Here is a 110,247-nt window from a genome sequence, read left to right on the forward strand (position 1 = left end):
CCGCCTTCCTTATCCCCAGCGGGATCGAGACCAGATAGGCCAGAAGCGTCGACCAGAGGCCGAGCGAGATCGAAACAGGCATTTTCTCCAGCACCAGGTCGATGACCGAGATCGAGCGGAAATAGCTCTCGCCGAAATCGAAGCGCAGATAGCTGCCCATCATGTCGAAGAAGCGGACATAGGCGGGCTTGTCGAACCCGTACTGCTTTTCCAGCTTGGCAATGAACTCGGGCGGCAGGCCGCGCGCGCCCGCGTACTTCTCGTCGCCGATCGATTCCTCGATCCCCGCGTCGGCGCCGCCGGTGATCGATTTCAGCACGTCGCCCTGACCTTCGAGCTTTGCGATCATTTGTTCGATCGGGCCGCCGGGCACGAATTGGGTCAGAGTGAAATTCACCAGCATGATCCCGATCAGCGTCGGAATCGTCAGTAGTAGCCTGCGAAGGATATAGGCGCCCAATTCCGATACTTTCCGGTTGTCAGTAAGCGCCAGCAGCCTTCAGCCGCTGAGCCGCATCGGCATCGTACCACCAGAAGTCCAGTTCTCCGACCAGAAGGGGGGGCAGATTGTCCGGGTGACGATAGAAATCGTAATAGGCGACCCAGGTATCCGAATTGTACCAGAGAGGAATATCAAAGCCCAGGCTCCTCAGCACCCGGTCGAGCGCATGGACCGAGGTCTTCAGATCAGTCTGCGTCTGGGCAGCCACAACATGAGGGATCAGCCGGTCGATGGCCGGATTGCGCAGCCGCATCAGATTGCGGGAACTGTTGTCTGCGGTCTTCGTCGCGAACCACTGTTCAAGGCCTGTCGATGGTTCGAACGTCATCGAGAAAGCATGGCTTGTCATATCGAAGTCGCCCGATCGCCGACGCTCTACATATTGCGCTGTGTCGATACGCTCCAGCTTGCCCTTGATCCCGATCAGAGAGAGGTTCTCGATGAAAGGGTTGATGAACTTGTCGAAAATCGGGTTGTACTGGATGATCGTCAGCGATAGCTCCTCACCCTTTTCGTTGCGCCTTATTCCGTCATCGCCGGTTTTCCAGCCCGCATCGTCGAGAAGCTGAGCGGCCGCGCGGATCGTCTGGCGTGAAGGGCGGTTCTGATCGGGATCGTTGGCAAAGGGAAGCACTGCGTCATCGGACAGGATAGATGCATCCAGCAGCCCGTCATCGACCAAGGGTTTCAGCAACGCGATTTCACCCTCCGACGGGGTGCCGGACGCTGAGAGGTCCGTTGCCTGCCAGAAGGATACAGGTCGCTCATATAGCCCGTATTGCAGCGCCTTCCGTGACCACTCATAGTTGAACATCATGGCGATGGCGTTACGAACGCGTTTGTCTTGCCATCTCTCGCGGTCGAGATTGAACACCCAGGAAAGCCGTGAGCCGACGTTCCCGTCCGGAATGGTTTCCCTCTTGACCCAGCCCTTCTCGATGGCCGGGAAATCGTAGCCCGTCGCCCACTCCTTCGATGAGCTTTCATTGCGAAACGTGTAGTCGCCCGACTTGAAGCCTTCAAAGGCAGCGCTGCTGTCGCCAAAATATTCAACCCTTATCGTATCGAAGTTGTTGCGACCCTTGTTGAATGGAATGTCGTTGCCCCAGTAGTCGGGGTTGCGCTTGTAGACCACCTGGCTGTTGATCTTGAAACTGTCCAGAACATAAGGCCCGGTGGCAAGGAACGGTCTTTGGGTGCTTTTGTCCAGCCGCGCCCCTGTTTCTTCGAACCACTTTTTGGAGAAAGCGGGAATGCCACCAGCGAAGGTTATTCGGTCGCGCATTGGGGCCTTGTCCGTGAAATGGAAGGTGATGCGGTGTGGGCCGTCGATTTCGACCCGTTCCAACCAGCCTTGCCGAGCGACGCGGAATTCCGAGATGCCTTGCTCAAGGAAAAGATTGAAGCTGAATGCGATGTCCTCTGCCGTCACCGGCGATCCGTCCGAGAATTTAACGTCATCGCGCAGGTTGAATGTCACGAAGGAGATATCTTCGGGATATTCGAGCGTTGTGCAAAGAAAACAATAGGCCCCGTATGGATCGTCTGCTGTCGAGGTCAGGATCGACTCGCCGCCTATTGTGTTCAGAGCGGCCGCCACCCCTTCCATCGCATACTGGTTGAAACTGTCAAAGTTGCCCTGCGCCCAGATGGAGATTTCACCGCCCTTTGGCGCATCCGGATTGACATAGTCCAGGTGGTCGAAATCGGCGGCATATTTCAATTCGCCGAAACTGGAATAGCCGTGCGAGGTGATGACGGTTGTCTGGGCATGCGACATGGCGGGAAGCGTGACGGCGATGGCCGTGACCAGGGCAAGGCAAAAGCCGCGCTGCCGTGCCCGCACGGTCCCGGCGCTGTCTGTGACGGCCTGCAACTTCATGGCACCCCCTCGGCGCGTTTCCGACCGCGCCCGCTTTCCTGGTACGGACCCTAGAACGCCATTGGTGCGGGCTTCAAGTTGCGAATTCGTGAGGCAATAATAAGGGCCGCTCTGACAGGCGGCCCCGGATCCGCTCCCGATCTTTTGGCGCTCAGCCGCCAAGGCCCTTGAGATAGGCGATGAGGTTGGCGCGGTCCTCGATTTTCGGCAGACCGGCGAAGGCCATCTTGGTACCCGGCGCATAGCCCTTGGGGCTCGTGAGGAATTCGTTCAGACGCTCCGGCTCCCAGTTGCCGCCAAGGCCCTTGAGCGCGTCAGAGAAGCTGAAGCCTTCGACGCTGGCCACTGCACGGTCGACGACGCCGTCGAGGTGCGGGCCGGTCCCGTTGGTGCCGTCGACCTTGTGGCAGGCCTTGCACTTGCCGAAGACCTTCTCGCCCGCCGCTGCATCGGCTGCCGCGAAGACGGTCGCGAAGTCGGGCCCGGCCTCTGCCGCCTCGGCCTCGCCGCCTTCGGCGCCGGTGTCGATCGAATAGGCCTGCGCCACTTCCTCGCCGCCATGACCTTCCACGCCGGTGTGATAGAGCGACTCTGCCGCCCATTTGCCCAGAAGGAAGATCAGGAAGGCACCGCAGAGCGCGCCGCCGGCCTTCGTTACTGTCATCGTGTCGAACATGTCGCGCCTCGGGTCTTGGCTGGTTTGCGGGCTATCTATCCGCTTCCCCCGCCGGGGATCAAGGTATAGTTAGCGCGGCGAATTGCCCTTTTTCGGGGTCAGTGCAAGTGGGGAACGCCATGAAGGGTCGCATCGCCTTCCAGGGAGAGCCGGGAGCCTATTCGCATCAGGCCTGCCGCCAGGCGCGGCCGGAGATGGAGGCGCTGCCCTGCGCGACCTTCGAGGACGCGATCGAGGCCTGCCGCCGGGGCGATGCCGACCTTGCGATGCTGCCGGTCGAGAACTCGACCTACGGGCGGGTGGCCGACATCCATCACCTGCTGCCCGAAAGCGGCCTTCACATCGTCGACGAGGCGTTCGTGCGCGTCCATATCAACCTTCTGGCGGTTCCCGGGACGCGGCTGGAAGAGGTCGAGGGCGCGATGAGCCACACGGTTCTTCTCGGCCAGTGCCGGGGTTTCCTGAAGCAAAATGGCATCCGTCCCGTCACCGGCGCCGACACGGCAGGCTCCGCCCGCCATGTGGCGGAACTGGCCGATCGGAAGCTTGCAGCCCTCGCCTCCGAACTCGCGGGCGAGATCTACGGGCTTGAGGTTCTGGCCCGTCATATCGAGGACAAGTCGAACAACACGACCCGCTTTCTGGTGATGGCTCGCGAGCCGGATCTGAAGCGGCGCGGCGACGATGGCATGATGACCTCGTTCGTCTTCCGCGTCAGGAACATTCCGGCCGCGCTTTACAAGGCGATGGGCGGGTTTGCCACGAACGGCGTGAACATGACCAAGCTGGAAAGCTACATGGTCGACGGCGTCTTCTCTGCCACCCAGTTCTATGCCGACATCGAAGGCCACCCCGATGATGCCAACGTCCAGCGTGCGCTGGAGGAACTGGCCTATTTCACCTCCTACATGAAGCTTCTGGGCGTCTACCCCGCCGACCCGATGCGACACGGCGCCTGACGGCCCGGCACGTCCGCAGCGTCTGGCCGACGCCCCTGCCGCCTTTTCCGTCGTGCGCCTGCCGGGCGGCCGCCGCGAGGGGGCTGTGCCCTCCCACATGAAATCGACCGGACATGATTTAAATCAAGGCGCGCCGCGGCGCTGCGGCGCATTGGTGTGGCCGGGAATGCTGCGGGGCGTGGTGCCGTCGCAGCGGGATCCGAGCGAATCGAGCGGCGCATGCGTCCCTTGGGAACGAAATTCAGCCCGACGGCCGGACCGGTTGGTTACGGGCGCCGCTGCCTGGGCCAGTGCCTGATCCTTCTGCTCGTGCTCACCCTCACGCTTGCGGGTCTGCCGCATGCCGGGTCCGCCGCCGATGCGACCGCGTTCGAACTTTGCGCCGATGGTGGCAGCAGAACCGTCTGGCTCGATGCCAGCGGCGCGCCAGCGCAGCCGATGCAGGATTGCCAGAAATGCCCGAAATGCCTGTTCGCGGGGCAGGGTGCGATCCTGGCCGCGCCGGTCCTGATCGCGCGCCGCGATGCCAGACGGCGGCCTGGCTGGCGTCTGGCAAGCTGGACTGCACCGGCCATGTCTGCGCGCCGCGCGAGGGCACGCGGACCTCCATCCCCACCATCTGATCTGTCTGCCTCGGGCTTTGCCACGGGTCGTGCGGGCTTTGCGCCCCCTTCCCCCTCCGGGCGGCTTTCCAAGGGCGCCCCGAGATGACTTACCTCCGCTTCCTTCTTTCGCATGTCATCCTTTGGCTCGCAGCCCTGCCTGCTGTGGCGGAGCCGGTGCTTGCCAAATTTCTTCCCGAAGTCGCTGCGGGCGACCTGGTCGCCGGTGCCGACGGGTTTGGCGCGATCCGCGACGATCTGGCCGTTGTGCCGCTGCTCAAGGGCGGCGAGCCCATCGGCTGGGCCTTCATCACCTCTGACTTCGTCGGCACGACCGGCTATTCCGGCAAGCCCATTCACACGATGGTGGCCATCGACAAGGATGCGAAGGTCATCGGCGTCCAACTCGTCAAACATTCCGAGCCGATCGTGCTGATCGGCATTCCGGATGCCAAGGTGAAGGCGCTTGCGGCAGCCTACATCGGCCTCGATCTGGTGGCCGAGGCGCAGTCCGGCGGCACGTCGCATGACGTCGACATCATCTCGGGCGCCACCGTTACGGTGATGGTGATCGACGATTCCATCGTGCGATCCGGCCTGAAGGTGGCACGCGCGCTGGGCCTTGGCGGGCTTGCGCCCGAGGCGAAGGCGGCAGGCCCTCGCTTCGAGATCAATCCCGAGGCCGGTGCCGCCGGGGACTGGACGGCGCTGGAAGGCGACGGCACGATCCGGCGCCTGTCCTTGGACGTGGGTCAGGTGAACGCGGCCTTCGCAGGGCTTGAGGACAAGCGCGCAGCCGAACGCGCGCTGACGGAGGCGCCCGAGACGACCTTCATCGAGATGCAGACCGCCCTCGTTTCAGTCCCGGCGATCGGCAGGGCCGTCCTGGGCGAGGCGGAATATGCCAATCTGACAGGCTGGCTGCAGCCCGGCGAACAGGCGATCGCGGTGGTCGGGCGCGGGCTCTACAGTTTCAAGGGTTCGGGCTATGTCCGGGGCGGCATCTTCGACCGGATCGTTCTGATACAGGGCGATGTGTCGGTCCGTTTTCGCGACAAGATGCACCGCAGGCTTGTGGCCGTCGCCACCCCCGGGGCGCCCGCCTTCGCCGAGGCGGACCTCTTCAGGGTCCCCGCCGATGTGGGCTTCGATCCGGTCGAACCCTTCCGCCTCCAGCTTCTGGTGCAGCGCGAGGTCGGGCCGATTGAGAAACTCTTCACCACCTTCGACCTCTCCTATCAGCTGCCGCAATCCTATCTGCGTCCCGTCGCCGCCACCCAAGCGCCCGAGCCGGATACGGCCACGCTCGCCGCCGCGCAGGATGAAGGCACCGCGCAGGCACTGCTCTGGAAGCGCATCTGGAACGGCTCCCAGTTCGAGATTGCCGTTCTTCTGGCCATGCTTTTCGTGCTGACGGCCGTCTTCTTCTTCCAGAAATGGACGACGCGGAACGAACGCGCCTTCTTCTGGTTCCGGATCGGCTATCTGACTTTCACTCTGGTCTTCCTCGGCTGGTATGCCAATGCGCAGCTATCGGTCGTGAACCTGATGGCTCTCTTCGGAGCCCTTGTCAGCGGCTTCAGCTGGCAGGCCTTCCTCCTCGACCCGCTGACCTTCATCCTGTGGTTCGCGGTCGCTGCCGCGCTTCTCTTCTGGGGGCGCGGGGCCTATTGCGGCTGGCTCTGCCCGTTCGGCGCGCTGCAGGAGTTGACGAACCGGATCGCCAAGGCGCTGCACATCCCGCAATGGACACTGCCCTGGGGCCTGCACGAACGGCTCTGGCCGATCAAATACATGACCTTCCTTGGCCTGTTCGGCGTGTCGCTGATGTCGATCGAACAGGCCGAACATCTGGCCGAGGTCGAGCCGTTCAAGACCGCGATCATCCTCAAATTCATCCGCGCCTGGCCGTTCGTTGCCTACGCGGCGGCGCTGCTGGTCGCGGGTCTTTTCGTCGAACGCTTCTATTGCCGCTATCTCTGCCCGCTGGGCGCGGCGCTCGCCATTCCCGCACGGCTGCGCATGTTCGACTGGCTGAAGCGGTACCGCGAATGCGGCAATCCCTGCCAGACCTGCGCCAACCAATGCATGGTCCAGGCCATCCATCCGACGGGCGAGATCAACCCCAACGAATGCCTGAACTGCCTGCATTGCCAGGTTCTCTACCAATCGAAAACGACCTGCCCGGTCGTGATCAAGAAACTGAAACGGCGCGAGGCGGTGGGTTCGGCCACGCCGCGCGACCTTTCCGGGCACCCCAACCACCCCAAGACGCAACCAGCCGAATGAAAGGACAGATCATGTCTGACGAACTGAGAAACGGCATTTCCAGACGCGGGCTTCTTGGCGCGACCGCCGGAACCGCCGCCCTTGCAGGCGCATTCGCCGGGCGCGCGACGCTGACCGGCGGCGCGGTGGGCGCCGCAGCTCTCGCCACCTCCGCCACCGCGGCCGGCGCGACCGAGGCGGCCGCCGTCGCCCCCGGCCAGCTTGACGAATATTACGGCTTCTGGTCCTCGGGCCAAACGGGCGAGATGCGCATTCTCGGCATCCCCTCGATGCGCGAACTGATGCGGGTGCCGGTGTTCAACCGCTGCTCGGCCACGGGCTGGGGCCAGACCAATGAATCGATCGCGATCCACCAGCGGACGATGACCGACAAGACGAAGGCCTTCCTCGCGGCCAACGGCAAGAAGATCCATGACAATGGCGATCTTCACCACGTCCACATGTCCTTCACCGAAGGCAAGTACGATGGCCGTCACCTGTACATGAACGACAAGGCCAACACCCGTGTGGCCCGCGTGCGCTGCGACGTGATGAAATGCGACGCGATCCTGGAAATCCCGAACGCCAAGGGCATCCATGGCCTGCGTCCGCAGAAATGGCCGCGCACCAACTACGTCTTCGCGAACGGTGAAGACGAGGCGCCGCTGGTCAATGACGGCTCGACCATGAAGGACGTCAGCACCTATGTGAACGTCTTCACGGCGGTCGACGCCGACAAGTGGGATGTCGCCTGGCAGGTGCTGGTGTCCGGCAACCTCGACAATACCGATGCCGACTATGAGGGCAAATGGGCCTTCTCAACCTCCTACAACTCCGAGATGGGCATGAACCTTGCCGACATGACGGCCAGCGAGATGGACCATGTCGTGGTCTTCAACATCGCCGAGATCGAGAAGGCGATCGCGGCCGGCGCCTACACCGAGCAGAACGGGGTCAAGGTTCTGGACGGCCGCAAGGAAGCGAACAGCCAGTTCACCCGCTATATCCCGATCGCCAACAACCCGCATGGCTGCAACATGGCGCCGGACAAGAAGCACCTGTGCATCGGTGGCAAGCTGTCGCCCACCGTCACGGTGATCGACGTCACGCTGCTGGATGCCGTCTTCGACGGCGCCGATCCGCGCTCCTGCGTGGTGGCGGAACCGGAACTGGGCCTTGGCCCGCTGCACAATGCGTTCGACGGGCAGGGCAACGTCTATACCTCGCTCTTCCTCGACAGCCAGGTGGTGAAGTGGAACATCGACAAGGCGATCGCCGCCTACAAGGGCGAGGCGGTCGATCCGATCCTCGACAAGGTCGATGTCCAGTACCAGCCCGGTCACCTCAAGACCTCGATGGGCGAGACGCTGGAGGCCGACGGCAAGTGGCTCGTCTGCCTGTGCAAGTTCTCGAAGGACCGGTTCCTGAACGTCGGACCGCTGAAGCCGGAGAACGATCAGCTGATCGACATTTCCGGCGACAAGATGGTGGTCGTCCACGATGGCCCGAATTTCGCCGAGCCGCATGATGCGATCGCCGTCCACGCCTCGAAGATGACCGGCATCAAGTCGGTCTGGGACCGGCAGGACCCGATGTGGGCCGAGACGCGCAAGCAGGCCGAGGCCGACGGGGTGAACCTGGACGATTATCAGGATCAGGTCATCCGCGACGGCAACAAGGTGCGGGTCTACATGTCGAGCCAAGCACCGCAGTTCGCTATCGAGGAATTCACCGTCAAGGAAGGCGACGAGGTAACGGTGATCGTCACCAACCTCGACGATATCGACGACCTGACCCACGGCTTCACCATGGGCAACCATGGCGTGGCGATGGAAATCGGGCCGCAGGCGACCAGTTCGGTCACGTTTGTGGCCGGTCAGCCGGGGGTCTACTGGTACTATTGCCAGTGGTTCTGCCATGCGCTGCACATGGAGATGCGCGGCCGGATGTTCGTGGAACCGAAGGCGGCATGATGCCATGATCCTTCTTCGCCCGGCCCTGATCCTCGCCCTTCTTCTCGCCTCCGTGGCGGGGGCCGAAGAACTGCGGGTCGCGCCGGGCGAAGCAACGCTTGCCACTGCCATCGCCGGGGCCGATCCCGGCGATGTGCTCATGCTCACCGCCGGGCATTATTCCGGCCCCGTCACGCTGGACCGGGCGCTGACCCTGACCGGCCCGCAAGAGGCGGTGATCGACGGCAAGGGTCTGGGCACGGTCGTCACCGTGACTGCCGACGATGTGGTGGTCCGCGGGCTGACGGTGACCGGCTCCGGCACCCGCAATTCCGACCTCGATGCCGGGATCAAGATCGTGAAGGGTGCCGACGGCGCATTGATCGAGGGCGTCCGGCTCGAAAACAACATGCACGGGATCGACGTGCACGGATCACGCGGCAGCGTGGTGCGCGGCAATGTGATCGTGGGGCTGCAAGACCCCCGCATGAACGAACGCGGCAACGGCATCTATGTCTGGAACGCGCCCGGCACGATCGTCGAGGGAAACGATATCCGCTTCGGTCGCGACGGCATATTCGCCAACACCTCGCGCGAAAACGTCTTCCGCCACAACCTGTTCCGCGACCTGCGCTTTGCGGTCCACTACATGTACACGCACGACAGCGAGGTCAGCGGCAACATCTCGGTCGGCAATCATCTGGGCTTCGCTATCATGTTTTCGAACAAGGTGGTGGTGAAGGACAACCTCTCGCTCGGTGACCGGGAACACGGGCTGATGCTGAATTATGCCAACAGCGCCGACGTCAGCGGCAACCTCGTGCGCGGCGGGGCGAAAAAATGCCTCTTCATCTACAATGCCCACAAGAACCTGATCTACCGCAACCGGTTCGAAGGCTGCGGCATCGGCATCCATTTCACCGCCGGATCGGAACGCAATGTTCTGACCGAGAACAGTTTCATCGCCAACCGCAACCAGGTGAAATATGTCGGCACCCGCCAGATCGAATGGAGCTTCGAGGGCCGGGGTAATTTCTGGTCCGACAACCCGGCATTCGATCTGAACGGCGATGGGATCGCCGACGGGGTTTATCGGCCGAACGACCTGATGGACCATATCCTCTGGTCGCAACCGGCGGCGGCGCTGCTCACCGGTTCGCCCGCCGTCCAGCTGGTGCGCTGGAGCCAGAAGAGTTTCCCCGCGATCCTGCCCGGCGGCGTGCAGGACAGCTTTCCCCTGATGGCGCCGCGAACCATCCCCGTCCCGCCCGCGACCCTCGCCATGGAGGCAGGGGCCGCAGGACGCTGGGCGCAAGGACAATATGATGACATCGACCCTGAAAATCTCGGCACTCACTAAGTGCTTCGCCAGTCTCAAGGCGCTTGATGCCGTGTCACTTGCGGTGGAACCGGGCATGCGCGTCGCGCTCCTCGGCCATAATGGTGCAGGCAAGTCGACGCTGATGAAGATCGTCCTCGGCCTTCTGCCGTTCGACAGCGGCAGCGTCGAGGTCTGCGGCGCCGCGCCCGGATCGGCGGCGGCGCGGGCGGGCGTGGCCTATCTGCCGGAAAACGCCGCCTTCCATCCCGCGCTGACCGGCGAAGAGCAGATCGGCCATTACCTCGCACTGCGCGGCGAAAGCCCGAAGGGCGCGCGCGCGCTTCTGGAACGGGTCGGCCTGCACGAGGCCGCGGGGCGCCGGATCGGGTCCTACTCCAAAGGCATGCGCCAGCGCGTCGGCCTCGCGCAGGCGCTGATCGGCAAGCCGAGGCTATTGGTTCTGGACGAGCCGACCTCGGGCCTCGACCCGGTCTCGCGCCGCGATTTCTATGAGTTGCTCGACGGCCTCGCGGCCGAGGGCGCGGCAATCCTCCTCTCCTCCCACGCATTGACCGAGGTCGAGGCGCGGACCGACCGGCTCTTGATCCTGTCGAAGGGCCGCATGGTCGCCTCGGGCACGCTTTCGGACCTCAGGCGCGAGGCGGCCTTGCCGGTCACCATCCGCATGACAGCGCGCAACGGCTATGCGGCTGACATTGCAAAGGCTCTGCCCGGCACCATCCGCTTCGGCGCGGACTTGCAGCTGTCCTGCAGTCAGGAGGACAAGCTCGGCACGCTTGCCCGCGTGACAGGCCTCGGCGACCGGCTGGCCGATATCGAGGTCACGCCGCCGAGCCTTGAGGATATCTACAGCCATTTCAGCCGGAGGGACGGGCAATGAGGCGCATCCTCGCCACCGCGCGCACCGAATTCCGCATTGCCTTCCGCAACCGTTGGGTGGCGATCGCCATCGGGCTGATGGCGCTTTTCGCGCTTGTCCTCACCGCTGCCGGATCGGCGCCGACCGGGGTCTTGGGCGCGGACCGGCTGTCGGTCACGGTGGCGTCGCTGACCTCGCTCGCCGTCTATCTCGTGCCGCTCCTGGCGCTTCTGATGGCCTTCGACGCGATCGCGGGCGAAGCGGAGCGCGGCACGCTGCCGCTTCTTCTCACCTATCCAGGCAGCCGGGTCGAGATCCTGATCGGCAAGCTTCTTGCCCATCTGATCGTCCTCGCACTCGCCCTCGTCGCGGGCTACGGGCTGGCGGCTGCCGCCGCCTTCCTCGCCGATCCGGGGGCGGCCTCCGGCCTGCCCGCGCTGTTCCGGCTCGGCTGGACCTCGCTTCTCCTTGGCGCCACCTTCCTCGGTGCGGGCTATGCGCTTTCCGCGCTCGCCCGGCGCCCTTCGGGCGCGGCGGGCCTTGCGATGGGCCTCTGGCTCGGCGCCGTCGTTCTCTATGATCTGGCGCTGCTCGCCGCGGTGGTCGCCGATGGCGGCGGCTGGTTCACGACCGATCTCTTCCCGCTCGCGCTTCTGGCCAACCCGGCCGATGCCTTCCGCCTTTTCAACCTCGCCGCTTCCGAGGCGACGGCGGCGGCGACCGGCGTTGGCGGTGCAGCCGCGGCGATGCCGCTCTGGCAGTCCGCGCTTTCGGTCCTTCTCTGGCCGCTCGCGGCGCTCGCGCTTTCCAGTGCCGCGTTCAGGAAGGTGACCCCATGAAACGCCTCTTTCTGATCGCACTCCTTGCTCTTTCCGCCTGCCGCGAGGAGGCACAGGACGTGACCCCGGTTGCCTTAACCGAAGAGGCTGTCGGCCACTATTGCCAGATGAGCCTTCTGGAACATGAAGGGCCGAAAGCGCAGGTCCATCTCGAGGGCCTGCCGGGGATGCCGCTCTTCTTCAGCCAGGTGCGGGATGCCGTGGCCTATGCGCGCCTGCCCGAACAGGACGGAGTCATCCTCGCGATCTATGTCAGTGACATGGGCGCCCCCGGCGCCACATGGGCCGCGCCGGGGGCGGACAACTGGATCGGCGCCGACAGCGCCTATTATGTGACGGGCTCCACTGCCGAAGGCGGCATGGGCGCGCCGGAGCTTGTCCCCTTCGCCGATGAAGCGAAGGCCGCGGCTTTCGCGGCCGAGCGCGGAGGCGCCGTGATGCGTCTGGCCGATGTGCCCGACAGCGCTGTCCTCGCACCCGTCGAGGGCGCCGCGACATCCGCCGCCGAAGAAGGCGATGCCGATTATCAGGCACGCCTCAAGGCCCTGTCCGAAACCGTCGGAGACTAAGATGCAGACCCGCCGCCGCTTCCTCGCCATCTCTGCCGCAGCGCCCTTCGCCCTCGCGGGACCGACCCGCGCCGCGCCGCCGCCGACCTGGACCGGCGTCGCGCTCGGCGCGCGGGCGAGCCTTCGCATCGACCATCCCGACGCCGCCCGCATCGCCGAAGAGGTCACGGCCGAAATCGCGCGGCTGGAGGGCATCTTCAGCCTCTACCGGCCCGAAAGCGCGCTCATGCGCCTGAACCGCACCGGCCGGATCGACGCGCCGCCGCCCGAGCTTCTGGAGTGCCTCACGCTCGCCGGCGCTGTTCATCGCGCCAGCGGCGGGCTGTTCGACCCGACGGTGCAGCCGCTCTGGGCACTCTGGGCCGAACGCACCGTCGCAGGCACAAGACCCGGCCGCGCCGAACTGATGGCGGCGCGCGCGTGCGGCGGATGGGCGGATGTCCGCCTCGACCGCAGCGCCGTGACGCTCGCTCCCGCCATGGCGCTGACCCTGAATGGTATCGCGCAGGGCTATGTCGCCGACCGTATCGCCCGGCTTCTGGAGGCCGGGGGGCTGACGAATATCCTGATCGACACCGGCGAGTTGCGCGCACTCGGCGGCCAGCCGGACGGGTCGGACTGGTCGGCCATGCTGGCGGAGGGCGGCCTTGTGCCGCTCAGGCAGCGGGCCCTCGCGACGTCGGCACCCCTTGGCACGACCTTCGATGCGGACGGAAGGTCGGGCCATATCCTCGATCCCGCGACCGGCGAAACCGCGCCGCCTGTCTGGAGGGCGGTCAGCATCTCGGCGCCGTCCGCCGCGCTGGCGGACGCCCTTTCCACTGCCGCCTGTTTGACCAGGATCAAGGCAGAGATCGACGCGATCCTTTCTGTCTTCCCCGAAGCGCGCTGCGAAGCCGCCGTCCGATCGTAAACCTGTCTGAATACGGGAGAGCCCCATGCTCAAGATGACCGCAACCCTTGCTGTCAGCCTTCTCGTCGCCTCGCCGGTCCTCGCCGGCGACCCGGTGGCGGGCGAGGCGGATTTCAAGAAATGCAAGGCCTGTCATTCGATCATCGCCGCCGACGGCACCGTGATCGTCAAGGGCGGCAAGACCGGCCCGGACCTCTGGGGGCTTGATGGCAAGACTGTCGGCAGCGCGCCCGATTTCAAGTATGGCGATTCGATCCTGGCCGTCGGTGCGGCGGGCGTCACCTGGAACGAGGCCGAGATCGCGGCCTATGTGACGGATCCGACCGCCTGGCTGAAGGACAAGCTCGGCGATGACGGCGCCAAATCGAAGATGACCTTCAAGCTTGCGAAAGGCGCCGAGGATATCGCCGCCTATCTCGTGACCCTGAAGTGAGCCTGGCGCCCCGCGCCCCCCAGCGGGCGGCGTGGGGCACGGCCCGGGCCCCGTCGTCAGACCCGTTCGCCGGTCAGGGAATTCGGTGCGCTGGCGGTGATCCTGACGCGCGCGATCTCTCCGACCTGCGCGGCCGGGTCCATGACATGGACGGCATGCAGATAGTCGGACTTGCCGCCCATCTGCCCTGCGAGCCGTCCCGGTTTTTCGTAAAGGACCGACACCTCGCGCCCGACCATCGCGGCCTGCGCGGCGCGCTGCTGGTCGAGGATCAGGGCCTGCAGCTCCTGCAGCCTCGCATCGGCAACGTCCGCCGCGACCGGCTCGCGCTCGGCGGCGGGTGTGCCGGGGCGGGCGGAATATTTGAAGGAATAGGCCATGCCGTAGTTCACCGCCCGGATCAGATCCATGGTCGCGGCGAAATCCGCGTCCGTCTCGCCCGGGAAGCCCACGATGAAATCGCCCGACATCATCATGTCGGGCCGCGCGGCGCGGATCTTTCCGATCAGCCGCAGATAGGCCTCGGCCGTATGCTTGCGGTTCATCGCCTTCAGGATGCGGTCCGACCCGGACTGCACGGGCAGGTGCAGGTAGGGCATCAGCTTCGGCTCCTCGCCATGGGCCGCGATCAGGTCGTCGCCCATGTCGTTCGGGTGCGAGGTGGTGTAGCGGATGCGTTCAAGCCCGTCGATCTTCGCCAATGCCCGGACGAGGCGTGCGAGCGTCCAGCCATCGTCGCCGTGATAGCCGTTGACGTTCTGGCCCAGAAGCGTGATTTCCCGCACGCCTTTCTCGACCAGCTTCTGCGCCTCGGTCAGGATGCGCTCCGACGGGCGGCTCACCTCGGCGCCGCGTGTGTAGGGCACCACGCAGAAGGCGCAGAACTTGTCGCAGCCTTCCTGCACGGTCAGGAAGGCGGTGGGCCGGGCCCTTGCCATCGGTCGGTCGGGCAGATGGTCGAACTTGTCTTCGGCCGGAAACTCTGTGTCGACAGTCTTTTCGCCCCGCGCCGCCGCCTTCGCCATGGCAGGCAGCCGGTGATAGCTTTGCGGGCCGACCACCAGATCGACCAGCGGCATCCGGCGCAGGATTTCCTCGCCCTCGGCCTGGGCGACGCAGCCCGCTACCCCGATTTTCAGCCCGGGCTTGTCGGCCTTCAGCGGGCGAAGCCGCCCAAGGTCGGAATAAAGCTTTTCGGAGGCTTTCTCGCGGATATGGCAGGTGTTCAGCAACACCATGTCCGCCTCTTCCTGCACCTCGGTCGTCACATAGCCGTCCGCGCCCAGAGCCTCGGCCATGCGCTCGCTGTCATAGACATTCATCTGACAGCCATAGGTCTTGATATAAAGCTTCTTCGGCTCGGGCATCGTCGGGGCCTTTCCGCGGGACCGGGCGCTTCTACCCCAAAGCGGGCGGCCCCCGCAATGGCGGGGCTTGATTTGGCCCGCCCGATCGGGAAGGTGAGAGGCGGAGGCGGAATGAACTTCAGCGGGCTAGAGGATTTCCTGACGCGGGGACGGGCGGTGCTGGCCAAGGGGCCGGTGGCGCTGATCTTTGCCGAGGACGGGGTCGAGCTGACCTCGACCGTCGCCCATCATCTGCAGATCGGGTTCCGCAGCCTCGTGGTGCTGAAGCCGCAGGCGGTGGACTGGGTGCCGGAGGCGGAGGTCGCGCCGCGCATATCGACGCTAGCTTTCGATCCGTTCCCGCGCGATGCGGTGCCGGATGCCCTGACCCGGATCATCGCGGCGACGCCCGAGGCGACCTGGCTCTACTGGGGCTATAACGCCGAATATCTGTTCTTCCCCTTCTGCGAGACGCGGACAGTGGGCGAGATGCTCGCCTTTCATGCCGAGGAACGGCGCCGCGCGATGATCGCCTATGTGATCGACCTCTATGCGCCGGATCTGCAGGCCCATCCCGACGGGGTGACACTGGACAATGCCCATTTCGACCGGTCGGGCTATTACGCCGCCGCCCGCTATCGCGACGGCCAGCCACTGGAACGGCAGATGGAGGTCTTCGGCGGCATCCGCTGGCGGTTCGAGGAGCATATCCCCTGGAAGAGCCGCCGGCTGGACCGCGTGGCGCTGATCCGGCCGGAGAAGGGGCTTCAGATGCGGCCCGATTTCACCCTGTCAGAGGAGGAGCGCAACACGATCTCCTGCCCCTGGCACCATAACCTGACCGCCGCCGTCGCCTCTTTCCGCACCGCAAAGGCGCTCCGCGCCAACCCCGGGTCGAAATGGGCGATCGGCAATTTCTGCTGGCGCGGGTCGGAGCGGTTCGACTGGTCGTCGAAACAGCTTCTCGATCTGGGCATGATGGAACCCGGCCAGTGGTTCTGACGCCGACCGTGCCGGAGCGGCTCATCCGCCATGACAGGCGTCTTCGCCGCGAAGAGGGCTGAAAGGCCCGATGAGCGGCCTGCCGGGGGGCCTCGCGCGCCGGAACGGGCGCCTGCGACCCTACCGCCGCCTGAGGCGGATCACCACATCGACGCGCGCCACATCGGTGTCGCGGGGGGCCGCCGGCAGGCGGGCGATTTCCAGCTCTTCCTTCGGCGCGTCGGTCAGTTCGGCGGTTTCTTCCCAGTAGAAATGCGGATGATCGTCCAGCCGCGTATCGAAATAGGAGCGCGAGCCATCGACCGTGATCTCGCTCATCAGCCCGGCCTCGCAGAAGGCGCGCAGCGTATTGTAGACGGTGGCGAGCGATACGGTCTCGCCCGCGTCGCGGGCGGCACCGAAGAGCCATTCGGCCGTGACATGCCGGTCCTTGCCGTCGCCCACGAGAAGCGTCGCGAGCGCCACGCGCTGGCGCGTCGGCCTCAGGCCCGCGCCGTCCAGCCAGCGTGTGCCGCGCTCTTCGGCGGCATTCTGCGAAGGGGGTATATCGATCATGCCACCCTTATACGGCAGCTTCGGACGCAAATTCAATCGGGACACGGTCTTTTGCCTTGACGTCAGGCGGTTGCGCTTGCCCTGTCTCCGGGCGGAATGTTACAGGGCCTGTAACGAAACGCGATCAAAGGCAGGGCGAATGACGGCTTATCCTTCGAGCTTCTCCAAGGAAGACCTCCTGAAATGCGCGCGGGGCGAGCTGTTCGGCCCCGGCAATGCGCAGCTGCCCGCGCCGCCGATGCTGATGATGGACCGGATCACCGATATCTCGGACGACCGGGGCGAACATGGCAAGGGCCATGTGGTGGCCGAATTCGACATCACGCCGGACCTGTGGTTCTTCGACTGCCACTTCCCGGGCAATCCGATCATGCCGGGCTGCCTTGGGCTTGACGGGCTTTGGCAGCTGACCGGCTTCAACCTCGGCTGGCGCGGCTGGCAGGGGCGCGGCTACGCGCTGGGCGTGGGCGAAGTAAAGCTCACCGGCATGGTGCGGCCCGACCGCAAGATGCTGACCTACAGGGTCGACTTCACCAAGGCCATCCAGACCCGTCGCCTGACGATGGGTGTCGCCAATGGCATTGTCGAAGCCGACGGCGAGGTTATCTATCAGGTCACCGACATGAAGGTCGCCCTCTCGGCGACCTGACCGAATTCGAAGGAGTAGGCCCATGCGCCGCGTCGTCATCACCGGTATGGGGATCATCTCGCCCATCGGCAACAATGTGACCGAGGTCGAAGCGTCCCTGCGCGCCGGAAAGTCCGGCATCGTCTTTTCGCCAGAGTATGCCGAGCATGGTTTCCGCAGTCAGGTCCACGGCAAGCCGCAGATCGTGCTTGAGGATCATATCGACAAGCGCAACCTGCGCTTCATGGGGCCGGGGGCGGCCTACAATTTCCTCGCCATGGAACAGGCCATCGCCGACTCCGGGCTTGAGGAAACGGATGTCTCGAACGAGCGCACCGGCCTGATCATGGGCTCGGGCGGGCCGTCGACCTCGAACTTCTTCGTGGCCTTCGACACGGTCATCAACAAGGGCGCGCCGAAGAAGATGGGCCCCTTCATGGTGACGCGCTGCATGTCGTCGACCAACTCGGCCTGCCTTGCCACGCCCTTCAAGATCAAGGGCGTGAACTATTCGATCACCTCGGCCTGCTCGACCAGCGCCCATTGCATCGGCAATGGCGTCGAGCTGATCCAGATGGGCAAGCAGGACGTGGTCTTCGCCGGCGGCGGCGAGGAGCTCGACTGGACGCTCTCGTGCCTCTTCGACGCGATGGGCGCGATGTCGTCCAAGTACAATGACGCGCCGACGACCGCCTCGCGGACCTATGACGCGACCCGCGACGGGTTCGTCATTGCGGGCGGCGGCGGGGTCGTGGTGCTGGAGGAACTTTCCCACGCGCTGGCGCGCGGGGCGAAGATCTACGGCGAAGTCACCGGCTATGGCGCCACCTCGGACGGCTATGACATGGTGGCACCTTCGGGCGAGGGCGGCGAACGGTCGATGCGGCTGGCGGTCTCGACCCTGCCTGAGGGTCGCAAGATCGATTACATCAACAGCCACGGCACCTCGACGCCGGTGGGCGATGTGACCGAGATGGAGGCGATCCGCCGCGTCTTCGGCAAGGGCTCGACCCCGCCCGTCGCTTCAACCAAGTCGCTGACCGGCCATTCGCTGGGCGCGACGGGCGTGCACGAGGCGATCTATTCGCTGATCATGATGAACAAGGACTTCATCGCCGCTTCGGCTAACGTGACGACGCTCGACCCGGCCCTTGACCCGGCGGAAATTGTCACCACTCTCCGGGAAGGTGTAAAGCTGGATTCGGTTCTCTCGAATTCTTTCGGGTTCGGCGGCACCAATGCTACGCTCGTGATGAGCAAGTACCTGGGGTGAGGGGCAGATGCCGGATTTGATGCGGGGCAAGCGCGGGCTCGTGATGGGCGTCGCGAACGAGCGGTCGATCGCCTGGGGGATCGCGAAGGCCCTCGCCGACGAAGGGGCGGAACTGGCCTTTTCCTATCAGGGCGAGGCGTTCGGCAAGCGGGTCGAGCCCCTGGCCGCCTCGGTCGGGTCGGATTTCCTGGTCGATGTCGACGTGACGAACGATGAAAGCCTTGAGGCCTGTTTCGCCGGGCTGAAGGCGCGCTGGGGGACGATGGATTTCCTCGTCCATGCCATCGCCTATTCCGACAAGAACGAACTGACCGGCCGCTTCATCAACACCAGCCGGGCGAATTTCAAACAGTCGCTCGACATTTCCTGCTTTTCCTTCATCGACGTCGCGCGCCGCGCGTCCGAGATGATGCCGGAAGGCGGGTCGCTGATCACGTTGACCTATGGCGGGTCGAACCGGGTAACGCCCAACTACAATGTGATGGGCGTCGCGAAGGCCGCGCTGGAAAGTTCGGTGCGCTATCTGGCGAATGACCTTGGCCCGCAAGGCGTCCGCGTCAATGCCATCTCGCCCGGCCCGATGAAGACGCTCGCCGGGGCGGCAATCGGCGGCGCCCGCGCCACCTTCCGCCATACCGAGGCGAACGCCCCCCTGCGCGCCAACGCGACGCTCGAGGCGATCGGCGGCACGGCGGTCTATCTTTTGTCGGACCATGGTGCCTGCACGACCGGCGAAATCATCCGGGTCGACGGCGGCTTCCATGTCCTCGGCATGCCGCAGCAGGAGCATATGGGCGGATGACCGACGGCCGCGAAGGGAAGCAGATATGCCCGTCGCGACCGTGATCTTCGATGCCTATGGCACGCTCTTCGATGTGGCGGGTGCGGCGCGCCGGGCGGCGGCGGAGCCGGGGGGCGCGCGGCTGGGTGCGGTCTGGCCGAAGCTTGCCGAGGACTGGCGGCGGAAGCAGCTGGAATATAGCTGGCTTCGCGCCATCATGGGGCAGCATGCCGATTTCGCGCAGGTGACCGCCGACGGACTCGACTGGGCGCTGGAGGCGGCGGGAATCGGGGACAGAACGCTACGGGCGCGGCTTCTGGCGCTTTACGACGAACTGCCCGCCTATCCGGAAGTACCCGCGGTGCTTCAGGCGCTGAAGGCGATGGGCTTGCCGCGCGCGATCCTGTCGAACGGCACGCCCGCGATGCTTGCCGCCGCGACCCGTTCGGCCGGAATCGAGGGATTGCTCGATGCCTGCCTGTCGGTCGAAAGCGTCGGCATCTTCAAGCCCGACGCGCGGGTCTATGCGCTGGTGACCGCCCGCTTCGCCTGCGCGCCCGGCGAGGTCCTTTTCATCTCCTCCAACGGCTGGGACGTCGCGGGCGCCGCCGCCTTCGGTTTCCGCGCCGTCTGGGTGAACCGTTCGGGCCTGCCGTTCGACCGCCTGCCCGCCAACCCGCGCCATATCCTGCCCGACCTCACGGGCCTACCGGCACTCGCGGGCGCAGGCTGATCGAACCGCCACAGGTCATGGCGATGCCGCCATCCGGTCTTTCCAACGCCCGACTTTGCGCTATGCAGGTCTCGTGCAACTTGCAACCACGGAAGACCGATGCTGGCGCTCCTGATCTCGCTATCGCTCTGTGCCGGAACCGGCCTGATCCTGCAGGGCGGCCTCAAGGGCCACAGGGGCCTGCAGATCGTCGGCCTCGACCCCGAGGCGATGGGCATGGGGCTGCTGGCCATCCTTGCAGCGGGGTATTTCTGGGGGCCGATGGTCGGCGCCGCCCTGATCCTTGCGGTGATGATCCACGAGTTTGGCCATGTCGCCGCCTACCGGATCTGCGGCCATGCCGACGCGCGGTTCCGCCTCGTGCCGCTGATGGGCGGCCTTGCGATTTCGAACAGCCTGCCCGCGAGCCAGGAAAAGCAGTTCTTCATCTCGCTCATGGGCCCGGCCATCGGCCTTGCGCCCATGGTCCTGTCGCTCAGCCTGTTCGAGCTGGCCTATGACCGCGCGCCTCAGGCGGCCGGGTTCCTGTGGACCTTCGGCCAGGTGACGGCGGTCCTGAACTTCTTCAACCTCCTGCCGCTCTGGCCGCTCGACGGATCGAAATGCCTGCGCGCCATCCTTGCGAGCTTCTGGCCCGAGGCGGTCCGCCCCGCGACGCTATTGATGTCGGGCATCGCCTTTGCGGTGGCGGTCTACATGCAGTCTCTCCTACTCATTTTCTTCTGCCTGATGACGGCGCGCTCGCTCGCGCAGGCCGATGTGCTCCTGCGTGTCCAGCGCCCGATGCCGAAGGGCCGCGCGCTTCTCTGCCTTGCCTGCTACCTTGCCGCGCTCGCGGCCTTCTTCATGGGCTCGGGTAGCTACGTCAGGGCGCTTGTGGGATGAGCGGCCAGGACACGACCGCCACCGGACGAGGGGCCAAGGCGCAGGACCTGTGGCGCGGGCTTTCGCTGACGGCCTACCTGAGCCTCGTCCTGTGGTGGTTCTGGGGGCAGGTGATCAATCACGACAGCTCGTGGTTTCTTCACGCGACGGCCGACTGGCTGTCTGGCGCGCGGCTCTATCAAGACATCCTCGAGGTCAACCCTCCGCTGATCTTTCTTCATCATGTGCCGGCGATACTCCTGTCCCATGCTCTCGGGATCACGCCGACCCAGGCGTTCTATTCCGAGATGCTCGTGCTGATCGGCGTCAGCCTTTGGTGGAGCACGCGGATCATCGCGCGCACCCATTCAAACCGGGCGGCATGGATATTCCTTGCGGGCGGCGCACTTCTTCTTGTCTTTCCGTTCGGCAGACATATCGGCCAGCGCGAACATTTTCTTGCGATCTGCCTGTGGCCCTACCTTGCTGCCCATCTTGCCCGCCCGGATGCAGACAGTGGGGCAAAGGGAGCCCTGACCGCAGCCTTCGCCGCAGCGGGCCTGCTGCTGAAGCCCCATTTTCTGCTGATCCCGCTTGGTGTCACGCTTGGCAGGATGCTGGCGGACAAGCGCTGGTCATCGGCGATGACAGCAGGCAATCTGGTTATCGCTGCGGCATGCATCGGCTATATTCTCCTCGCGCGGCTTCTCGCGCCCGCCTACTTTGGGACGATCATCCCGCTCGCGATCGAGACCTATGGCGCCTATCAGCTTGCGCCTCTGCGGTTTCTTTTGAACGTGATGCCTTGGCTTCTGCTGCCGGTTTTCGCGGTCCTGCTCGCGGCACGCTCGACCGGACTGCCGCGCGGCAGTTCCAGCGTCCTGCTTGCGGCCTCCGGGGCGCTTTGCGTCTATGTCGCGCAGGGCAACGGCTTTGACTATCACGCGATCCCGCTCTTTGCGTGTCTGGGCCTCTTCTATTGCTGGCTGGCCGCAATGTCGGCTGATCGGCGGCTCGTCATGCTGGCGCTGGCGGCATTCGTCCTGCACGCACAGTTCACCTTCCAGACAAGGCCCTACCGCTATGCGATGAAGGAGGTCCTCGCGGGCTATCTGGCCGGGTCGCAACCGGCTCGCTCGATCGTGGTGGTGTCCGCGGATATCTTTCCCTACTTCCCGCTCATCGACCTGTTCGGAACCCGTTGGCTGGGCAGCTTCCCGGTGCAATGGCCCGTGGCGGGTCCCGTGCTGGAACTTGCGCAGCGCGATTGTACCACCGATGCGGATCGCTGCGCGCGCCTTCGGGGTCACATTTCCTATGCGGTCGAACGAACGGCACGGGACATCGTAGGGAAGAGGCCCGATCTCGTCATATTCGACACGAACTCGCAATTCTTCTGGCCCCTCAACCCGGAAGGCGCGTTCGACCTGGAAGCGCTCTATTTCGCCAACCCCGACCTTGCTGCGGCGATGGCGGACTATCGCCTCGTAGGCCAGGAAGAAAACCATCGCTTCTGGCGGCGCGTCTCTGCCGCGCCATGATCGCGCCCTTCGGCCGATCTTGTAGCCGGTACATCTTCGCCCTTGTCCTCGGTCAGGCCCGCCGCCAGTCTGCCCGGGCAAGGAGGCAGCATGGCACTCGATTTCTTCACCGCCGCCGACGGGGCGCGACTGGCTTACCGGGACGAGGGGCAGGGCCTTCCGGTCATCGCGCTGGCCGGGCTGACGCGGGCGCATACGGATTTCGATTTCCTCGCGCCGCATGTGGCTGACCTGCGGCTGATCCGGCCCGACTATCGCGGGCGGGGGGCATCGGAATGGACCGGCGCCGCGACCTACACGGTCCCGCAGGAGGCGCAGGATGTGCTGGCGCTGATGGATCATCTCGCGCTCGACCGGGCGGCGATCCTCGGCACCTCGCGCGGCGGGTTGATCGGCATGGCGCTGGCGGCCACGGCGAAGGACAGGCTCCTCGGTCTTTGCCTGAACGACGTCGGCCCGGTGATCGAACGGACGGGGCTGGAGAAGATATTCGATTATGTCGGCCGCAACCCCGCCGCCAAGTCAATCGACCAACTGGTCGAACGCTTTCCCCGCACCATGGCGGGCTTTGCCAACGTGCCGGACGCGCGCTGGCGCGCCTTTGCCGAACGGCTTTACGTGGAAGGTCCACGCGGGCTGGAAATCCGCTACGACCCGGCGCTGCGTACGTCGTTCCTTGCCGCCTTCGAAGGGCCGTCGGCCGACCTCTGGCCGCTCTTCGATGCGTGCGCGGGCCTGCCCCTGGCGCTGATCCGGGGCGCGAATTCCGATCTTCTCTCGCCCGAAACCGCCACCGAGATGCGCCGCCGCCGCCCCGACATGATCTTTGCCGACGTGCCCGACCGGGCGCATGTGCCCTTCCTTGACGAGCCGGAGGCGCTGGCAGCCATCCGGTCCTGGCTGGAGATGATGCAATGAATATCGAGATGATCCGCGGGGCAGAGGCGCGCATCGGTGGGCGGCTGAGGCAGACGCCGTTCCTCTCTTCGCCCTTCCTCGACCGGATCGCCGGGCGGCGGGTGCTGGTGAAGCCCGAATGCCTGCAGCACACCGGATCGTTCAAATATCGCGGCGCCTCAGCCGCTTTGTCGGCCCTGTCGCCCGAGGCACGGGCGCGCGGGGTCGTGGCCTTTTCCTCGGGCAACCATGCCCAGGGCGTGGCGCTGGCAGGCGCCGAGCACGGCGCGCCGGTGGTGATCCTGATGCCGTCGGATGCGCCTGCGGTGAAGATCGCCAACACGCGCGCGTTGGGCGCCGAGGTGATCCTATATGACCGCCAGACCGAGGACCGCGACGCGCTGAGCGCGCGTATCTCCGGGGAGAGGGGCCTGACACTCGTCCGCCCCTATGATGATCCGCAAGTTATCGCCGGGCAAGGCACCGTGGGGCTCGAGATTGCCGCCGAGGCGCGCGCGCTCGGGATCGAGCGGGCCGAGGTCTTCGTGCCCTGCGGCGGCGGCGGGCTGACCTCGGGCATCGCGCTGGCACTGGAGGCCGACGCGCCCGGTCTGACCGCGCGCCCCTGCGAGCCCGAGACCCACGACGACATGCGCCGCTCGCTTCTGGCGGGTGCGATCCGCGCCAACGAGAACCCGCGGCCGAGCCTCTGCGACGCCATCGTCACGCCCGCGCCGGGGAACATCACCTTTCCGCTGGTCTCTGCCCGCGCGGGCGCGGGCCTTGCGGTCAGCGACGAAGAGGCGCTGAAGGCGGTGGGCGAAGCCTGGCAGCGGCTTCGCATTGTTGCCGAGCCGGGCGGCGCGGTGGCGCTCGCCGCCGCGCTTTACCGGACGGCCGAGACCGATGCCGATACGATCATCGCCGTCGTCTCGGGCGGCAATGTCGACGCTGTCATCTTCCGCCGCGCGCTCGACCTCGTGGAGACGACATGAGCGAGCCGCATCTTCATTGGCAGGAGGGGGGAGACCCGAAGGGCGCGCCGGTCGTCTTCGCCCATGCACTCGGCCTTGATCTGAGGCTTTGGGACAAGGTGCTGCCGCTCCTGCCGCCGGGCCTGCGGCTCATCCGCCTCGACCTGCGCGGGCACGGCCAGTCCGACGTGCCGCCTGCACCCTATGCGATGGGCGCGCTGATCCGGGACGTCGAGGCGCTTCTGGACAGGCTGGCGGTGCGCGACTGTGCGTTCGTGGGCCTTTCGGTCGGCGGGCTGATCGCGCAGGGGCTGGCGGTGAAGCGGCTCGATATGGTGCGCGCGCTCGTCCTGTCGAACACCGCCGCGAAGATCGGCACCCGCGCGATCTGGGAAGGCAGGATCGACGCCGTGCGCTCGGGCGGTATCGCGGCGATTGCCGACGCGACGCTGGAACGCTGGTTCCCCAAGCCCTTGCGCGACGGACCTGAGGGGCGTCTCTGGCGCGAACGGCTGCTCTCGACCCCGGTCGAGGGCTACATCGGCGTGGCGGCGGCGATCGGGGGCACGGATTTCATCACGCCCACCTCGGGCCTGCGGCTGCCCGCGCTCGTCCTCGCGGGCGACCGCGACGGGTCGACCCCGCCTGACCTCGTGCGTGAGCTTGCCGGTCTGATCCCCGACTCGGACTTCCGCATCCTGCGCGGGGCGGGGCACTTGCCGCCCGTTGACAAGCCGGAGGCATTTGCGGCGGCACTGGGCGATTTCCTTATCCGGACCGGTCATCCCGGGAGCTGATCCTCCTCGTGCGCTGACGCTTCTCGTCGGATGCGGCGAGGAGCGCACGGCGTGCGACGACGAGCATCTGGCCCGTTTGCGTCAATTTGCGTCGCAAACGTAGGGGAAGCTGCGGCAGGCTGACAGCAGGGTCGGGTCAGAAGCGAGGGGACGCCGATGAAACTCAAGGATCTGGAAATCTTCGTCGTGGCGCCACCCGCGCCGGGCTGGGGCGGGCGCTACTGGATCTTCACCAAGCTCACCACCGACAACGGGATCACGGGCTATGGCGAATGCTATGCCTCGACCGTCGGGCCAGAGGCGATGCGCGCGGTGATCGAGGATGTGTTCGCCCGCCATATGCAGGGCACCAATCCCGAAGAGATCGAACTGATGTACCGCCGCGCCTATTCCTCGGGCTTCACCCAGCGGCCCGATCCCACGGTGATGGGCGCCTTCTCCGGCCTCGAAATCGCCTGCTGGGACATCATCGGCAAGGCGCGGAACCGGCCTGTCCACGCGCTCCTCGGCGGCAAGCTGAACGAGCGGCTCAGGTCCTACACCTACCTCTACCCCGAGCCCGGCAAGGAAAGTGGCGAGTTCTGGGTGAATGCCGACATGACCGCCGAGGCGGCGGCGCGGTTCGCGGGCATGGGCTTTACCGCGGTGAAGTTCGATCCGGCCGGTCCCTATACGATCCGCGGCGGCCATGACCCGAGCCAGTCCGACATCAGCCGCTCGGCGCTCTTCTGCAAGCGTATCCGCGAGGCGGTGGGCGACCGGGCCGACCTGCTTTTCGGCACGCACGGCCAGTTCAATGTCGCGGGCGCCGTTCGTCTGGCCCAGGCGATCGAGCCCTACGGGCCGCTCTGGTACGAGGAACCGATCCCGCCAGACAATCTTCTCGACTTCGCCGAAGTGCAGAAGGCGGTGCGCATTCCGGTCGCGACCGGCGAGCGCTTCACCACCAAGGCCGAATTCGCGACGGTCCTGCGCACCGGTGGCGCGCGCATCCTGCAACCAGCCCTCGGGCGCGCGGGCGGCATCTGGGAGTGCAAGAAGATCGCTGCCATAGCGGAGGTCTTCACTGCGCAGATGGCGCCGCACCTGTACGCAGGCCCGGTCGAGTGGGCGGCGAACGTCCAGCTCGGCGCCTCGATCCCCAACCTCCTGATGGTCGAGACGATCGAGACCGGCGGGGCGTTCCATCTGAAACTCATCAGGAATTCGATCCGCTGGGAAGAGGGCTATGTGATCGTCCCCGACGCCCCGGGCCTCGGCATCGACTTTGACGAGGACCTCGCCCGCGCCCATCCCTACGAGGGCACAGGCCTGCATCTGCAGATGCAGGAAGCGCCCTGCGATTACGCGCGCCCGAACTGGTTCGAGGGCGGTGCGCCCTCCACAACCCGGCCCAAGGTTTGAGGCGCCGGATTTCGGCACGAAATCCGGCCGGAACCCGTTGCGGGTTCCGGTCCGAAATCTTCGCAAGATTTCGGCTTCTCCCGGGTCACAGGCCGAAGGCTTCCGCGAGCGCAGCGAGCCGCCCGGCCTCCAGCCGGTCGAACGCCTCGGGCGGCTGCTGGTCGTTCAAGAGCGGCAGGAACGGATCCCTGACCTCGGTCCGCTCGCCTGAAAGCGCCTCGATGGTCGCAATTCCGCAGAAGGGCACGACCGCCTCGGCATAGCCGCCCTCATGCACCATAACCAACCGCCCGCCGCACAGCGCCTCCGCCGCCTGCCGCAACCGTTCCGTCATTGCCCGGAAGGTCTCGCTCGTCGCCAGCATCCGCGCGAGCGGATCGCAGCCGTTCGCGTCGAACCCGCAGGCGACGATGATCAGATCGGGCCGGAACCTCTCAAGCGCGGGCAGTACGATCCGGTCCATCGCGGCGAGGTAGGAGACGTGCCCCCCGCCCGGCATCAGCGGAATGTTGATGTTGAAGCCGTGGCCCTTGCCCTCGCCCCGTTCCCCGGCGAAGCCCGTGTCGGTCGGATAGCATTTCTCCTGATGGAGCGAGATGGTCAGCACATCATCGCGCCCGGAATAGATCGCCTGCGTGCCATTGCCGTGATGAACGTCCCAATCCACCACCGCCACCCGGCCAAGCCCATGGTGCGCCTTTGCCGCCTCGATCGCGATGGCGATATTGGCCAGAAGGCAGAAGCCCATCGGTCGGTCGGGCAGGCAATGGTGCCCCGGCGGACGGGAGAGCGCATAGGCGTTGGCGAGCCTGCCCGTCACCACCTGATCGACGGCGGCAAGCGCGAGGCCCGCCGACTGGCAGGCGATCTCGAAACTGCCGCGCCCGAAAGGCGCATCTTCGCCCAGATCGCCGCCCCGCTTTCGGCTCGCGGCACGGAACGCCTCGAGATATGCGGCGGGATGAATGCGGCGCAGGTCTTCCTCGGTCGCGGGCGGCGCCGATTGCTTTACGAGCCGGGCGGTCAGGCCGGAGACATCCATCAGCGCCTTCAGCCGCCGCTTGCTTTCGGGCGATTCCGCATGGCCCGCGGCGGCGGGCGGCTGGACCCAGCCGCCCACGGGAACGAAAAGCGCATGTTCCCCGGTTGTGTGCCAGAAACAAAGCTCGTCCCAGAAAAACCCCGTCCCCGCCATCGTGCGCCCCTCTCCGAACCGGCCCCGCGCCGAGAGAAGCACGCGGGACCGCCCGGGCGCAAGCGGCTCAGGCCGCCAAAAGCGCCGCATCGGCGGCCAGCGTGCGCTGGCGGGCCGGACGCGCCATAGAGCGCGCCACCCAGTCGCGGATCAGATCGTTGTCGGGCGTCGCGTCCGGCAGCCAGGCATAGGGCGAATGGACCAGAAGGTCGGCCGCGCTGTAGCTGTCGCCTAGGAGCCATGGCCCCTCTTCCAGCGCCGCGCGGAGCCTGGCCTTCACCTCTGCCGAACCGCGGAAGGTGCTGGTCAGGTATGGATGCGAGAGCCCCGCCATTTCGTGGATCAAGACCGGCTCCAGCACGCCCTGATACCAGGTAAGCCACATGGCGAACCGGCCCCAGTCCGCCGTGCCCACCCGGGGCGCGAGCCCGCTGTCGGGAAAGAGCGTGGTCAGATGCAGGATGATCGCGGCGCGTTCGGTGATCACTTGCCCGTCATGGACAAGCGCGGGCACCTTGGCCTCGGGATGGGGATTGGCCGGATCGGGCGCGCCCGACCCGTCATGGCGGGGAACGGTGACGATGCGCAGATCGACGCGGTCGGCGATGTCCATCTCGTCGAGCAGCGTGACGATCGTGGACGAGCGGGAGTTCGGCGCATGAAAGAGGGTGAGCATGATCGGTCCTTTCCGGTTTGTTGCGCCTGCTTTATGCTCCGGTCATCCTGTCAGAACCTGTCAGCATCCCATGGCCCGCGCCGACCGTCTTCTTCGTCTTCTCACCGCTTTCCGGGTGCTGCCGCAACCGGTCACGGCCGCAAGGCTCGCGGCGGAAACCGGCGTGTCGGAACGCACGCTCTACCGCGATATCGAGGCGCTGCGCGCGGGCGGCGCGCTGATCGACGGGGCGCCGGGCCTTGGCTATGTGCTGACCGAGGACCCTGCGCTGCCGCCGCAGATGTTCACGCGGATCGAGGTGGAGGCGCTGGCGCTCGGCCTCGCCGAGGTCAGGCAGATGGGCGATCCCGCGCTTGCCCGAGGAGCTAAGGCGGCGATGGCCAAGATCACCGCGACACTGCCCGAACGGGTGCAGCGCCAGGCAATTCATGCCGTAAGCCATTCCGTGCGTTTCGATCCGCGTCCGCCCGCGCCCGCCCATGTCGGGCTGATCCGGGAAGCAAGCTGGGAGGAACGCGCGATCGACATCCGCTACCGGGATCTCGCGGGCAGGGAAAGCGAGCGGCGCATCTGGCCGCTCTCCATCGTCTGGTTCGAGCGCGCGCTGATGTGTCTTGCCTTCTGTACGCTGCGGCAGGATTTCCGGCGGTTCCATATCGCCCGGATGAGCGAGGTCCGGCTCACCGATGACTCATTCCGGCCGCGCCGGGTGGCGCTGTTGCGCGACTATGTGGCGATGGTGCGCGGATAAGGTTTCGTCCGGGCTGCGCCCGGCCGACCCGCCGGGGGGCGCTGCCCCCCGGACCCCCCGGAGTATTTCCAGACAGAAAGTGAGGGACTTGGGGTCTCGACTTCTTGCCCTGACATGCTGTCGCCCCGCCGTCACACGGCCGGGCTGTGCCCCGCGCGCGACAGATCGTACCTGTCGAACGCCCGCGCGATCATCCGGGTCAGCGGCCGCGCGCGGTCGGGGATGTGAAACCCGGTGCGGTCGACCTCGACCATGTCGCCGAAGGGGCGGGCGGCATCGCCGAAGAGGCGCCCGAGCCCCGCGTCGTTCAGGCCGAAGCGGTCGCGCATCTCGCCCGCGTCGATATGGAAATCGCACATCAGCGCCTCGATCATCCTGGCGCGCATGAGGTCTTCCTCGCTGAACCGGTGCCCGCGCGTGACCGAGAGACGGCCGTCGCGAATGGCCTTCACATGGTCCGAGGTGGCCGGGGCGTTCTGGGCGTAGCCTTGAGGGAAACGCGAGATGGCCGAGGCGCCGACGCCGATCAGAACCGGGGCGAGATCGTCGGTATAGCCCTGGAAGTTCCGCCGGAGCCTGCCTGCAAGCGCGGCGCGCGCAAGGCCGTCGGCGGGCCGGGCGAAATGGTCGATGCCGACCTCGTCATAGCCGTCGGCGACGAAGAGCTTGCGGGCGGTTTCGAAGAGCTGCAGGCGCTCTTCGGGGGTGGGAAGGGCGTCGGACGGGATCATCTGCTGGCGGCGCGCCATCCAGGGCACATGGGCATAGCCGTAAAGCGCCACGCGGTCGGGGTTGAGCGCGAGAAGCTTTTCAACCGAGGCTGCGATCTTTGCCTCGGTCTGGTGCGGCAGGCCGTAAAGGATGTCGGCGTTCAGCGAGCCGATGCCGCGGGCGCGCAGCATCTCGACGGCGGCCTTCGTCACCTCGTAGCTCTGGTCCCGCCCGATGGCGCGCTGGATATCCGGATCGAAATCCTGCACGCCGATCGAAGCGCGGTTCATCCCCGCGCCGGCAAGTGCGTCAAGCCGTGCCTCATCCACCTCGTTGGGGTCGATCTCGACCGAGAACTCCGCATCCTCGGCCATCGGAAAGGCGTCGAAGATCGCGCCCGCCAGCATCTCGATGGCTTGCGGCGGCAAGAGGGTCGGCGTGCCGCCGCCCCAGTGGAGGCGCGACAGCGTGACGCCGGGCGCCACCAGGCGGCGGATCATCGCAAGTTCCGCGCGCAGCACCTCGGCATAGGCCAGAACCGGGTCGGCGCTTCTGGTGCCCTGCGTCCGGCAGGCGCAGAACCAGCACAGCCTGCGGCAAAAGGGTACATGCAGATAGAGCGATATCCGGCTTCCCGCCGGGATCGCCCTGAGCCAGCCCTCCATGTCCTGGCCGCCGACGGTCGATGAAAAATGCGGGGCGGTCGGATAGCTCGTATAACGCGGCACGCGCGCGTCGAAGAGACCCAGCCGGGCGAGTTGCGATTCCTGTTCCATGGCCCTAGTTTGGGGGCGCGCAGACACAGGCTCCTTGATGCAAATCAATTCCCCGACCCAGGCCCCCGACCTCTCGAAGGGCGTCCGCGACTGCGGCGCCTGCCAGATCCGGCACCGGGCGGTCTGCGCGCGTTGCGAGCCCGACGAGCTCGCCCGTCTTGACGAGATCAAGTACTACCGCACCTACGAGGCGGGCCAGACCGTGGTCTGGGCGGGCGACCGGATGGATTTCGTGGCCTCCGTCGTCACCGGCGTCGCGACGCTGACCCAGACGATGGAGGACGGGCGGACGCAGATGGTGGGGCTGCTGCTGCCCTCTGATTTCGTCGGCCGGCCGGGCCGCGACATCGCGCCCTACAATGTCATCGCCACCACCGACCTGATGATGTGCTGTTTCCGCAAGAAGCAGTTCGAGGCGCTTCTGGGCTCCACCCCCCATGTCAGCCAGCGCCTGCTGGAAATGACGCTCGACGAGCTGGATGCGGCGCGGGAATGGATGCTGCTTCTTGGCCGCAAGACCGCGCGGGAAAAGATCGCCTCGCTTCTGGCGATCATCGCCCGCCGCGACGCCTCGCTGAACCTGCGCCCGAGCCGGGGCCGGATGGTGTTCGATCTGGCGCTGACGCGCGAGGCGATGGCCGATTACCTCGGCCTGACGCTCGAAACCGTCAGCCGCCAGATGTCGCAGCTGAAGCGTGATGCGGTGATCGAGCTGGAAGGCAAGCGCCGCATCATCGTGCCCGATTTCGACCGGCTGATCGACGAGGCGGGCGATGACAGCGATGGCGGGTTCCTGGCGTGATGCGAAAGCAGGTGCACCTGCGTTCAACGCGTCCGCTGCGCCATCGTGGGTGGCGCTGCAGGCGGCGGGCTGAGACATCCCCCCTTCATTGAGCTTTGCTTACCATATGCGAGGGATCTTGATGCAAGAGGCTTGGCCTTCGAGGCCCCGGCGGCAATGACTTGCCGTCAGCCCATCCTTCCGCGAGGCGCCATCGGGCGAGCCCCTTGTTCAAGGGCCAAAAGGTGACCCGCCCGTGTTCTGACTGCCATTTGCATGTCCTGTCCGTCGCGCCGCCGCGCGACTTCTCGCAATCGGTCAGGGTCAGTGACAGGAAGCGTCGCGATCGCCGGGTCAGAAAGGCGGCGCGTGGCCCCGGGCCGTACGCGCTGCCGCCTCTTCAATATTGTCGCGCGCCGTTTCAACAGCCAACACGGAACTGCACTGTCGGGCGGACACAGACGTGTGGCAGCAAGGCGTCCCGTTGAGAAGCGTCACGCCCGGACGAGCCGTTCATATTCGGTCGCGACGCGTTTCACGATCTCGCCGACCTCGAAATTATAGTCGCCGATCTGGCCGACAGGCGTCACTTCGGCCGCCGTTCCGGTCAGCCAGCACTGTTCGAACCCTTCCAGTTCCTCGGGCATGATATGGCGTTCATGCACCTTGATCTGCATGTCCTTCAGCATCTGGATAACGGTCTGGCGGGTCAGGCCGTTCAGGAAGCAGTCGGCCTTGGGCGTATGGACCTCGCCATCCTTGACGAAGAAGATGTTCGCGCCCGTCGCCTCGGCCACATAGCCGCGATAGTCGAACATCATCGCGTCCGAACAGCCCTTGGCCTCGGCCGCGTGCTTGGACATGGTGCAGATCATGTAAAGGCCCGCAGCCTTCGCTTCCGAGGGGATCGTTGCGGGGTCCGGACGGCGCCATTTGGCGATGTCCAGTTTCGCGCCCTTCATCTTGGCGTCGCCGTAGTAATTGCCCCATTCCCAGGCCGCGACCGCCATCCGCACCGGATTGCGCTTGGCCGCCACGCCCATATCCTCGCCCGCGCCACGCCAGGCCACCGCGCGCACATAGGCATCGGTCCAGCCGTTGGCCTTCAGGACCGCCTCTTTCGCCGCCTCGATCTGATCGACCGAATAAGGGATCGTCATGTCCAGCAGTTCACCCGAGCGGATCAGGCGCGCCGAATGTTCGCGGCTCTTGAAGATCTTGCCATTGTAGCAGCGCTCGCCCTCGAAGACCGAGGAGGCATAGTGCATCGCATGGGTCAGGATATGGACCTTCGCGTCGCGCCACTCGACCAGTTTCCCGTCCATCCAGATTTTGCCGTCACGATCTTCATAGGAACCGGCCATCATGCCCTCCGCCCGATTTTCCGAATGTTGCGCGTTTTAGGTCCGGATCGGACATAATATTGCGCACTTTGCGACTCTCGCTAGCGATTCATTCTTGGAAAGTCAACATGACTGACATAATATCCCCGAACCGTTCGGGATGAAACAATTGGGGCAGACATGTCGGAACCGGGCGCCGGCGCCAAACAGGGCGGGGAAAACCTGCTCTTCCTTACTGACGAGCAGCTCAGGAAAGGGATCGAGGCGATGTTTTTCGCCTATCGCGCCTTCACGGCCGATCCCGACCGGATTCTGGAAGGCATGGCCTATGGCCGCGCACATCACCGTGCCGTGCATTTCATCAACCGCCAGCCGGGGCTGACGGTAAACACGCTTCTCACAGTCCTCGGCGTGACCAAACAGTCGTTGAACCGGGTCTTGCGCACGCTGATCGAGGACGGGCTGGTGGAAACCCGCGTCGGCCGCAAGGACAAGCGCGAGCGTCATCTCTACCTCACCGAAAAGGGCGCGGGCCTGGAACGCGAACTGAGCGAGGCGCAGCGCGCACGGATGCGCGCGGCCTATCGCGCCGCGGGGCCTTCCGCGGTGGCGGGCTTCCGGGATGTGCTGGAGGCGATGATGGACCCTGACCTGCGCCGCTATTACAGCACGATGAAGGACGGCAGCGCATGACGGTGGGAACCGAGGTTCATCTTCTGATCGTCGATGATGACGAGCGTATCCGGGGGCTTTTGCAGAAGTTCCTGATAAAGAACGGCTTTCTGGTGACAGCGGCCCGTGACGCCGCGCATGCACGGCGCCTGATGGCCGGGCTGGAGTTCGACCTGATCGTGCTCGATGTGATGATGCCGGGCGAGGACGGGATCAGCCTGACCCGCGACCTTCGGGCGAAACTTTCAACGCCGGTGCTGCTGCTGACCGCCAAGGGCGAGACATCGGACCGGATCGCGGGACTGGAAGCCGGGGCGGATGACTATCTGGCCAAACCTTTCGAGCCGAAGGAGCTGCTGCTCAGGATCAACGCCATCCTGCGCCGCAGCCCGGCGCCAGTTCAGGTCAAGGTGCCGAAAGTGCTGAATTTCGGGCCGGTGCGCTATGACGCCGACCGGGGCGAGATGTGGCGGGGTGAAGAGCTGGTGCGGCTGACCGCGACCGAGGCGCAGCTGATGCGCATCCTTGCCGCCCGCCCCGGCGAGGCGGTCAGCCGCACCGAACTGGTCGACGATCTGGGGCGCGGCGGCGGGCTGGCGCAGGAACGCGCGATCGACGTGCAGATCACAAGGCTGAGGCGCAAGTTCGAGGCCGATCCCAAGATGCCGCGCTATCTGCAGACGGTGCGGGGTGCGGGCTATATGCTGGCGCCGGAATAGGGCTCCTCGATGCCTTCGGCACTCGTCGTGCGGATCAGCGAAGAGGGACGGCACGGACCGATGAGCGGCCGGGATTGGATATTTGGGCCAGAATGAAGCGATGACGATCTTCCTGACCCACAATGCCGGTCTCGTCCATGAAACGCCGTCCGGCCACCCTGAACAGGTGGCGCGGCTTCAGGCGATCTATGGCGCGCTCCGGGCCGAGGAATTCGCCGGTCTCGACCGCCGCGCGGCGCCCCTGGCCGACGAGGCCGAGGTGCTGCGCTGTCACGACAGGGGCCATCTCGACCGGCTGCGCGGCGCGCGGCCCGCGAAGGGCTGGGCGGCGCTCGACGGCGATACGTTCATGGCGCCCGGTTCCTTCGAGGCGGCGCTGCGGGCCGTCGGCGGCATGGAGGCCGCCGTCGACGCAGTGCTGGCGGGCGAGGCGCCGAATGCCTTCCTTGCCATGCGCCCGCCCGGCCATCATGCCGAACCCGGCCGGGCGATGGGTTTCTGCCTCTTCTCGACCGTCGCCATCGGCGCGAAATATGCGCTGGAGGCGAAGGGCCTGTCCCGCATCGCAGTCCTCGATTTCGACGTCCATCACGGCAATGGCACGCAGGATTGTCTGTGGGACGAGGCGCGCGCGATGTTCGTCTCCTCGCAGCAGATGCCGCTATATCCCGGCACGGGTTACGCGAGCGAGACGGGCGCGCATGGCCAGATCGTCAACCTGCCGCTCTCCCCCGGCTCTGCCGGGCGCGAGATGCGCGCCGCCTGGGAAGGCGCGCTTGCGAAGCTTGCAGGGTTCAAGCCGGACCTGATCCTCGTCAGCGCCGGTTTCGACGCCCATCGCGATGACCCGCTCGCGGGCCTGAACTGGACCGAGGCCGACTTCGCCTGGCTCACCCATGCGATCTGCGACCTGGCCGACGATTGCTGCGGCGGGCGGGTGGTATCCTCGCTTGAGGGCGGCTATGATCTTGACGCGCTCGCCTCTTCGGTCGCGGCGCATGTCCGGGTACTGATGGAGCGGGGCCGATGAGCGATATCGCGGCGATGACATTCGAAGCGGCGATGGCTGAACTTGAGGACGTGGTCCGCAAGCTGGAATCCGGCAATGTCGAACTGGAAAAGTCGATAGCGCTTTACGAGCGCGGCGCGGCGCTGAAGGCCCATTGCGAGGCCAAGCTCAAGGCAGCCGAGGAGCGGGTCGAGAAGATCACGCTGAATGCTGACGGCATACCGACAGGGACCGTTCCCGCAGAAGGGCTCTAGGTGTTTTCCGACCGGCTGGCACAGGTACAAAGGCTGACCCAGACCGCGCTTGACGATGCGCTGGCCTTTCACCCGGACGTGCCCGTCGTTCACGCGATGCGCTACGCCCTGCAGGGCGGCAAGAGGCTCAGGGCCTTTCTGGTTCTGGAAAGCGCGAGGTTGCACGGTATCTACGACCCGGATGCTATGCCCGCCGCTGCCGCGGTCGAGGCGCTGCACGCCTATTCGCTGGTCCATGACGATCTTCCCAGCATGGACGATGACGATCTTCGGCGCGGCCAGCCGACCGTCCATGTGAAATGGGACGAGGCGACGGCGATCCTCGCGGGCGACGCGCTGCAGACGCTGGCGTTCGAACTCTGCTGCGACCCGATCCTCGGCGCACGGCGCATCGAGCTTGTGGCGGCCCTTGCCAGGGCCTCCGGCGCAGGGGGCATGGTTCTGGGCCAGGCGCTCGACATCGCGGCCGAAACGGCGGGCGCGCCCCTGACGCTCGACGAAATCACACGGCTGCAGGCCGGCAAGACCGGGGCGCTCATCACCTTCGCGGCAACGGCGGGCGCCATCCTCGCGGGCGCCGACACCCGGCCGCTGGAACGCTACGCCCGTGCCCTCGGCCTCGCCTTCCAGATCGCCGACGACATCCTCGACGTGGCGGGCGATCCGGCGAAGGCCGGAAAGAAGCTGCGCAAGGACGCGGGCGCGGGCAAGGCGACCTTCGTTTCGCTCCTCGGTATTGACGGCGCCCGCGCCAAGGCGCGCGATCTTGTCGCACAGGCGGAAGCGGCTCTCCTTGCGTATGGCGCGCGTGCGGATCTGTTGCGCGCGGCCGCCCGCTTCTCGATCGAACGGCAGGCCTGATCAGCAGGCCCCCCTCGGCAATCCGGCTGTCAAAGGTCGGACAGGTTTGACCGCATCGACTCTATCAGCGCCTCGACAGGCATCGGGTCGATCGCGACCGAACCGTTGGATGCAGGATCGGGAAGGCCAAGAATGACATCATCAAAGGCAAGCACCATCTTTATCGCCGCCTGTTTGACCATCGCGTCTTCGCTCAGAACCAGCATGTCCAGCTGGTCGCGCGCAATCATCAGAAGACCCCAGCATTCCTGATACGAGACGATATCGGTCGATCCCGAAGGGTCGAGCATCTCCGCGCCCGCGCTCGTGGTCGCGATAACCGCCGAAAGCAGGTCCTGATCCGAAGGTTGCAGTGCTTGCTTGGCCTTCTCGACTTCGCCCAGCGCCGCAAGATACGCGGCATTCACTTCTTCGCGCGTCTTGGCATTTTCCAGAGCGATCAGTGCCGGTTCCAGATCAGGTGCGCCTGCTGCAGCCAGTCCGTCCTTGATGACGGGAAAGTTGTCGCGGCGCGGATGGGCGAAATGCGACCCTTCCGCACTAACCATACCCTCTTGAAGGAAAAGCTGCCCAAGCAGAAGGTCGCGCTCGATACCCATCAAGCCGGCAATCAGATTCGCAACCTGTTCGTTTGTCACGACAAGCTGGTGAAGATTCACTTGTTGTAGGTCGCGCGGCGCCTGAACCGTAGGCGTTGCGGCGTCGGTCATGGTGGCGACAGTGAGGCCCGCAGCCAAGCACGCCGCACGGGCACCGAACTTGCTGAGGAATGCAACCTGTCTGATGAGATATTCTTGCATGGACTGCTCCTTATGATTAACCGACTCGACTGGCACACTCCAAGGAACAGCCACCTCACAGTACGCACAACGATCGCAAATCTGCCGAAGATTTTGACCAAATTATGCCTGGATGCAGGCTGAACGGTGCGCTGCGGAGCGTTAGCTGAAGCGAGCCGTGCGCACCGGCCCCGACTGCCTTCGCTTCGGAAACAGTCGTCCCGGTTGTTCCCGGTGCCGTTTGAGGCTAAATGCGGGGCAATCAGGAAAGCCTAGCAGTGACCGACCACCCCCAGACACCTATCCTTGACCGCGTGCGCACGCCAGCCGACCTCAAGGGGCTGAGCGACCGCGACCTGGCAACGCTCGCTGACGAACTGCGCGCCGAGACGATCAGCGCCGTGTCGGTCACGGGCGGCCATCTGGGCGCGGGGCTCGGCGTCGTCGAGCTGACGGTCGCAATCCATGCGGTCTTCGACACGCCGCGCGACAAACTGATCTGGGACGTCGGCCACCAGTGCTATCCCCACAAGATTCTCACCGGGCGGCGTGACCGGATCCGCACGCTGCGCATGAAGGGCGGGCTGTCGGGCTTCACCAAACGGTCGGAAAGCCCCTACGACCCGTTCGGCGCGGCGCATAGCTCGACCTCGATCAGCGCCGCCTTGGGTTTTGCCGCCGCGCGCGACCTCGGCGGCGATCCGGGCGATGCCATCGCGGTGATCGGCGACGGCGCGATGAGCGCGGGCATGGCCTATGAGGCGATGAACAACGCGGGCCATCTGAAGAAACGGCTTTTCGTCATCCTCAACGACAATGAAATGTCGATTGCGCCGCCCGTGGGCGCGATGTCGGCCTACCTCACGCGGCTTTACACAGAAGGCCCGTTCCAGGAGCTGAAGGCCGCCGCCAAGGGCGCGGTCAGCCTATTGCCGCCGCCCTTCCAGGAAGGCGCGCGGCGCGCGAAGGAAATGCTGAAGGGCATGGCGATCGGCGGCACTCTGTTCGAGGAATTGGGCTTTTCCTATGTCGGCCCTATCGACGGGCACGACATGGAACAACTTCTGTCGGTCCTGCGCACGGTAAAGGCGCGGGCGACGGGGCCGATGCTGATCCATGTGCTGACCAAGAAGGGCAAGGGCTACGCCCCCGCCGAACGGGCCGCCGACAGGGGGCATGCGACGGCCAAGTTCGACGTGATGACGGGCGAGCAGAAGAAGGCGCCGTCCAACGCGCCGTCCTATACCAAGGTCTTTGCCCAAAGCCTGATCAAAGAGGCCGAGCGAGACGACAAGATCGTTGCGATCACGGCGGCGATGCCGGACGGCACCGGGCTGAACCTCTTTGCCGAACGTTTTCCCCGCCGCTGCTTCGACGTGGGCATCGCCGAACAGCATGCCGTGACCTTCGCGGCGGGCCTTGCGGCGGGCGGCATGAAACCCTTCTGCGCGCTCTATTCCACCTTCCTGCAGCGCGGCTACGACCAGGTCGTCCATGACGTGGCGATCCAGCGTCTGCCGGTGCGTTTCCCGATCGACCGGGCAGGATTGGTCGGTGCCGACGGCGCGACCCATGCGGGCGCCTTCGACGTGGCCTTCCTTGCCAATCTTCCCGGTTTCGTGGTGATGGCGGCGGCGGACGAGGCCGAACTTGTCCACATGGTCGCCACGGCGGCTGCCATCGACGACCGCCCCTCGGCCTTCCGCTTCCCGCGCGGCGACGGCACCGGGGTGGAGATGCCGGAGCGTGGCCAGCCCCTTGAAATCGGCAAGGGCCGGATCGTCGCCGAAGGGGGACGGGTCGCTATCCTCTCGTTCGGAACCCGGCTTGCCGAAGTGCTGAAGGCCCGCGAAAATCTCGCGGCGAAGGGCCTCGCGCCGACGGTGGCCGACGCCCGCTTCGCCAAGCCGCTCGACCGCGAGCTGATCCTGTCGCTTGCCCGCCATCACCAGGCGCTGATCACCGTCGAGGAAGGCGCCATCGGCGGCTTCGGCAGCCATGTGGCGCAGCTTCTGGCCGACGAGGGCATCTTCGACCGGGGTTTCAAATTCCGTTCGATGGTCCTGCCCGATACGTTCATCGACCAGATGAGCCCCGAAGACATGTACGCGGTCGCGGGCATGAACGCGCCCGAGATCGAGGCGAAGGTGCTGGAAACGCTCGGCATCGCCCAGATCGGCGAACGCCGCGCCTGAGGGCTCCATCCGGCAGCTTTGTGCAGCGCTGCAACAGTTGTGGGTTACCGGCAGCGGCAGATTGAAGCCGCGCCAAAAACGCATAGGTGATTCCCTGGGGGCTTCAACCTGGGGAGATACAGATGGCAAACCAATTCGGCCCGGCATTGATCGTGACCTTCTTCGGCCTTTTGGCCATCGGTCTGATCCTCGCCATCCTTTTCCGCCGCGTTGTCAGCACGAACACGGTGCATATCGTGCAGCGCGGCCATGCGACCACGCCTTACGGCACCGGCCTTTCGGCCGGGAACGTCTATTACGCCTGGCCCAGCTGGATTCCGCGCTTCGGGGTGACGGTCATCCAGCTGCCCGTCTCCAACTTCGACCTGTCGCTGCATGATTACGAGGCCTATGACACTGACCGCGTGCCGTTCGTCGTGCATGTCACCTCGTTCTTCCGCATCGCCGATACGGCGCTTGCCGCACAGCGGGTGGCGAGCATCGAGGAGCTGAAGGAACAGCTCATGCAGATCGTGCAGGGCGCTGTCCGCAAGGTGCTCGCGGGCGACAAGATCGACACGATCATGCTGGAACGGTCGAAATTCGGCCTGGCCTTCACCAGCGAGGTGGTCGAGCAACTCAAGCAATGGGGTGTCGAACCGGTCAAGTCGATGGAACTCATGGATATCCGCGACGGCGACGGCAGCAAGGTCATCTTCAACATCATGGCCAAGAAGACCTCGCATATCGAGATGGAAAGCCGCCGCGAGGTGGCCGAGAACAAGCGCGCCGCCGAAACCGCCGAGATCGAGGCGCAGCGCGAGATCGACATGCGCAAGCAGGAGGCCGAGCGCGCGGTGGGCGAGAAGACCGCCGAGAAGGACAAGGCGGTCGGCATCGCCAACGAGGTCGCGCGTCAGGAAGTGCTGACCCAGGAACGGGAGACGCGCGAACGTCACATGGCCGTCGCCCGCGTCGACGAGGTGCGCCGCGCCGAGATCGAGCGCGACAAGCAGCTCGTCGCCGCCGAACAGGACCGCCAGACCACCGTCATCATCGCCGAAGGCCAGCTTGCCGCCCAGCAGCGCGAGGCCGAGGGTATCAAGGCGATCGGCGAGGCCAAAGCTGCCGCCGAACGCGCGATGCAGCTTGCACCGGTCGAGGCGCAGATCGTTCTGGCCAAGGAGATCGGCGAGAATGCAGGTTATCAGCAGTACTTGATGACCATCGAAGGTATCAAAGGCTATGTCGTCGTGGGCGGCGAGCAGGCGAGGGCTTTGCAAGCGGCCGAGGTCAAGGTGATCGCCAACACCGGCCGCGCGGGCGAGGGGATGGGCACCGTGATGGACCTCTTCTCCTCGAAGGGCGGCACGAACCTTGCCGCGGCGGTCGAGGCCTTTTCGCAAAGCCCGCTCGGCGGCGCGGTGATGGAGAAGCTTCTGGCCGCTAAGGCTGGCCCTGCCCTGCCCGAAAGCACCGCGGCGGAAGCCGCTGGTCCGCCTGCAGCCCCCGCGAGCGCCTGAGACAGGGGAATGGCGGGACGGGGTGGCACGCCGGTCACCCTGCCCCGATTTCCGCCCGAAGGACCGCGCCGCCCCTTGCGCGGTCGCCCGCAATTTCAGATGCTTGCAGGCAAAAGGAATATCCCGATGCCCGACCGCCGCACCCTGATCCTGTCCGGCACCGCGCTCGCGGCGGCCCATCTGGCCACGCCAGCGCTTGGCCAGGTGCTGGCCGCGCCGAAACTGAAGCCGCTCGATGCCGCGACCCTCGGCAGCGCCGAGGCGCCGTTGCCGGGTGTGACGATCGCGCCCGACCTCTGGCCGGTTCTTGTGCGGGTGAAACCCGATTTCGCGCCCGGGTCGATCATCGTGCTGTCGTCGAAATATTTCCTCTACTACGTCACCAAGAAGGGCCATGCGATCCGCTATGGCGTCGCGGTCGGCAAGGCGGAACTGCAGTTCCGCGGCGCGGCCGATGTGGGCGCCAAGACCGAATGGCCAAGCTGGAAGCCGACGCCCGAGATGGTCGAGCGCAATCCCAAGGCTTACGCGAAATATGCCGAAAAGGGCATGCCCGGCGGCCCGGGCAACCCGCTGGGCGCGCGGGCGATATACCTCTACCAGAACGGCCATGACACCGCCGTGCGCATCCATGGCACGGTCGAGCCGAATTCGATCGGCAAGTCGGTCTCGAACGGCTGCATCCGCATGCTGAACGAACATGTGACCGATCTTTATGCCCGGGTGGAGCTGGGCGCCCCGGTCATGGTCTTCTGATGCAGGGTCGCGCGCTCAGGCTTCTGATCTGTCGACCGCTCTCGCCTGCGGGCGACGAGGCGGCGGCCAGTGCCGAGATCGAGCGGGCGCTGGCGGTCGGCCGCGCGGCCGAGGCCGACATGGCGGTGCTGCCGGAACTGATGCTGCCGGGCTACGGTGTCGAGGAAATGGCGACCCATGCCCAGGCGCCGGACGGGCCATGGATCGCCGACCTCTGCCAGCGGGCGAAACAGGCGGGTTGCGGTCTGATCCTCGGCTATGCCGAACGCGACGGCACGCAGCTCTTCAACAGCGCCGTGGCAATATCGGCGGCGGGCAAGGTCATCGGCCATCACCGCAAGGTGCAGCTGTTCGGCGCGCGCGAGGCGCGGCTTTTCGCCGAGGGCGACGGCCTGTCGAGCTTCGATCTGGGTAACCTGCATGTCGGACTGCTGATCTGCTATGACGTCGAATTTGCCCACCACGTCCGGGCGCTCGCGCTGCGCGGCGTCGATCTGGTGATCGCGCCGAGTGCGAACTACGACCCCCAGGTCACCGACCGGCTTCTGCCCGCGCAGGCGATCACCAATGGCGTGATGATCGCCTATGTGAATTTTGCGGGCACCGAGGGCGCGCAGTTCTATTGCGGCGAAAGCGCCGTGGTCGATCAGCGCGGCGCCTTCCTGGCGCGCGCGGGCGCGGCGCCGGGGATGCTGATCGTCGATCTGCCGGTGCCGGAACTGCCGACCGCTGTCGCCACCCATCTGACCGACCACCGCGACCTTTGACCTCATGGCATTGCGCCTCACCTCGCTGGCCCAGCTTCAAGCGGAAGGGTTCGACACGGTGATCGACGTGCGCGCCCCTGCCGAATATGCCGAGGATCATCTGCCCGGCGCCATCAGCCTGCCGGTTCTGGATGATGAGGAGCGCGCCCGCGTCGGGACGATCTACAAGCAGGAAAGCCCGTTCCGCGCCCGCAAGATCGGCGCGGCGCTGGTCGCGCGCAACGCCGCCCGGCATCTGGAAGGACCGCTCGCCGACAAGCCCGGCGGCTGGCGCCCGCTCGTCTATTGCTGGCGGGGTGGGCAGCGGTCCAACTCCTTCGCCTCGATCCTGTCGCAGATCGGCTGGCGGGTCGAGGTGCTGGAAGGCGGCTACAAGGCCTGGCGCTCGCTGGTGCTGGCCGAACTGAACGACCGGCCCTTTCCGGCGCCGCTGTGGGTCCTCGACGGCAATACCGGCACCGCGAAGACCGAGGTGCTGGCCCGGCTCTCCGGCCTCGGGATCCAGACCATCGACCTTGAGCGGCTCGCCAACCATCGCGGCTCGCTCTTCGGTCATCGGACAGGCGGCCAGCCCGGCCAGAAGGCCTTCGACAACCGCCTGGCAATGGCGATCGCCGGGATCGACCCCACGCGGCCGGTGGTGGTCGAGGCGGAAAGTTCTCGCATCGGCGATCTGAACCTGCCGAAGCAACTGTGGAAAGCCATGTCTGCCGCCCCCCGCATCCGCATCGCCGCCCCGCTGGAGGCGCGCGCCGCCTATCTGACGCGCGCCTATGCCGACCTGACGGCCGACCCCGGACGGCTCTGCCGCGTGGTCGAAAGCCTGCGCCCCGTCCAGCCCGCCGAGCGGATCGAGGCCTGGCTGAAACTGGCAAAGACCGGGGACTTTCGCGAACTGGCGGCGGGTCTCATGCGCGACCACTACGACCGCAGGTACGAGAAGCATCGGGCGCGTTTTCGCGGCGGCGAGGACCGCGAGCTGGCGACCGATAGGCTGGACGAGGAGGCGATCGGCAAGATGGCAGGACAGATCGCTGACCGCTTGGCTGCCGTGGGCTGACCTTCCCGTTGCCGGTCACATGGCTGCAGGCGCTTGAACGTGTCACCAGGCCAGCCTGTCTGCAGGACCAGTTCGCATTCCTCTGACGGCACAATGAGGATGGAGCCCCCCTTCCCGGATCGCCTCGCCTTCGCTAGGGTGCCGGCATGAGCTGGAACATCCCGAATATCCTGACCGTGCTTCGCCTGTTCGCCGCCCCGGGCGTGGCGGTGATGTTTCTCTATTTTCACCGACCCTGGGCCGACTGGTTCGCGCTGACGCTTTTTGTCGGCGCGGCGATCACCGACTATTTCGACGGCTATCTCGCGCGGCTCTGGCGGCAGGAATCGAAGTTCGGCGCCATGCTCGACCCGATCGCCGACAAGGCGATGGTGGTGATCGCCATCATGATCCTGACCGGCTACAACGGCATGAACCCCTGGCTGATCCTGCCAGCAACCGTGATCCTTTTCCGCGAGGTCTTCGTTTCGGGGCTGAGGGAATATCTCGGCGCGGCGGCGGGGACGCTGAAGGTCACCAGGCTCGCCAAATGGAAGACGACGACCCAGATGGTGGCGATCGCGGTCCTCTTCCTCGGGACGGGGCTCGAATATCTGAACGGCGTGGCGATGAAGGGCATGACGCCCGAGCAATATGCCGATGCCGTGACGGCGGGCTTGGCCGATCCGGTCCGGGCCTGCGGGCGGCGCGACTGCGCCTCTCTCGCCAATGATGCCGGGATCGTGCTGCTGTGGCTTGCGGCGGTCCTTACATTCGTGACCGGATGGGATTATTTCAGGAAGGCGATGCCGCTCCTGAAAGACGAAAGATGATCGACCTTCTCTATTTCGCCTGGGTCCGCGAACGGATCGGCCTGCCGCGCGAGCGGGTGGAAACCACCGCTGCAACCGTGATGGATCTGATCGAGGAACTGAAGGCGCGCGAGGATCGCTATCAGGCGGCGTTCGCCGACCTGCGGGCCCTGCGGGTGGCGGTGGATCAGGAGCTTGCCGATTTCTCCGCGCCGCTGTCGGGCGTGCGGGAGGTGGCCTTCTTCCCGCCGATGACCGGGGGCTGAGACGATGGTCGGCGACATCCGCGTTCAGGCCGAGCCGTTCGATTATGGCGCCGAATGCGCGGCCTTCGCAGCGCGCGCCCGGGGGGCGGGCGCCGTTGTCACCTTCCTTGGGCTGGTGCGCGACGATGGCGGGCGGCTCGCGCGGATGGAGATCGAACATTACCCCGGCATGACCGAACGCGCGCTGGAAAAGATCGCGGAGGAGGCCGCCGGGCGCTGGCCGCTGTCGGCCTGCCTCGTCTTGCACCGCCACGGCAGCCTGAGCCCCGGTGAGCCGATCATGATGGTCGCGACCGCCTCGCGCCACCGGCAGGCTGCCTTCGCGGCGGCGGACTTTCTCATGGATTACCTGAAGTCCCGCGCGCCCTTCTGGAAAAAGGAATTTGGCGCGGACGGGGCGGCCTGGGTGGCCGCAAGGGACGAGGACGAGGCGGCGCTGACCCGCTGGTAGGGCGCGGCCTCCTCGAAGCGCTTCGCGCACCCGTCGGATCGCACCCCGGCGAGGAGCGCGCGAAATGCGCGACGCCCCCCGGCGCGGCAAGAGCTATGGTTCATCCGTGCGGACCAGGCCCCATTGGCCGCCCCCGCGGAAGAACGCCGACCGCGCCCTGGGCCGGGCGGCAAGAAAATCCGTCACCGCCACCTTCACCGATTTCCGCCCGTCTTTGGCGAGATCGGAAAAGCCCAGATCATCGCCGGTCACGAGCCCGCCGGCGGCCGGGACCTCGGCCCGGCTGTTCACCAGCAGTCCCGTCCCGAAGGTCGGCATCCAGCGGTCCGGCCGGAACAGCCAGGGATCGACGAGGAGAAGCCGCGATGGGCGGACGGTTTCGAGGATCCGGGCGCTGAAGTCACTCTGCCAGACGCCGATATCGGCCCCGACCGATCCGACGGGCAACCGCGCGAGCAGTGCCGCGCGGGCACGGGCGCGGCGCGGTGCAACCTCGCCACTCATCGCAAGATGTGCGGACCGAAGGTCAGGAGACCGACGATCACCGCATGGGCCGCAGTGATCAGGACCGCGCCTGCCGCGATATCCTTGGCCTTCCGCACCGCGTCCGAATATTCGGGGCGAACCACATCGCAGAGAAACTCGAACCCGGTGTTCATGACTTCCGCGAACCAGACCAATGCAATTGCGGTGACGATCCATAGCCAATCTTGGCGCCCGAGCCCTGCGGCGAAACCGGCAGCCACCACGACCGCAGCCACCGTCAGGTGAACCCAGGCATTGTGCTGCGTCCTGAGAACGAAGGCCAGGCCCTGCAGTGCGAAGCCCACACTTCGCAGGCGGTTCCGCAGAAAGCCGATCACGTGAGGCGCTCTGCGCGCCAGACGACAGCCTGCGCCGCGCGGGCCGTGCGCCCGCTCAGCCATCCGAGTGGCGCGGCGATCAGGGCGGCAAGGGCGATACAGCAGATCACGCGCTTTCCTCCAGCGTCAGGGTGGTTGGTCCCCCGATCTCTAGCTGCAGGCGGAAGGTTCCATCAAGCTCTGCCTGAGCCTCCCCTGCGGCGCTGCCGGTCCAGCGCAGCCGGGCGCCCGGGCGGAAGCCGGAGAACGGGAGGTCAAGCCGCGTCGATGCCGGATGCGGGGCCAGTGACAGATGCAGGCGACCCCGCTCGACCCGCGCCCCCGTGACAATGGCCCGACCCGGCGCCGCAAGATCAAGGCGCGGCCCGGAAGACTGACCCTCGCCGGTGAACAGGGCCCGGTAGCCGCCACCCGGGTTCAGACGTGCCATCAACTCGCAGAAATGCGCGAAGACAGAGGCGCGCGGCCGGTGCCAGCCCGCACCCTCTGCCGCCGGACAGTCCGCCTCCAGCAGATCGAGCGCCAGATCGCGCGCCTCGCGATCGCCCATTTCGGCCGCCGCTGCGGCAAAGGCGGCAAGGCTTGCCGCGCGCGACAGCCGGTAGTCGCCGGTATCGACCTTCCAGAAACGGCGGATATCCAGCGCACCACCCCGCAGGGCCCGCGCCCGGACCCGCGCCCAGAGATCGGCTGCCAGGTCGGGGAAGAGGACGTTCCAGAAGAGAACCGGATAGGCCTCGACCACCGCGCCGCCCAGACGGGGCGCGGGCAGACCGGTGAGAGAGGAGCGGAAGGGCAGCAAGAGCCCGTCCGCCTGTCGGAAATTCGCCTCGAGCGACGCGCGGAACCGCTCCGCCCGTGCCGTCCAGCGTGCCAGGTCATGCGCGCGCAGGGCCGAGGCGCCAATGGCATTGCAAAGCGGGTAGACCCAGTTCGGCTCGCAGGCCATCAACCCGAGCGGCGCCCTGTCCCACCCCCGCTCCAGCGCCGCGATCAGCGCGGGCTGGTCGTACTGCCAGCTGCGGCCGGACGGGTGATGGAGCGCGAGCGCGCCCGGGGCAGAATATCGCCCGTCGCCGGTGGTCTGTTCGTAAAGCGCGATCTGCGCGGCCAGAAAACCCGTATACATGATATTGTCACGCGCCACCGGGTCGGGATCGGCAGACAGGTTTCCCCAAAGGTTCTCAAGGCGCCAGTAGGCCCAGATGCGGTGGTCGAGCTGTTTTTCGATCAGGTTGCGCTGTGCCTGCGCGACAAAGCCGCCAAGGCCCGGCAGCCGTGCCGACAGCAGCGCGAGCGCGTAGGAGCCTTGCGCGATCTGGTAGCGGGTGGCGGCGGTCTGGAACTGATCGACGAACTGGAAACCGTCGAACCGGCCCACGGGCTGAAGCGCGCGGTCGGTCAGGAAAGACAGGCGGCGCCAGAGATCGGCATCGACAGGCGAGGGGGCCGGGGGCGCAGGCGCGGCGAAGGGGGGCGGCGCCGGAACCGGGCGTGGGCGGGCCAGATGAGCTGCCGCCATTGCCGCTGGCCAGGCCAGGAACGGCAGCGCGCAAAGCCACAGCGGCGGCGCATGGGCAAGCGCCGGGGCGGCCGCCGCGGCCGCGAGGGCGCTTGCCAGCCAGACAAGCGGCGGCGCCAGCACGTTGCCCGCCCCGAACCAGAAGATTACCGCCACCAGAAACAGCAGATGCGACAGGAGAGCCGCCGCCAGATAGCTCAGCCAGGCGGGCGCGCCGAGGCAGACAAGGCCGCCATCGTCGAAGACGCCCGGCCAGAAGCCGGCGCCCGGCAGCGCCAGCCCCAGCGCGAAAGCCTTCGTGGCCGGGGTCGCGCCCAGGGTGAGGGCCAGCGCCGCGATGGCAAGCACAAGGCATAGCGTCAGGCAGCTCAGGCCAAGGCGCCGGCCGCCCTCGGCACCTGTCGGTCGGGCGGACCCGATCATCCGCGCGCGTTCATCCGCTCGATATAGGCGCGCAGTTCCTCTGACTCCGCCCGGGCGTCACGCAGGCCGTCCATGGCCGCGCGCAGCTCCGCTTCGGTCTGAGACAGTTGCCCGGTCAGGTCGCGCTCGCGCTGCTGGAAGTAGGTGATCGCCTCGTCGCGCGCCTCTTCGGCGTCGTGAAGGCTGCGCGCCATGGAATCGAGGTCGCTGATTTCGGCCTGGGTCACCCGCGTCAGGCGATGGACAAGCCATGAGGCGAACCAGCCAAGCCCGAAGGCAATGAAGAGAACGATGCTCATCGCGATGATGAATTCGGTGCGTCCCATGGTTCTCAGGGCTCCTGCTTGCCGATCGTGTCGGGCCGTTTCTTCGGGCGGATGGTCTTGTCATCGGGCGATTGCACGACAATCGGCGTCTCTTCCCCGGCCGCGCCCTCTTCCGCGACAAGTTCGTCAAGCGCGGGGGTCAGAAGGCGGAACTCGATCCGCCGGTTCTTCTCGCGGTTTTCCTCGGTGTCATTGGCCATCACCGGCTGGGTTTCCCCGTAGCCCTTGGGCGACAGATTGCCGGTCAGGATGCGCCGCGCCTGAAGCGCCACGATCACCGCCCGCGCCCGTTGCTCGGACAGCGCCATGTTCATTTCCTCGCGCCCCTGGCTGTCGGTATGGCCGCCGATCTCGATCGGATAATCGGCGCAATCCTTCATCGCCTCGGCGATCCGGTCTAGGATCGGCTTGGCATCGGCTACGATGGTCGCTGATCCCGGCTCGAACACGATCTGCTTTTCGGCCAGGATCGCATTCACCCGGTCCACGCATTCCTGATCGGTCGGCAGGCCTGCGGTCGGGTCGAGGCTTTCGTCATAGCGCACGGCGATCCGGTAGCGCCCCGTTGCCCCGAGTTTCGACGACAGGAGGCGCGAGACCCTCCCCGAGGCGTCCTTGTCGCCGGTGCGCCCCTCGATGGCGATATCGCCCTCATGGACCACGACCTTGCCGTCATGAAGTTCGGCCAGAGCCTGAAGCGAGACGAGCACCCGCTGCGGCCAGCCCGGCGGAAGGTCGGCGTCGATGCGCGCGGCGCCATGGACATTGGCCGCGCCGAACCGGCTGCGGGCATAGCTTTCCACCGCATCGCGCGACAACTCATCACGCAACCGCCCTTCCAGCGCCACCTTGCCCTTGTCGTCGAGGGTTGCGGAAAACTCCACCCCAAACTCGCCCGCGACAGGCGCCGCCGTCTGTGCGGCGGTCAGGGTGAACACCCGGGGGAGGTTCGATTCGAGATCGCCCGTCACCGAATCGAACGTGGCCTGCGGCACGTCCGGCCCGGCATGAAGCGCGACGCTCGTATCCGAAAAGGTGATGGAGCCCGAACCCAGTGTCTTCACGGCCCGGATACCCTGCATCACCGCATCGTCCCAGTCGGGCGTCGGCATGCCAAGGCCGATGGTGCAGCTTTCCGTCCGCTTCGCCCCCGCATCCAGCGCGGTCTGCAGGATGCGGCGACGCGACCTGTCATTATCGGCCGAGCAGGCATCGAAGCGCGCCTGCCCGTCCTCGATCAGGAAGCGAAGGGTGAAGGGCGCGATCACCGGGCGCGGTGCGGAGATTGAGAGCGCAAGCGCAAGACCGGACGGCGCCGCCTTGCGCAAACGGCTTTCGATCTGGCGTTTCTCGTCGGCGCTGTCACCGATGGCGGTGACCGCGACCTTGCCCGGCGTCACCGAAATCTTCGACCGTGGGAGCGATTTCAAGGCATCGAGCGCGAAGCGCAGAGCGATGTCCCAGCCTTCGGGCACCGGATGATCGGCGGTCTCCAGCATGTCGGTGACCTCGCCCTCGCCCGCCAGCGCGCCGAGATCGGCGACCAGCCCGTCACGCGCCAGCGTCGAGGGCGCGAGGCCGATCAGCGAGATGCCGTCATCGTTCCTGAGAATCTCGATGTTGAATTCGGGTGCGGCCAGTTCCGCCTGCGCAGCCACGGTCATCGAATCGACCAGCCGCGTCGAATCGACGGTTTCGCCCGCGACCGAAAGCGCGCGGAACCTGAGCGCCTCGGTCGGAGCGGTGCCCGACAGGATCAGCTGCAGCCCGTCAGTGTCGATTTGTACCCAGGAAAGACCTGCGTCATGCACCGCTCGCCGGACGCCAAGCCGCGAAAACCGCTCGACAGCGTCGACCGTCCAGATCGAGAGGAGGAAACACAGAAGGGCAGCCCCCGCGAAGACGGTCGGGCCGATCGCCTCGGCGGGAAATGTCTTGGGAAGGCGGATCTTCACGCGGCGCACCTGCATCACTCTCGCCCATCTCCTTAGGGGCGCGCGCGGCCCGGATCAATCAAAGGAAGGCGGCGACGGCAAGAAACAGCGCAGCGATGAGCCCCGCGTCCCGGTTGGTACGGAAGGTTCGCATGCAGTTTCCCGCGTCGGCGATGTCGAGCCGGTTCATCTGCCACAGAAGATGCCAGCCCATCGCCCAGGGCGCTACGAGTGCGAGCGCGAGCTTCAGGGGCTTTTCCTGCGGCAAGAGCGTCAGGAGGATCGAGGCGCTCATGAGGAGCACGGTGAGCACAAGGAACAGCGCGAGCCAGCGCCCGGTCGCGGCGCCGAAAAGCCGCGCGGTGGATTTCACGCCGATCAGCACGTCATCCTCTATGTCCTGATGGGCGTAGATCGTGTCGTAGAAAAGCGTCCAGGCGATCCCGGCGGCATAGAGCAGAATGGCGGGCGCACCGGGCAAGCCCGCATGGGCGGCAAAGGCGACGATCACGCCCCAGTTGAAGGCGAGGCCGAGGAAGAGCTGCGGCCACCAGGTGAAGCGCTTGGCATAGGGGTAGATGGCGACAAGGCCGAGCGAGGAGAGGGCGAGAAGGATGGTCGCCCAATTGTAGGTCAGGACGACCAGCCCCGCGAAGCCCATCTGCGCGGCCATCCAGACGAGTGCCTGCCCGACGCTCACCTGCCCCGAGGGGATCGGGCGGGACCGGGTACGCGCGACCGCGGCGTCGAACTGCCGGTCGGTGATGTCGTTCCAGGTGCAGCCCGCACCGCGCATCAGCCAGGCCCCCGCCGCACAGCCGCCCGCGATCCATAAGTCCCAAAGCCGCCAGCCGTCGCCAAGCGCGGCAAGCGCCACCCCCCACCAGCAGGGCAGGAGCAGAAGCCATGTCCCGATCGGCCGGTCGGCGCGCGAAAGCCTCAGATAGGGGCGCGAGACTTCGGGCGCCCAGCGGTCGACCCAGTTGCCGCGCACCGCGTCGGCGACGGTTCCCTGAGGCGGCGCGCCCTCTGGCAAAGGATCGGTCGGGGACATAAGGTCGGCCTCATGGCAGGTGCGAAGATCAGACTCTGTGTAGACCGTAGCCTCGGGGCGGGGCAATCATTGCCTCTGTCGGAGGCGCAGGCGCATTATCTTTTCGGGGTGATGCGGCTTTCGCCCGGGGCCGAGGTGCTGCTGTTCAACGGGCGTGACGGCGAATGGCTGGCGCGGGTCGCGGCGGCGGGCAAACGCGGCGGGTCGGTCGAATGCGTCGAGCGGACGCGCGCGCAGACCGCGCCGCCCGATGTCTGGCTTCTATTCGCGCCGGTGAAGAAGGCGCGGACGGATTTCATCGTCGAGAAGGCGGTGGAACTCGGCGCCGCGCGACTATTGCCGGTGCAGACCGATTTCACCAATGCCGAGCGGCTGCGCCGCGACAAGGCGGAGGCCCATGTCCGCGAGGCGGCCGAGCAATGCGAGGCGCTGTGGCTGCCCGAGGTCGGCGACCTGCAGCCCCTGTCGAAACTGCTCGCAGGCTGGGACCCGGCGCGCCGCCTGTTCTGGGCCGACGAGGCCACGACCGACGGCGAGGGCGAGAACGATCGACCGGGCCGCTCATCGTCGCCTGCGGCGCTCTTCGCGGCTCTGCCGCCCGGGCCTGCGGCCCTTCTGGTCGGGCCCGAAGGCGGCTTTTCGCCCGCGGAGCGTGCGCGCCTGCGCGCCTTGCCATTCGTGACGCCGGTCGCGCTCGGCCCGCGCATCCTGCGCGCCGAGACGGCAGCACTTGCGCTCCTCACGCTCTGGCAGGCGCATCTGGGCGACTGGCGGGGGGACGGGGCGTGACTGAGGCGCCTGACGTCCGGCTCTATCTCTTCTTTGCGCAGGACGGGCGAAGCGCGGCGATCCTGCGTCGCGCCCGCGACCGGCAGTATGATCTGATCGGCTGGGACCGCGCGACCGACCGGTTCGAGCATGGCCAGACGATCCGCAAATATGTCGTCCCCGAAAGCTGCGCCCTGTCCCCCGATGGTGCGCATTTCCTCTATGCGGTGCGCATTGCCGCTCCGATGGGCGCGGTCGGCGAATATTACACGGCGATCAGCCGCCCGCCCTTCTTCACCGCGCTCGCGCTCTTTCCCCACGCCGGTCCCTGGCCGCTTGGCGGACGGTTCCTGGACAGCGCGACCATTCTTCTGGACGACGATAGCGCGCAGGACCGGATCGGCCGGGCCGACGGCCTGACGCGGGTCATCCGGGGCGCTGTCGCGAAGGGTTGCACCAGCGGCCTGCGACTTGCCTCCGGTGCCCCGGCGCCCCTCTCGAAGGCGGCGCTTGCCGAGGCTGTGGGCAGCGGCACCGACGGGGCGTGGCAGGCATCGCAGCGGGCGCTCTATGATACGCTCGGTGGCACGCTTTACCGGCGGCGCGGGCTTGAACTGGAGTTGATCCGCGATTTCAGAATGATCGAGCCGCAATTCATACGGGCGCCCTATGATTGGCGACCGCTCGACAGTGCAACCGAGGCCGCATGGCATCCGCTGGACGATCGGGCATGAGCTGGCAGGTCGCGGTGCCGGGCGATCGCGAAGCGATCGCCGCCTTCCTTGAAGCCCATATCGACTGGGCGATGTTTCCCCTGTCGAACCTCAGGGCGGGGCAAAGGGGCGAGGCCGGTCGATATCACACGCGCTTCCTGATCCGTCGCGGCGGCGCCCGGGTCACCGGCGCGCTGGGGCTGAGCGCGACGGGCATGCTCTTTCCGGTCATCCCCGGCCTCTCACCGGCGGATGTCTCGGGGCTGCGGCCCCATCTCGCCGGTGAGGCGGTGTCCGGGCTGATCGGCCGCAAGGACTGGGCGCATCCGCTGGCGGCCGCTCTGGGGCTCGACCGTGCGCCCCGGCAGCGGTTCACCGACGAGCCGGGCTTTGCGCTGGCGCTTTCGCAGCTGCGGATGCCCGACAGATCGGGGCTGACACTGGTTCCGCTGCGCGCGGAGGATCGCGCGCGGCTGATCGGCTGGCGGGGCGCCTATCATGTCGAGATACTCGGGCTTGACCCCGCAAAGGCGGATGAGACGGCGGCGGCGGACATCGACGAGTATCTCGCGCGCGGCAGTCACCGGCTGCTTCTGAGCGACGGCGCGCCGGTTGCCATGACCGGTGTGAATGCCGCGCTTGACCGGATCGTCCAGATCGGCGGCGTCTATACGCCGCCCGCGCTCAGGGGCCGGGGCTTCGCCCGTGCCGCCGTTGCGCTGCATCTTGAGGAACTCGGCGGGCGGGGCATCCGCCGCGCTGTGCTGTTCGCCGCAAGCGACGGCGCCGCGCGCGCTTACCGTGCCATCGGTTTCGAGCCGACGGGCGAAATGACGATGCTTCTTCTCGCCGCTCCCGCAAGGATCGCCGCATGAGCCTGATCCGACCCGAACTCGCCGCCCGTCTCGGCCGATGGTCGGAGGCGCTGAGCGCGCTTTTCATTGTCCTCGTTGGGCTCTGGCTCCTGTCCTACGGCGGCTATGTCCTCGCGCCGCTCGGGTTTCTCATTCTCACGCTCGGCGGGCTTTGGGCGTTGGTCGCCATCCGGCGGCTTGCCTTCCTCAGGCCAGTCGCGGCGCCCGGCATGGTCGAGGTGGACGAGGGGCAAGTGGGGTATCTCGGCCCGAATTTCGGCGGCTATCTGGCGCTGGCCGATCTGGCGGAAATCCGGCTGACCAGCTTTCAAGGCGCGCTGCACTGGCGCCTGCGCGCCGCGACAGGCGAGGTCCTGACCATCCCCGTCGAGGCGCAGGGTGCCGAGCGGCTGCATGACGCTTTCGCCACTCTGCCCGGTCTCGACATGGCCGCGCTGTCGGCGGCGCTTGCGCGCGGGGTCGAAACCCTGCCGCTCTGGCGCCGCCCGCAATCGCACCTCTGACGGAAACGGATCACGAAATGTCATATTATCGCACAGACGATCCTCTCCGGATGCTCTTGACTTGGGGCGCGCGGGGCGACACCTCTAGCCGTCCCTGAATTGCCAGAAGGTCGAGGCTGTCATGTCCATTCCCCAGTCCGGCGGCGGCCCGATCGAACGGTTCGAACAGCTGGCCGAGTATATGGCGGCGGGCGAGAAGCCGCACGAGAATTGGCGAATCGGGACCGAGCACGAGAAATTCGGCTACCTCACGGATACGCTGCAACCGGTGCCCTATGACGGCCCGCGCTCGATCCGCGCACTTCTGGAAGGGCTGCGCGACCGGTTCGGCTGGGCGCCGGTCATGGAGCAGGACAAGATCATCGGCCTGACGAAGAATGGCGCTAATGTGAGCCTTGAGCCCGGCGGGCAGTTCGAACTGTCCGGCGCGCCGCTCGCTTCGGTCCATGAGGTCAGGGCAGAGCTTGAGGCGCATCTGGCGGAAGTGAAGGCGGTGGCCGAACCGCTCGGCATCGCCCATTTCGGCGTCGGCGCGGCGCCGATCTGGCGGCATGAGGACATGCCGATGATGCCGAAGGGCCGCTACCGGCTGATGACCGACTACATGGGGCGGGTCGGCACCCATGGCACGCAGATGATGTACCGGACCTGCACGGTGCAGGTGAACCTCGACTTCTCGTCCGAGGCCGACATGGTGAAGAAGCTGCGCGTGGCGCTCGCCTTGCAGCCGGTCGCGACGGCGCTTTTCGCCTCCTCGCCCTTCTTCGAGGGCACGCCGAACGGTCATCGCAGCTGGCGCAGCCGCATCTGGCGCAGCCTCGACGACAGCCGCACCGGCATGCTGCCTTTCGCCTTCGAGGAGGGAATGGGCTATCAGCGCTACGTCGACTGGGTGCTCGATGTGCCGATGTATTTCGTCTATCGCGACGGGCATTACGTGGATGCGCGCGGCCAGTCGTTCCGGGATTTCCTGAAGGGCGAACTGCCCGCCCTGCCCGGCGAAAAGCCCACGCTTTCCGACTGGGCCGATCACATGACCACGGTCTTCCCCGAGGCTCGGGTGAAGAAGTTCATCGAGATGCGCGGTGCGGACGTGGGCGATGCCGCCCATATCGTGGCCTTGCCCGCCTTCTGGGTCGGGCTCATGTATGACCAGACCGCCCTTGATGCCGCCTGGGATCTGGTGAAGGGCCTTGATGCGGAGACGCGCGAAGGCTTGCGCGTTGCCGCCTCCGTCTCGGCACTCGAGGGCGAGGCGGGCGGCGTGAAGCTTTGCGATCTGGCGCGCGCGGCCGTGGGGCTGTCGCATGCCGGTCTCGCCGCGCGCGGGCTCGGCGAAGAGGTACATCTGGCGCCCTTGATGGAAAACCTCAGGACCGGCAAGGTTCAGGCGGATCGCTGGCTCGACCTCTATCGCGGCGACTGGCAGGGCGATCTGACCCGGCTTTACACGGCGGCGGCGCTCTGACCGGAACCGCGGGGCCGCTCGTCGAGCCCTTGCGTGCTCTCCTCGCTGTTGATCACGGCCTGGATCGCGCCAGCGCGGGCATGAAGCCCAGTACAAAGGCGCGCACCTTCGCTTCCGGCATCTCGCAGGGTTTGAGAAGGTCGCCATGCGCGAGGTGGTAGAGGTTGAGGCTGACGAAATCCTGCCCGCCGAGGTCCCGCGCGAAGAGCTTCAGGCTTCGGCCTCCCGAATGGCGGGTCTTCTCAACCCGCCAGCGGCGCCCTTCGTACAGACCTTCGCTGTAGCCGTCGGGAATGCGGTCGAGCGCCGCCCGGAACGGGTCGGTCACTTCCGGCCGATCCGCGGTTCGGTCCCGGCCTTGATCCGTTCGATGTTCGGCAGATGCTTCCAGAAGACCAGCGTTGCCAGCGCGACGGTCAGCCAGATCATTTCGGGATGGCCAAGGAACCCGGCCCATACCGCCGCCAGCGCCGCCGCGACGAGGGCGGAGAGCGAGGAGATGCGGCCGATGATGGCGGTCGCGAGCCAGGTCGCACAGGCGGCAAGACCCACGGGCCAGGCAAGCGCCAGCAGCGTGCCGAGGAAGGTGGCGACCCCCTTGCCGCCCCGGAACCCGAGCCAGACCGGGAAGAGATGGCCAAGGAAGGCCGCCCCGCCCGCGACCTGTGCGGCATCCTCCGCCGCGAGCGCGCGGGCGATCAGCACCGCCGCCGCGCCCTTGCCGCCATCGAGGAGGAGCGTGGCGAGTGCCGCCGCCTTGTTCCCGGTCCTAAGCACGTTCGTTGCGCCGATGTTGCCCGAGCCGATCTTCCTCAGATCGCCAAGGCCGAGCGCCTTCGTCACCAGAACCCCGAAGGGGATCGAACCGAGCAGATAGCCAAGTGCTGCGACCAGGATCAGAAGGCCCGCGCCCGAGGTGACCAAAGGCATGTTATGCTCCCGTCCCGAAAACCTGCTGGCCGCCCACGAATGTGGCCCGAACCTTACCTTCCATCCGCGCCCCGTCAAAGGGCGTGTTCTTGGACTTGGATTTCAGAGTGAAGCGGTCCAGCACGAAGGGCGCGTCCGGGTCGAAGAGCACAAGATCGGCGGGCGCGCCGACCGAAAGCCGCCCCTGCGGCAGGCCGAGGCGCTTCGCGGGATTGAGCGACATCGCGCGGAAAAGTTGCGGCAGCGTCAGCTGCCCCGCGTGATAGAGGCGCAGCGCGGCGGGCAGGAAGGTCTCAAGAGACACCGCACCCGATGCCGCCTCCTCATAGGGCAGGCGCTTGCTCTCCTCGTCCTGCGGCGTGTGCATGGACGAGATGATGTCGATCAGCCCCGAGGCCACCGCCTCGACGATGGCAAGCCGGTCGTCCTCGGACCGCAAGGGCGGCTTGACCTTGAAGAAGGTCCGGTAGTCGCCGACGTCAAATTCATTGAGCGTCAGGTGGTGGATCGAGGTTCCCGCCGTCACATCAAGGCCGTTCTTCCGAGCCCGTTCCAAGGGCGGCAGCGCGCGGGCCACCGTGATCTGGTCGAAGTGATAGCGTACGCCTGTCATCTCGATCAGCGACAGATCGCGGTCGAGGCCCATGCGTTCCGCCATCGGCGAGACGCCGGGCAGGCCGCGAAGCGAGGCGAACTTGCCCGAGGTCGCCGCCGACCCCGCCGAAAGCCCCGGGTCCTGCGGATGGCCGATGATGAGGGCGCCGAGCGATTTCGCATAGGTCATGGCGCGCGAGAGGACCTTGGTGTCGGTCACCACATGGTCGCAGTCGGTGAAGGCCACGGCGCCGGCATCCAGGAGGAAGCCGATCTCGGTCATCTCGCGCCCCTGTCGGCCCTTGGTCAGCGCGGCCATATGGCGGATGCGGACGGGCGAGGCCTCGGCCGCGCGGCGGTTGACGAACTCGAGCGCCTCGGGCGTGTCGATGGCGGGGTTGGTGTCGGGCCGGGTGACAATGGTCGTCACGCCCCCCGCCGCCGCCGCAAGGGCGGCGGAGCGGAAGGACTCCTTGTGCCGCTCGCCCGGCTCGCCGACCTTCACGCCGATGTCGACGATGCCGGGGGCGAGGCATTTCGCCCCGCAGTCGATGATCGTCGCGCCCTTCGGTGCGGGGGCGTTGAGGGCGGCGATGAGGCCGTTCTCGATGGTCAGCGCGCCTTCGGTTTCCGTCAGGCCTTCGGGGTCGATCAGGCGGGCGTTGGTGAGGTGGAGTGTCATTGGGCTAGCTCGGCGTTACTGATTTCGTAAACGCGCCCAACAGTGAGCCGACAAACTCGCCCGCCGTAGATGCAACGTTTGGCGATGCCGCAATCTGCTTTGCGTTTTCCACAAGCGTCAACCCGTTAGGCTGTGTGCGCGCCAAGTGCTGAAACCCTAGCGAGGTCAGCACTAGTGAAAACGTCGGACCTGCCCCATCGCCCATCCAAGGAGATTCAACCAATCGCACAACTCCTTCGGATTCGAGCCAGTTGACCAAGCTGCCGAAGAACTCGATTTGATCCCAGTCAGGATCTTCAAAATATTCGGCCGCGCTGGTTTCAGTCGGCGAAACGCCATTCTCCGCCAGGGTACTGATCAGGCGCGCCAAGAGCCTCTCCGATAGTTCGCGCTTACTCACACCATCACCCCCGCCGCCTTCGCGCCGCGCTCGGCCCTGAGGTTCCGCGCCAGAAGGTCCATGCAGGCCATGCGGACGGCCACCCCCATCTCGACCTGTTCTTGGATGACCGACCGGTTGATGTCGTCGGCGATCTCTCCGTCGATCTCGACCCCCCGGTTCATCGGGCCGGGGTGCATGACGATGGCATCTTCCTTCGCGAACGACAGTTTCTCGGCGTCGAGCCCGAAGCGGTGGTAATATTCCCGCTCCGAAGGGATGAAGCCGCCGTCCATCCGCTCTTTCTGAAGGCGCAGCATCATCACCACGTCGGCATCCTTCAGCCCCTCGCGCATGTCGTCGTAAAGCTCGCAGCCGAACTCGGCGACGCCCGAGGGCATCAGGGTGGGCGGCGCGATCAGGCGAACGCGGTTTTCCATCTTGCCGAGGAGTATCAGGTTCGACCGGGCGACACGGCTGTGGGCGATGTCGCCGCATATGGCCACGGTCAAACGCTGGATGCGGCCCTTGGCGCGGCGGATGGTCAGCGCGTCCAGGAGTGCCTGCGTGGGGTGCTCATGCCGCCCGTCGCCCGCGTTCAGGACCGCGCAATTCACTTTCGACGCGAGAAGGTTCACCGCCCCCGAGGAGGGATGGCGTACCACAAGAAGGTCCGGGTGCATCGCGTTCAGCGTCATCGCTGTGTCGATCAGCGTCTCGCCCTTCTTCACGCTGGAATGGGCGACCGACATGTTCATCACGTCGGCCCCCAGCCGCTTGCCCGCCAGCTCGAAACTGGCCTGCGTGCGGGTCGAGTTCTCGAAGAACATGTTGATCTGGGTGAGACCGGCCAGCGCATCGGCCTGCTTCACCGTTCGGCGGTTCAGGTCGACATATTTTTCCGCCAGATCGAGAACGGTGCGAATCTCCTCCGGCGCTAGATGTTCGATGCCCAAGAGGTGACGCGCGCGGAATGTCATCGGAGGCTCCCGTCCCGTTTCGGCGCTTATGGCAAAAGGTCGGGCGCGGGGCAACCGGGTTCGGCTTTGACCCCGGCGCGGCGCAGGCTTAGGGTGGCGCCATGCAGAGCCCCGCCGCAGAGATGGATTTTCACGCCGCCCGCGCCCTTCTGGAATGGCAGATGGAGATGGGCGCCGACGAGCCTATCGGCGAGGCGCCGGTCAACCGCTATGCGCTGGCGGTTGAGGCGCCGAAGGCGGCGCGAGATGTTCCGCCCGCCTCGGCCGCACCGCCCACGGAGGCACCGGTAAGAAGGGCGGAAGAGGTCGATAGGCTCGCGGCGGCCAGACGGGCGGCGGATGCAAGTGCGGACCTCGCGGCTCTGGCGACCGCGCAGGCGGCCTACGACCACTGTGACCTGAAGAAGGGCGCGCGGAATTTCGTCTTTGCCGACGGCAACCCGGCGGCGCGGGTGATGGTGATCGGCGAGGCGCCGGGGCGGGACGAGGATCTGGAGGGGCGCCCCTTCGTCGGCCGCGCCGGGCAGCTACTGGACCGGATGTTCGCGGCCATAGGATTGTCGCGCACCGCGCCGGACGCGGAGACTGCGCTTTACATCACCAACGTCCTGCCCTGGCGCCCGCCCGGCAACCGCGACCCCGACCCGCAGGAAATCGCGATGATGCTGCCGTTCCTGACCCGGCATGTAGACCTCGCCGATCCCGACCTGATCGTCCTGATGGGCAACACGCCCTGCGCCGCGGCACTTGGCACGCGCGGCATCCTGCGGCTGCGGGGCAAATGGACCGAGGCCTTCGCCCGCCCGGCCCTGCCGATGACCCATCCGGCCTATCTTCTGAGGAACCCCGCGGCCAAGCGCGAGGCCTGGGCGGATCTGCTGGAAGTGAAGGCAAGGCTCGGGGGCTGAGATGAGGATCCTTGCCTTCTCGGACCTGCATCTGGATATCCCGGCCCGCGACGCGATCCTCGCTGCCGCCGACAGCGCCGATCTGGTGATCGGCGCGGGCGATTTTGCCGCGCGCAGACAGGGGCTTCAGCCTTTCATGGCGGCGTTCGGGCCGATCGCTCACAAGGCGCTCTTCGTCCCCGGCAACAATGAAACCGCCGAGGAATTGCGCGGCGCGACGGGCGTTCCGGTCCTGCATGGCGCGGCCGTCGACTTCGGCGGCATCCGGATCGCCGGTCTCGGCGGGGCGGTGCCGCCCTTGCCCCCGTTGCCCTGGGGGTCGTTCGACCTGACGGAAGAGGAAGCGCAAGGCATGCTCGCCCCGATTGCGGCGGCTGACATCCTTGTCAGCCATTCGCCGCCGAAAGGGACATGCGACCGGCATGCGCAGCTCGGTCCCATCGGGTCGGATGCAGTTCTTGCGGCGACGCGACGCATGGCGCCTCGCCTGCTTCTGTGCGGGCATGTCCATGATGACTGGGGCGCAAGGGGAAGGATCGGACCGACCGACGTCATGAACCTTGGCCCGTCCGTCAACCGGATAGTGATTTGAAAGCGCCGCAATGACCCGCATCGACGAAACCAAGGAATTCATCCCGGTCCGCATCGCCGTCCTGACCGTCTCTGACACGCGCGGGTTGGCCGAGGACCGGTCGGGCGATACGCTGGTCGAACGGCTGACGGGGGCGGGCCATGTGCTGGCCCATCGGGCGATCCTGCCCGACGAGCGGGGGGGGATTGCGGCGAAGCTGCGCGAATGGGTGGCCGATCCGGGCGTCGACGTCGTGATCTCGACCGGAGGCACGGGCCTGACGGGCCGCGATGTGACGGTCGAGGCGCACCGCGATGTCTACGAGAAGGAGATCGAGGCGTTCGGCACGGTGTTTACCATGGTCTCGATGCAGAAGATCGGGACGTCGGCGGTCCAGAGCCGCGCGACGGGCGGGGTTGCGGGCGGGACCTACCTTTTCGCATTGCCGGGCAGTCCGGGGGCCTGCCGGGACGCCTGGGACGAGATATTGAGATGGCAGTTCGACTACCGCCACCGGCCCTGCAATTTCGTCGAGATCATGCCGCGGCTGGAAGAACACAAACGCCGGAAGTAGCCGGGGGGTGGCTCGTCGAAGCACTTCGTGCACTCCTCGCTGGGCGACCGACGAGAAACGAAGTGAACGAGGAGGCTCTCTACGGCCTCAGCCCTTGCAGCCGTCGAACTCCACGACATCCCCCCCGCTGAATACGGTGAGGCGTACCGCGGAGCGGCTGAGCGCGAAAGGCTTGGCATTCGCGGGCACCAGGTCGGAGACCTGCACCATGCCGTGCCCGCCGACCCGGGTCTCGACCGGCGCGACCCAGACGGCGCGGTCGTCCAGTTCCACCACCGCGAAACTGTCCTGCGCAGCGGCCGGGAAGGGAATATCCGCTGTCAGCCGCATCCCGTCGCGGATCGGCTCGGCCGAGCAGTGCGCGGCAGGAAGGCCCCGCCCCGAAGCATCGTCGGGCATCCGGGACAGCGCCGCGCGGATCGCCGGATCGGGCGCGGAGGTGCCGGACAGGTCGGCCTTGACCGCAAAGCTGACCGGCACGCAGATCTCGTCGCAGATGCCCAGGTTGACGCTGGCCGAAAGCGTGACCGGCTGGCCGGGCGCCGCCGCGACGATCTCGACGGGAAGGACGAGCTCCCCGGGGTAGACGAGCGTCCGGTATCCGGAGATTTCATGGACCTCTGGGCGCGGCCAGAGCAGGCGGACCGAACTGACATTCTGCGAGCCCGACCAGTCGAACTCCGGCGGGATGCCCGCCTCGCCGGGGCTGCGCCAGTAGGTCTTCCAGCCCGGCGCGAAGGTCAGATGCAGCGCCGCCATCCGCGTGCCGTCTGCGGTCTGCCAGCCGGGCAGGATTTCGGCGCGGATCAGGTCCTGCGGCAGAGTCTGCGCGGCCGACGGGCCGCCCGACAGGATGGCAGCAAGAACGAGGGCAGCGATGTGCAGGGTCCGTGGGGTCATGCGACCTAGATAGGACGAACCGGAGCCAAGGGAAATCACTTCCGCGTCAAGCCCCCGTCATCGGCGCCGGCGCCCGGCTTGCATTCGCGGCGGGCAGGCGCGATCATCGGGGCAAGGAGAGTGGGCATGGACCTGACGGGCAAACTCTTGATCGCGATGCCGGGCATGGGCGATCCGCGCTTCGAACATAGCGTGGTCTTCCTCTGCGTCCACACGCCCGAAGCGGCGATGGGGCTGATCGTCAACAAGCCCGCACCCGACTTGCGCTTCGATGCGCTTCTCAAGCAGCTCGGCATCCCGCGCGGCGACCGGTCCCGCGACATCCGCGTCCATTTCGGCGGGCCGGTCGAACATGCGCGCGGCTTCGTGCTGCATTCGGGCGACTACGAGGGAGAGGGCTCGACTCTGCGGGTGGACGACCGGTTCGGCATGACCGCGACGCTCGATATCCTGCAGGCATTGGCCGAGGGCGCGGGGCCGGAGCGGTCAATGCTGGCGCTCGGCTATGCAGGCTGGGGTCCGGGTCAGCTCGAGGGCGAGATCCGCGACAATGGCTGGCTCACCTGCGATGCCGATGAGGAACTGATCTTCGGACTGCCGGACAAGCGGAAATGGACATCGGCGCTGAAGTCGATCGGCGTCGATCCGTTTTCACTGTCGGCGACCGCAGGAAACGCCTGAACGGCCCGATCGCCCTGACCGTCAGCGCGGCGCGGCGGCGCGGCGGAGGCGATCGTTGATCGCGCGGCCGAGGCCCTTTTCAGGGATGGGCGCGACCGCGATCCGGCCGTCGGGTCCGGCGCGGCGGTCAGCCGCGCGCAGGTAGTGGAAGAGGTTCGCCGCCGCCTCGACCAGATCACCGGTCGGTGACAGGTTTAGCCCGCTGGCCCCGGAAAGCGGCCCGAAGCCGATCCATACATCGCCCGGATCGGGGGCGGTCACGCCAAGCGCGACCGCGGCCGCAGGCGCATAATGGCTGGAAAGCTGGCCCGGCGCGTTCGGGCGGGCGGGCGCGGGATCGGGCGCGGCGAGCGGAACACCGAGACAATCCTCGATCGCCTCGGCCGGAATGCCCCCGGGGCGCAGGAGCGTGGGGCGCGGTGAAAGGCCGACGATGGTCGATTCCACTCCGACCATACAGGCGCCGCCGTCGATCACCGCCGCGATCCGTTCGCCCAGACCGTCCATCACATGATCAGCCCGGGTCGGGCTGATCCGCCCCGACGGGTTGGCCGAGGGCGCCGCGACCGGGCCGCCGAAAGCATGAAGCAATGCCACCGCAACCGGATGGGCGGGCATGCGGATCGCCACGCTCGGCAGGCCGGCGGAGACAAGCGGAGACAGGCCGCTGTCGTCCCGCATCGGCAGGACGAGCGTCAGCGCGCCGGGCCAGAAGGCCGCGGCGAGCCGCAGCGCCTGATCGGAAAAGACCGCCAGCCGCGCGGCAGCACTCATATCCGGGACATGGACGATGAGCGGGTTGAAGGCGGGTCGCCCCTTGGCCGCGAAGATCGACGCCACCGCCCGGTCGTCGCGCGCGTCGCCGCCCAGGCCATAGACTGTCTCGGTCGGGAAGGCGACGAGGCGCCCCTCAGCCAGATGGCGGGCGGCGCGGCCGAGGCCTTCGGCGCTGGGGGAAAGAAGCTCGGTCAAGAGTATCCGTGACGCTGCGTTGCGGGTTGCGGGCGCCTGACCCAGCGGCAATGATGGGTGAAACCGGCGCCATTTCGTGATGCTGCGCCCTGATTTACGCGCTATGCCGCCGGTTGCCAAGGCGAGGGGAAAAGATGTCCTACAGATCCGCGGTGAACGAGGTCACCTTCATCCTCGACCATATCGTACCGCTGGCCGAGATCAGCGCGACCGAGCGGTTTGCGGACGCGACCCCGGAAACCGCGCAGGCGGTCCTGACCGAAGCGGCGCGGATGTGCGACGAGGTGATCGCGCCCCTGAACCGAGCTGGTGACCTTACGCCCGCGCGTCTGGAAAACGGCATCGTCCGCTCCTCGCCCGGTTTTGCCGAGGCGCTCGGGCAATGGGGGGCAGGCGGCTGGATCGGCCTCTCTGCCGGGCCGGAGCATGGCGGCATGGGCCTACCGCAGCTTCTCAACATGGCGGTGCAGGACATGATGTCGGGCGCCTGCCTCGCGCTGCAGCTCAACCCGCTCCTGACCCAGGGCCAGATCGAGGCGCTGGAGGCGCACGCGAGCGAGGAGTTGAAGGCGCTCTACCTGCCGAAACTCATCTCGGGCGAATGGTCGGGCACGATGAACCTGACCGAACCGCAGGCGGGCTCAGACGTCGGCGCCCTGCGCACCAAGGCCGAACCTCTCGGCGACGGCACTTACGCGATCACCGGGCAGAAGATATTCATCACCTGGGGCGACAGCGACGCCTTCGCGAACGTCAGCCACGCGGTGCTTGCCCGCTTGCCCGACGGGGCAAGCGGCACGAAGGGTATCTCGCTGTTCCTCGTGCCGAAATACCTGCCGGACGAAAACGGCAAACCGGGCAAGCCCAACAGCCTTAAGGTCGTGAGCCTTGAACACAAGCTTGGCATCCATGGCTCGCCCACCTGCGTGATGGCCTATGAGGGCGCGACAGGCTGGATGATCGGCGAGCCGCACAAGGGCATGGCGGCGATGTTCACCATGATGAACAACGCCCGTCTTGCGGTGGGCGTGCAGGGCGTGGGTATGGCCGAGGCCGCCTTCCAGAAAGCGCTCGCCTATGCGCGCGAGCGCCAGCAGATGGGGCCGATCATCGACCATGCCGACGTGCGGCGCATGCTGGCCACGATGAAGGCCGAGATCTTCGCAGCCCGCGCCATCGCGCTGGCCTGTGCGGGCGCGCTGGACATGGCCAAGGCCATCGGCGCGGCCGACTGGGCGGCGCGCGGCGCGCTCCTGACCCCGATCGCCAAGGGCTTCGGCACCGACGTGGGCTGCCGGGTCGCCGACATGGGCGTGCAGATCCACGGCGGCATGGGCTTCATCGAGGAAACCGGCGCGGCGCAATATCTGCGCGACGTGCGGATCACGCCGATCTACGAAGGCACCAATGGCATCCAGGCGATGGACCTCGTGGGCCGCAAGATGATGGATCAGGGCGAGGCGGCCTTTCGTCTGCTCGACGAGATCGACGCGGGCGCCGAGGCGGCGCGGGCGGCACTGCCCGCCCTGTCGAAAGAGGTCTGGTCCGCCGCGCAGAACCTGCGCGAGGCGACCGAAACACTGCTTGGCCGGCCGATGCAGGACCGGTTCGCGGGTGCGGTTCCCTATGCCCGCGCCTTCGGCCGGGTGCTTGGCGCACATTACCATCTGAAGGCTGCACGCGTGGCTGGCGCGTCTTCGACGCGCGCGCGGCTCGCAGCCGTCTACATGGCGCGGCTTCTGCCCGATCATGCAGCCGCACTGGCTGAGGCACGCGCGGGGGCGGACGGGCTTTACGCCCTGTCGCCCGACGATCTGGAAGCGTGATGGACCAGCCCGCGCCAGCGTCGGGCCTGAGCCAGCCTTTCGCCGCGCCGCCCGCGCCCGGCGGCGCCATCGAGATCGCTCCGGGCATCCTGTGGCTGCGCCTGCCGCTGCCGATGGCGCTTGACCATGTGAATGTCTACGCGCTGGACGATGGCGATGGCTGGACGCTGATCGACACGGGGCTGCGAAGCCGCAAGACGAAGGCGATCTGGGAAGAGATCATCGCCGGTCCCCTGGGCGGGCGCCCGGTCCGCCGGGTCGTGGTGACGCACCACCACCCCGACCATATCGGCCTTGCGGGCTGGTTTCAGGCGCGGGGCGCCGAACTGGTCACCACCCGCACTGCCTGGCTCTTCGCCCGCATGCTGACATTGGACGAACAGGCGCTGCCGCTGCCCGAGACGCTCGCCTTCTGGCGGGCGGCGGGGATGGACGGCGCGCTTCTTGCCCGCCGCGCGGGCGAACGTCCCTTCAACTTCGCCGATGTGGTGGAGCCGATGCCCTTGGGCTTCACAAGGATCGCGGAAGGCGACCGCATCACGATGGGCGGGCGCGACTGGCAGGTCCGCATCGGCAACGGCCATGCGCCCGAGCAGGCGACCTTCTGGTCCGAGGACGGCGAGATCGTCATCGGCGGCGACCAGCTTCTGCCCGGCATCTCGCCCAACCTCGGCGTCTATGCGACCGAACCTTTGGCCGATCCGGTCGCCGACTGGCTGGACAGCTGCCGCGCCTTCCTGCCCCATGCGACCGAGCGCCAGTTGGTGCTGCCGGGCCACAAGCTGCCGTTCCGGGGCCTGCCCTTTCGCCTGCGCCAGATGATCGAGAACCATGAAGGCGCGCTTGCCCGGCTTCTTTCCCATCTCGACCGGCCGCGCACGGCGGTCGAGTGTTTCGCCCCCCTCTACAAGCGCGAGATCGGCGAGGGCGAATATGGGCTGGCGCTGGTCGAGGCGGTTGCGCATCTCAATCATCTGTGGAAGTCAGGACAGGTGACGAGAGCGCGCGATGAGGGAGGCGTCGACCGATGGCAGGCCGCAAGGAACCCCGAGATCTGAGGCCGCGCGACATGGCCGAGACGATCATGACCTCGGCAGAGGCGATGGAGGCCGCCGCCCTGCCGCGCGCCCGTGTGGCACCTGCCTGCGACGACCTGCCGCCCACGGCCGAGATGTTGCCCCTGCCCGCCGGGATCGCGGGCGAACCGGTGGACGAGAAAAGCCCTGCCCAATGGGCCTATGAACGGCTGATCCTGTACATCAAGAATTTCGAGGAACGGCTGGACGACGCGCACGAGGTGGCGATGGGCTTTGCGGGCAGCGAAACGGGCGTGATGCGGATCGAGGGGATCGGTTATTTCGCCCCCGATATCGTCACTTTCTATGGCCGCGACGAAGAGGAAAACCGCACCCAGCTGATCCAGCACGTAACCCAGCTGAACGTGATGCTGCGCGCCATGACCAGGGCGCCAGAGATCGAGGAACCACGCCGGATCGGCTTCCGCCTCGCCGCAGAACTGGCACCGAAGAAGAAGGCCGGAAAGACCAAGACCGCCAAAGGTTCGTGAACGGCGGCGACAGGCCCGTGACAGGGCAGACGGAATAGGCTAAATCCACCGCGACCAACCGGAAGGGACAAGGATCATGGCAGAGCACAAGCCCGGCAGCATGAACATCAAGGCGCAGGAACAGACCTTCGCGGGGTTCGTGACCTTCACAAAATGGGCAACGGTGGTGATCATCGGCGTCCTGATCTTCATGGCGCTCGTGAACGCCTGAACAGCCGGTTTGGTGTGATCTGATGCGTCGGTTGCTGCTTGTCCTGATTCTGCCGCTGTTCCTTGCCAATTGCGCGGAACCCGTCTGGGCGCCCGACGAAGCCGTGGCGCGGGCGCGCTATGTCTCGTCAGAGCCGCCGTCAATCTCGCTCATCACCGTGGTCCGCACGCTCGGTGGCGAAGGCGCGCATTCCGGCCTTCTGATCAACGGCAGCCAGCGGGTGGTCTTCGATCCGGCCGGTACCTGGACCAATCCGGCCGCGCCCGAGCGCAACGACCTGCACTACGGCATCACGCCGCGGATGGAGCAATATTACATCGATTACCACGCGCGCGAGACCTACTATGTGGTCAAGCAGACGGTGCTGGTCAGCCCCGAGGTCGCCGAACTGGCGATCCGCCGGGCCGAGGGCAATGGCGCGGTCGGCAAGGCCCTGTGCGGCACGTCGATCAGCGCGATCCTGCGCGATCTTCCGGGCTTTGAATCGGTAAATCGCAGTTACTTCCCGGGCAAGATCATGAAGAGCTTCGCCGAACTGCCTGGCGTGGTGACACTGAAATACACCGACGACAGCCCGGACGACAACAAACCGCTTCTGGTCGAACAACTGGTCGCGACCCCGTAAATTGCGTCCGTCGGCGCGGAAGGGCGGCAGGCATGCGCATCTTCGGCCTTATTCTTGCGGGCGGCGCAGGGCGGCGGATGGGCGGCGTTGACAAGGCACTGTTGCCGTTCGGGCCGGGAACGCTGCTCTCCAATGCGGTTACGCGCTTCGAACCGCAGGTCGAGTCGCTGGCCATTTCCGCCAACGGCGATCCCTCGCGCTTCGATGGGTTTCGACTTCCGGTCCTGGCCGATGCCGACCGCGGCGGGGCGGGGCCGATGGCGGGTCTGTTGGCGGGGCTGATCTGGGCCAAGGCCGCAGGTGCCAGCCATCTGGCGACGATGGCGGTCGATACGCCGTTCATCCCCGGCGATCTGGTGGCGCTGCTGATGCTCGCAGGCGACGGCGGGCCTGCCATCGCCGAAAGCGCGGGCCGTGCCCATCCGACAGTCGGCCTTTGGCCCGTATCGCTGAATATGTCGCTCGAAGCGGCGCTTGGCAGTGCTGAACGGCGGCTCGGGTTTTGGGCCGAAAGTGTCGGCGCCGTACGCGCCACCTTCGCCGCGACCGAGCCCGATCCATTCATGAACGCGAATACTGTCGAGGAACTGGCCGCCGCCGCCCGTTACCTTGGGTAGGGTCAGTCGAACGTGCCGGTCACCCGGCCGAGCAGCATGAAGGCACGCGCGGTCCGCGTGTCAGACAGCGCCACAAGCTCCTGATCCGAGGCATTCTTCTCGAACTCGGCAATCGTCTTGTCGAATTGCCTGAGGAAATGGTGCGCGGTATCGCGGAAGACCGTGTCCTGCCGCATCCGTCCTGCGGTGAGCGCAAGGCTGGAGCGGTCGCGCACCCCGCCCAGCGCGGCGATGGTCTTGCCGCGTTCACCTTGGGCGAAGCGCCGCCAGAGATCGGGCTTGGCGCGGTCGGCCTTGATATCGTCCATATAGATACCGTCCTGGCCGAGAAGGGTCAGGATATCCTGCGCGGCGCGGATCAGCTTGGCGAGGTTGCGATCCTCGAGCGCGCGGCGCAGCGCGAGGATCCCGTCGCGGTCGTCCTGGCTTTCAGGGAAATTCAGCGCGCGGACGAAATCCTGCACCGAAACCGGCGCGGGGTTCTCCTCGCCCGGCGTGCCGAGTGCGAGAGCTGGCTGTTCCTCATCGGGGCGGGCCGGGCGGGCGGGCACCAGCGCCGCCTTGCGGTCGGCTGACGGTTCTGTCGCCTCGGCGTCGCGCCGCGAGGTGAAGGTGGCGAGCGCGGTCTCTGCCATGCGCGCGGCCTGCGCGATCTCTTCCAGGCGCTTCTCGACCGAGGGACGCGGCGCCATCGACTGCTGGACGAGCGTGGTGCGCAGGATGTCGAGTGTCGCCTGCAGCCTTTGGGTTTCGGTCCTGAGCGTGCTGGTCGCCCGCGCGGTTGCAGCAGCCATCCAGATCAGCGCGACAGGCAGAACGATGGCCAAGAGCACCATCAGCGTGCTGAAGCGCCCCGCCGCATCCGTACCGCCCGAGAAGAGAAAGAACAGCCCCACGAGCGCGAGCCACACGAGCGTCACCGCCCCCGCTATCAGGTCGGTGGGCGCGAAGCGGCGCGCCGCCGGAGGCGGCTCAAAGCGCCCGAGGTCCAGCGCCTGCGGGCCGGTGCGATCCTGCGGCTGATCGGACATCGATGCCTCCTTGAGCGATCAGATATACTGGATGCTCAGGATTTCGTAGCTCTTTTCACCGCCGGGCGTGCGGACTTCCGCCGTGTCGCCCACATCCTTGCCGATCAGCGACCGGGCGAGGGGCGAGCGGATATTCAGAAGCCCGCGTTCGATATCGGCCTCGGCCTCACCCACGATCTGATAGGTCTTTTCCTCGTCGCTGTCCTCGTCGACGACAGTCACCGTCGCCCCGAACTTGATCGAGCCCGAGAGCTTCGAGGGGTCGATGACCTCGGCCAGCGACAGAAGCGCCTCAAGCTCCTTGATCCGGCCCTCGACAAAGCTCTGACGCTCGCGCGCGGCGTGATATTCGGCGTTCTCCGAAAGGTCGCCATGTTCGCGCGCCTCGGCGATGGCGCGGATCACAGCGGGGCGCTCCACCGATTTCAGGGCCCTCAATTCATCGTCAAGCGCGCCAAACCCGGCCCGCGTCATCGGGATTTTTTCCATATCGTCCGTCGGTAGGATCAATCTTGCCAGTCAGACAGTTGTTAACCCGCGTTGCACATCGAAAGTCAATAGCCGGGTCCGGGCGTCGGCGGCTGGGCGAACATGCCGTCTGCATGCGGCAGATATTGTCGCGAATCCGTCACGTCGCAGCAAGAAAGTTGCGCGCGCAGGAATTGCCAGCGCCCCATGGCTGGGCTACAGGGGCTGGTGATAGACAATCGGCCTTTGGCCGGGACCGCATGAGGACAGAACCGTGACAGAGATCGTGCGCGAAGCGATGGAATATGATGTCGTGATCGTCGGGGGCGGCCCGGCGGGCCTGTCGGCGGCGATCCGGCTGAAGCAGCTCGATCCCGACCGGTCGGTGGTTCTTCTTGAAAAGGGCTCCGAGGTTGGCGCGCATATCCTCTCGGGCGCGGTTCTGGACGTGTCCGGTCTCGACGCGCTTCTGCCCGACTGGCGCACGATGGGCGCGCCGATCAAGACCGAGGTGCATGAGGACAATTTCTACATCCTCGGGCCTGCGGGCCAGATGCGCATTCCGAACTGGCCGATGCCGCCCCTGATGTCGAACCATGGCAAGTATATCGTTTCGATGGCGAATGTCTGCCGCTGGATGGCGACGGTGGCCGAGGGGCTGGGCGTCGAGATCTTCCCCGGCATGGCGGCATCCGAACTGGTCTATGGCGCGGATGGCGAGGTGAAGGGCGTCGTCGCGGGCGAGTTCGGCAAGAACCCCGACGGCACGCCCGGCCCGAGCTACGAGCCGGGGCTGGAATTGCATGGTAAATATGTCTTCCTGTCCGAAGGCGTGCGCGGCTCGCTCGCCAAGGAAGTGATGGCGAAATACGACCTGTCGAAGGGCCATTGCCCGCAGAAATTCGGCCTCGGCATGAAGGAAATCTGGGAGATCGACCCCGCCAAGCACAAGGAAGGCACAGTCACCCATACGATGGGCTGGCCGCTCGGCAAGAATGCGGGCGGCGGGTCGTTCATCTATCATCTGGAAAACAACCAGGTCTATGTGGGCTTCGTCGTCCATCTGAACTACGAAAACCCCCACCTCTATCCTTACATGGAATTCCAGCGCTTCAAGCACCATCCGATGGTGGCGGAGCTTCTGAAGGGCGGCAAGCGCGTGGCCTATGGCGCGCGGGCGATCAGCGAGGGCGGCTGGCAGTCGATCCCGAAGATGGTCGCGCCGGGTGTGGCGCTTCTGGGCTGCTCGGCCGGCCTCGTGAACGTGCCGCGCATCAAGGGCAACCATAATGCGATGCTGTCGGGCAAGGCGGCGGCCGAGGCCGCGCATGCGGCGATCTCGGCGGGGCGGCAAAGCGACGAACTGGCCGATTACGAGGCCGAGGTCCGTACCGGCGCCATCGGCAAGGACCTGAAGCGCGTGCGCAACGTGAAACCGATGTGGTCGCGCTGGGGCATGATCGCCTCGCTGGCGTTCGGCGGGCTCGACATGTGGACGAACAACCTCTTCGGCCTGTCGCTCTTCGGTACGCTGCGCCATGGCAAGTCCGACGCCAAGGCCACCGGCAAGGCCAAGGATTTTCCGAAGATCGACTATCCCAAGCCCGATGGCATTCTGTCGTTCGACCGGTTGACCAACGTCGCCTTCGCCGCGACCAACCATTCCGAAAGCCAGCCCTGCCATCTGAAGCTCAAGGACCCGTCGGTTCCGGTCTCGGTCAACCTGCCCGAGTATGACGAACCGGCACAGCGCTACTGCCCGGCAGGTGTCTATGAGGTGCTGGAAGGCGAGGGCGGCCCGCGGTTCCAGATCAATTTCCAGAACTGCGTCCATTGCAAGACCTGCGACATCAAGGACCCGAGCCAGAATATCGTCTGGACGACCCCGCAGGGCGGCGACGGGCCGAACTATCCCAACATGTGACCCGAGCCGGGCGCGCAGTTTCCCGCGCGCCCGACCCTGCCGTCTGTCCGGATCGCGAAAAGGTGCGGGATACCCGCATTGCCTTGGCCGCCGTGGCGCACTAGGTTTCCTTGGCCTGAATGAGGGAGTGAGCCTTGCGTCTTCTGCGTTCCGTTTCGCTGATCGCCCTGCTTCTCGGCGGCGCCACTGTCGCTCTGGCCGACGGGGGTGCGGGCCCCTACCTCGCCGGCCGGGTGGCGAGCATCCACGCCGATTACAAGGCGGCGGCGGCCTATTTCACCCAGGCGCTGGTCAGCGACCCGACGAATGCGGAACTGCAGGAAAACGCTCTCCTTGCCCAGCTCGGGATCGGGGCGTTCGACAAGGGGCAGCCGATGGCAGAGGCGCTTGATGGTGCCGGTGTCAAAAGCCCGATCGCCGACATGGCGATCCTGGCGACCAAGGTGCGCGCAGGCGACTATCCGGGCGTGATCGCGGCACTGGACGCGGGCAAAAGCTCCGGCCCGCTCGCCGACGGGTTCCTGCGCGCCTGGTCGATCCTCGGCAATGGCCAGATGTCGGATGCGCTGGCTGCGTTCGACGCGCTGGTGAAGCAGCCGCAGATCGCATCGCTCGCGCTTTACAACAAGGCGCTGGCGCTTGCCTCCGTCGGCGATTTTGAAGGCGCGGACAGGATCCTGTCGGGCGAAGAGGCCGGGCCGATCAATGCCACCCGCCGTTCGGTCGTCGCGCATGCGCAGGTCCTGAGCCAGCTGGAGCGCAACAAGGATGCGCTGGAACTGATCGACAAGATTTTCGGGGCAGAGACAGCCGATCCGATGATCGCCCCCCTGCGCGCCGAACTCTCGGCGGGCAAATCGGTGCCCTTCGATCTGATCCGCTCGCCGATGGACGGGATTGCAGAGGTCTATTTTGCCATCGCCTCCGCACTCGCCAACGATCTGCGGCCGGGCGACGTGTCATCCGAGATCGACGTCCTGCTCTTCGCGCGCACCGCGCTTCATCTGCGGCCCGATCTGAGCGAGGCGGCGCTCGTCGCCGCCGACATGCTCGAACGGCAGGAACAGCACGAACTGGCCATCGATGTCTATCAGGCGATCGACCCGGCAAGCCCCGATCATCTGGCGGCGGAACTCGGCCGGTCGGAGGCGCTGCTGGCCGAAGGCAAGACCGATGCGGCCGTCGAGGTCCTTCAACAGCTGTCACGTGCGGCGCCGGACCGGATCGCGATCTGGGCCTCGCTGGGCGATGTGCTGCGCCGCAACGAGCGTTTCAGCGAAGCCGCCGAGGCTTATGATCGCGCCTTGGCGCTGGTCGAGGGCGATGCGAAGGACTTCTGGGGCCTCTATTACGCGCGCGGCATCTGCCATGAACGGCTGGATCAGTGGCAGGCGGCAGAGGCGGATTTCCGCAAGGCGCTCGACCTCAGCCCCGATCAGCCGTCTGTCCTCAACTATCTCGGCTATTCGCTTCTGGAAAAGAAGGTGAAGTTCGACGAGGCGCTTGCCATGATCGAGAAGGCCGCGAAGGCGCGGCCCGACGATGGCGCGATCAGCGACAGTCTGGGCTGGGCCTTCTACCGGCTTGGCCGCTATCCGGAAGCGGAAGCCGAGATGGAGCGCGCGATCGAGCTCATGCCGGTCGATCCGGTGGTGAACGATCATCTGGGCGACGTCTATTGGGCGGTCGGGCGCAAGCGCGAGGCGGAATTCCAGTGGAAGCGCGCGCTGTCCTTCAAGCCCGACAGCGAGGAAGAGGCGAACCGCATCCGCCGCAAGCTGGAAGTCGGGCTGGATCTGGTTCTGAAGGAAGAAGGATCAGAGCCGCTTGCCGTCACCAAGAATGGCAACTGAGGCCTTTGCCCCCGCCAAGATCAACCTGACGCTTCACGTCACCGGACGGCGGGCGGACGGCTATCACCTGCTGGACAGCCTGGTCGTGTTCGCGGATGTCGGCGATCTTGTCCGCGCCGGGCCGGCGGAGGATCTCACGCTGGAGATTGCCGGGCCGATGGCGGCCGGGCTGACGGCGGGACCGGACAATCTGGTGATGAAGGCCGCGCGGATGATGGGTGTGAGTGGCGCGGCCCTGCGGCTGGAAAAGCATCTGCCGGTTGCCTCCGGCATCGGCGGGGGCTCGTCGGACGCGGCGGCGACACTGCGCGCCATGGCCCGGCTGACCGGCAAGCCGCTGCCGGATGCGGCGGCGATCCTGGCGCTTGGCGCCGATGTGCCGGTCTGCCTCGACCCGCGCCCGCAGCGCATGAGGGGGGTGGGCGAGCGGCTTGAACCGGTCGATGGCCTGCCGCCGTTCTGGATGGTTCTCGTCAATCCCGGCACCGGCGTTCCCACCCCCGCAGTGTTCCGCGATCTTGACCGCCGCGACGGGCCACCGATGGCCGATCCTCTGCCCGCGCTTCGGACATTCGACACTCTCGCGGCCTTTCTGGCCGATCAGCGTAACGATCTGGAGGCGCCCGCGCGCCGGATCGCGCCGGTGATCGGCGAGGTCCTTCAGGCGCTGTCCGCCCAGCCCGGTTGCCGCCTGGCGCGGATGTCCGGCTCGGGGGCAACCTGCTTCGGCCTTTTCGCCGCGCCGCAGGAGGCCGCCACCGCCCGGGCGCGGATAGCGGCGACCCGGCCCGACTGGTGGGCAAGCGACACCGGGCTCCTGCTTTGGGCCTAAGGCCCGGGCGAGGCAAGATTTTTCGAAAAATCTTGCCAAAATCCTTCGAAGGATTTTGGCCGCAGCCGGGGCAATCCGTCCGGCGAAATGTCGCTTTCCTTCAGCATTCTGCCGCATACCGTCGCATACCCCTTGCCTCGTCCCCCGTTTGTCGGCTATCCAGCGCCCGTCAGGATCGGGAGAATCCGGTCAGGTGTTTACGCCTGTGCCGGTGCCGAAGGAGCAACCGCCCCGGTAAACTCTCAGGCGCAAGGACCGTCCTGGCAGCGGAACTCTGGAGAGACCCCGGACCTGATCCGGGGCGCCGAAGGGATAACGATCTCAGGCGGAAGGACAGAGGGGGCATCGGAGCGGACAGGACAAGCCTGTCCGGAAACGGTGCCGGGGTACTATCGACCGGCGTGACAAGGGGAGGGCGGCAATGGCCGACCTGAAGCGTACGGTCTTTTACGATCTGCATGTGGAACTGGGCGCCAAGATCGTGCCCTTCGCGGGCTATGAGATGCCCGTGCAATATCCGATGGGCGTCCTGAAGGAGCATCTTCACACGCGCTCCGACGCGGGGCTGTTCGACGTCAGCCACATGGGGCAGGTGATCCTGAAGCCGAAGTCGGGCGGCTATGAGGCGGCCGCGCTGGCCTTCGAACGGCTGATGCCGGTCGATGTGCTTGGCCTGCCGCAAGGACGGCAGCGCTATGGCCTCTTCACCAATGACGCGGGCGGCATCCTTGACGACCTGATGTTCGCCAACCGGGGCGATCATCTGTTCGTCGTGGTGAACGCCGCCTGCAAGGATCAGGACATCGCCCATATGCGGGCGCATCTGTCGGATGCCTGCGAGGTGATCGCCATCACCGACCGCGCGCTGCTGGCGCTGCAGGGGCCGAAGGCCGAGGCGGCGCTGGAGGCTCTGGTGCCCGGTGTCGCGGCGATGAAGTTCATGGATGTGGCGATCCTGCCCTGGTCGGGGGTCGATCTCTGGATTTCCCGCTCGGGCTATACCGGAGAGGACGGATACGAGATTTCCGTACCCGAATCGCAAGCGGTGGCCTTCGCCCGCGCCCTGCTGGCAGAGCCGGGTGTCGCGCCCATCGGTCTTGGCGCGCGCGATTCGCTGAGGCTCGAGGCGGGCATGTGCCTTTACGGCCATGACATCGACACAACGACCACTCCCGTCGAGGGCAACCTGACCTGGGCGATCCAGAAGGCCCGCAAGGCAGGCGGCGCACGCGAGGGCGGCTTCCCCGGCGCCGCGCGCATTCTGCGCGAACTGGCCGAAGGCCCCTCCCGCCGCCGCGTCGGGCTGCGCCCCGAAGGCCGGGCACCGATGCGCGAGGGTACGGTGGTCTATGCCGGCCCCGAGGGCGGCGAGCCGATCGGCGCCATCACTTCGGGCGGCTTCGGCCCCTCGATCGAAGGGCCGATGGCCATGGCCTATCTGCCGGCGAACCTCAAGGATGGCGACACGGTCTATGCGGATGTGCGCGGCAAGCGCCTGGCCGCCACACTTGCGCCGATGCCCTTCCATCCGACATCCTACAAACGCTGATCCAACAGGAGCTACCCATGACCATGAAGTATACCGAAGACCACGAATGGCTGCGCGTCGATGGCGACGTCGTTGTTGTAGGCATCACCGAACATGCCGCCGAACAGCTGGGCGATGTGGTCTTCGTCGAACTGCCCGAGGTCGAGACGATGGTCGCCAAGGGCGACGATTGCGCGGTGATCGAAAGCGTCAAGGCCGCCTCCGACATCCTCGCGCCGCTCGATGGCGAGATCGTCGCGGTGAATGAAAAGCTTGTCGACAGCCCCGGCCTCGTGAACGAGGACCCGCTGGGCGCCGCCTGGTTCTTCAAGATGAAGATCGACGATCTGTCGGTCCTTGACCAGTACATGGACGAAGACGCCTACAAAGACCTGATCGGCTGACGGGCGCGGGCCGCGCCCCCCGATCCGGCGTCCGGAGTGGACCGGCAATTGGCCCTGCCGACCCTCCGGGCGTCCTACCCCCTCAGGAGCTCAAGATGACCTACAAGCCCACCGATTACCTGCCCTACGATTTCGCCAACCGCCGCCATATCGGCCCGTCGCCCGCCGAAATGGCCGAGATGTTCAAGGTCCTCGGCGTGAAGGATCTGGACGAGTTGATCGACCAGACGATCCCGAAATCGCTGCGGCAGGAAAAGCCCCTGGACTTCGGCAAGCCCAAGTCGGAACGCGAGCTTCTGTGGTTCATGCGGCAGGTGGCCAAGAAGAACAAGGTCTTCACCTCGATGATCGGGCAGGGCTTCTACGGCACGGTCTGCCCCCCGGCGATCCAGCGAAATATCCTGGAAAATCCCGCATGGTACACGGCCTACACGCCCTATCAGCCGGAAATCAGCCAGGGCCGTCTGGAAGCGCTCCTGAACTACCAGACCATGGTCTGCGACCTGACCGGGCTGGAGATCGCCAACGCCTCGCTGCTTGACGAGGCGACGGCAGCGGCCGAAGCGATGACGATGGCGCACCGGGTCGCCAAGTCGAAGTCGAACCTCTTCTTCATCGACCAGGAATGCCATCCGCAGAATATCGAGGTGATGCGCGTCCGGGCCGAACCGCTTGGCATAGAGATCATGGTGGGCGACCCGGTCGATCTGGATGCCTCGAAGGTTTTCGGCGCGATCTTCCAGTATCCGGGCACCCACGGCTATCTGATGGATTTCGCCAAGCCGATTGCTGCCCTTCACGAACAGGGCGCCATCGGTATCGTCATCGCTGACATCATGGCGCTGACGATCCTGAAGGAACCGGGCGCGATGGGCGCCGACATCGCCGTGGGCTCGACCCAGCGCTTCGGCGTGCCGATGGGCTATGGCGGGCCGTCGGCCGCCTACATGGCCTGCAAGGACAAGCACAAGCGCGACATGCCGGGCCGGATCGTCGGCGTCTCGATCGACGCGCAGGGCGGCAAGGCTTACCGGCTGTCCCTTCAGACCCGCGAACAGCATATCCGCCGCGAAAAGGCCACGTCGAACGTCTGCACCGCGCAGGCGCTTCTGGCCAACATGGCGTCGTTCTACGCGGTCTATCATGGCCCCGAGGGGCTGAAGGCCATCGGCCAGCGCATCCACCGCAAGGCGGTGCGCGTGGTGAAGGGGCTGGAGGAAGCGGGCTACAAGGTCGCGCCGAAGCATTTCTTCGATACGTTCACGGTCGAGGTCGGCGCCATGCAGGGCATCATCCTCAAGGCCGCCCGCAAGGAGCGGATCAACCTCCGCAAGGTCGGGACGACCAAGGTCGGCATCTCGCTTGACGAAACCACCCGCACCGAGACGGTCGAGCGGCTGTGGCGCGCTTTCGGGATCGAAAAGAAGGATGACCGCGTCACGCCCGGCTACCGCATCCCCGATCCGCTTCTGCGCGAGAGCGAGTACCTGACCCACCCGGTCTTCCACATGAATCGGGCAGAAACCGAGATGATGCGCTACATGCGCCGCCTCGCCGACCGCGACCTGGCGCTGGACCGGGCGATGATCCCCTTGGGCTCCTGCACGATGAAGCTGAATGCGGCGGCCGAGATGATGCCGATCACCTGGCCGGAATTCTGCAACCTCCATCCCTTCGCGCCCGCCGATCAGGCAGAAGGCTACGCGGAACTCTTCAGGGACCTGTCGGCGAAGCTGTGCACCATCACCGGCTATGACGCGATGAGCCTGCAACCCAATTCGGGCGCGCAGGGCGAATATGCGGGCCTTCTGACCATTCAGGCCTATCACAAGGCGCGGGGCGAGGCGCACCGCAAGGTCTGTCTTATCCCCACCTCGGCCCATGGCACCAACCCGGCCTCGGCGCAGATGGCGGGGATGAAGGTCGTGGTGGTGAAGGCGCGCGAAAACGGCGATATCGACGTCGAGGATTTCCGCGCCAAGGCCGAAGCGGCCGGCGGCGATCTGGCGGCCTGCATGATCACCTATCCCTCGACGCACGGCGTCTTCGAGGAGACGGTGCGCGAGGTCTGCAAGATCACCCATGACCATGGCGGACAGGTCTATATCGACGGCGCCAACATGAACGCGATGGTAGGTCTGGTGCGGCCGGGCGATCTGGGCGGCGACGTGAGCCACCTGAACCTTCACAAGACCTTCTGCATTCCCCATGGCGGCGGTGGCCCGGGCATGGGGCCGATCGGGGTGAAGGCGCATCTGGCACCGCACTTGCCCGGGCATCCGGTGACCGGCGGTCAGGAAGGGCCGGTCTCGGCGGCGCCCTGGGGCTCGGCCTCGATCCTGCCGATCAGCTGGGCCTATATCCTGATGATGGGCGGGCAGGGGCTGACGCAGGCGACGAAAGTGGCGATTTTGAATGCCAACTACATCGCCAAGCGGCTGGAGGGTGCCTATCCGATCCTCTTCAAGGGCCAATTGGGCCGGGTTGCGCATGAATGCATCCTCGACACCCGCGCCTTTGCCGAGACCTGCGGCATCACCGTCGACGATATCGCCAAGCGGCTGATCGACAACGGCTTCCACGCGCCGACCATGAGCTGGCCGGTCGCCGGAACGCTGATGGTCGAGCCGACGGAATCGGAGACGAAGGCAGAGCTTGACCGGTTCGTCACCGCGATGCTCGCGATCCGCGCCGAGATCGACGCGGTGGAAAAGGGCGAGATCGACCGCGAGAACAACCCGTTGAAGCACGCGCCCCATACGGTGAACGCGCTGATCGGCGACTGGGACCGGCCCTACTCGCGCGAGCAGGGCTGCTTCCCGCCCGGCGCCTTCCGCGTCGACAAATACTGGCCGCCCGTCGGCCGGGTCGACAATGTCTATGGCGACCGCAACCTGATCTGCATCTGCCCGCCGGTCGAAAGCTACGCCGAAGCGGCGGAGTGAGCGGCGTCTGACAGGGCCTGCCCCGTACATCGGGGCGGGCCTCTACCCAACGCGGGGCTCGTCGAGCCCTCCGGGCACTCCTCGCGGGGGCAATCCGACGAGTGCACGAAGTGCTCGAGGAGGTTTTGTCCGATGGTCAAATGCGCCCGGGCGCAGAAGGGGCGACATCTTGGCCGAAAGCGGGTTTCAATCCTCAGTTTCCTCTGATCCGCGGGCCGGGACCTTCCTTGATGGTCTCTGGGCATCGCTGCCCATTGCCCTTGGCTATGTGCCGATCGCCTTTGCCTTCGGCGTCGCCGCGCGCGGTGTCGGTCTGACGCTGGCCGAGGCGGTCGCGCTCTCGGTCATCCTCTATTCCGGCGGCGCGCAATTCGTGGCGCTGGCGCTGATCGCCAGCGGGGCGCCTTTCCTCGTCTCGGCCTTCACGCTGATCGCCATGGGGCTGAGGCATCTGCTCTACGGCCCGGCGCTCATGCGCCGCGCCGGTCCCGCTGCCTCCCGGCGCCATGCCTGGGCCTGGGCCTGGGGCCTGACGGACGAGGTGTTCGGCACCGCGCTTGGCGCGCTGGCGCGCGGGCGGCGCTTTTCCGAGCCCTTCATGTTCGGTCTCGGTCTTGGCGCCTATCTCGCCTGGGGCGCGGGCACGGCGATGGGTGCCTATGCGGGCAGCGGCGCGCTCGCCGCCTGGCCCGCTGTCGAGGCGGGCCTCGGCTTCATGTTGCCCGCGCTTTTCCTCGCCCTCCTCCTTTCGGTGCTGTCTCGTGCGCAGCTTCCGGTCCTGGCCGTGGCGGCAGTGGCGACCGTAGCCGTGACGCTCGCCTGGTCGGGCACGGCAGGACTGCTCGCCGGCATGATCGCGGGCGCCGTGGCGGGGGTGCTGAACCGCAAGGGAGTGAGAGATGCGCCTTGAAGTCCTTGCCCTCGCCCTGATCGTCGGCGCCTGCAACTGGGCCTTCCGTTACGTTCCGACCCGCGCCAACCTGCATGAACTGCCGTCCGGCAGCCCGGTGACCCGCTTCCTTGCCGCCACCGGTCCCGCGGCCATCGGCACGCTCTTCGTGGCCTCCGCCCTGCCATTGGTCAACGACCGCTCCGGCCCCGCCACCCTGACCCTCGGCACAGGTGTCGGTGCGGTGCTTCTGATCTATGCCGCCACACGTTCGGTTGCCGTCGCGACGCTCGCCGGCGCCCTTGCCTATGGCGGCGCCTTCTGGCTTGTCGCCGCCTGAACCCGATTTGATCTCTGACAAGGTGCGCGCTCCTGTGGCATGATCTCCTCAGCCCACAGGAACGAAAGGGCGCGATCATGCTGGAGATAACCCCCGCGACCGTCATCCAGGTCGTCTTTCTTGCGCGCGAGGGCGCGCCCGCCGAGGCGGAACTGCGCGACTTCATCGCCGGGCTGAACGAGGACGAGAAGGCGCAACTGACCGCCCTCGCTTGGGTCGGACGCGGCGCCTTCGAGCCCGAGGAGTTCGACGAGGCGGTGGCCACCGCGATGGCGGAGGCCACGACTCCCACAGAGGATTACCTGATGGGCATGCCGCATCTTGCCGAAAATCTCGAAGCGGGGCTCGATGCCCTCGGCGTGGATGTGGCGGCGGAGGAGGAAGACCTGCTCTGACCTTGCAAGTCGGGCACCGGATGCCGATATATTCCATGCACGGAATATGAGAATGCCATGACCGACGCGCCCGCTCCATCGCTGAAACTGACCTGCACAACCTGCGGCCAGATGAACCGCCTGCCCGCCGACCGCCTGTCGCGCGGCCCGAAATGCGCGATCTGCGGCTCGGCGCTGACCGGCCCCATGGTTGCCGATCTTGACGCGACGACCCACGACAAGGCCGTCCGGGGCGACGACCTGCCGCTGATCGTCGACTATTGGGCGCCCTGGTGCGGCCCCTGCCGGATGATGGCGCCGGAATTTTCCAAGGCCGCCGCCGCGGCCGGTCCTTCGGTCCGCTTCGCCAAGATCAACACCGAGGATCACGCCGCCGTTTCGCAGCGGCTGGCAATTCGTGGCATCCCGCTGCTCATCCTGTGGAAGGGCGGGCGCGAGGTCGCCCGCCTTGCCGGTGCGCGCCCGGCCGCCGATATTCTCACCTTCGTCCGCAATCACGTCCCGACCGAGTGAACCGGCCTTGGATTTGCGGTCCGGCGACTGGCCGAAGCCTTGACATTGCCAGCCCTCTCGGCCAAATAGCCGTTCACGGACGGGGCAGTAGCTCAGTTGGGAGAGCGTATCGTTCGCAATGATAAGGTCAGGGGTTCGATCCCCCTCTGCTCCACCAGTCTATTACCGCAATCTAATGAAATTTCTATAAAATTTCTGCGTCTCGTGGGTTTGTCCCACCAATTGTCCCGACGTCTGACTTAATGTCAGCTCATCGGTGACGCTTAAACTCCAAGATGGCTAGGGAGCCGCCATCGAGCAGATTTCTGAATTCTAGCTTTGGTCCGACGCTTGGGGCCAGCTTCGACTCTCTCAGTCTGGCATTCTCGTGCACGTTCATTCGATCCCTCGAAAGAGCGTTGGTGCTTGGTAACTTCAACGACTTCAGAAGGATTGAAGGGACAAGCTGTTGAAAGCTTACAGCTACCCGTAGCCGCCGCCGCCCGGTGTGTGCATGACGAAGATGTCACCCGGCGAAAGCAGTGCCTCGTCATTGCCGCCGAGCGGCACGGCACGGCCATCCGTCCGCTCGATCCGGTTTTCCCCGCACTTCCCGGGCTGGCCGCCCGCCGCACCGTGCGGCGGAACCTCGCGGTGCGAGGACAGGACGGTCACCGTCATCTCTTCGAGAAAGCGCAGGCGGCGGGTGATGCCGTCGCCGCCCCGCCAGCGACCCGCGCCGCCCGAGCCGCGGCGGACCGAGAATTCCTCGACCCGGACCGGGAAGCGGGTTTCCAGGACCTCGGGGTCGGTCATGCGGGTGTTGGTCATGTGGCTATGAACGGCGCTGGCGCCGTCGAAGCCCGGACCGGCGCCGGTGCCGCCGCAGATCGTCTCGTAATTCTGCAGCCGCGCATTGCCATAGACGAAATTGTTCATCGTCCCCTGACTGCCCGCGATCACGCCGAGCGCGCCGTAAAGCGTGTCGGCGATGGCCTGGCTGACCTCGGTATTGCCCGAGATGACGGCGGCGGGATAGGCGGGGTTGATCATCGAGCCTTCGGGCGCGCGGATCTCGATCGGTTTCAGGCAGCCTTCGTTCATCGGGATGTCGGCGCCGACGAGCGTGCGGAAGACGTAAAGCACCACGGCGCGGCAGATCGAGAAGGGAGCGTTGTAGTTGAACCGGTCCTGCGCCGAGGTGCCGGTGAAGTCGATCAGCGCGCTGCGGCTGGCTTTGTCGACAGAGATTTGCACCTTGATCTGCGCCCCGCTGTCCAGCGGATAGGTAAAGGCGCAATCCTTCAGCACATCGAGGACGCGCCGCACGCTTTCTTCGGCATTGTCCTGAACATGGCCCATGTAGGCCTGCACGACCGGAAGGCCGAACTGGCGGGTGATGCGCGTGAGTTCGGCCGCGCCGGTGGCATTCGCCGCGATCTGGGCGGCGAGGTCGGCCATGTTTTCGTCGATGTTCCGGCAGGGATAGCGGCCCGAGGCGAGAAGCGCGCGGGTCTCTGCCTCGCGCAGCCTGCCCTGATCAACCAGCAGGAAATTGTCGATCAGAACGCCCTCCTCGTCGATATGACGTGAATCGGGCGGGGAGGAGCCGGGGGTCTTGCCGCCGATGTCGGCATGGTGGCCACGTGATGCGGTCAGGAAGATGATGTCCTTGCCGCCCGCATCGAAAACCGGGGTGATGACGGTCACGTCCGGCAAGTGGGTGCCGCCGTTATAGGGGTTGTTCATCATGAAGACATCGCCCGGGCGGATCTTCCCCGCGTTTTCCCGCAGGACGGTGCGCACGCTATCTGACATGGAGCCCAGATGCACCGGCACGTGCGGGGCATTCGCCACAAGGTCGCCCGCGGCATCGAAGATCGCGCAGGAAAAATCGTAGCGCTCCTTGATGTTGACCGAATAGGCGGTGTTGGCGAGCGTCGCGCCCATCTGGTCGGCGATCGACATGAAGAGGTTGTTGAAGACCTCGAGCATCACCGGATCGACCGACGTGCCGATCGCCTCTTTCCGATCAAGCGGAACGGTTCGGCGCAGGACCAGACCCCCGCAGGGCAGACCCTCGGCCTGCCAGCCGGGTTCGACCACGTTGGTGCCCGTGGGCTCCACGATGATCGCCGGGCCATCGACCCTGTCGCCCGTACCGAGGGAGCCGCGCCGGACGAGAGGCACGTCCTGCCATTTGCCCTGGGTGAACATCCGTGCCGACAGCGTGGGCGCCTGCTCGGCGGGCGCTATCGCAAGCGCGGCACCTTCGCCAGTCGAACCCAGGGCCTCTGCGGTCAGAAGGTCTATGATCAGGCGGTCGTAATCGGGGATGAAGCCGAACCGTTGCTGGTGGGCACGGTCGAAGCCCGCGCGCATTTCGGCCTCCGGCCCGAAGGGAACCGGCAGGGTCTGGTGCGACCCGGGGGTGCGGATATGCGCGGTCTCGATCACCGTGACGCGGTCTTCCGCAATCCCCTGCGACAAGACCTCGGACCGTGCCTCGCGCCCGATCCGGTCGAGCATCTCCCGGGCCCGCGCACCTTCGGTGAGTGGTGCGGCGAACTGATGTTCGCGGATGGTCCGGACGTCGGCCAGGCCCATGCCGAAGGCAGACAGGACGCCCGCGAGAGGATGGATATAGATGCTTTCCATGCCCAGAACGTCGGCCACCTGGCAGGCATGCTGCCCGCCCGCGCCGCCGAAGCAGTTCATCGTGTATCGGGTCACGTCATAGCCGCGCTGCACGGAAATCTTCTTGATCGCATTGGCCATATTCTCGACCGCGATGCGCAGGAAACCCTCTGCCAGCGCCTCCACTGCCATTGGCGCTTCGCCTGTCTCTGCCGCGATCCCGGCGGCAAGCTGGCGGAACTTTTCGCGCGCGGCCTCCGTATCCAGCGGCTGATCGCCGCCCGGGCCAAAGACCGCGGGGAATTGGTCGGGCTGCAGCTTGCCCAGCACCACGTTGCAATCGGTCACGGTCAGTGGCCCGCCCCGGCGATAGCTGGCCGGGCCGGGATTCGCGCCTGCACTTTCGGGGCCGACCTGCATCCGCCCCTGCCGGTAGGACAGGATCGACCCGCCACCGGCGGCGACCGTGTGGATGGACATCATCGGCGCGCGCATCCGCACACCGGCCACCTCGGTCTCGAACGACCGTTCGTAGGTTCCCGCATAATGACAGACATCGGTCGAGGTGCCGCCCATGTCGAAGCCGATGAGCCTGTCAAACCCGGCCTCTTCGGCGGTCCGCACCATGCCGACAACCCCACCCGCCGGGCCTGACAGGATAGCGTCCTTGCCCTGAAACAGGGCCGCATCCGTCAGCCCGCCGTTCGACTGCATGAACATGAGTTTGCCGCCGACCGCACCCGCGCCAAGCGCATCGCGCACCTGTTCGACATAGCGCCGCAGGATCGGCGAGAGATAGGCATCGACCACCGTCGTGTCGCCGCGCGACACGAGCTTGATCAGCGGGCTCACCTCATGGCTGAGCGAGACCTGCGAAAAGCCGATTTCGCGCGCGACAGCGCCGATTGCCCGTTCGTGATCGGGGAAGCGGTAAGCATGCATCAGTGCCACGGCGACAGAGCGGAAGCCCCTGCCGCGCGCGAAGGCCAGCGCCTCGCGCGCGGCATCGACATTCAGCGGCGTGACGATACTGCCATCGGCGGCAAGCCGTTCCTCGACCTCGATCACCTCTTCATAAAGCTGCTCGGGCAGAACGATCTGCAGATCGAAAAGCCTCGGCCGGTTCTGATAACCGATTCGCAGAAGGTCGCGCAGGCCTTTCGTGATCAGAAGAACCGTGCGGTCGCCCTTGCGCTCCAGAAGCGCATTGGTGGCGACCGTGGTGCCCATCTTGACCGCGTCGATGGTGCCTGCGGGGATCGGATCGCCCGGCGCGAGGCCAAGAAGGTCGCGAACGCCCTGAACCGCCGCATCCCTGTAACGCTCGGGATTTTCGGACAGAAGCTTGTGCGATTTGAGTGCGCCATCCGGCCTGCGCGCCACGATGTCGGTGAAAGTGCCGCCCCGATCCACCCAGAATTGCCATCCGGACTTCAGCATATTTCCCCCGCCCGCCCTTCATCGAAACGCCGCAGGGCGGGACCGTACCCTCCCCAACTCCAAGGTGCAACGCGTCGGGACATGCGACTGCGCGGTTTCGGCTTGCGTCGCGGGGCCTATCCTCATTAGCTAAACGCTAATGACAGAGAGGGCGGCAGACATGGCATCCAACGATCCGAAACGGACCCTGACGCTCCGCGACGTGTCCGAAGCGTCGGGCGTTTCGGAAATGACGGTCAGCCGTGTCCTCAGGAATCGTGGCGACGTCAGCGAGGCGACGCGCGAGCGTGTGCTCGAGGCCGCTCGCCAGCTCGGCTATGTGCCGAACAAGATCGCGGGCGCGCTCGCCTCGCAGCGGGTGAACCTCGTGGCGGTCATCGTGCCGTCCTTGTCGAACCTCGTCTTTCCCGAGGTTCTGGGCGGCATATCGGAGGTTCTCGAAGACACGGGCCTGCAGCCGGTCTTCGGCGTCACCAATTATTCCGGCGAGAAGGAAGAGGCGGTCCTGTACGAGATGCTGTCCTGGCGGCCGTCGGGGGTGATCGTCGCGGGGCTGGAACATTCGCCCGCCGCCCGCGCCATGCTGGAAAATTCGGGGATCCCGATCGTCGAGATCATGGATGTGGACGGCGAGGCGATCGACAGCGTCGTGGGGATTTCCCACAAGCGCGCGGGGCTAGAGATGGCGCGCGCCATAGTGACGGCGGGCTACAAGCGCATCGGCTTTCTCGGCACCAAGATGCCGCATGACCACAGGGCGCGGAAGCGGCTTGAAGGGTTCGAGGCAGGGTTGGCCGAAGCGGGGATCGAGCTTGCGGACCGCGAATTCTATTCCGGCGGCTCGGCGCTTCTGAAAGGGCGCGAGATGACGGAGGCGATGCTGAAGCGCACGTCGGACCTCGATTTCCTCTATTACTCCAACGATATGATCGGGGCTGGCGGCCTCTTGTGGTGCTTGGAAAAGGGTCTCGACGTGCCGGGCAAGATCGGGCTCGCCGGTTTCAACGGCGTCGACCTTCTGGACGGTCTGCCGCGCCGTCTTGCCACGATGGATGCCTGCCGCCGCGAGATCGGCCGTCAGGCGGCGCAGATCATCGCGGGTCACGGCCATTCCGAAACGATCGGCGGCGAGCGGGTGGAACTGACCCCGGTCCTGCAGCCCGGCGATACGATCCGTCAGGTCTGACGCCTCAGGATATAGATATCCATGATCCAGCCATGACGCGCCCGCGCCTCGGCGCGGGTGGCGACGATCCTGTCGGCCACATCGGACAGCGGGCCGGACAGCGTGATCTCCTCCGCCATCCCCACATAGGCGCCCCACCAGATCGTCACGCCAGTCGGATCGACAGACCGGAAGGAACAGTCCCCGTCCAGCATGATCGCCAGCGTATCCGCACCCCGGGGCCAGCCCTGCTCGCGCAGCCGCCTGCCGGTGGTGACGGTGAAGGGAGCGCCGATCTCGTTGATCGGCATGGCATGCGCTGCGGTCAGCGCCTGAAGCGAGGTGATGCCTGGAATGACCTTGATCGTCAGTGGAAGGCTGCGCCCGACGCGCTCGGCGATACGCAGCGTGCTGTCGTAAAGCGACGGATCGCCCCACACGAGCAGCGCAACCCGGCCCGATGAGCCGATTTCGCCAAGAATAGTATCTTTCCAGACGAGAGCGATGGCATCGTGCCAGTCGTCCACCCGCGCCCGGTAGCTTTGTGTGGCCTCGTTCCGCACCGGCAGGTCGAACTCGGCGATCCGTGTCGCGGGGTTGGTGACGACATCCGCGACGATTGCCCGGCGCAGTTCGGCCAGATCGGCCTTGGTCTCGCCCTTGCGCGGGATCAGGATCAGATCCGCGCTGTTCAGCGCCTTGATCGCCTGAAGGGTCAGATGGTCGGGGTTGCCGGTGCCGATACCGATGAGAATGAAGTCGAGCATGGGGTCCCCGCCAAAGAAAACGCGGCCCGCAATCGGGGCCGCGTCAGAGGTTCACGCCGCGACGTTCAGGCGGCCTGGTGCAGACGACGCTCGAACAGACGGCCGCCGGTGAGGTCCCGCAGCGACTTCGCAGCTGCAAGGACCGCCAGGTCGGCCAGAGGCTCGATCAGGATGACCATCATGTAGGCAGCGCCAAAGCTCGTCACCGCAGCGATATTGGCCGCGCCGAAGCCCTGGCCATAGAAGGCCCAGAAGCCGACCCAGGCCACGACGCCGCCCTGATAGGCGGTCGACAGTGCGAGGGCCTGCGAATAGCGCAGGTCGACATAGGCCGTATCCGGCGCGATGATCCGCTTGGCAAGCATTTGCAGCGCAAAGAGCGGCACGAGGATCGTGGTGACGTTCATGCCGTATTGCGGCAGATCGAACGGGGCGAAGAACAGCCCCTGGACAAGAAGACCCAAGGCGAGGCCGAGCGCCGCCGGCGCGGCCCCGAACATCAGGAAGAGTGTCGATCCGAGGATGAAGTGAACCTCCGAAACACCGACCGGGAAGTGCGGCAGGACCTGGAAGAAGGCGAAGACCAGTGCGGTGGCTATGGCCGTGCGCCCGATGACCGACGGCACGCCCACGGCGCGCATGGCCTTGTAGGCTTCACGGAAAGTCAGGCCACCCGCGGCGGCGGCGGTGGCGTAGCTCAGCACGATCTTCGCGCCGTCGACGATACCCGGTTCGATATGCATTTGATCCTCCTTCATGCCGTCACACCCGACGGCTGTCGCGTTTCACTCCCGCACGGCCGGTCTCCTGACTCGCGGGTCGAAGCGATGCTTTCCGCCTTCCCGGGGCGTCTGCCCCAGTGGCTTCGTGGAAAGCCGCTCGCCGCTTACAGTCGCGGGGGCGGTTGGGGCTCCGGGTGCCGCCTTTGGTCCACCCTTCCCCATTCCCGTTTCAGCCCCGGACGCTTCGCGCCTTGGGGCACCGTACGAGAACCATCTGCGCCCGGAAGGCCCACAGGGTCAAGGCTGAAAGCGTCGGCAAGACGGCACAAAACGACCCTCATCCCGCTTCCGTTCACAAATATCCCCGGGGGAGCGCGAGGGGGCTGGAGGCCCCCTCGCACGGGTCGGCCCGCCGCAGGCGGGTCGACAATTATCCCGGTATCCGCGCGATCGCCTTCAGCCTGAGCCCGCCCAGCACCCGCGCGTCCGGAAAAGTGCCGTCGGCCGAAGCCAGACAGAGCCGCGCGAAGGCTTCGATCTCGGCCAGGTCCGCCTCGGTGATCTCGCCGAACAGATAGGCCACCTTGCCCGGCGCCCGGAAGGCAAGCGTCGAGGGCCGCGCGCAACCCGACATGCAATCGACCTCCCGCACCGCAACGCCCAGCGGCTCAAGCCGTTCGCGCACCCGCTCCGCCAGCCCCGCCCGCCCGGCCGGGCAGGAGGCGCAGATGGTCGCCGCCGTGCTCATGGCTCGGCGAGCGGCCCGATCAGGATCAGCGCGGGCCCGTCGGCCGCCTCCTCGGCAATCAGCCGCTCCATCGAGGCAAGCGTACCGCGCACCAGTTTTTGGGCCGGGGTAGAGACGCTTTCGGCCAGAAGCGCCGGCGTCCCGGGCGACAGGCCCGCCGCCGTCAGCCGTCGGCAAAGTTCCCCGAAGGTGCGCTTGCCCATGAAGATCACCGTGGTCGCCGTCGCATCGGCCAGGGCCGCTATGTTCAAATCCTCCGGCAGGGCGCCCGTCACATCATGCCCCGTCACGAACTGCACCCGCCGCGCCGTCAGCCGACGCGTCAGCGGAATGCCCGCCGCCGCCGCCGCCGCCATGGCCGACGTGACGCCCGGGATGATCTCATAGCCGATGCCCGCTTCCCGGCAAGCGATGATCTCTTCCTCGAGCCGCCCGAACAGACCCGAATCCCCCGACTTCAGCCGCACCACCCGCGCGCCCGACCGGGCGTAATCGACCAGCAGTCGGCTCACATGATCCTGCTTGGGCGAAGGCCGCCCCGCCCGCTTGCCTACACCCACCAGATCGGCGCCGTCACGCGCATGGGTCAGAATCGGACCCGAGGAGAGGTCATCAAACAGGATCGCGTCGGCCTTCTGCAGCCGGTCGACGGCCTTCAGCGTCAGAAGCTCGGGATCGCCCGGACCGGAAGAGACGAAACTGACAAAGCCGCTCATGTCGCCTCCGCGATCAGGTGAAAGAAGGTGCCGGTGGCCAGCCCCCGGCGCGATCCGGTCTCGGCGACCGGCTCCCCGGTCGCGTCCAAGACGGTGGCGAGCGTCCTATCCGGTTGCTCGAGGATTGTCGAATAGTGGAATTCGTGGCCCCTGAGGCGCGCGCCCGCCGGATAACCCGGCACAGGCGCCTGCAGCGTCGCCATCCGGTAACCCAGATGCATCCGCCGCTTCTCGTAAGAGGTGACAAGCCCCAGAAGCCCCGCCATCCGGTGGCGCAGGCCGTCCTTGTCGACGATGGCCTCGCCCATCGCCATATAGCCCCCGCATTCGCCATGCACGGGCCGGGTCTCGGCGAAGGCCCGCAGCCCGTCCCGGAAATGCTCCGCCGCCGCCAGCCGCCCGCCATGCAGTTCCGGATAGCCGCCGGGCAACCAGCAGCAATCAGCCGTACCATCCGGCGCTTCGTCGGCCAGCGGCGAAAAAGGCAGGACCTCCGCCCCCGCCCGGCGCCAGCCGTCGAGCAGATGCGGATAGACGAATGAAAAGGCCGCGTCCCGCGCCAGCGCGATCCGCTGGCCGGGCGGCGCGACCGCCAGCGGCGGCCCGGAAAGCCCCGTCGGCGCCGCTGCGGCAATCAGCGCATCCAGATCGACATGTTCGGCCACGAACGCGCCCGCTTCGCTGATGATCCGGTCAAGCTCCGGCGTCTCCTCGGCCTGCACGAGGCCGAGATGCCGCTCGGGCATCTCGATCGAGGCCCGGCGCGGCAGGGCGCCGAGAACCGTGATCCCCGCCGCCGCCATGCCGCCCCGCACCAGAGCCTCATGCCGGGGCGAGGCCACACGGTTCAGCACCACCCCTGCCAGCCGCACCCCCTCGCGCATCATGGCAAACCCCCGCGCCACCGCTGCCGCCGACTGCGCCTGACCCGAGACATCAAGGACCAGAACCACCGGCCAGCCGGTCAGCGCCGCAATATCCGCGCTCGCCCCGGTTCCGGCCTCGCCCGCGCCCGCCACCCCGTCGAAAAGCCCCATCGACCCTTCGGCGAGGATCAGTCCGGCGCCCGCGGCCTCGCCGATCAGCCCCGCAATGCGCGCCCGACCCATCGCCCAGCTTTCAAGGTTCCACGAGGCCCGCCCCGAGGCCGCGCGATGAAAGGCCGGGTCGATGTAGTCGGGCCCGTTCTTGAACGGCTGCACCACCATGCCCCGCGCCCGAAGCGCCGCCAGCAGACCCAGCATCAGCGTCGTCTTTCCCGTCCCCGAGGCGGGCGCCGAAATGATCAGACCGGGCGGCATCATCACCTATTCCCCACTTTCTGTCCGGAAATACTCCAGGGGGTCCGGGGGACAGCGTCCCCCGGCGGGTCGGCCCGCCGCAGGCGGGACGAAATGAAGACGCCTCTCACGAGACCTCCGGAAAGCGCGGATCGGTGCCCACGGGCCGATAGCGGCGGTCGTAATCGCCTGCGTAGAGCCTGCTTTCGTCGAAAGCCTCCGCCCCGATCGAATGGCCGACGAAAATCAGCGCCGTCCGCTCCATCTCGGCCCCGATCGCGGTCCGCAATGTGCCAAGCGTCGCGCGCACGATGCGCTGATCGGGCCAGGTCGCGCGCCAGATCACCGCGACCGGGCAATCGGCGCCGTAATGCGGCGTCAGTTCGGCCACCACCTCCTCCAGCACATGGATCGACAGATGGATCGCCAGCACCGCACCGGTGCGGGCGAAAGCCTCCAGGCGCTCTCCCTCCGGCATCGCCGTCGCCCGGCCCGAGGTCCGGGTCAGCACCACCGACTGTGCAACGCCGGGCAGCGTCAGCTCTGCCCCGAGCGCCGCCGCGGCGGCGGCGAAGGACGGCACGCCCGGCGTCACATCATAGGGAATGCCAAGCGCGCGCAACCGCCGAAGCTGCTCGCCCATCGCCGACCAGACCGACAGATCACCCGAATGCAGCCGCGCAACATCCTTGCCCTCGGCATGCGCGGCGGCAATCTCCGCGATGATCTCGTCCAAGGACAGGGGCGCGGTATTGACGATCCTCGCACCCGCCGGGCAGTGCGACAGGATCGCCTCCGGCACCAGCGAGCCCGCATAAAGGCAGACGGGCGAGGCCGCGATCAGGTCGCGGCCCCGGAGCGTGATCAGATCCGCCGCGCCCGGTCCCGCGCCGATGAAATGCACCGTCATGCCTCGTCCCTTTCCGCAATCGCCGCCGTCGCCAGCCCGTCGCCCGACACCACGCGCGGCCCCAGAAGCCGCGCGCCCGGCCCGCAGGCGGCGAGCGCCGCCGCCTCGGCGACCGATCCTGTTCCGAATCGTTCGGCGACCTTCGCCGAACGGGTCAGCGTCGCCTGCGCCGCCAGATCCGCACGCCCGACCGCCACGAGAGGCAACCCGAGCGTTTCGGCCAGGTTCCGGGCAACCGGCGCTTCGGCTTTTCCCTCCGCAGTCGCCAGCAGCGCCGCACCGCCGCCCGCTCGCGCCAGCGCATCCTGCAGCGAGGCGACCGTCGCCGCCCCGCGAAAACCGAAGCCCGCGACCCTCATCTCTCGACGCTCCATTGCACGACCGGTCGAGCAGGGACCCAGCCGCGCAGCCGCCCCAGCGGCGCCGCCGCGGCTAGCTCGATCCGCAGCAATTCGCCGCCAAACCGGGCCTGCGCCGCGATCAGCACCGCCTCGGAGTCCAGCGTCACCGCATTGGCGACGATCCGCGCCGCCTGTGGGATCGCGCCCAAAACAGTCTCTATTCCCGCCAGATCAACGCCGCCACCGATGAAAACCGCATCCGGCGCGGGCAACGTGCCCAGCCTCTCGAGCCATTCACCCGTCGTGACCTTAAGCCGGTGCTCTATCCCGAAAGCTGACGCATTCCGCCCGATGATCGCGGCCCGGTCGTCGCGTGCCTCGACCGCATGGGCAGTGGCTGCCGGCGCCGCCAGACACCATTCGACCGAGATCGATCCCGATCCCGCCCCGAGATCCCAAAGAACCTCGCCCGCGCGCGGCGCCAGCGCCGAAAGCGCCAGCGCCCGCACCGGACGCTTGGTCATCACCCCGTCGGTTTCGAAGAGATCGTCCGGCAGACCGGATGATCGCGGCAGGCCGCGCGCGCCCTTCACCTCGATTGCGAGCGCAACCGGATGGGCCACGTCGCTCAGCGCATAATCCCGGGCCGTCGTCCGCCTGACCCGCTCGCGCGGGCCGCCGAGCGCTTCCAGCACGGTCAGGCTTGACGGACCGAACCCGCCGTCGGTCAGGCTGACCGCCATGTCGGACACCGCCGCGCCGTCTCTCATCAGGCAGATCAGCCGCTGGCCGCGCGACAGGACCTGTCGGACCCGCTCGAGCGGCGCCGCATGAAGGCCGAAGCACAAGCTTTCCTCGATCCGCCAGCCCAGCCGTGCGGCGGCATGGGAAAAGGTCGATGGCGCCGGATGGCAGGTCCATTCGCCGGGCGAAAGCGCCTGCGCGAGGCTGCCGCCCGCCCCGAACCAGAACGGGTCGCCCGAGGCCAGCACCACCACCTTCCGGCCCTTTTCAGCCAGAACAGAGTCTATATTGAACGGCACCGGCCAGTCGCGGCCGCGCGCCCGAGCGCCGACCAGTGCAAGGTGACGCGGCCCGCCGAAGATCACATCGGCCGAGGCAAGCGCGGCACGGCTTGCCTCGGACAGGCCCGCCGGTCCATCTTCGCCCAACCCGATGATCGTCAGCCAGGGATCAGACATGACGCGCCTCCTCATCCTCGGCGGCACCACGGAAGCCAGCGCCCTCGCCCGCGCCGTGGCGGCGACAGAGATTGCGGCGATCTTTTCCTACGCCGGGCGCACCGAATGCCCCGTCACCCAGCCCCTGCCGACCCGGGTCGGCGGCTTCGGCGGCGTCGATGGCCTTGCCGCCTACCTGCGCGACGAACGGGTCACCCATGTCATCGACGCCACTCACCCGTTCGCCGCGCAAATGAGCCGGAACGCCGTCGAAGCCTGCGCCGGCACCGGCGTCCAGCTGTGCGCGCTCGAAAGGCCAGCCTGGATGGCGGGCCCCGGCGACGATTGGTACCATGTCCCCGACATCACGGGCGCCGTCACCGCCCTGCCAGACGATCCGGCCCGGGTCTTTTTGGCCATCGGCAAGCAGACCCTGGCGCCGTTCGCCGCGAAGCCCCAGCACCACTACCTCTTGCGTCTCGTCGATCCGCCCGATGGCGCGCTGCCGCTTCCTGATGCCCATGCCGTGATTGCCCGTGGCCCTTTCAGCGAAGCGGGCGACCGCGCTCTCATGCGCGATCACCGCATCAGCCATGTCGTCGCGAAGAACGCGGGCGGCGCGGGGGCCGCGGCCAAGTTGCAGGCGGCGCGCGCGCTCGGCCTGCCGGTGATCCTGATCGACCGGCCGACGGTGCCGCCCCGGCCCGTGCGCGCAACGGTGGCCGAGGTGATGGGCTGGATTGCCGATCATCCCGCCCGCCTCGGGGAATAGACCCAGCGTCCAACACGTCTTGTATCTTCGTTTCCGACGATGACCATCGTCCGCATGTCGGCCATATCTGCCGTCGCCTCGTCCAGCCGAACGGTCCTGAGCGCCTCTTCCGCCGTCGTCACCGCGCGGGCGAACGAGACCAGCACATGGCCCGGCAGCTCCGCGCGCAGGATGTCCAGCACCCGTTCGAACCGCCCGGGTCGCGAGGCGGCGCGCGGGTTGTAGAAGGCCATGGCAAAGCCGCCCTGCGCGGCAAGGCGCAGGCGTTTCTCGATCAGGTCCCAGGGCTTGAGGTTGTCCGACAGGTTGATCGCGCAGAAATCATGGCCCAAGGGCGCGCCCAGCCGCGCCGCGGCAGCCAGCATGGCGGTGATGCCCGGCAGGATTTCGATGTCGAACGCATCCGGGTCGGACCGCGCCTCCAGCGCTTCGAAAAGCGCCGCCGCCATGGCGAAGACGCCGGGATCGCCGGACGAAACGACGACAACCCTCCGCCCCTCGGCGGCCATATCCAGCGCATGGTTCGCGCGGTCGATCTCGACCCGGTTGTCCGACGGATGCAGCCTCAGCCCCGGCCGTTCCGCCACTCGTGCGACATAGGGAATGTAGCCCACCACATCGGTCGCGTCAGCCAGAGCTGACCGCACCTGGTCGGTGACCATCGCCTCATCCCCGGGACCAAGCCCCGCGACCTTCACCCATCCGCTCATGGCCGACGCCCCTGTCCATGCACGACGACGATCGAGAAATAGGGGACCTTCTCCGGCACCTGCGCCAGCCGATGCACCTTCTGGTCGGGCATCGTGCCGCGTTCGACCAGCCAGGCATCCGCCAGCCGCCCCGCCGCCGTCAGGGCCCGTTTCAGCTTGTCGAGGTTGCGGCCGATCTTCATCACCACCAGCGCGTCGGTTTCCCGCGCCCGCGCGGTCAGGTCGGCCTCGCTCATCGTCGCGGTGACAACCGTCAGCACGTCGTCGCCCCAGGTGATCGGCTCGCCCGTCGCCGTCCAGCAGCCCGACATGCCGGTGATGCCGGGCACGATCTCGACGGCGCAGCGTTCGCGCAGGCGGGTGTAAAGGTGCATGAAGCTGCCATAGAAGAACGGGTCGCCCTCGCACAGCACCAAAACAGTCTCTGTTCCGGCCAGATCGCACAGTTTCTCCGCCCAGAGGTCGTAGAACCCGGCCATGACGCGGTTGTATTCGGGGTCGGAGAAATGGATCTCGGTCGTGACCGGATAATCCATCGCATATTCTGTCGCATCCGCACGCAACATCCCCTCGACGATGCGTCGCGCCTGGCCCTCGTAGCCCTTCTTGCGGAAATAGGCGACGTGCGCCGCCCCCCGCACCAAACGGTCAGAGCGCACGCTCATCAGCTCCGGATCGCCCGGGCCGAGGCCCACACAGATGATGCGCCCGCCGCTCATTCCTTGCGACTCGCAAGCGCGTTGACCGCGGCAACGGTGATGGCGGACCCGCCGAGGCGGCCCTTCACGATGACCGACGGGGCGGGCAGGTCCTGCATCAGCGCATCCTTCGATTCGGCGGCACCGACGAAGCCCACAGGGCAACCGATGATGGCGGCGGGGCGCGGGCAGGCGGGGTCTTCCAGCATGTTCAGCAGGTGGAAAAGCGCGGTCGGCGCATTGCCGATGGCGACAACGGCGCCTTCCAGATGCGGGCGCCACAATTCCAGCGCGGCGGCGGAGCGGGTGTTCTTCATTTCGGCCGCAAGGGCAGGCACCTGCGGGTCGTGCAAGGTGCAGATGACCTTATTATCCCTCGGCAGGCGGCTGCGGGTGACGCCTTCGCTGACCATGCGCGCGTCGCACAGGATCGGTGCGCCCGCCTCCAGCGCGGCGCGCGCGGTGTTCGCCATGCCGGGAGAGAAGCGGACATGCGCTTCCAGTCCGACCATCCCGGCGGCATGGATCATGCGGACGACGACAACCTCTTCTTCGGGCGTGAAGCGGGCAAGGTCGGCCTCGGCGCGGATGGTCGCGAAGCTTTCAAGGTAGATGGCGGCGCCGTCGGTCTGGTATCTGTGGGGCATCTGTCTACTCGGAGAGGATGTCAGGGGTCAGCGCCTCGGGGACGAGGCCGGTCAGGGCGGGCGGATCGGCGGCAATGCCGCTCCGGATCAGGTCGAAGGTGCCGCCGGGTCTGCCGACAAGCGTCAGCGCGGCAGGGCCGGGATGGGCGCAACCCTTGGCACAGCCCGAAACATGGAGCCGCCGGCCCGGGGCAAGCGAGGAGCCAAGCGCCCGCGCCACCGGGCGCGTTGCGACGAGCGCCTGCGGACAGGCGGGCGCGCCGGTGCAGGCGACCACCTTCAGGCGCGGGTCGTCCGGCGCGGTGATCAGGCCGGAAATACCGGGCGCGCGGGCTGCCCCTTCGATCAGGAACATGCGCCAGGGCGTGGCGCGCAAAGGGCCCGAATCGGCGAGGATAGACAAGGTTTCGGCCGTCAGCTGGCCAAATTCGAAGCCGACGAGAATGCCTTGGGCCAGAGGCCCCGGCACGGGGGCCGGGGCGGGTGTTCCGACGGCCTCGGCAAGCGTGAATTCCGGGGGAAGCCCCGCTCCACGCGCAAGATGCGCGGCCATCCGGCCCCGGCCGCCGGGCGCGCCGCCGCTTGCCAGGAACCACTCTGCCAGACGCAGGGCGATCGCGGCGGCCGTTTCCTCTGTCGCCGCCGCACCCCGGCTTGCGCCATCGGCCCGGACGACCAGACCGCCCATGGCGCCCTGCTCGATCCGGATATCCGCAGAGATGTCGCGCAAGACCGGCAGCGGGCCGCAATCGACGGCATAGCCGAACTTGGCCGGCGTCCGGGGGGCATCACCCGCCGCAAGCGCCTCGGTCAGGGCCCGGGCGAGGTCGGTGGCGCCGTCGCCATCGCGCCAGAGAGGGGTCACGACGATATTGCGCCGCGCCTCGGCCTCGGTCGACGGGTCGATGAGGCCAAGGGCGCGCAGCCCCTCGATGAGCGCGCCATGCGCCGCCTCCGCCACCCCGCGCAACTGCACGTTGGCGCGCGAAGAGAGGTCGATCAGGCCGTTGCCATGGCGTGCTGAAAGATCGGCGATGCCCTTCGCCTGCACCGGCGTCAGGCGCCCGCCGCGCGGACGGATGCGGACGACGAGCCCGTCACCCGACATCATCGGGCGAAGTGCGCCCGGGCACCATCCTTTGATTTCAGGCGACATAGACACGGTTTTCATGCCCGTGCCTCCATCGAGGCCGCAATCGAATTGCGGCGCGTGATCCAGAGGCCCGCGTCACGCAGCGCGGCGAAACGGTCGCGCATGGCCTGAAGGGCCATGGGATTTTCGCGTTCCATGAACGCCACCAGATCGTCACGGCCGAGCGTCGCATCGTGGTAGAGGTCGAACAGATGCGGCGGGACGGCGCGGGCGAGATGCGCGAAGGCAGCGAGGTGATCGAGCGTCGCGGCAATCTCGGCGGCACCCCGGAAGCCATGTGCCATCATGCCGCTCGCCCAGCGCGGATCGGCGGCGCGTGACCGGACGACGCGCGCGACCTCTTCGGGCAGCGTCCGGGCGCGGGGCCGGTCGGGTTGCGTGGCGTCAAGGTGATAAAGTGCCTTCTGCGCCCCGCCCAATCGGGCGACGGCGGCGGCAAACCCGCCCTCATGCGCAGCATAGTCCGAAGCCAGGAGAAGATCGCTTTCGGCCAGGTCCTGGACATGAACGAATCCGTCCGCGCCTTTAACGCGCGCTTCCAGCGCTTCGCGAACGCGTTGCGCGTCGCCGGTCCCCACCGACCATTCGGAGCCGGCAAGCCAGGCTTCTCCGGCGCGGGCCTGCCCGCCATCGGAATAATCCTCGATCGCCTCGCCCATTGACAGGCCGTAAAGGCCGGGCTTCGGGCCGAAGACGCGCGGGCTTGCCGCGAGATAGGGGTTGTCTTCAGCCGTTTCCTCTCGCTGGCCGAGCGCGGCGGCAGCGGCCTCGAACAACTGGGCGAGACCCGGAAAAACGTCTCTGAACAGGCCCGAAACCCGCAAGGTCACGTCGATGCGGGGGCGGCCGAGCAGGGCGAGTGGCACGATCTCGAAGCCCGAAACCCGCTCTGACCCCGCGTCCCATTTCGGGGCAAGGCCTGCCAGATGCAGCGCCATCGCAAACTCCTCGCCCGCCGTGCGCATGGTCGCGGACCCCCAGAGGTCGATGACCAGCGACCGCGGCCAGTCGCCATGGTCCTGCAGATGCTTGCGCAGAAGTTCCTCGGCCAGCTTCACGCCCTGGGCATGGGCGGCGCGCGACGGCACGGCGCGCGGATCGGTGGTGTAGAGGTTCCGTCCTGTCGGCAGCACGTCCGACCGGCCACGCGCGGGCGAACCGGACGGCCCGGCCGACACGCGTCGTCCGCCGAGCGCGGCCCGAAGTCCTGCCCGTTCTTCCGCGCCGCATTGGCCGGTGCCGAAGACATGCAGGCCCTCGCCGAACTGGCTTTCCTTGACGTCGCAGACGAACCGGTCGATGCGGGTGATTGCCTCGGCCGCCGAGGCATCTCCGGGTATCCCCAGGTCATCCTCGACGCCCGAGGCCCGGGCCTCGTCGCGCACCGCGGCGATCAGCCGGTCGCGCCGGGCGGGGTCGAGGCCGTCGGCAGTCGAATATTCGTCCAGAAGCCGTTCGAGGCGGATGAGATTTTCCGGCACAGCGCTCGCGACCATCGGCGGGGGCAGGTGCCCGATGGTGACGGCACCGATCCGCCGCTTGGCCTGCGCCGCCTCGCCCGGGTCATTGACGATGAACGGATAGATCACCGGCAGGTCGCCGGTCAGCGCATCGGGCCAGCAATCGGCCGACAGGGCGACCGACTTGCCGGGCAGCCATTCCAGCGTGCCGTGCGCACCGATGTGGATCAGCGCATGCAGGCCCTGGGCGCGGAGCCAGAGGTAGAAGGCGACGTAGGAATGGCGCGGCGTGCGGGAAAGGTCGTGGTAGTCGTCACCCCGTGTCGCCACCTCTCCGCGTTCGGGTTGCAAAGCGATGAGCGCCGTGCCGCGCCTCAGCGCGGCAAAGCGAAGAGCGTCCCCCTCGACCAGAGGGTCATCCTCTGGCGCGCCCCAGGCGTCGTGAAGCGCCTGCCGCAGCGAGGCAGGAAGCGCGGAAAGAGAGTCTGCATAAGCCGAAAGCGGCCAGTCCAGCCGCTCGGTCAGGAGGTGCTGACCAAGGTCGGCGCCGGTCGGGGTCACATGACCCCGCGCGGTGGACTCCCCGAGAATCGCCTCGGCTGACGCGAGCGCATCGAGGCCGACGGCATGGGCCAGTTGGTGCGCCTTGCCGGGATAGGTGGAGAGCACGAGTGCCAGCTTGCGGTCGGCGGGCGACGTGGTCGCCAGCCTGTGCCAGCCCGCCACCCGGCCCGCGACCGCCGCCACACGGTCGGGATCGGCGCGGTGAGCGAAGCGGGAATATTCAAGATCGGGATCGCGGGCGCCCGGGCTCTTGAAGCTGACGATGCCCGCGAAGATGCGGCCATCGACCTCGGGCAGCACCACATGCATGGCGAGGTCTGCGGGCGACAGGCCACGGTCGGAACTTGACCAGTCTTTCCGGCGCGCCGTCGAGAGCGCCACCTGAAAGACCGGGCAGCCGGTGGCGTCCAGGGGCGAGGGTTCGCCGTTCGCGCCCCTGGCCGAGAAGGCGGTGGCATTGACGATGGCCGCCGGCTTCAGGCGGGCCAGTTCGGCGGCAGTCCAGGCCGAGGCGGCAGCATCCTTGAGGCTCGTGGCAAAAAGCCCGATCGCGGCGAAACCGCGCTCCTCCAGCGCCGCGATCAGCGCGTCGACCGGATCGGTGTCGGCTGCTGTGAGGTAGGAGCGGTAGAAGGTGACGATGGCGAGCGGGCGAGGAGGCCCCGGATCAGGTCCGGGGCGGGTAGCCGCGTCGGGCGTCGCGACGACGCCCTTGCCGGGCCGGTAGAAGCCGAAGTCGGGCACGGTCTTTTCGCCGATCACCGGCCCGGCGTAGAGACCCGCCGCCAGCGAAAGCTGCTGCAACGCTGCCTGCGCCGCCACCGCCCCACCCTGATCGCAGAGATGCTGCAGGCGGCGGAGCGTGGAAACCGGCAGGGTCGAGAGTTGGTCGAGACGCTGATCCTCGCGCCCGTCGGCGGGCAGGACCGCAAGCGCGATCCCCTTGCGACGGGCGAGGTCCTGCACCTGCGCGAGGCCGTAGGGCCAATAGCTTTCCCCGCCTATGAGCCGGATCAGGATGCCCTTCGCGCCGGACAGGGTCTGTTCGGCATAGGTATCGACGGACAGAGGATGTTTCAGGGCAACTAGGTTTGCGAGTCTGACCGTAGGATGGGCAATATTGCCCATCCTACGGGCGCGATGCCAGCCCGCCGCGAAAGCGCCAAGGTCACTGTCGGAAAAGGACAGGACCACCAGATCGGCCGGGGATTGCCCCAGATCGACCGGGGTTTCCGTTTCCTCCAGCCCGTGGCTTTCGCGGAAGACGACATGCATGGGTCAGACCGCCGCAGCAGGGGCCGGACGTGCCCCCCCACCCCATCCCTCCCCCACGAGGGGGGAGGGAGGTGCCTTGCGATTGATCTGCGCGCCCTGTCTCACCGGTTCAGGCCCCCAGCACGGCACGAATGGCGTCCATATCCACATCGTCATGTTCGCCGATGACAACAAGCTTCGAGGCGCGGGTTTCCGTCCCCCAAGGCCGGTCATATTGCGCCCGCACGCGTTCGCCCACAGCCTGCACCAGCATCCGCATCGGCTTGCCCGCGACGGCGACATAGCCCTTCACCCGCAGGATGTTCTGCTCGCGCGCCAGGCGCACGATGGCCGCCTTCAGCGCTTCGGGGTCGGTCACCTCGGGCAGGTCGATGACGACAGTGTCGAAATCGTCATGTTCGTGATCGTCGTGCCCGTCATGATGCGAGGGGCGCGCGGCAAGGTCATCCTCGGCCGCGGCATTGAGCCCGAGAATCAGGCGCGGGTCGATCCGGCCTTCTTCCATCGCGACAATCGGCAGTTTGCGCGGCGCTTCCGCCTCGATCACCGCGCGGGCGGCTTGGAGGCCCGCCTCGCCGGCGAGATCGGCCTTCGACAGAAGCACGATGTCGGCACAGGAAATCTGGTCCTCGAACACCTCGGACAGCGGGGTTTCATGGTCCATGCTGTCGTCGGCTTCGCGCTGGGCCTGCACGGCCTCCTCGTCCGGTGCGAAGCGGCCCGCCGCCACCGCCTCGGCATCGGCAAGCGCGACGACGCCGTCGACCGTGATCTTCGAGCGGATCGCGGGCCAGTCGAACGCCTTCAGAAGCGGTTTCGGCAGGGCAAGGCCCGAGGTTTCGATCAGGATATGGTCGGGGCGCTGCGGCAGCGCCATCAGCGCCTCGATCGTCGGGATGAAATCGTCGGCCACCGTGCAGCAGATGCAGCCGTTGGCAAGTTCCACGATATTCTCGGCCGGGCAATTCTCGTCCGCGCAGGATTTCAGGATATCGCCATCGACGCCCACGGTGCCGAATTCATTGACCAGAACGGCAAGACGCTTGCCTTGCGGGTTCTGCATCAGATGGCGGATGAGCGTTGTCTTGCCCGCGCCGAGAAAGCCGGTGATCACGGTGACGGGGATTTTCTGCAGATCGGTCATTCGGCGGGCTCCAAGGGGGGAATGCGGGCAAGCGACTGCTTGCGGAAAATGACGGGCCGTTCGCGCCATGGCACAACCCCGTCGGGGGCGTTGGCATAGGCGGCGGCGCCAGTCAGGATGTCGGCCACATGCAGGTCGGGGTCCATATGGCCATAGACATAGGCCCAGCGGCCGGGGGCAGAGAGCGCGATGCTGCACCCATTGTCGCAGGCCGACAGGCATTCGACGCCGCGGATCACCACGCCTTGGGGCGCGCCAGTGGCCTCGAGTGCCGCATAGAGCGCGGCCCCCGGGCGTAGCTCGCCTTCAGACGCCGATCCCCGGCGACAGGTCAGACAAACGGAGAGCGTGACGGTCACGCGGGCCTTCCTCTCGTTTCGGCGGGGGAATGACCCTGCGAGGGCGGTATACGCCCGAGCCGGTCGCGGAACACCCCGTCCGCCCTTCTTCTCTCGTCCTGCTGGCAGGTCTCCCGGCTTGCGGAGCGGGGCCTGTCACCCCCTGGTTCCCGCCTTCCCGGGCTTATGCCCAGTGGCCTTGGAACCTCTCCGGTCACGGTCGCGGGGGCGGCTGCGCTTCGGGATCGCGCGCCTGACGGTCGCATTCCCTGTCGCATTCCCTCTTCGCCTGTCATAGGACAGGAACCAGCAATGCCCACCCTGTGGGCCAAGCCCGCAAAGCTGTCAAGCACGGGAAGGGACCATGACCGACGCGAAAACGACGGATACGATCCACGAGGCCCAGCGCCATGCCGTGAAGATGGCCAAGAAGAAGGCCGCGCGCGACAAGATCATGGCGACGAAGGAAGGCGAGAAGGGCCTGATCATCGTCCATACCGGGGCGGGCAAGGGCAAGTCCTCTTCGGCTTTCGGCATGATTCTGCGCTGCATCGCGCACGAGATGCCTTGCGCCGTCGTCCAGTTCATCAAGGGCGCCTGGTCCACCGGCGAGCGCACGCTGATTGAAGCCAACTTTGGCCACCTCTGCCAGTTCCACGCGATGGGCGAGGGTTTCACCTGGGAAACCCAGGACAAGGAGCGCGACATCGCCGCCGCGCGGAAGGGCTGGGAAAAGGCCAAGGACCTGATCCGGGACGAACGGAACCGGATGGTACTTCTCGACGAGATCAACATCGCGCTGCGCTATGACTACCTGCCGGTGGGTGAGGTGGTCGCGTTCCTGACGACCGAGAAGCCACCGATGACCCACGTCGTCCTGACTGGCCGCAACGCCAAGGAAGAGCTGATCGCCATCGCCGATCTGGTCACCGAGATGACGCTGGTGAAACATCCGTTCCGCTCGGGGATCAAGGGCCAGAAGGGCGTGGAGTTCTGATGCAGAGGCCGGGGGGCCAGCCCCCCGGACCCCCCGGGATATTTTAACCACAATGAAAGGAATTCGTGGTGAATCATCTCTTACGGTACAGGCTGGGAAGCCGATGACCGTCCACGGTGAAGACACCCCGTCTGTCCGGTTCATACCGCACGAGGCGGGGTGTTCCTTTTCCTGCTCTTCTTCATCGTGGCGCAAATATCCCGCAGGGGGTGCGGGGGACGCGAAGTCCCCCGCTTGTGCGGGAAGGGCGCGGCTCTGACATGCCGGTTCTGTCTTTCGATCTGGTCGTGTGGGATTTCGACGGCGTGCTGAACCGCAATAGTCGGCAGGGTCGATTTGTCTGGCAGGAGAGGCTGCGCGCCGATCTCGGGCTCGATCCGGAGGGGTTCAACCGCTTCGTTTTCGGCTCGGAACGCATAGGCGGCGTCGTCCGTGGTGAGAGCGACCTCCGCGAGGTCGTGGCAGGATGGCTGGCCGGACAGGCCGTTGCGGTCGATGTCGACGACTTTCTTGATTACTGGTTTGCGCATGATGCGCTGCCCGATCCGGACATCGGCCCACTCCTCGATCTTTGCCCCGGCCGCAAGGTCATCGGCACCAACAACGAGGCGCGGCGCGCGTCATATATCGAGGATGTCATGGGCTTTGGAGCCCGCGTTGAGAGGGTCTTTGCATCGGGGCGGATGGGCGTGGCAAAGCCCGATGCGGGATTCTTCGCAGAAATCGAGGATTGGGCGGGCGTTCGGCCCGCCAGAATTCTTCTCATCGATGACAGCGCGTCCAACATCGCTGCGGCGCATCGGTTGGGCTGGCAGGCCTTTCACTTTACCGACGGAACCCGGCATCGGTTGTCCACTGTTCTGGGGATCGGCTGATGGCGCGGGCCTTGATGATCCAGGGCTGCGGCTCGAATGTCGGCAAGTCGATGCTGGTTGCGGGCCTTTGCCGGGCGGCGCGGCGGCGCGGCCTTTCGGTCGCGCCCTTCAAGCCGCAGAACATGTCGAACAACGCCGCCGTCACGGTGGACGGCGGCGAGATTGGCCGGGCACAGGCGCTGCAGGCGCTTGCTTGCGGGCTGGAGCCGCATACGGACATGAACCCGGTGCTTCTGAAGCCCGAGACCGACGTGGGTGCGCAAGTCGTGGTGCAGGGGCGGCGGCTGACGACCGTCAAGGCGCGGGACTATGCCATCCTGAAGCCGCAGCTGATGGGCGCGGTTCTTGAAAGCTTCAACCGGCTGAGGGCCGCCCATGATCTGGTCATCGTCGAAGGCGCGGGCAGCCCGGCCGAGGTGAACCTGCGCGCGGGCGATATCGCCAACATGGGTTTCGCCCGGGCGGCCGATGTGCCGGTCATCCTGACCGGCGACATAGACCGTGGCGGCGTGATCGCCCAGATCGTCGGTACCCAGTCGGTGCTGGATCCGGAAGATGCCGCGTTGGTCGCGGGCTTCCTCATCAACAAGTTCCGGGGCGATCCGCGCCTGTTCGACGATGGCTACCGGCTGATCGAGGACCGTACCGGCTGGCGCGGCTTCGGCGTCCTGCCCTGGTTCGGCGAGGCGGGGAAGCTGCCCGCCGAGGACGCGCTGGACCTGTCCGGCAGCCGAGGCAGCGGTCTGCATATTGCCTGCCTCGCGCTGTCGCGCATTGCCAATTTCGACGATCTCGATCCGCTGAAGCTGGAACCGGGTGTACGTCTGACCATGGTGCGGGCGGGTGCGGTACTGCCCGCCGACGTGGACCTGCTGATCATCCCGGGTTCGAAGTCGACGCGCGGCGATCTGGCCTTCCTGCGGGCGCAGGGCTGGGACGTGGACATCGCCGCCCATGTCCGGCGCGGTGGCCATGTGCTGGGCATCTGTGGCGGATATCAGATGCTCGGCCGCCTGATCCGCGACCCGGAGGGCATCGAGGGCGCGGCGGGCGATAGCGAAGGCCTCGGGCTGCTCGATGTCGAAACCGTGATGACCCCCGACAAGCGCCTGACCCGCACAAGCGCCCTTCACGCCGCAACGGGCGCGGCAATGGAAGGCTACGAGATCCATATCGGCCGCACCGAGGGGCCCGATCGCGCCCGGCCCTTTGCCCGTGTGGCGGTCCAGCCCGAAGGCGCGGTCTCGGCCGATGGGCGGATCATGGGTTCCTACCTTCATGGCATGTTCACGGGCGACGCCTTCCGCGCGGCCTTTCTCGAAAGGCTCGGCGCGCCCTCATCGCTCGGCTATGGGGCCGAAGTCGAGGCGGTTCTGGACAGGCTGGCCGACCATGTCGAGGCGCATCTCGACCTGGCGGGCCTTCTTGCGCTGGCGCGCTGAAGCCGTGCTCACCTTCTGTCCCGAAATACGCGGCATTATGTATCAATCGCACCAGCCCGAGGGATGAGCGATGATTAGGACGTCGCTGCTATGTCGCGGAGTTGCCCTCGTCATCTGCGCCCATCTGCTTGAAGCGCAGTTGTTCGGCGGAACCCATGCTAAGCCTAATTCTAGTTTCTCTTCTTTTCCCCCAAACGTCCTTGTATGTGATCAGTCCGGAAAACCAGATTGCGTGGGTCCCCTTTTCGATGCCGTCGATGAGCTCTTGGCTCATCACGATCTGGCTCGCGTAGGGCCAGTGGTATTCGTGGCTAGCTCCAAGCTCTCCGCCGTTCGTGAGGCCGTCATCCATCACGGAAAGGCTTTCATTCAGCGGTTTTGGTCCGAACGCAATCGTTTGCCTCATGCTAACGCCGTATGCCGGAGTTTGACCGCTATTCTTGACAGACAAGGTGAGCGTCAACTTGTCGCCAGGGCGCTCCCATTCACACTTCATGGCCTTAACCCCGATGTAAGCCCTTACCTGCTTCATACCAATGTCGCGGGTAACTTCGACCGCAGCGACGGCGGCGCGGTTGGCCTGCCAGGTCAGCCAAAGCGTGATCAACAGCAAGACCGTACCGATGCCGACGAGGCCTGTGGAGTAGAACGCGTAGTCCCGCATATCTTGCGTGGCGACGTTCATCTCCTGTGCAGCCGTGTTCATTCCTTGCTGGGCGGCAAGGTCCGCTATCTCCCTTTGGCGGGCTTCTTCTTCGCCGCGTTGGCGGGCATCGGCGGCGGCATGATCCTCGATAATTTCAACAGGGAAAGGAAGTGGAAGCGCTTGGGATGGGCGTTGCTCCTGCTCGGCTTGCCCCTCTGGTTTTGTTGCTTTTTCTTCGGCTTGCCCTAACGAGGCAATCAGTCCAAGTGCAACAGCGATGATCCAAGAGCGGAGAGGCATTGCAACAAAAACGCCGCCGTGAACTTCCCTCGGGATAGCTTATTGCGGACGTTCACTTCCTTTTCTTCGATTCCCATTGCGGCGAGCTTCTCCACAAGTTGAGCGTATGTCACGCCCTTTCGCTTTAGCTCCGCCTTCAACAGGTTAGCGGCCTTGGTTTCCCACTCCGTCTGGTCGGGCATGTATCACCTGTATAGCAAAAAGTAACGCTTGTGATACATATGCCCTTGCAAGCAGTACGTCAACGCACTATATCCGATACATACGTAACGGATATGATGACAATGGCCCAACATTTCCTTCTCTCAGCCGCCGCCCGGACGCTCAGCCTTCGCAAGATTTACCGCGATGGCGAGGAAGCGGCCTATGAGACATTCTGCAAGATGCGTTGGGCCGAAACCGATGGCGAGGCCGTTTGCCCCGATTGCGGTTGCACCGAAACCTACAAGATCGCCACGCGCCGCAAGTTCAAATGCAAGGCTTGCCTGCGTCAATTCTCAGTCACGTCTGGCACGATCTTCGCCAGCCGCAAGATGGCCTTTGTCGATCTTCTCGCGGCGATCTGCATCACCGTGAATGCCACCAAGGGTCTGTCCATGTTGCAGCTGAGCCGCGATCTGGATTGCCAGTACAAGACGGCTTTCGTGCTGGCCCACAAGCTGCGCGAGGCGATGGCGCTTGAAGTGCAGACCGGCGAAGTACTGGACGGGCATGTTGAGATTGATGGCGCCTATTTTGGTGGTCACATTCGCCCAGAGAACCTGAAAGAGGATCGCGTTGACCGTCGCCTGAAAGAGCACCAGACGGGCAAGCGCCGCGTCGTCATCGTGATGCGCGAGCGTCTTGGCCGCACGCTTCCCAAGGTCGCCATGGCGGAAGCCGAAGGCGTGGCGCTGGTCCATGAGAACGTGGGCCGTATGGCCACCCTGTCAGCCGATGAAGCCTCGCATTGGGATATGCTGCACGATGGCTGGCCAGTTGATCGCATCAATCACTCGCTGGCCTACAGCGACCACGGCAAGCACACCAACTGGGCGGAAAGCTATTTCTCCCGCCTGCGCCGCATGGTGCAGGGCCAGCATCACCATGTCAGCCCGAAGTACCTGCACCAGTACGCGAACCAAGCCGCGTGGCTGGAAGATAACCGCCGTACCGACAACGGATCGCTGGCCTATGGGCTGGTGGTGAACGCGATGCAGTCGCCGGTCAGCCGTGCGTGGAAGGGCTACTGGCAGCGGGCGGCGTGATAAGCACAACGGCTTGTATGGGGGGAATCGGGAACACCTAGACTCTGCGGCGTAACATATGATATTGCAAAAAATTGGAGCGGTCAGGGTTGCACCCCTGCCGCTCCGATTTAGCAACCCCGGTCGTCGATGGACCGAAGCAATGTGATCACCCTTGCCTTTTGGCATAGGCTGCCCGCAGGGTCAAGTCCATCGGCGACCTTCCAACCAAGGAAACGCCAACATGGCAAACTTCATCGTTACCTATGACCTCAACGGGCCAAATCCGTCTCACAAGAAAATGGATGAGACCATTTCTCGCGTGGCGGCAAAGTATGGCCGGGTGTTAGAAACAGTATGGTGGCTTGACTACGCAGGCACCGCTGCGGGTCTTCGTGATCATCTGAAATCCATTCTTGGGCCAGAGGATCTTCTATTGGTGATCGAGTGTAAGAGTGCGGCATGGACCAAGCTCCTTGTGTCTGATCAAGCATTCAAAGACGCCTTCAATAAGGCGGCGTAAAGCCCTCGGCCTGGCCCTTCATTGGGCCAGCCACCCTTTCCTATCCCTCCGCACCATCCCCGCCGCTTCAAGCCTGCGCAACGCCATATAGGCGCGCTGCACCGCCTGCCTGCGGCTGATGCCTGGAACAGCCTCCATTACCCTTTGTGCCGCCTCTGCCGTGGTTTTGGGGCCATCAGCCAACGCAGCCAACATCAGCCTTTTGCACTTGCCCCGGCAAAGCGGGCGGTCATACAGCATTCGCGGCAACCGGACCCCACGCATGGCCAGTATCTGCCGTGCCAGCTCCGCTTGTGGGCCACCCGCCCGGTGAAGCGCCAGTAGCGCGTTATCTATCGTCCTGTCCTGCATGGGGGTTTAGTACAGGATTCCAGCGCGTTATGCTTGGTGCGGTTGATACATAATGCCGGAAATACGCCCGCCGGAGGCGCCCGAAGGTTCCGCGCGCAGGCGCGGGGTCTGAGAGACAGGCCTGGCGCCGCAAGGCGCCGCAATCGGATCAGCGGCTCAAGGCAAAAGCCAGCGCGCCGATCATGTCGGTGCGGCTGACGATGCCGGCCAGGCGGTCGCCCTCGACCACGGGCACCGCCTGCTGGCCGCCATCGGCGAGAAGCGCCAGAAGCGGCGCGAGCGGCATGGCCGGACCGGCGGCGCGCAGGTCGGTCCGCATCATCTCGCGCGCCGTGGCCTCGCCGCCGTGCGGCGCGAGGAGACCCTGCTGCGACAGAAGGCCCAGATAGCGCCCGCTCTCGTCGGTGACCGGCAGGGTCTTGAAACCATGGCCGAGGAAGAGCCGCGTGAGGTCGGCAAGGCCGGTGTCCGGCCGGATGCTGATCACGTCGCGCGACATAACATCGGCGGCGGTCAGACCACCGACATGGCGCGCGGTCGCCTCTGCCTCGGCCGCGCCGATAAGGCGGGCGAGGTCCTCGGGCCCGATGTTGGCGGCAAGCCGCAGATCGGCGAGAATCCGCCCCAGATCCTCGGCCGAAAGGCCCAAGCGGCGGTCGGGGGCGCGGTCGCGGGTCTGGTGCGTGCCGGCCTCCGCCGGTTGGCGGAACGGGTATTTCCGGCCCGTGGCCCGGTTGTAGAGGGCGCCGACGAGCACGAGGCAGGCGGTTGCGGCCGCGACCGGATAGAGGGCGAGGCCGAGCCCGTGGGCCGGATCAGGGTTCAGCGCCAGAAGCAGAGCCACGGCACCGCCGGGCGGATGCATGGCGCGCGCCGCCATCATCAGCAGGACCGCCGCCGCGACCGACAGGGCGACCGCCGCGGCCGGATCGAGCCCGAGGGGGGCGATTGCCAGCGCCGCGAGGGCCGACAGGCCATTGCCGACGACCGCCGACCAGGGTTGGGCCAGCGGGCTGTTCGGGACGGCGAAGATCAGGAAGGCCGAAGCGCCGAGCGGCGCGAAAAGCACGCCTGCGGGCGACCCGATCCGTCCGGCAAGCAGCAGCGTCAAAAGACCGGTGAGCAGAAGGCCAAGGCCCGCGCCGATGGCGGCCCGCACCATCTCGGAGCTCTTGGGGCGCGCAAGCGCAGGGCCAAGAGCGCGGCCAAGCGCACGGAGGGAGCGCAGGTATGACCCTTTGCCGCTCATCGCCTTGCCAGCATCGCAAGCCGGATCAGCGCCCGCTCCATAAGCGCCATCTGGGGGGCGCGCGAGCTGGAGCGCAGCGTGAGGTCGGTCTCGACGAGGATCGCCAGCGCCTGTTCCAGCCGGTGCATGCCCCAGCCCTGCGCCTGTTTCAGCATCCGGTCGCGGCGCGGTCCGAAGACCGGCGGGCGCACGCGGGCGATCCCCGCGCCCGCGCCGCCCGGGTCTGAAGCGGCACTGTGCAGGGTGCGGAAATGGCGCATGGCGCCGATGCAGAGGGTGACGGGACCGACCCCCTGGCCTTCAAGGCGGCGCAGGAGCTTGCCGACGGCGCTCGCATTGCCCTCGGCGGTCGCATGCAGCACATCGTCCACCTCGGCCTCGATCGTTGCGGGCGCCATCGCCGCGACATCAGCGGGGGAAAGCTCGGACGGGTCGCCATGTTTGTAGAGCGCGATCTTCTCGATCGTCTGGCGGAAGTCGCCGGGGTCGAGATCTCG

At 66.4% G+C, this 110,247-nt stretch carries 113 protein-coding genes, 1 tRNA gene and 3 riboswitches (2 of these 117 running past the window's edge); of the genes, 69 read left to right on the plus strand and 45 right to left on the minus strand.

Going from position 1 to position 110,247, the window contains the following annotated elements:
• The 3 genes from P0645_RS10750 to P0645_RS10760 form a co-directional block, all read right to left on the minus strand.
• Positions 1 to 460, minus strand: partial view of a microcin C ABC transporter permease YejB gene (locus P0645_RS10750; protein ID WP_284164574.1) — the beginning only. 623 nt of this gene lie to the left of the window's left edge; 460 of the gene's 1,083 nt are visible here — the first part of the coding sequence; its start codon is at positions 458 to 460; its stop codon lies off the left edge, out of view.
• A gap of 19 nt (positions 461 to 479) precedes the next feature.
• On the minus strand, positions 480 to 2,384 hold the full coding sequence (locus tag P0645_RS10755) for an extracellular solute-binding protein (protein ID WP_284164575.1): 1,905 nt from the start codon (positions 2,382 to 2,384) through the stop codon (positions 480 to 482).
• 151 nt (positions 2,385 to 2,535) lie between these two features.
• Positions 2,536 to 3,060, minus strand: coding sequence for a c-type cytochrome (locus P0645_RS10760; protein WP_284164576.1), 525 nt, complete (start codon positions 3,058 to 3,060; stop codon positions 2,536 to 2,538).
• 119 nt (positions 3,061 to 3,179) lie between these two features.
• Between P0645_RS10760 and P0645_RS10765 the strand changes: the two genes are divergently transcribed.
• The 10 genes from P0645_RS10765 to P0645_RS10810 all read left to right on the plus strand — a co-directional run bounded on the left by P0645_RS10765 (position 3,180) and on the right by P0645_RS10810 (position 13,796).
• Positions 3,180 to 4,019, plus strand: a complete 840-nt coding sequence (locus tag P0645_RS10765; protein ID WP_284164577.1) for a prephenate dehydratase — start codon at positions 3,180 to 3,182, stop codon at positions 4,017 to 4,019.
• Between the two features lie 219 nt (positions 4,020 to 4,238).
• On the plus strand, positions 4,239 to 4,730 hold the full coding sequence (locus P0645_RS10770; protein WP_284164578.1) for a hypothetical protein: 492 nt from the start codon (positions 4,239 to 4,241) through the stop codon (positions 4,728 to 4,730).
• Complete coding sequence (locus tag P0645_RS10775) at positions 4,727 to 6,910, plus strand: NosR/NirI family protein (RefSeq protein ID WP_284164579.1); 2,184 nt, start codon at positions 4,727 to 4,729, stop codon at positions 6,908 to 6,910. Before P0645_RS10770 ends, P0645_RS10775 begins: the two co-directional genes overlap by 4 nt.
• A gap of 11 nt (positions 6,911 to 6,921) precedes the next feature.
• Positions 6,922 to 8,862 (plus strand): TAT-dependent nitrous-oxide reductase, encoded by a 1,941-nt coding sequence (gene nosZ / locus P0645_RS10780; protein WP_284164580.1) that lies wholly within the window; start codon positions 6,922 to 6,924, stop codon positions 8,860 to 8,862.
• A gap of 4 nt (positions 8,863 to 8,866) precedes the next feature.
• Positions 8,867 to 10,201, plus strand: a complete 1,335-nt coding sequence (locus P0645_RS10785) for a nitrous oxide reductase family maturation protein NosD (protein WP_284164581.1) — start codon at positions 8,867 to 8,869, stop codon at positions 10,199 to 10,201.
• A complete protein-coding gene (locus P0645_RS10790) occupies positions 10,167 to 11,063 on the plus strand; it encodes an ABC transporter ATP-binding protein (protein WP_284164582.1) in 897 nt (298 codons plus the stop codon). Before P0645_RS10785 ends, P0645_RS10790 begins: the two co-directional genes overlap by 35 nt.
• The gene (locus P0645_RS10795) at positions 11,060 to 11,881 is read left to right on the plus strand and encodes an ABC transporter permease (protein WP_284164583.1); all 822 of its coding nucleotides are present in this window, start codon (positions 11,060 to 11,062) and stop codon (positions 11,879 to 11,881) included. The genes P0645_RS10790 and P0645_RS10795 overlap by 4 nt, the downstream gene beginning before the upstream one ends.
• Entirely contained in the window at positions 11,878 to 12,450 is a 573-nt protein-coding gene (locus P0645_RS10800; RefSeq protein ID WP_284164584.1) for a nitrous oxide reductase accessory protein NosL, read from the plus strand. Before P0645_RS10795 ends, P0645_RS10800 begins: the two co-directional genes overlap by 4 nt.
• 1 nt (position 12,451) lies before the next feature.
• Positions 12,452 to 13,363 carry an FAD:protein FMN transferase gene (locus P0645_RS10805; protein ID WP_284164585.1) on the plus strand — a complete coding sequence of 304 codons (912 nt, stop codon included), beginning with the start codon at positions 12,452 to 12,454 and terminating at the stop codon, positions 13,361 to 13,363.
• 25 nt (positions 13,364 to 13,388) lie between these two features.
• Positions 13,389 to 13,796, plus strand: a complete 408-nt coding sequence (locus P0645_RS10810) for a c-type cytochrome (protein ID WP_284164586.1) — start codon at positions 13,389 to 13,391, stop codon at positions 13,794 to 13,796.
• 56 nt (positions 13,797 to 13,852) lie between these two features.
• Here P0645_RS10810 and miaB read toward each other — a convergent pair whose 3' ends face one another.
• Complete coding sequence (gene miaB / locus P0645_RS10815) at positions 13,853 to 15,163, minus strand: tRNA (N6-isopentenyl adenosine(37)-C2)-methylthiotransferase MiaB (protein ID WP_284164587.1); 1,311 nt, start codon at positions 15,161 to 15,163, stop codon at positions 13,853 to 13,855.
• A 111-nt stretch (positions 15,164 to 15,274) separates the two neighbouring features.
• Between miaB and P0645_RS10820 the strand changes: the two genes are divergently transcribed.
• Positions 15,275 to 16,144: a glycosyltransferase family protein gene (locus tag P0645_RS10820; RefSeq protein WP_284164588.1), complete on the plus strand. Its 870-nt coding sequence runs from the start codon at positions 15,275 to 15,277 to the stop codon at positions 16,142 to 16,144.
• Between the two features lie 120 nt (positions 16,145 to 16,264).
• Here P0645_RS10820 and irrA read toward each other — a convergent pair whose 3' ends face one another.
• Positions 16,265 to 16,699: an iron response transcriptional regulator IrrA gene (irrA, locus tag P0645_RS10825; protein ID WP_284164589.1), complete on the minus strand. Its 435-nt coding sequence runs from the start codon at positions 16,697 to 16,699 to the stop codon at positions 16,265 to 16,267.
• Positions 16,700 to 16,838: 139 nt separating this feature from the next.
• On the opposite strand from irrA, the gene fabA reads away from it, so the two are divergent.
• The 10 genes from fabA to P0645_RS10875 all read left to right on the plus strand — a co-directional run bounded on the left by fabA (position 16,839) and on the right by P0645_RS10875 (position 26,591).
• On the plus strand, positions 16,839 to 17,348 hold the full coding sequence (fabA, locus tag P0645_RS10830) for a bifunctional 3-hydroxydecanoyl-ACP dehydratase/trans-2-decenoyl-ACP isomerase (protein WP_284164590.1): 510 nt from the start codon (positions 16,839 to 16,841) through the stop codon (positions 17,346 to 17,348).
• Positions 17,349 to 17,370: 22 nt separating this feature from the next.
• Entirely contained in the window at positions 17,371 to 18,600 is a 1,230-nt protein-coding gene (gene fabB / locus P0645_RS10835; protein ID WP_284164591.1) for a beta-ketoacyl-ACP synthase I, read from the plus strand.
• A 7-nt stretch (positions 18,601 to 18,607) separates the two neighbouring features.
• Positions 18,608 to 19,402: an enoyl-ACP reductase FabI gene (locus P0645_RS10840; protein ID WP_284164592.1), complete on the plus strand. Its 795-nt coding sequence runs from the start codon at positions 18,608 to 18,610 to the stop codon at positions 19,400 to 19,402.
• Between the two features lie 25 nt (positions 19,403 to 19,427).
• Positions 19,428 to 20,114, plus strand: a complete 687-nt coding sequence (locus P0645_RS10845; protein ID WP_284164593.1) for a haloacid dehalogenase type II — start codon at positions 19,428 to 19,430, stop codon at positions 20,112 to 20,114.
• Between the two features lie 99 nt (positions 20,115 to 20,213).
• Positions 20,214 to 20,999, plus strand: coding sequence for a metalloprotease (locus P0645_RS10850; protein ID WP_284164594.1), 786 nt, complete (start codon positions 20,214 to 20,216; stop codon positions 20,997 to 20,999).
• The gene (locus tag P0645_RS10855; RefSeq protein ID WP_284164595.1) at positions 20,996 to 22,519 is read left to right on the plus strand and encodes a hypothetical protein; all 1,524 of its coding nucleotides are present in this window, start codon (positions 20,996 to 20,998) and stop codon (positions 22,517 to 22,519) included. Before P0645_RS10850 ends, P0645_RS10855 begins: the two co-directional genes overlap by 4 nt.
• A gap of 90 nt (positions 22,520 to 22,609) precedes the next feature.
• Complete coding sequence (locus P0645_RS10860; protein WP_284164596.1) at positions 22,610 to 23,437, plus strand: alpha/beta fold hydrolase; 828 nt, start codon at positions 22,610 to 22,612, stop codon at positions 23,435 to 23,437.
• Entirely contained in the window at positions 23,434 to 24,411 is a 978-nt protein-coding gene (locus P0645_RS10865) for a threonine ammonia-lyase (protein WP_284164597.1), read from the plus strand. Before P0645_RS10860 ends, P0645_RS10865 begins: the two co-directional genes overlap by 4 nt.
• Positions 24,408 to 25,187 (plus strand): 3-oxoadipate enol-lactonase, encoded by a 780-nt coding sequence (gene pcaD / locus P0645_RS10870; protein WP_284164598.1) that lies wholly within the window; start codon positions 24,408 to 24,410, stop codon positions 25,185 to 25,187. The genes P0645_RS10865 and pcaD overlap by 4 nt, the downstream gene beginning before the upstream one ends.
• Before the next feature lie 156 nt (positions 25,188 to 25,343).
• Positions 25,344 to 26,591 (plus strand): mandelate racemase/muconate lactonizing enzyme family protein, encoded by a 1,248-nt coding sequence (locus P0645_RS10875; RefSeq protein WP_284164599.1) that lies wholly within the window; start codon positions 25,344 to 25,346, stop codon positions 26,589 to 26,591.
• A gap of 85 nt (positions 26,592 to 26,676) precedes the next feature.
• On the opposite strand, the gene P0645_RS10880 is transcribed toward P0645_RS10875, so the two are convergent.
• Positions 26,677 to 27,786 carry a histone deacetylase-like amidohydrolase gene (locus P0645_RS10880; RefSeq protein WP_284164600.1) on the minus strand — a complete coding sequence of 370 codons (1,110 nt, stop codon included), beginning with the start codon at positions 27,784 to 27,786 and terminating at the stop codon, positions 26,677 to 26,679.
• Between the two features lie 67 nt (positions 27,787 to 27,853).
• Positions 27,854 to 28,462 (minus strand): glutathione S-transferase family protein, encoded by a 609-nt coding sequence (locus tag P0645_RS10885; RefSeq protein ID WP_284164601.1) that lies wholly within the window; start codon positions 28,460 to 28,462, stop codon positions 27,854 to 27,856.
• A 70-nt stretch (positions 28,463 to 28,532) separates the two neighbouring features.
• On the opposite strand from P0645_RS10885, the gene P0645_RS10890 reads away from it, so the two are divergent.
• A complete protein-coding gene (locus P0645_RS10890) occupies positions 28,533 to 29,213 on the plus strand; it encodes a helix-turn-helix transcriptional regulator (RefSeq protein ID WP_284164602.1) in 681 nt (226 codons plus the stop codon).
• A 131-nt stretch (positions 29,214 to 29,344) separates the two neighbouring features.
• Here the strand turns inward: P0645_RS10890 and hemN are convergent, their stop codons facing one another.
• Positions 29,345 to 30,700 carry an oxygen-independent coproporphyrinogen III oxidase gene (hemN, locus tag P0645_RS10895; RefSeq protein WP_284164603.1) on the minus strand — a complete coding sequence of 452 codons (1,356 nt, stop codon included), beginning with the start codon at positions 30,698 to 30,700 and terminating at the stop codon, positions 29,345 to 29,347.
• Between the two features lie 37 nt (positions 30,701 to 30,737).
• Here hemN and fnrL point away from each other — a divergent pair, with 37 nt between their 5' ends.
• The gene (gene fnrL, locus P0645_RS10900) at positions 30,738 to 31,502 is read left to right on the plus strand and encodes a transcriptional regulator FnrL (RefSeq protein WP_284164604.1); all 765 of its coding nucleotides are present in this window, start codon (positions 30,738 to 30,740) and stop codon (positions 31,500 to 31,502) included.
• Between the two features lie 473 nt (positions 31,503 to 31,975).
• Here the strand turns inward: fnrL and P0645_RS10905 are convergent, their stop codons facing one another.
• Positions 31,976 to 32,845 carry a branched-chain amino acid aminotransferase gene (locus tag P0645_RS10905; protein WP_284164605.1) on the minus strand — a complete coding sequence of 290 codons (870 nt, stop codon included), beginning with the start codon at positions 32,843 to 32,845 and terminating at the stop codon, positions 31,976 to 31,978.
• Between the two features lie 159 nt (positions 32,846 to 33,004).
• Between P0645_RS10905 and P0645_RS10910 the strand changes: the two genes are divergently transcribed.
• The 5 genes from P0645_RS10910 (at position 33,005) to P0645_RS10930 (ending at position 36,339) form a co-directional block, all read left to right on the plus strand.
• Complete coding sequence (locus tag P0645_RS10910; RefSeq protein ID WP_284164606.1) at positions 33,005 to 33,517, plus strand: MarR family winged helix-turn-helix transcriptional regulator; 513 nt, start codon at positions 33,005 to 33,007, stop codon at positions 33,515 to 33,517.
• Positions 33,514 to 34,215 (plus strand): response regulator, encoded by a 702-nt coding sequence (locus tag P0645_RS10915; protein WP_284164607.1) that lies wholly within the window; start codon positions 33,514 to 33,516, stop codon positions 34,213 to 34,215. The genes P0645_RS10910 and P0645_RS10915 overlap by 4 nt, the downstream gene beginning before the upstream one ends.
• Positions 34,216 to 34,315: 100 nt before the next feature.
• Positions 34,316 to 35,245: a histone deacetylase family protein gene (locus tag P0645_RS10920; protein ID WP_284164608.1), complete on the plus strand. Its 930-nt coding sequence runs from the start codon at positions 34,316 to 34,318 to the stop codon at positions 35,243 to 35,245.
• Positions 35,242 to 35,478 carry an exodeoxyribonuclease VII small subunit gene (locus tag P0645_RS10925; protein WP_284164609.1) on the plus strand — a complete coding sequence of 79 codons (237 nt, stop codon included), beginning with the start codon at positions 35,242 to 35,244 and terminating at the stop codon, positions 35,476 to 35,478. The genes P0645_RS10920 and P0645_RS10925 overlap by 4 nt, the downstream gene beginning before the upstream one ends.
• Positions 35,479 to 36,339 (plus strand): polyprenyl synthetase family protein, encoded by an 861-nt coding sequence (locus P0645_RS10930; protein WP_284164610.1) that lies wholly within the window; start codon positions 35,479 to 35,481, stop codon positions 36,337 to 36,339. It abuts the gene before it with no gap.
• A gap of 29 nt (positions 36,340 to 36,368) precedes the next feature.
• Here P0645_RS10930 and P0645_RS10935 read toward each other — a convergent pair whose 3' ends face one another.
• Positions 36,369 to 37,139, minus strand: coding sequence for a hypothetical protein (locus tag P0645_RS10935; protein WP_284164611.1), 771 nt, complete (start codon positions 37,137 to 37,139; stop codon positions 36,369 to 36,371).
• A 257-nt stretch (positions 37,140 to 37,396) separates the two neighbouring features.
• Between P0645_RS10935 and dxs the strand changes: the two genes are divergently transcribed.
• The 8 genes from dxs to P0645_RS10975 all read left to right on the plus strand — a co-directional run bounded on the left by dxs (position 37,397) and on the right by P0645_RS10975 (position 44,906).
• Positions 37,397 to 39,313, plus strand: coding sequence for a 1-deoxy-D-xylulose-5-phosphate synthase (dxs, locus tag P0645_RS10940; RefSeq protein ID WP_284164612.1), 1,917 nt, complete (start codon positions 37,397 to 37,399; stop codon positions 39,311 to 39,313).
• A 122-nt stretch (positions 39,314 to 39,435) separates the two neighbouring features.
• Positions 39,436 to 40,815 (plus strand): SPFH domain-containing protein, encoded by a 1,380-nt coding sequence (locus P0645_RS10945; protein ID WP_284164613.1) that lies wholly within the window; start codon positions 39,436 to 39,438, stop codon positions 40,813 to 40,815.
• A gap of 126 nt (positions 40,816 to 40,941) precedes the next feature.
• Positions 40,942 to 41,571, plus strand: coding sequence for a L,D-transpeptidase (locus tag P0645_RS10950; RefSeq protein WP_284164614.1), 630 nt, complete (start codon positions 40,942 to 40,944; stop codon positions 41,569 to 41,571).
• Positions 41,571 to 42,338, plus strand: a complete 768-nt coding sequence (locus P0645_RS10955; protein WP_284164615.1) for a nitrilase-related carbon-nitrogen hydrolase — start codon at positions 41,571 to 41,573, stop codon at positions 42,336 to 42,338. Before P0645_RS10950 ends, P0645_RS10955 begins: the two co-directional genes overlap by 1 nt.
• Positions 42,339 to 42,342: 4 nt before the next feature.
• Positions 42,343 to 43,398, plus strand: a complete 1,056-nt coding sequence (gene mnmH, locus P0645_RS10960; protein WP_284164616.1) for a tRNA 2-selenouridine(34) synthase MnmH — start codon at positions 42,343 to 42,345, stop codon at positions 43,396 to 43,398.
• A gap of 146 nt (positions 43,399 to 43,544) precedes the next feature.
• Positions 43,545 to 44,210 (plus strand): CDP-diacylglycerol--glycerol-3-phosphate 3-phosphatidyltransferase, encoded by a 666-nt coding sequence (gene pgsA, locus P0645_RS10965; protein ID WP_284164617.1) that lies wholly within the window; start codon positions 43,545 to 43,547, stop codon positions 44,208 to 44,210.
• A complete protein-coding gene (moaD, locus tag P0645_RS10970; RefSeq protein WP_284164618.1) occupies positions 44,207 to 44,455 on the plus strand; it encodes a molybdopterin converting factor subunit 1 in 249 nt (82 codons plus the stop codon). The genes pgsA and moaD overlap by 4 nt, the downstream gene beginning before the upstream one ends.
• Before the next feature lie 4 nt (positions 44,456 to 44,459).
• The gene (locus P0645_RS10975) at positions 44,460 to 44,906 is read left to right on the plus strand and encodes a molybdenum cofactor biosynthesis protein MoaE (RefSeq protein ID WP_284164619.1); all 447 of its coding nucleotides are present in this window, start codon (positions 44,460 to 44,462) and stop codon (positions 44,904 to 44,906) included.
• A gap of 93 nt (positions 44,907 to 44,999) precedes the next feature.
• Here P0645_RS10975 and P0645_RS10980 read toward each other — a convergent pair whose 3' ends face one another.
• The 6 genes from P0645_RS10980 to ubiA form a co-directional block, all read right to left on the minus strand.
• Positions 45,000 to 45,410: a hypothetical protein gene (locus tag P0645_RS10980; RefSeq protein WP_284164620.1), complete on the minus strand. Its 411-nt coding sequence runs from the start codon at positions 45,408 to 45,410 to the stop codon at positions 45,000 to 45,002.
• Positions 45,407 to 45,769, minus strand: coding sequence for a diacylglycerol kinase family protein (locus tag P0645_RS10985; RefSeq protein ID WP_284164621.1), 363 nt, complete (start codon positions 45,767 to 45,769; stop codon positions 45,407 to 45,409). Before P0645_RS10985 ends, P0645_RS10980 begins: the two co-directional genes overlap by 4 nt.
• Positions 45,770 to 45,875: 106 nt before the next feature.
• Positions 45,876 to 47,714, minus strand: coding sequence for a linalool dehydratase/isomerase domain-containing protein (locus P0645_RS10990; RefSeq protein WP_284164622.1), 1,839 nt, complete (start codon positions 47,712 to 47,714; stop codon positions 45,876 to 45,878).
• Complete coding sequence (locus P0645_RS10995) at positions 47,711 to 48,040, minus strand: hypothetical protein (protein ID WP_284164623.1); 330 nt, start codon at positions 48,038 to 48,040, stop codon at positions 47,711 to 47,713. The genes P0645_RS10990 and P0645_RS10995 overlap by 4 nt, the downstream gene beginning before the upstream one ends.
• Before the next feature lie 5 nt (positions 48,041 to 48,045).
• Positions 48,046 to 50,010, minus strand: coding sequence for an OmpA family protein (locus P0645_RS11000; protein ID WP_284164624.1), 1,965 nt, complete (start codon positions 50,008 to 50,010; stop codon positions 48,046 to 48,048).
• 43 nt (positions 50,011 to 50,053) lie between these two features.
• On the minus strand, positions 50,054 to 51,028 hold the full coding sequence (gene ubiA / locus P0645_RS11005) for a 4-hydroxybenzoate octaprenyltransferase (protein WP_284164625.1): 975 nt from the start codon (positions 51,026 to 51,028) through the stop codon (positions 50,054 to 50,056).
• Positions 51,029 to 51,040: 12 nt separating this feature from the next.
• Here ubiA and P0645_RS11010 point away from each other — a divergent pair, with 12 nt between their 5' ends.
• The 5 genes from P0645_RS11010 (at position 51,041) to P0645_RS11030 (ending at position 55,355) form a co-directional block, all read left to right on the plus strand.
• Entirely contained in the window at positions 51,041 to 51,817 is a 777-nt protein-coding gene (locus P0645_RS11010) for a 16S rRNA (uracil(1498)-N(3))-methyltransferase (RefSeq protein WP_284164626.1), read from the plus strand.
• Positions 51,814 to 52,530 (plus strand): hypothetical protein, encoded by a 717-nt coding sequence (locus P0645_RS11015; RefSeq protein WP_284164627.1) that lies wholly within the window; start codon positions 51,814 to 51,816, stop codon positions 52,528 to 52,530. The genes P0645_RS11010 and P0645_RS11015 overlap by 4 nt, the downstream gene beginning before the upstream one ends.
• Complete coding sequence (locus tag P0645_RS11020) at positions 52,527 to 53,384, plus strand: GNAT family N-acetyltransferase (RefSeq protein WP_284164628.1); 858 nt, start codon at positions 52,527 to 52,529, stop codon at positions 53,382 to 53,384. Before P0645_RS11015 ends, P0645_RS11020 begins: the two co-directional genes overlap by 4 nt.
• A complete protein-coding gene (locus P0645_RS11025; RefSeq protein ID WP_284164629.1) occupies positions 53,381 to 53,887 on the plus strand; it encodes a hypothetical protein in 507 nt (168 codons plus the stop codon). Before P0645_RS11020 ends, P0645_RS11025 begins: the two co-directional genes overlap by 4 nt.
• A gap of 121 nt (positions 53,888 to 54,008) precedes the next feature.
• Positions 54,009 to 55,355: a glutamate--cysteine ligase gene (locus tag P0645_RS11030; RefSeq protein ID WP_284164630.1), complete on the plus strand. Its 1,347-nt coding sequence runs from the start codon at positions 54,009 to 54,011 to the stop codon at positions 55,353 to 55,355.
• A gap of 52 nt (positions 55,356 to 55,407) precedes the next feature.
• On the opposite strand, the gene P0645_RS11035 is transcribed toward P0645_RS11030, so the two are convergent.
• From P0645_RS11035 to P0645_RS11055, 5 genes are read right to left on the minus strand one after another with little or no spacing between them, the layout of a single operon-like run.
• Positions 55,408 to 55,683 carry a hypothetical protein gene (locus P0645_RS11035; protein ID WP_284164631.1) on the minus strand — a complete coding sequence of 92 codons (276 nt, stop codon included), beginning with the start codon at positions 55,681 to 55,683 and terminating at the stop codon, positions 55,408 to 55,410.
• Entirely contained in the window at positions 55,680 to 56,285 is a 606-nt protein-coding gene (gene plsY / locus P0645_RS11040) for a glycerol-3-phosphate 1-O-acyltransferase PlsY (RefSeq protein WP_284164632.1), read from the minus strand. Before plsY ends, P0645_RS11035 begins: the two co-directional genes overlap by 4 nt.
• Before the next feature lies 1 nt (position 56,286).
• On the minus strand, positions 56,287 to 57,561 hold the full coding sequence (pyrC, locus tag P0645_RS11045; protein ID WP_284164633.1) for a dihydroorotase: 1,275 nt from the start codon (positions 57,559 to 57,561) through the stop codon (positions 56,287 to 56,289).
• A 4-nt stretch (positions 57,562 to 57,565) separates the two neighbouring features.
• The gene (locus P0645_RS11050; RefSeq protein ID WP_284164634.1) at positions 57,566 to 57,931 is read right to left on the minus strand and encodes a hypothetical protein; all 366 of its coding nucleotides are present in this window, start codon (positions 57,929 to 57,931) and stop codon (positions 57,566 to 57,568) included.
• Positions 57,932 to 57,957: 26 nt separating this feature from the next.
• Positions 57,958 to 58,920, minus strand: coding sequence for an aspartate carbamoyltransferase catalytic subunit (locus P0645_RS11055; protein ID WP_284164635.1), 963 nt, complete (start codon positions 58,918 to 58,920; stop codon positions 57,958 to 57,960).
• Between the two features lie 101 nt (positions 58,921 to 59,021).
• Between P0645_RS11055 and P0645_RS11060 the strand changes: the two genes are divergently transcribed.
• From P0645_RS11060 to moaB, 3 genes are read left to right on the plus strand one after another with little or no spacing between them, the layout of a single operon-like run.
• Positions 59,022 to 59,828 (plus strand): uracil-DNA glycosylase, encoded by an 807-nt coding sequence (locus tag P0645_RS11060; RefSeq protein ID WP_284164636.1) that lies wholly within the window; start codon positions 59,022 to 59,024, stop codon positions 59,826 to 59,828.
• Position 59,829: 1 nt separating this feature from the next.
• Positions 59,830 to 60,420, plus strand: coding sequence for a metallophosphoesterase family protein (locus P0645_RS11065; RefSeq protein ID WP_284164637.1), 591 nt, complete (start codon positions 59,830 to 59,832; stop codon positions 60,418 to 60,420).
• Between the two features lie 10 nt (positions 60,421 to 60,430).
• Positions 60,431 to 60,973 (plus strand): molybdenum cofactor biosynthesis protein B, encoded by a 543-nt coding sequence (moaB, locus tag P0645_RS11070; protein ID WP_284164638.1) that lies wholly within the window; start codon positions 60,431 to 60,433, stop codon positions 60,971 to 60,973.
• 87 nt (positions 60,974 to 61,060) lie between these two features.
• On the opposite strand, the gene P0645_RS11075 is transcribed toward moaB, so the two are convergent.
• The gene (locus tag P0645_RS11075; RefSeq protein ID WP_284164639.1) at positions 61,061 to 61,873 is read right to left on the minus strand and encodes a protein-disulfide reductase DsbD domain-containing protein; all 813 of its coding nucleotides are present in this window, start codon (positions 61,871 to 61,873) and stop codon (positions 61,061 to 61,063) included.
• Between the two features lie 126 nt (positions 61,874 to 61,999).
• Here P0645_RS11075 and P0645_RS11080 point away from each other — a divergent pair, with 126 nt between their 5' ends.
• A complete protein-coding gene (locus tag P0645_RS11080; protein ID WP_284164640.1) occupies positions 62,000 to 62,554 on the plus strand; it encodes a YqgE/AlgH family protein in 555 nt (184 codons plus the stop codon).
• Positions 62,555 to 62,575: 21 nt separating this feature from the next.
• Here the strand turns inward: P0645_RS11080 and P0645_RS11085 are convergent, their stop codons facing one another.
• Positions 62,576 to 63,532, minus strand: a complete 957-nt coding sequence (locus tag P0645_RS11085; protein ID WP_284164825.1) for an L-threonylcarbamoyladenylate synthase — start codon at positions 63,530 to 63,532, stop codon at positions 62,576 to 62,578.
• Positions 63,533 to 63,660: 128 nt separating this feature from the next.
• Between P0645_RS11085 and P0645_RS11090 the strand changes: the two genes are divergently transcribed.
• The 6 genes from P0645_RS11090 to mobA all read left to right on the plus strand — a co-directional run bounded on the left by P0645_RS11090 (position 63,661) and on the right by mobA (position 68,372).
• Positions 63,661 to 65,352, plus strand: coding sequence for an acyl-CoA dehydrogenase family protein (locus P0645_RS11090; protein WP_284164641.1), 1,692 nt, complete (start codon positions 63,661 to 63,663; stop codon positions 65,350 to 65,352).
• Entirely contained in the window at positions 65,352 to 66,410 is a 1,059-nt protein-coding gene (locus P0645_RS11095) for an MBL fold metallo-hydrolase (RefSeq protein WP_284164642.1), read from the plus strand. The genes P0645_RS11090 and P0645_RS11095 overlap by 1 nt, the downstream gene beginning before the upstream one ends.
• Positions 66,411 to 66,421: 11 nt before the next feature.
• Positions 66,422 to 66,919: a DUF6173 family protein gene (locus P0645_RS11100; protein ID WP_284164643.1), complete on the plus strand. Its 498-nt coding sequence runs from the start codon at positions 66,422 to 66,424 to the stop codon at positions 66,917 to 66,919.
• 76 nt (positions 66,920 to 66,995) lie between these two features.
• Positions 66,996 to 67,130 (plus strand): aa3-type cytochrome c oxidase subunit IV, encoded by a 135-nt coding sequence (locus tag P0645_RS11105; protein ID WP_284164644.1) that lies wholly within the window; start codon positions 66,996 to 66,998, stop codon positions 67,128 to 67,130.
• 22 nt (positions 67,131 to 67,152) lie between these two features.
• Positions 67,153 to 67,755 carry a hypothetical protein gene (locus tag P0645_RS11110; protein ID WP_284164645.1) on the plus strand — a complete coding sequence of 201 codons (603 nt, stop codon included), beginning with the start codon at positions 67,153 to 67,155 and terminating at the stop codon, positions 67,753 to 67,755.
• A 32-nt stretch (positions 67,756 to 67,787) separates the two neighbouring features.
• Positions 67,788 to 68,372, plus strand: coding sequence for a molybdenum cofactor guanylyltransferase MobA (gene mobA / locus P0645_RS11115; RefSeq protein WP_284164646.1), 585 nt, complete (start codon positions 67,788 to 67,790; stop codon positions 68,370 to 68,372).
• Between the two features lie 2 nt (positions 68,373 to 68,374).
• Here mobA and P0645_RS11120 read toward each other — a convergent pair whose 3' ends face one another.
• The gene (locus P0645_RS11120; protein ID WP_284164647.1) at positions 68,375 to 69,403 is read right to left on the minus strand and encodes a hypothetical protein; all 1,029 of its coding nucleotides are present in this window, start codon (positions 69,401 to 69,403) and stop codon (positions 68,375 to 68,377) included.
• A gap of 18 nt (positions 69,404 to 69,421) precedes the next feature.
• Positions 69,422 to 69,892 carry a transcription elongation factor GreA gene (gene greA / locus P0645_RS11125; RefSeq protein ID WP_284164648.1) on the minus strand — a complete coding sequence of 157 codons (471 nt, stop codon included), beginning with the start codon at positions 69,890 to 69,892 and terminating at the stop codon, positions 69,422 to 69,424.
• A gap of 253 nt (positions 69,893 to 70,145) precedes the next feature.
• On the opposite strand from greA, the gene P0645_RS11130 reads away from it, so the two are divergent.
• The 11 genes from P0645_RS11130 (at position 70,146) to P0645_RS11180 (ending at position 81,651) form a co-directional block, all read left to right on the plus strand.
• A complete protein-coding gene (locus P0645_RS11130; RefSeq protein WP_284164649.1) occupies positions 70,146 to 71,795 on the plus strand; it encodes an electron transfer flavoprotein-ubiquinone oxidoreductase in 1,650 nt (549 codons plus the stop codon).
• A 134-nt stretch (positions 71,796 to 71,929) separates the two neighbouring features.
• Complete coding sequence (locus P0645_RS11135; RefSeq protein ID WP_284164650.1) at positions 71,930 to 73,648, plus strand: tetratricopeptide repeat protein; 1,719 nt, start codon at positions 71,930 to 71,932, stop codon at positions 73,646 to 73,648.
• Positions 73,638 to 74,480 (plus strand): 4-(cytidine 5'-diphospho)-2-C-methyl-D-erythritol kinase, encoded by an 843-nt coding sequence (locus P0645_RS11140; RefSeq protein WP_284164651.1) that lies wholly within the window; start codon positions 73,638 to 73,640, stop codon positions 74,478 to 74,480. The genes P0645_RS11135 and P0645_RS11140 overlap by 11 nt, the downstream gene beginning before the upstream one ends.
• Before the next feature lie 166 nt (positions 74,481 to 74,646).
• A riboswitch (glycine riboswitch) is annotated at positions 74,647 to 74,747 on the plus strand.
• Positions 74,748 to 74,901: 154 nt separating this feature from the next.
• On the plus strand, positions 74,902 to 76,029 hold the full coding sequence (gcvT, locus tag P0645_RS11145; RefSeq protein ID WP_284164652.1) for a glycine cleavage system aminomethyltransferase GcvT: 1,128 nt from the start codon (positions 74,902 to 74,904) through the stop codon (positions 76,027 to 76,029).
• A 17-nt stretch (positions 76,030 to 76,046) separates the two neighbouring features.
• Entirely contained in the window at positions 76,047 to 76,412 is a 366-nt protein-coding gene (gene gcvH, locus P0645_RS11150; RefSeq protein WP_284164653.1) for a glycine cleavage system protein GcvH, read from the plus strand.
• Positions 76,413 to 76,507: 95 nt separating this feature from the next.
• The gene (gcvP, locus tag P0645_RS11155; protein ID WP_284164654.1) at positions 76,508 to 79,357 is read left to right on the plus strand and encodes an aminomethyl-transferring glycine dehydrogenase; all 2,850 of its coding nucleotides are present in this window, start codon (positions 76,508 to 76,510) and stop codon (positions 79,355 to 79,357) included.
• A 169-nt stretch (positions 79,358 to 79,526) separates the two neighbouring features.
• Positions 79,527 to 80,267 carry an AzlC family ABC transporter permease gene (locus P0645_RS11160; RefSeq protein ID WP_284164655.1) on the plus strand — a complete coding sequence of 247 codons (741 nt, stop codon included), beginning with the start codon at positions 79,527 to 79,529 and terminating at the stop codon, positions 80,265 to 80,267.
• On the plus strand, positions 80,257 to 80,586 hold the full coding sequence (locus tag P0645_RS11165) for an AzlD domain-containing protein (RefSeq protein ID WP_284164656.1): 330 nt from the start codon (positions 80,257 to 80,259) through the stop codon (positions 80,584 to 80,586). The genes P0645_RS11160 and P0645_RS11165 overlap by 11 nt, the downstream gene beginning before the upstream one ends.
• A 77-nt stretch (positions 80,587 to 80,663) precedes the next feature.
• Positions 80,664 to 80,981 (plus strand): DUF3775 domain-containing protein, encoded by a 318-nt coding sequence (locus tag P0645_RS11170; protein ID WP_284164657.1) that lies wholly within the window; start codon positions 80,664 to 80,666, stop codon positions 80,979 to 80,981.
• A 57-nt stretch (positions 80,982 to 81,038) separates the two neighbouring features.
• Complete coding sequence (locus tag P0645_RS11175) at positions 81,039 to 81,494, plus strand: thioredoxin family protein (RefSeq protein ID WP_284164658.1); 456 nt, start codon at positions 81,039 to 81,041, stop codon at positions 81,492 to 81,494.
• Positions 81,495 to 81,575: 81 nt separating this feature from the next.
• Positions 81,576 to 81,651: transfer RNA gene (locus tag P0645_RS11180), tRNA-Ala, on the plus strand.
• Between the two features lie 305 nt (positions 81,652 to 81,956).
• Here the strand turns inward: P0645_RS11180 and P0645_RS11185 are convergent.
• A complete protein-coding gene (locus P0645_RS11185; RefSeq protein ID WP_284164659.1) occupies positions 81,957 to 85,550 on the minus strand; it encodes a hydantoinase B/oxoprolinase family protein in 3,594 nt (1,197 codons plus the stop codon).
• Positions 85,551 to 85,710: 160 nt separating this feature from the next.
• Between P0645_RS11185 and P0645_RS11190 the strand changes: the two genes are divergently transcribed.
• The gene (locus tag P0645_RS11190; RefSeq protein WP_284164660.1) at positions 85,711 to 86,736 is read left to right on the plus strand and encodes a LacI family DNA-binding transcriptional regulator; all 1,026 of its coding nucleotides are present in this window, start codon (positions 85,711 to 85,713) and stop codon (positions 86,734 to 86,736) included.
• Here the strand turns inward: P0645_RS11190 and cobF are convergent.
• From cobF to cbiE, 8 genes are all read right to left on the minus strand, one after another.
• A complete protein-coding gene (gene cobF, locus P0645_RS11195) occupies positions 86,727 to 87,482 on the minus strand; it encodes a precorrin-6A synthase (deacetylating) (RefSeq protein WP_284164661.1) in 756 nt (251 codons plus the stop codon). The genes P0645_RS11190 and cobF overlap by 10 nt on opposite strands.
• 65 nt (positions 87,483 to 87,547) lie before the next feature.
• Positions 87,548 to 88,225 (minus strand): energy-coupling factor ABC transporter permease, encoded by a 678-nt coding sequence (locus tag P0645_RS11200; protein WP_284164662.1) that lies wholly within the window; start codon positions 88,223 to 88,225, stop codon positions 87,548 to 87,550.
• 37 nt (positions 88,226 to 88,262) lie between these two features.
• Positions 88,263 to 88,483: riboswitch (cobalamin riboswitch) on the minus strand.
• 151 nt (positions 88,484 to 88,634) lie between these two features.
• Entirely contained in the window at positions 88,635 to 88,952 is a 318-nt protein-coding gene (locus P0645_RS11205) for a DUF1636 family protein (protein WP_284164663.1), read from the minus strand.
• The gene (gene cobA / locus P0645_RS11210) at positions 88,949 to 89,668 is read right to left on the minus strand and encodes a uroporphyrinogen-III C-methyltransferase (RefSeq protein ID WP_284164664.1); all 720 of its coding nucleotides are present in this window, start codon (positions 89,666 to 89,668) and stop codon (positions 88,949 to 88,951) included. Before cobA ends, P0645_RS11205 begins: the two co-directional genes overlap by 4 nt.
• The gene (locus P0645_RS11215) at positions 89,665 to 90,972 is read right to left on the minus strand and encodes a cobyrinic acid a,c-diamide synthase CobB (RefSeq protein WP_284164665.1); all 1,308 of its coding nucleotides are present in this window, start codon (positions 90,970 to 90,972) and stop codon (positions 89,665 to 89,667) included. Before P0645_RS11215 ends, cobA begins: the two co-directional genes overlap by 4 nt.
• 103 nt (positions 90,973 to 91,075) lie before the next feature.
• On the minus strand, positions 91,076 to 91,858 hold the full coding sequence (gene cobM / locus P0645_RS11220) for a precorrin-4 C(11)-methyltransferase (protein ID WP_284164666.1): 783 nt from the start codon (positions 91,856 to 91,858) through the stop codon (positions 91,076 to 91,078).
• Positions 91,855 to 92,217 (minus strand): cobalamin biosynthesis protein, encoded by a 363-nt coding sequence (locus tag P0645_RS11225; RefSeq protein WP_284164667.1) that lies wholly within the window; start codon positions 92,215 to 92,217, stop codon positions 91,855 to 91,857. Before P0645_RS11225 ends, cobM begins: the two co-directional genes overlap by 4 nt.
• Positions 92,214 to 93,401 (minus strand): precorrin-6y C5,15-methyltransferase (decarboxylating) subunit CbiE, encoded by a 1,188-nt coding sequence (cbiE, locus tag P0645_RS11230; protein WP_284164668.1) that lies wholly within the window; start codon positions 93,399 to 93,401, stop codon positions 92,214 to 92,216. Before cbiE ends, P0645_RS11225 begins: the two co-directional genes overlap by 4 nt.
• On the opposite strand from cbiE, the gene P0645_RS11235 reads away from it, so the two are divergent.
• Complete coding sequence (locus tag P0645_RS11235; RefSeq protein WP_284164669.1) at positions 93,400 to 94,152, plus strand: cobalt-precorrin-6A reductase; 753 nt, start codon at positions 93,400 to 93,402, stop codon at positions 94,150 to 94,152. The genes cbiE and P0645_RS11235 overlap by 2 nt on opposite strands.
• Here the strand turns inward: P0645_RS11235 and cobJ are convergent.
• The 7 genes from cobJ to P0645_RS11270 form a co-directional block, all read right to left on the minus strand.
• Positions 94,128 to 94,862: a precorrin-3B C(17)-methyltransferase gene (gene cobJ / locus P0645_RS11240; RefSeq protein ID WP_284164670.1), complete on the minus strand. Its 735-nt coding sequence runs from the start codon at positions 94,860 to 94,862 to the stop codon at positions 94,128 to 94,130. The two genes, P0645_RS11235 and cobJ, sit on opposite strands and share 25 nt — an antisense overlap.
• Positions 94,859 to 95,581: a precorrin-2 C(20)-methyltransferase gene (locus P0645_RS11245; RefSeq protein ID WP_284164671.1), complete on the minus strand. Its 723-nt coding sequence runs from the start codon at positions 95,579 to 95,581 to the stop codon at positions 94,859 to 94,861. The genes cobJ and P0645_RS11245 overlap by 4 nt, the downstream gene beginning before the upstream one ends.
• Positions 95,578 to 96,207 carry a precorrin-8X methylmutase gene (locus P0645_RS11250; protein ID WP_284164672.1) on the minus strand — a complete coding sequence of 210 codons (630 nt, stop codon included), beginning with the start codon at positions 96,205 to 96,207 and terminating at the stop codon, positions 95,578 to 95,580. Before P0645_RS11250 ends, P0645_RS11245 begins: the two co-directional genes overlap by 4 nt.
• Positions 96,208 to 96,211: 4 nt before the next feature.
• Positions 96,212 to 97,378: a precorrin-3B synthase gene (gene cobG / locus P0645_RS11255; protein WP_284164673.1), complete on the minus strand. Its 1,167-nt coding sequence runs from the start codon at positions 97,376 to 97,378 to the stop codon at positions 96,212 to 96,214.
• Positions 97,375 to 100,659, minus strand: a complete 3,285-nt coding sequence (gene cobN / locus P0645_RS11260; protein ID WP_284164674.1) for a cobaltochelatase subunit CobN — start codon at positions 100,657 to 100,659, stop codon at positions 97,375 to 97,377. Before cobN ends, cobG begins: the two co-directional genes overlap by 4 nt.
• 109 nt (positions 100,660 to 100,768) lie before the next feature.
• Positions 100,769 to 101,803 carry a cobalamin biosynthesis protein CobW gene (gene cobW / locus P0645_RS11265; RefSeq protein ID WP_284164675.1) on the minus strand — a complete coding sequence of 345 codons (1,035 nt, stop codon included), beginning with the start codon at positions 101,801 to 101,803 and terminating at the stop codon, positions 100,769 to 100,771.
• Positions 101,800 to 102,162 carry a DUF1636 family protein gene (locus tag P0645_RS11270; RefSeq protein WP_284164676.1) on the minus strand — a complete coding sequence of 121 codons (363 nt, stop codon included), beginning with the start codon at positions 102,160 to 102,162 and terminating at the stop codon, positions 101,800 to 101,802. Before P0645_RS11270 ends, cobW begins: the two co-directional genes overlap by 4 nt.
• 86 nt (positions 102,163 to 102,248) lie before the next feature.
• A riboswitch (cobalamin riboswitch) is annotated at positions 102,249 to 102,467 on the minus strand.
• Between the two features lie 38 nt (positions 102,468 to 102,505).
• Here P0645_RS11270 and cobO point away from each other — a divergent pair.
• From cobO to P0645_RS11285, 3 genes are all read left to right on the plus strand, one after another.
• On the plus strand, positions 102,506 to 103,138 hold the full coding sequence (cobO, locus tag P0645_RS11275) for a cob(I)yrinic acid a,c-diamide adenosyltransferase (RefSeq protein ID WP_284164677.1): 633 nt from the start codon (positions 102,506 to 102,508) through the stop codon (positions 103,136 to 103,138).
• 260 nt (positions 103,139 to 103,398) lie between these two features.
• Positions 103,399 to 104,013 (plus strand): HAD family hydrolase, encoded by a 615-nt coding sequence (locus tag P0645_RS11280; RefSeq protein ID WP_284164678.1) that lies wholly within the window; start codon positions 103,399 to 103,401, stop codon positions 104,011 to 104,013.
• On the plus strand, positions 104,013 to 105,455 hold the full coding sequence (locus P0645_RS11285; RefSeq protein ID WP_284164679.1) for a cobyric acid synthase: 1,443 nt from the start codon (positions 104,013 to 104,015) through the stop codon (positions 105,453 to 105,455). Before P0645_RS11280 ends, P0645_RS11285 begins: the two co-directional genes overlap by 1 nt.
• 88 nt (positions 105,456 to 105,543) lie before the next feature.
• Here P0645_RS11285 and P0645_RS11290 read toward each other — a convergent pair whose 3' ends face one another.
• Positions 105,544 to 106,401 (minus strand): DUF8453 domain-containing protein, encoded by an 858-nt coding sequence (locus P0645_RS11290; protein ID WP_284164680.1) that lies wholly within the window; start codon positions 106,399 to 106,401, stop codon positions 105,544 to 105,546.
• The gene (locus P0645_RS11295; protein ID WP_284164681.1) at positions 106,359 to 106,583 is read right to left on the minus strand and encodes a DUF6471 domain-containing protein; all 225 of its coding nucleotides are present in this window, start codon (positions 106,581 to 106,583) and stop codon (positions 106,359 to 106,361) included. The genes P0645_RS11290 and P0645_RS11295 overlap by 43 nt, the downstream gene beginning before the upstream one ends.
• A gap of 102 nt (positions 106,584 to 106,685) precedes the next feature.
• Between P0645_RS11295 and P0645_RS11300 the strand changes: the two genes are divergently transcribed.
• Both P0645_RS11300 and P0645_RS11305 read left to right on the plus strand, forming a co-directional pair.
• Positions 106,686 to 107,648 carry an IS1595 family transposase gene (locus tag P0645_RS11300; protein WP_284164682.1) on the plus strand — a complete coding sequence of 321 codons (963 nt, stop codon included), beginning with the start codon at positions 106,686 to 106,688 and terminating at the stop codon, positions 107,646 to 107,648.
• A gap of 223 nt (positions 107,649 to 107,871) precedes the next feature.
• Positions 107,872 to 108,150: a hypothetical protein gene (locus P0645_RS11305; protein ID WP_284164683.1), complete on the plus strand. Its 279-nt coding sequence runs from the start codon at positions 107,872 to 107,874 to the stop codon at positions 108,148 to 108,150.
• A 499-nt stretch (positions 108,151 to 108,649) separates the two neighbouring features.
• On the opposite strand, the gene P0645_RS11310 is transcribed toward P0645_RS11305, so the two are convergent.
• Complete coding sequence (locus P0645_RS11310; RefSeq protein ID WP_502854845.1) at positions 108,650 to 109,750, minus strand: HPP family protein; 1,101 nt, start codon at positions 109,748 to 109,750, stop codon at positions 108,650 to 108,652.
• On the minus strand, positions 109,747 to 110,247 hold the 3' end of the coding sequence (gene holA / locus P0645_RS11315; RefSeq protein WP_284164685.1) for a DNA polymerase III subunit delta. Its footprint extends 522 nt past the window's final position; only the last 501 of its 1,023 coding nucleotides appear in the window; its start codon lies off the right edge, out of view; it ends in the stop codon at positions 109,747 to 109,749. Before holA ends, P0645_RS11310 begins: the two co-directional genes overlap by 4 nt.

This window comes from Frigidibacter sp. SD6-1, from assembly GCF_030143255.1.
Taxonomy (GTDB): domain Bacteria; phylum Pseudomonadota; class Alphaproteobacteria; order Rhodobacterales; family Rhodobacteraceae; genus TMP-24.

Excerpts from the sequence above, each read along its gene's own strand:
- P0645_RS10770 (WP_284164578.1), top strand. The coding sequence starts at position 4,239 with ATGCGTCCCTTGGGAACGAAATTCAGCCCGACGGCCGGACCGGTTGGT.
- cobN (WP_284164674.1), bottom strand. The coding sequence starts at position 100,659 with ATGCATGTCGTCTTCCGCGAAAGCCACGGGCTGGAGGAAACGGAAACC.
- P0645_RS11285 (WP_284164679.1), top strand. The coding sequence starts at position 104,013 with ATGGCGCGGGCCTTGATGATCCAGGGCTGCGGCTCGAATGTCGGCAAG.
- P0645_RS11095 (WP_284164642.1), top strand. The coding sequence starts at position 65,352 with ATGGACCAGCCCGCGCCAGCGTCGGGCCTGAGCCAGCCTTTCGCCGCG.
- P0645_RS10845 (WP_284164593.1), top strand. The coding sequence starts at position 19,428 with ATGCCCGTCGCGACCGTGATCTTCGATGCCTATGGCACGCTCTTCGAT.
- P0645_RS10880 (WP_284164600.1), bottom strand. The coding sequence starts at position 27,786 with ATGGCGGGGACGGGGTTTTTCTGGGACGAGCTTTGTTTCTGGCACACA.
- P0645_RS10915 (WP_284164607.1), top strand. The coding sequence starts at position 33,514 with ATGACGGTGGGAACCGAGGTTCATCTTCTGATCGTCGATGATGACGAG.
- pgsA (WP_284164617.1), top strand. The coding sequence starts at position 43,545 with ATGAGCTGGAACATCCCGAATATCCTGACCGTGCTTCGCCTGTTCGCC.
- cobW (WP_284164675.1), bottom strand. The coding sequence starts at position 101,803 with ATGACCGATCTGCAGAAAATCCCCGTCACCGTGATCACCGGCTTTCTC.
- pcaD (WP_284164598.1), top strand. The coding sequence starts at position 24,408 with ATGAGCGAGCCGCATCTTCATTGGCAGGAGGGGGGAGACCCGAAGGGC.
- cobM (WP_284164666.1), bottom strand. The coding sequence starts at position 91,858 with ATGACGGTGCATTTCATCGGCGCGGGACCGGGCGCGGCGGATCTGATC.
- P0645_RS11025 (WP_284164629.1), top strand. The coding sequence starts at position 53,381 with ATGAGCCTGATCCGACCCGAACTCGCCGCCCGTCTCGGCCGATGGTCG.
- P0645_RS10990 (WP_284164622.1), bottom strand. The coding sequence starts at position 47,714 with ATGATCGGGTCCGCCCGACCGACAGGTGCCGAGGGCGGCCGGCGCCTT.
- P0645_RS11065 (WP_284164637.1), top strand. The coding sequence starts at position 59,830 with ATGAGGATCCTTGCCTTCTCGGACCTGCATCTGGATATCCCGGCCCGC.
- cobJ (WP_284164670.1), bottom strand. The coding sequence starts at position 94,862 with ATGAGCGGATGGGTGAAGGTCGCGGGGCTTGGTCCCGGGGATGAGGCG.
- P0645_RS10795 (WP_284164583.1), top strand. The coding sequence starts at position 11,060 with ATGAGGCGCATCCTCGCCACCGCGCGCACCGAATTCCGCATTGCCTTC.
- greA (WP_284164648.1), bottom strand. The coding sequence starts at position 69,892 with ATGGAAAAAATCCCGATGACGCGGGCCGGGTTTGGCGCGCTTGACGAT.
- P0645_RS11245 (WP_284164671.1), bottom strand. The coding sequence starts at position 95,581 with ATGAGCGGCGGGCGCATCATCTGTGTGGGCCTCGGCCCGGGCGATCCG.
- cobG (WP_284164673.1), bottom strand. The coding sequence starts at position 97,378 with ATGAAAACCGTGTCTATGTCGCCTGAAATCAAAGGATGGTGCCCGGGC.
- miaB (WP_284164587.1), bottom strand. The coding sequence starts at position 15,163 with ATGCCCGAGCCGAAGAAGCTTTATATCAAGACCTATGGCTGTCAGATG.
- P0645_RS10840 (WP_284164592.1), top strand. The coding sequence starts at position 18,608 with ATGCCGGATTTGATGCGGGGCAAGCGCGGGCTCGTGATGGGCGTCGCG.
- P0645_RS11215 (WP_284164665.1), bottom strand. The coding sequence starts at position 90,972 with ATGATGCCGCCCGGTCTGATCATTTCGGCGCCCGCCTCGGGGACGGGA.
- P0645_RS10855 (WP_284164595.1), top strand. The coding sequence starts at position 20,996 with ATGAGCGGCCAGGACACGACCGCCACCGGACGAGGGGCCAAGGCGCAG.
- mobA (WP_284164646.1), top strand. The coding sequence starts at position 67,788 with ATGCGCATCTTCGGCCTTATTCTTGCGGGCGGCGCAGGGCGGCGGATG.
- P0645_RS11110 (WP_284164645.1), top strand. The coding sequence starts at position 67,153 with ATGCGTCGGTTGCTGCTTGTCCTGATTCTGCCGCTGTTCCTTGCCAAT.
- P0645_RS11170 (WP_284164657.1), top strand. The coding sequence starts at position 80,664 with ATGCTGGAGATAACCCCCGCGACCGTCATCCAGGTCGTCTTTCTTGCG.
- P0645_RS11090 (WP_284164641.1), top strand. The coding sequence starts at position 63,661 with ATGTCCTACAGATCCGCGGTGAACGAGGTCACCTTCATCCTCGACCAT.
- gcvT (WP_284164652.1), top strand. The coding sequence starts at position 74,902 with ATGGCCGACCTGAAGCGTACGGTCTTTTACGATCTGCATGTGGAACTG.
- P0645_RS10805 (WP_284164585.1), top strand. The coding sequence starts at position 12,452 with ATGCAGACCCGCCGCCGCTTCCTCGCCATCTCTGCCGCAGCGCCCTTC.
- P0645_RS11060 (WP_284164636.1), top strand. The coding sequence starts at position 59,022 with ATGCAGAGCCCCGCCGCAGAGATGGATTTTCACGCCGCCCGCGCCCTT.
- P0645_RS11235 (WP_284164669.1), top strand. The coding sequence starts at position 93,400 with ATGACGCGCCTCCTCATCCTCGGCGGCACCACGGAAGCCAGCGCCCTC.
- P0645_RS11000 (WP_284164624.1), bottom strand. The coding sequence starts at position 50,010 with ATGCAGGTGCGCCGCGTGAAGATCCGCCTTCCCAAGACATTTCCCGCC.
- cobA (WP_284164664.1), bottom strand. The coding sequence starts at position 89,668 with ATGAGCGGCTTTGTCAGTTTCGTCTCTTCCGGTCCGGGCGATCCCGAG.
- fabB (WP_284164591.1), top strand. The coding sequence starts at position 17,371 with ATGCGCCGCGTCGTCATCACCGGTATGGGGATCATCTCGCCCATCGGC.
- hemN (WP_284164603.1), bottom strand. The coding sequence starts at position 30,700 with ATGGAACAGGAATCGCAACTCGCCCGGCTGGGTCTCTTCGACGCGCGC.
- P0645_RS10925 (WP_284164609.1), top strand. The coding sequence starts at position 35,242 with ATGAGCGATATCGCGGCGATGACATTCGAAGCGGCGATGGCTGAACTT.
- nosZ (WP_284164580.1), top strand. The coding sequence starts at position 6,922 with ATGTCTGACGAACTGAGAAACGGCATTTCCAGACGCGGGCTTCTTGGC.
- P0645_RS11305 (WP_284164683.1), top strand. The coding sequence starts at position 107,872 with ATGGCAAACTTCATCGTTACCTATGACCTCAACGGGCCAAATCCGTCT.
- P0645_RS11205 (WP_284164663.1), bottom strand. The coding sequence starts at position 88,952 with ATGAGCACGGCGGCGACCATCTGCGCCTCCTGCCCGGCCGGGCGGGCG.
- P0645_RS11280 (WP_284164678.1), top strand. The coding sequence starts at position 103,399 with ATGCCGGTTCTGTCTTTCGATCTGGTCGTGTGGGATTTCGACGGCGTG.
- P0645_RS10810 (WP_284164586.1), top strand. The coding sequence starts at position 13,389 with ATGCTCAAGATGACCGCAACCCTTGCTGTCAGCCTTCTCGTCGCCTCG.
- P0645_RS11140 (WP_284164651.1), top strand. The coding sequence starts at position 73,638 with ATGGCAACTGAGGCCTTTGCCCCCGCCAAGATCAACCTGACGCTTCAC.
- cobO (WP_284164677.1), top strand. The coding sequence starts at position 102,506 with ATGACCGACGCGAAAACGACGGATACGATCCACGAGGCCCAGCGCCAT.
- P0645_RS10850 (WP_284164594.1), top strand. The coding sequence starts at position 20,214 with ATGCTGGCGCTCCTGATCTCGCTATCGCTCTGTGCCGGAACCGGCCTG.
- P0645_RS10875 (WP_284164599.1), top strand. The coding sequence starts at position 25,344 with ATGAAACTCAAGGATCTGGAAATCTTCGTCGTGGCGCCACCCGCGCCG.
- P0645_RS10865 (WP_284164597.1), top strand. The coding sequence starts at position 23,434 with ATGAATATCGAGATGATCCGCGGGGCAGAGGCGCGCATCGGTGGGCGG.
- P0645_RS11105 (WP_284164644.1), top strand. The coding sequence starts at position 66,996 with ATGGCAGAGCACAAGCCCGGCAGCATGAACATCAAGGCGCAGGAACAG.
- P0645_RS10765 (WP_284164577.1), top strand. The coding sequence starts at position 3,180 with ATGAAGGGTCGCATCGCCTTCCAGGGAGAGCCGGGAGCCTATTCGCAT.
- P0645_RS11165 (WP_284164656.1), top strand. The coding sequence starts at position 80,257 with ATGCGCCTTGAAGTCCTTGCCCTCGCCCTGATCGTCGGCGCCTGCAAC.
- ubiA (WP_284164625.1), bottom strand. The coding sequence starts at position 51,028 with ATGTCCCCGACCGATCCTTTGCCAGAGGGCGCGCCGCCTCAGGGAACC.
- irrA (WP_284164589.1), bottom strand. The coding sequence starts at position 16,699 with ATGATCGATATACCCCCTTCGCAGAATGCCGCCGAAGAGCGCGGCACA.
- P0645_RS10860 (WP_284164596.1), top strand. The coding sequence starts at position 22,610 with ATGGCACTCGATTTCTTCACCGCCGCCGACGGGGCGCGACTGGCTTAC.
- P0645_RS11300 (WP_284164682.1), top strand. The coding sequence starts at position 106,686 with ATGGCCCAACATTTCCTTCTCTCAGCCGCCGCCCGGACGCTCAGCCTT.
- fnrL (WP_284164604.1), top strand. The coding sequence starts at position 30,738 with ATGCAAATCAATTCCCCGACCCAGGCCCCCGACCTCTCGAAGGGCGTC.
- P0645_RS10995 (WP_284164623.1), bottom strand. The coding sequence starts at position 48,040 with ATGGGACGCACCGAATTCATCATCGCGATGAGCATCGTTCTCTTCATT.
- P0645_RS11185 (WP_284164659.1), bottom strand. The coding sequence starts at position 85,550 with ATGCTGAAGTCCGGATGGCAATTCTGGGTGGATCGGGGCGGCACTTTC.
- P0645_RS10890 (WP_284164602.1), top strand. The coding sequence starts at position 28,533 with ATGGCCCGCGCCGACCGTCTTCTTCGTCTTCTCACCGCTTTCCGGGTG.
- gcvH (WP_284164653.1), top strand. The coding sequence starts at position 76,047 with ATGACCATGAAGTATACCGAAGACCACGAATGGCTGCGCGTCGATGGC.
- P0645_RS11250 (WP_284164672.1), bottom strand. The coding sequence starts at position 96,207 with ATGCCCCACAGATACCAGACCGACGGCGCCGCCATCTACCTTGAAAGC.
- P0645_RS10885 (WP_284164601.1), bottom strand. The coding sequence starts at position 28,462 with ATGCTCACCCTCTTTCATGCGCCGAACTCCCGCTCGTCCACGATCGTC.
- P0645_RS10755 (WP_284164575.1), bottom strand. The coding sequence starts at position 2,384 with ATGAAGTTGCAGGCCGTCACAGACAGCGCCGGGACCGTGCGGGCACGG.
- P0645_RS10820 (WP_284164588.1), top strand. The coding sequence starts at position 15,275 with ATGAACTTCAGCGGGCTAGAGGATTTCCTGACGCGGGGACGGGCGGTG.
- P0645_RS11175 (WP_284164658.1), top strand. The coding sequence starts at position 81,039 with ATGACCGACGCGCCCGCTCCATCGCTGAAACTGACCTGCACAACCTGC.
- P0645_RS10950 (WP_284164614.1), top strand. The coding sequence starts at position 40,942 with ATGCCCGACCGCCGCACCCTGATCCTGTCCGGCACCGCGCTCGCGGCG.
- pyrC (WP_284164633.1), bottom strand. The coding sequence starts at position 57,561 with ATGACACTCCACCTCACCAACGCCCGCCTGATCGACCCCGAAGGCCTG.
- cobF (WP_284164661.1), bottom strand. The coding sequence starts at position 87,482 with ATGCTCGACTTCATTCTCATCGGTATCGGCACCGGCAACCCCGACCAT.
- P0645_RS11295 (WP_284164681.1), bottom strand. The coding sequence starts at position 106,583 with ATGCCCGACCAGACGGAGTGGGAAACCAAGGCCGCTAACCTGTTGAAG.
- P0645_RS11290 (WP_284164680.1), bottom strand. The coding sequence starts at position 106,401 with ATGCCTCTCCGCTCTTGGATCATCGCTGTTGCACTTGGACTGATTGCC.
- P0645_RS10935 (WP_284164611.1), bottom strand. The coding sequence starts at position 37,139 with ATGCAAGAATATCTCATCAGACAGGTTGCATTCCTCAGCAAGTTCGGT.
- P0645_RS11010 (WP_284164626.1), top strand. The coding sequence starts at position 51,041 with ATGGCAGGTGCGAAGATCAGACTCTGTGTAGACCGTAGCCTCGGGGCG.
- mnmH (WP_284164616.1), top strand. The coding sequence starts at position 42,343 with ATGGCATTGCGCCTCACCTCGCTGGCCCAGCTTCAAGCGGAAGGGTTC.
- cbiE (WP_284164668.1), bottom strand. The coding sequence starts at position 93,401 with ATGTCTGATCCCTGGCTGACGATCATCGGGTTGGGCGAAGATGGACCG.
- P0645_RS10760 (WP_284164576.1), bottom strand. The coding sequence starts at position 3,060 with ATGTTCGACACGATGACAGTAACGAAGGCCGGCGGCGCGCTCTGCGGT.
- P0645_RS11075 (WP_284164639.1), bottom strand. The coding sequence starts at position 61,873 with ATGACCCCACGGACCCTGCACATCGCTGCCCTCGTTCTTGCTGCCATC.
- moaB (WP_284164638.1), top strand. The coding sequence starts at position 60,431 with ATGACCCGCATCGACGAAACCAAGGAATTCATCCCGGTCCGCATCGCC.
- P0645_RS10905 (WP_284164605.1), bottom strand. The coding sequence starts at position 32,845 with ATGGCCGGTTCCTATGAAGATCGTGACGGCAAAATCTGGATGGACGGG.
- P0645_RS10910 (WP_284164606.1), top strand. The coding sequence starts at position 33,005 with ATGTCGGAACCGGGCGCCGGCGCCAAACAGGGCGGGGAAAACCTGCTC.
- P0645_RS10800 (WP_284164584.1), top strand. The coding sequence starts at position 11,878 with ATGAAACGCCTCTTTCTGATCGCACTCCTTGCTCTTTCCGCCTGCCGC.
- P0645_RS10920 (WP_284164608.1), top strand. The coding sequence starts at position 34,316 with ATGACGATCTTCCTGACCCACAATGCCGGTCTCGTCCATGAAACGCCG.
- P0645_RS11020 (WP_284164628.1), top strand. The coding sequence starts at position 52,527 with ATGAGCTGGCAGGTCGCGGTGCCGGGCGATCGCGAAGCGATCGCCGCC.
- gcvP (WP_284164654.1), top strand. The coding sequence starts at position 76,508 with ATGACCTACAAGCCCACCGATTACCTGCCCTACGATTTCGCCAACCGC.
- P0645_RS10790 (WP_284164582.1), top strand. The coding sequence starts at position 10,167 with ATGACATCGACCCTGAAAATCTCGGCACTCACTAAGTGCTTCGCCAGT.
- P0645_RS11310 (WP_502854845.1), bottom strand. The coding sequence starts at position 109,750 with ATGAGCGGCAAAGGGTCATACCTGCGCTCCCTCCGTGCGCTTGGCCGC.
- P0645_RS10980 (WP_284164620.1), bottom strand. The coding sequence starts at position 45,410 with ATGAGTGGCGAGGTTGCACCGCGCCGCGCCCGTGCCCGCGCGGCACTG.
- P0645_RS11055 (WP_284164635.1), bottom strand. The coding sequence starts at position 58,920 with ATGACATTCCGCGCGCGTCACCTCTTGGGCATCGAACATCTAGCGCCG.
- P0645_RS11190 (WP_284164660.1), top strand. The coding sequence starts at position 85,711 with ATGGCATCCAACGATCCGAAACGGACCCTGACGCTCCGCGACGTGTCC.
- P0645_RS10945 (WP_284164613.1), top strand. The coding sequence starts at position 39,436 with ATGGCAAACCAATTCGGCCCGGCATTGATCGTGACCTTCTTCGGCCTT.
- P0645_RS11120 (WP_284164647.1), bottom strand. The coding sequence starts at position 69,403 with ATGTCCGATCAGCCGCAGGATCGCACCGGCCCGCAGGCGCTGGACCTC.
- P0645_RS11225 (WP_284164667.1), bottom strand. The coding sequence starts at position 92,217 with ATGAGGGTCGCGGGCTTCGGTTTTCGCGGGGCGGCGACGGTCGCCTCG.
- moaD (WP_284164618.1), top strand. The coding sequence starts at position 44,207 with ATGATCGACCTTCTCTATTTCGCCTGGGTCCGCGAACGGATCGGCCTG.
- P0645_RS10785 (WP_284164581.1), top strand. The coding sequence starts at position 8,867 with ATGATCCTTCTTCGCCCGGCCCTGATCCTCGCCCTTCTTCTCGCCTCC.
- P0645_RS11200 (WP_284164662.1), bottom strand. The coding sequence starts at position 88,225 with ATGCATATCGAACCGGGTATCGTCGACGGCGCGAAGATCGTGCTGAGC.
- P0645_RS11030 (WP_284164630.1), top strand. The coding sequence starts at position 54,009 with ATGTCCATTCCCCAGTCCGGCGGCGGCCCGATCGAACGGTTCGAACAG.
- plsY (WP_284164632.1), bottom strand. The coding sequence starts at position 56,285 with ATGCCTTTGGTCACCTCGGGCGCGGGCCTTCTGATCCTGGTCGCAGCA.
- P0645_RS10975 (WP_284164619.1), top strand. The coding sequence starts at position 44,460 with ATGGTCGGCGACATCCGCGTTCAGGCCGAGCCGTTCGATTATGGCGCC.
- P0645_RS10775 (WP_284164579.1), top strand. The coding sequence starts at position 4,727 with ATGACTTACCTCCGCTTCCTTCTTTCGCATGTCATCCTTTGGCTCGCA.
- P0645_RS11080 (WP_284164640.1), top strand. The coding sequence starts at position 62,000 with ATGGACCTGACGGGCAAACTCTTGATCGCGATGCCGGGCATGGGCGAT.
- fabA (WP_284164590.1), top strand. The coding sequence starts at position 16,839 with ATGACGGCTTATCCTTCGAGCTTCTCCAAGGAAGACCTCCTGAAATGC.
- P0645_RS11100 (WP_284164643.1), top strand. The coding sequence starts at position 66,422 with ATGGCCGAGACGATCATGACCTCGGCAGAGGCGATGGAGGCCGCCGCC.
- P0645_RS10955 (WP_284164615.1), top strand. The coding sequence starts at position 41,571 with ATGCAGGGTCGCGCGCTCAGGCTTCTGATCTGTCGACCGCTCTCGCCT.